This window comes from Nocardiopsis tropica (assembly GCF_042660575.1).
In the GTDB taxonomy this organism is placed as follows: Bacteria; Actinomycetota; Actinomycetes; order Streptosporangiales; family Streptosporangiaceae; genus Nocardiopsis; species Nocardiopsis tropica.
Genome location: NZ_JBHSUF010000011.1, coordinates 56,855 through 172,197, shown reverse-complemented (window position 1 = coordinate 172,197; position 115,343 = coordinate 56,855). Strand labels below are relative to the sequence as shown.

The window sequence follows — 115,343 nt, the reverse complement described above, 5'->3', positions numbered from 1 at the left end:
CCCCGCCGGTGCCCTGCTGCTGGCCGGTTGCGCCCAGCCCGCCGAGTCCGAGGGGGAGGATGTCGGGCTCGGGGCCGGCCCCGTCCAGGAGCGCCTCAGCATCGTCACCGGCGGCACCGCGGGCGTCTACTACCCGATCGGCGGCGCCCTGAGCACCATCATCGGCGACCACGTCGAGGGCCAGACCGGCTCGGTCGAGGCCACGGGCGCGTCGGTGGAGAACATCCGCCTGCTCGGCTCCGGCGAGGGCCACATCGGCATCGTCCAGGGCGACGCGGCCGACCAGGCGGCCCAGGGCAGCGCGGACTTCGAGGGCGACCCCGTCCAGACCTACTCGCTGGCAGTCCTCTACCCCAACGTCTTCCACGCGGTGACCCTGGACTCCATCGCGCAGGCCAGGGGCTTCGAGTGCTTCGGGGACGTGGCCGGCAACCGCTACTCCGTCGGCGACGTCGGCAGCGGCAACGAGGCCACCACCAACCAGGTCTTCGAGTCGCTGGAGATCGCCCTCACCGAGATCGAGATCGACCAGCTCGGCTACGCCGAGACCGCCAGCGCGCTCCAGAACAACCAGCTCGACGCGGGCTCGTGGGTGGTCGGCGAGGGCCACGCCGGGATCACCGAGCTCGGCACCACCGACGACATCTCCATCATCCCTCTCTGCGACGACGAGCGCTCCGCCGTCGTCAACGGCTACGGCGGCTACACCGAGCACGTCATCGCGGGCGGCACCTACCCGGGCGTGGACGAGGACGTCGAGACCATCGCGGTGTGGAACGCCCTGGTCGTGTCCGGCGAGTTCAACGAGCAGCAGGCCTACGACATCACCTCGGCCATGTTCGAGAACATCGACCAGGTCCTCAACGTGTACGCCCCCGGCGAGGAGTACCTGGTCCCCGAGACCATCGTCAACAGCCCGGTCCCGGTGCACCCCGGCGCGGTCCGCTTCTACGAGGAGCAGGGCGTCGAGATCCCCGGGGACCTGCTCCCGTAGGGGCGCGCCGCGATGGAGACCGCTTCCCCGCCGCACGCGGGGCGGCCCGCGGACGCCGGGAGGCCCCGGTGGCCGCGGACCGCCGCCCTGCTGGGCGCGGGCGCGGTCCTGACCGCCCTCCTGCTGCCCGTGTGGCCCGCGCTCAGGCTCAGCGACGGCGGCGACACCATGGGCCACCTCCGCCTCGCCGGGGGCGAGCCCTTCACGGTCTCCTACGTCCACTCCATCGACGGCCTGCCGATCGAGGAGAACCTCCTCGTCCGGGACGGACGCCTGGTCGTGGACTCCACCCGCGTCCGCCAGTTCGGCGCGGGCATGGGCCACATCCCCGGAGAGGGGACCGGCCGCGCCGACGGCGAGTGGTGGGTCGTGGAGGGCATGGAGCGCGACATCGGCACGGAGCTGACCATCCGGGTCGGCGCCCCCGCCGTCGACCACCGGATCCGCGCCCCGGGGGCCGAGGTGCGCCTGTCGCCGTGCCTCGCCGCGCACCCCGTGCGCGTCGAACCGGTGCTGCTACCCACGCTGCTCCTGCCCCTCGCCACCGTCCCCGAGCCGGAGTGCTGACACCGCGCTCCGCCGCCCGCGACCCGCACGCACCAGCCCAGAGAGCACCGAGGAAGAAGCATGGCCGAGACACCCCCGCCGGAACGGGACGACACCCCGACCGCCGACCCCGCGGACCCCGCCGACGCGCAGGCCGGACCGTCCCCGGAGAGCCGGGCCGGGGCCCCCGCCGACCTCCCGGCCGGGGACGGGACAGGGCCGCGGCCCGGGAGGGGCAGGCGCAGGACCGGCACCTCCGCCGACGCGCTGCCCGACGTCGAGGGCGAGGACGGGGAGGCCGGGCCCGCCTGGCGGCGGATCGCCGCGGCCCGCTGGGGAGAGACCCCTCTCGCCGCCGCCGTCGGCGCCGTCGTCCTGGTCCTGGCCGCCGCGCTCACCCTCTTCCAGCTCTACATCGCCCTGCGCGCCGGCTTCGACGCGCGCCAGCAGCGCCTCATCCACCTGATGTTCATCATGGTGCTGGTGTTCCTGGTCAAGCCGCCCCTGAAGGGGAGCGCCGGGCGCTCCGTCCCGGCCCTGGTGCTCGACCTCGCGCTGATCGCGGGCACCGTGGCGGTCAGCTTCTACCCCATGGTGTTCCAGGCCGAGCTGGCCTCCCGCGCCGGCGCCTACACCGACACCGACTGGATCATGGGCCTGGCCGCGATGCTCCTCCTGCTGGAGGCGACCCGGCGGACGGTCGGCATGGTCATGGTCGTGATGGTCGCCGTGTTCGTGTTCTACGCCTGGATCGGGCCGCTCGTCCCCGGACAGTTCGGCCACTCCGGCGCGACCATCCAGCGCATCGCCACGCACAGCTACCTCGGCGACGGCATCTACGGGATGACCCTCGGCGTGGTCGTCACCTTCGTCTTCGTGTTCATCCTGTTCGGGGCGCTGCTGTCCAAGACGGGCGGCGGCAGCTTCTTCGTCGGGCTGGCGTACGTGCTCACGGGGCGCATGGTCGGCGGCCCCGCCAAGGGGGCGGTCCTGGGCAGCGCCCTCATGGGCTCCGTCTCCGGCAGCGCCATCGCCAACGTCGTCAGCACCGGGCCGTTCACGATCCCGCTGATGAAGAAGGTCGGCTACAGGAAGCACGACGCGGCCGGTGTCGAGGCCGCGGCCTCCACGGGCGGGCAGATCCTGCCCCCCATCATGGGCGCGGGCGCGTTCATCATGGCCGAGCGCACCGGCATCCCCTACGCGGACATCGTCAAGGTGGCGATCATCCCGGCCCTGATGTACTTCGGCGTCATGTTCCTCTTCGTGGACATCCTGGCGCGCAAGTACGGCATCGGCCTCGCGAAGGACTCCGACCTGCCCTCCCTGGGCACGGTGATGAAGGCGGGCTGGCACTTCCTCGCCCCGCTGGTCCTGCTCGTCGTCCTGCTGCTCCAGTACGTGCCGCCGACCCGGGCGGGCCTGTACGCCTGCGGGGCACTCCTGGTCGTGGCGATGCTCCGCGCCGGGAGCCGCCTGTCCCCCAGGGACTTCCTGGAGGTGTTCGTCCTCGCCGCGAACAGCACGCTGTCCGTCTCCGTCGCCTGTGCGGTGGCGGGCATCATCGTCGGCATGGTCGGCCTGACCGGTCTCGGCCTGGTCTTCTCCGACGTCCTGGTGACCGCCTTCGCGGGCAGCCTGCTGCTCACCCTGCTGATGGTGGCGCTGGCCTCGCTGGTCATGGGCATCGGCCTGCCGGTCACCGCGTCCTACGTGGTCCTGGCGGTGCTGGCGGTCCCGGCGCTGGAGGAGCTGGGCCTGGCCGTGATCGTCGCCCACATGATCGTGTACTGGTACAGCCAGGACTCCAACGTCACGCCGCCGGTGGCCTTCGCCGCGTTCGCGGCGGCGGGCATCGCCAACGCCAGTCCGATGCGCTCGGGCCTGTCCGCGTGGAAGTTCGCCAAGGGCCTGTACCTCATCCCCGTCCTGATGGCCTACTCGGCCCTCATGGCCGTCGAGGGGCCGGTGTCGAACCTGGTGGTCGCCGTGCTCAGCGGCTGTATCGCCCTGGCGGTCGCGGCGATGGCGCTGGAGGGGCACTTCCTGCGGCGCACCCTGCTCGGCGAACGCCTCGCCCTCACGCTGGCGGCCGTCCTCGTCATGATCGCCCCCGAGTGGAGCGCCCTGACCGGCGCGGTCCTGTCGGTGTCCGTCGACCCCGACTGGTTCGTTCTCGCGGGCTCCGTCCTGGGCGTCGTGCTCATCGCCCTCCAGGTCGTCAACCACCGCAGGGACAAGGCCCGCGGCGCGGTCCCCGCGCCGGACGCGCCCGGCGGTGGCGGCGCTCCGGAGGCCGAGCCGGCCCCCGGAGGCGGCGCAGCGGAGGGGAGCGCGGGCAGGGCCGGGGCCCCGGCGTCCGGGTAGCGGCGCCCTCTGCGGCCCCCGGCACGCCCGGCCCCCGCCCCGGCGGTGGCGGCCCGGCCCCGCCGTGCCCCCCCGGCGGGCCCGTCGTCCAGGCACGACGGGCCCGCTACGCTCGCACACATGTGGCGATTCGGACGCAATCCGGCAAGGGTGCCCCGCGGCGCCGACATCGAGGCGCGCCTGGTGTCCGCGTCCCTGGGCGCCGACCCCCTCCTCCGGGCCGGGTGCGAGGCCGTGCGCGAGGGGGAGGCCGCGGCCGCGCTGCCGCTGCTGGCCGAGTCCCGCGAGGACCCCGAGACCCGCGTGGTCCAGGCGGAGGCGCTCGGCCGCGCGGCCGCGGACCGCCCCGAGAGCGTCGTCGAACTCCTCGGGGACGGCGCCGACCGGGCCGACGTCCTGCTCTGGCTGGGGCACACGCTCCTCGCCCGCGCGCTGCGCCGGCCCGCGGGCGGCGCGGACACCCGCCAGGCCGACCGCAAGGCGTTCACCGCGGCCCTGGACGAGGCCCGCATCCCCCTGGAGGCGTCGGCGCGGCTGCGCACCGACGACGCCGCACCCTGGGCGGGCCTCCAGACCGTCGCGATGGGCCTGGGCGCCGACCGCGAGGACAAGGACCGGCTCTGGCGCGAGATCGCCGGACGGTCGCCGCACCTGTTCCCCGCGCACCTGGTCCGCACGCGCTCCCTGTCCGCGACCAGGGGCGGCAGCACCGAGGAGATGTTCGCCTTCGCGGGAGCCGCCGCCGACACCGCGCCCGAGGGGCACCCGCTGCCGTCCGTCCTGGCGCTCGCCCACGCCGAGCACGTGCGGGTCGAGCAGAAGAGGCTGGCCGCCGAGGGCAACACCCCCTTCGTCGTCGACAAGGCGCTGGGCCGACTGCACGGCGGGTCGGCGCAGGAGCTGTTCGACCTCGCACAGGGGTGGGCGGCCGCGTCCGAGCCGCACCCCGGCGACGTCCGGGCCCACCACCTGTTCGGCTGGGCGTTCCACCGCGCGGGCATGACCGAGGCCGCCCGATGGCACCTGTCCGCCGTCGGCAACGTCTACTGCGACCAGCCGTGGTCGTTCTTCGGAGGCGCCCGGTCCCAGGTGGCCCGGGCGATGGAGGAGCTCGGCGTGGACCCTGGCCGCACGACGGGCGGGCCGGAACCGTCCTGAGGGCCCCGTGAGTAGGCGTACTCATGCGGGGCGAGGGGAGGCGGGGGAAGCTGGGACCATGACCCACCGACCCCACACCCCCGTGTCCGCCCCCCGCGCGATGCTCCTCGCCGCGGCCGCGGCGCTCGCCATGTCCGTCCTGCTGCTCCTGGCCGCCTGGGTGGCGCGGGCCGCCATCGGGGCCCACGACGACAGCCCCGACGCCAACATCGGCGCGGGCATGCTCCTGACGTTCGTGCCCGTCCTCGTCGCCCCCCTCCTGGCCTGGCCCCTCCTCCGCCTCGTCCGGCTGCCCTACCCGGGTCTCACCGCGCTGGTCTTCGCGGTCCCCTACCTGGTCCTGTCGTTCGTGGGCCTGACGGTGTGGGTGTGGATCGACACCGCCATCCCGGTCGGGTCCGCCTACACCGAGATCGACCCGATGCTGACCATGGGCGCGGTCGACGCTGTCGTCTCCGTGCTCTGCCTGTCGGGCGCCGCCCTGGTCACCTCCCGCCTGCACGCCGCCGGGCCCGCCCGGCAGAGCGCCGGCGGCTGACCCCCGGCGGCTCCGCACGGCCGCCCGCCGCGAGGTCCCCCGGCCCCGGGACCCGGCCGCCGGACGCACCGCTCCGCCGGCCCCGCCGGAAAAGCCCTGGCCCCGCGCCGGATCGAGGGGACACAATGCACGGGTGCTACTGACGATCACGACCACGGCGGCCCCGGCGACGGACCTCGGTTTCCTGCTGCACAAGCACCCGGACAGGGCGCAGAGCTTCGAGCAGTCCTTCGGAACCGCCCACGTCTTCTACCCCGAGGCCACCGGCGAGCGCTGCACGGCGGCCCTCCTGCTGGACGTCGACGCCCAGGCGCTCCTGCGGGCGCGCACGTCGGTGAGCTCGCCCGACTTCTCCCTCGCCCAGTACGTCAACGACCGCCCCTACGCGACGTCCTCCCTGTTCACGGTGGCACTGGGCAGGGTGTTCCGGTCCGCGCTGCGGGGCTCGTGCAGGGCCCGGCCCGAACTGGCGCGCACGCCCCTCCCGCTGGAGCTGCGGATGCCGGCCGTCCCCTGCCGCTCCGGCGCGGAGCGCGCCCGGGCGCTCTTCGAGCCCCTGGGGTGGACGGTCGACGCCGAACCGGTCCCGCTCGACCCCGGCCTGCCCGGCTGGGGCGACTCCCACTACCTCTCGCTCACCCTCACCGGGACCGTGCGCCTGTCCGAGGCCCTCAGCCACCTGTACGTGCTGCTCCCCGCCATGGACGGCAGCAAGCACTACTGGGTCGACCGGAGCGAGGTCGACAAACTCCTCCGCGCCGGCGGCCTGCCCGGCGCCGCGCCGCGGACGGCCGTGGACGGGCCGTCCGCGGCCGGGGAGGCGACGCCCTCCGCGAGCGCGCCGGAGGCGCCCGGGGAGGACGGCGACGGGACGGACGGGCCCGACGCGGACGTCGGCTGGCTGGCCGGGCACCCCGAGCGGGACTGGATCACCCGCCGCTACCTCAACCGCCGCGACGCCTACGTGCGGACCGCGCTGGCCCGCATCGCCGAGGCCGAGGACCTCGCGGAGGGAGACGGCGCGGACGACCCCGCGGCGGAGGAGGCCGAAACGGCGCCCCCGGCCGAGGGGCACGACGAGCGCGTCCCCACCCTGGCCGAGCAGCGCGCCGGGGCGGTCATGGCGGTGCTGGAGGCGGAGGACGCCACCAGCGTCATCGACCTGGGCTGCGGCTCCGGCCGGCTGCTCGCGCGGCTGGCGGCCGACCGCTCCCTCACACGCGTGACCGGGGTGGACGTCAGCGTCACCGCCCTCGAACACGCCCACCGCAGGACCTGCCGGGGCTGCGACCCCGGCGGGGGCAGGCGCCACCGGCCGCTGCCCGCCCTCACCGGCGGGGCGGTGGGCGCCAACGGCGCGCCGCCGCGCCCCGAGCTGCTGGTCGGCTCCGTGGTCTACCGCGACCGGCGGTTCTCCGGTTACGACGCCGCCGTCCTGATGGAGGTGATCGAGCACCTCGACCCGTCGCGGCTGCCCGCGATGGAGGAGAGCGTGTTCGGCGCCGCCCGGCCCCGCGTCGTGGTGGTCACCACCCCCAACGCCGAGTACAACACGCACTACGAGGGCCTGGCGGACGGCTCCCTCCGGCACAGCGACCACCGGTTCGAGTGGACGCGCGCCGAGTTCGCCCGGTGGGCCGACCGCGTCGCCGAACAGTACGGCTACCGCCTCCGCCGCCTGCCGGTCGGGTCCGAGGACCCGGAGACCGGTTCCCCGACCCAGATGGGAGTCTTCGTCCGATGAGTACGACCGAGGAGGACCGGACCCCCGAGCCGCGTGTGCTCGGCGTGCCCAGGATGGGGCTCGTCGTGCTGATCGGGGTGTCCGGATCCGGCAAGTCCACGTTCGCCGCCGAGCACTTCGCGCCCACGCAGGTGATCAGCTCCGACCACTGCCGGGGCATGGTCAGCGACGACGAGAACGACCAGTCCGCGAGCGCGGACGCGTTCGCCCTGCTCCACACCGTCGTGGACATCCGGCTGCGGCGGGGACTCCTCACCGTCGTGGACGCCACCAACGTGCAGAGCAGGGTGCGCGGGGAACTGGTGCGCATCGCCAAGGACAACAACGTGCTGTCCACCGCGATCGTGCTGGACGTTCCCGAGGCCCTGGCGAAGGAGCGCAACCGCGGTCGGCCCGACCGAGACTTCGGCGACCACGTCGTCCGGCGGCAGCGGCGCGAACTCCGCCAGGGGCTGAAGAGGCTGTCCCGCGAGGGCTTCCGCAGGATCCACGTCCTGCGCGGCCCGGAGGAGATCGACGGCGCCACCGTCGAACTCGAGCGCGCCTGGCCGGACCGGACGGAGCTCACCGGCCCCTTCGACATCGTCGGCGACGTGCACGGCTGCCGGGAGGAACTGGAGGAACTCCTCGGCGTCCTCGGCTACGAGCTGTCCCGCGACGGGGAGGGGCGCCCCGTGGGGGCGCGCCACCCCGACGGGCGCACGGCGGTGTTCGTCGGCGACCTCGTGGACCGCGGGCCGGACAGCCCCGGCGTGCTGCGCCTGGTCATGGGCATGGTCGCCGACGGCGACGCCCTGTGCGTGCCGGGGAACCACGAGAACAAGCTGATCAGAGCGCTCAAGGGCGCCAAGGTCCAGGCCACCCACGGCCTGGCCGAGACCCTGGAGCAGCTGGCCCGGGAGAGCGAGGAGTTCCGCGCGCGGGTGCTCGCCTTCTGCGACGGCCTGGTCAGCCACCTCGTCCTCGACGGGGGAAGGCTCGTCGTCGCCCACGCCGGGCTCAAGGAGGAGTACCACGGCCGGGCCTCGGGCCGTGTGCGCTCCTTCGCCCTGTACGGCGAGACCACCGGGGAGACCGACGAGTACGGCCTCCCCGTGCGGCTGCCCTGGGCCCGCGAGTACCGGGGGAAGGCGGCCGTGGTCTACGGCCACGTGCCCACCGTCAAGGCGGAGTGGCTCAACAACACCATCTGCCTGGACACGGGCTGCGTGTTCGGCGGCAAGCTCACCGCGCTGCGCCACCCGGAGCGCGAACTGGTCGACGTCGACGCCCACCGCACCTGGTACGAGCCGGTCCGGCCGCTGTCGGGCACGCCCCCGGAGGACGGGGAGCGGCGCGCCGACGACACCGTCGACATCACCGACGTCGGGGTCGGCGACGGCGTCTCGGCTCCCGGCCTGTACGTGGAGACCGCCGACGGGGCCGTGCGCACCGACAGCGGCAGCACGCTGTCCGCGCTGGAGGTCATGAGCCGGTTCGCGGTCGACCCGCGCTGGCTCCTGTACCTGCCGCCGACCATGGCCCCCGCGCCGACCGCCGCCGCACCGGGGCTCCTGGAGCACCCGGACGAGGCGTTCGCGTACTTCCGGGGCGCCGGGACCGGCGAGGTCGTGTGCCAGGAGAAGCACATGGGCTCGCGCGCCGTCGCCGTGCTGTGCAGGGACGGGGAGGCTGCCGAACGGCGGTTCGTCCCCGGCGAGCTGGGGACGGTCTACACCCGGACCGGGCGCCCGTTCTTCCAGGACCCCGCGCTCCGGGCGGAGGTCGTCGACCAGCTGCGCCGCGCCGTGACCGAGGCGGACCTGTGGGACCGGCTCGGCACCGACTGGGTGGCCCTGGACGGTGAGCTCCTGCCCTGGTCGGCCAAGGCCCGGCCGCTGATCCGCGAGCAGTACGCGTCGGTGGGCGCCGCCGCCCGCGCCTCCCTGCCCGCCGCCGCGGCCGCCCTCCGCGCCGCGGCCGCGCGCGGTGTGCCCGTGGACGGCCTGGCCGACAAGGTCGCCCTGCGGACGGAGCAGACGGAGGCGTTCAGCCGGGTCTACCGGCGCTACTCGTGGGACACCGACGGCGCCGCGGGGCTCCGGTACGCGCCCTTCGCGGTGCTCGCCTCCGAGGGCCGCGAGTACACCGACGCCGACCACCTGTGGCACATGGCGATCGCCGAACGGCTCGCGGAGGCCGGAGGACTGGTGCAGCCCACCCGCTACCGGGTGGTCGACACCACCGACCCGGCGGCCTGCGGCTCGGCCGCCGACTGGTGGACCGACCTGGTCTCCGCCGGCGGCGAGGGCATGGTGGTCAAGCCGGTCCTGGGAGCGCGGGCCGAGGGCCGCAAGGGCCTGGTCCAGCCGGGGCTGAAGGTGCGCGGGCCCGAGTACCTGCGGATCGTCTACGGAGCCGACTACACCGACCCCGAGAGGCTGGCCGTGCTCAAGGACCGCAACCTCGGCCGCAAGAACAGCCTGGCCATGCGCGAGCACAAACTGGGGCTGGAGGCCCTGGCCCGGCACGCCCGCCGCGAACCCCTGTGGCGGGTGCACGAGCCCGTGTTCGCGGTCCTGGCACTGGCCTCCGAGCCGGTCGACCCGCGCCTGTAGGCGCGCGCCCGGCCCGGCGCCCCGCCCGGGGCGCCGGGCCGGACACGCGGCCGGGAGCGGTGCGGGCCGGGGCGGTGCGGGGACCTCCTGGGCCCGGGCACCCGTGCTCCCGGCGGGGGACGCGGGCGCCCCGGCCGGACCCGGCGGTCCGCACGGGCCCAGGACGCGCGGCGCCGGTCGGACCGCGCCGGCGGCCGCCCGCTTCGCCTCCATTTCACGCCTTCTCTTCCGGTCGGACATCCGCGCGGGTGATGATGTGCGGGCCCCCGTTGCCCAGCGACCCCCGGAGCAGATGTGTCCCCCACCCGACCCGGACGCCTGATCGCGTCCACGTCCGCCGCGGCCGCGGTCCTCCTCGGCGTCGGCCTCGCGGCGGCGCCGCCCGCCCTCGCCGACGACGCCGCGCCCGTGATCAGCGAGGTGTACGGCGGAGGCGGCAACAGCGGAGCCCTGCTGCGCCACGACTTCGTCGAGCTCGGGAACCCGGCCGGAGGACCCGCCGATCTCGACGGCTGGAGCGTCCAGTACCTCCCCGCCGCCCCGGGGCCGTCCACACGGGTGCAGGTCACGGCCCTGGCCGGGGAGATCCCGGCGGGAGGCCACCACCTCGTCCGCCAGGCGGCGGGCGCCGGGGGCAGCGTCGAGCTCCCCGCCCCCGACACCGCCGGCAGCACCAACATGTCCGCGACCGCGGGCACGGTCCTGCTCGTCTCCGGCACCGAGCCGGTCTCCTGCCGGACCGCGGCGGCGTGCGCGCAGGACGGCTCCGTGGTGGACGTGGTCGGCTACGGCAACGCCGTCGTCCACGCCGGATCGCCCGTCACGGGGCTCTCCAACACCGCGTCCGCCTCACGCGACGCCGCGTTCACCGACACGGGCGACAACGCCGCCGACCTCACCGCCGGGGACCCCACGCCCACCAACGCGGCGGGTGAGACGGCGGGCGACGGCGGCGGGCCGGAGGAGCCCGTCGAGCCCGGCGACCTGCGCGTCCACGACGTGCAGGGCACCACCCGCACCTCCCCGTACGCCGGCCGCCAGGTCACCGGCCTGCCCGGGGTGGTGACGGCGGTCAACGCCTTCGGCGGCGCGCGCGGATTCTGGTTCCAGGACACCGAGGGCGACGGCGACCCCCGCACGAGCGAGGCCCTCTTCGTCTTCACCGGCTCCACCACGCCCGCCGTCGCCCCCGGCGACGAGGTCCTGGTCGCCGGGCGGGTCGGCGAGTACCGGCCCGCGGCCGGCCACCAGACCACCACCCAGCTCGACGGGGCCCGCTGGACCGTCCTGTCCACCGGCAACGCGCTCCCCGGCTCCGTCCTGCTGGACGCCGACGCCCTCCCCGAGGCGTACGCGCCCGACCACGGCGGCGACGTCTCCGGCCTGGAGCTGGAGCCCGACAAGTACGCGCTGGACTTCTGGGCCGCGCACGAGCACATGACGGTCCGCGTCGAGGACGCCCCCGTGGTGGGCGCCACGGACGGCTACCACGCCCTGTGGGTGACCACCGATCCCGGCCAGAACCCCACCGTCAACGGCGGGACCGCCTACGGCTCCTACGACCAACCCAACTCCGGGCGGGTCAAGGTCGAGTCCCTGCTCGACCGCGCCGAGCACCCCTTCCCCGAGGCGAACGTCGGCGACACCCTCGCCGGGGTCACCGAGGGCCCCCTCCACCACAGCCGGTTCGGCGGCTACCTGATCCGCGCCACCACCCTGGGGGAGCACGTCCCGGGCGGCCTGGAGCGCACCCCGGTCCGCGACACCGAGCGGTACGAGGTCAGCATCGCCACCTACAACGTCGAGAACCTCGGCGGCCGTGACGACCAGGCCAGGTTCGACGCGCTCGCGGCCGGGATCGTCGACCACCTGGACACGCCCGACATCATCGGGCTGGAGGAGATCCAGGACGACAGCGGCCCCGTGGACGACGGCACCGTCGACGCGGGCGTCACCCTCGACCGGCTCGTGGAGGCCGTCGCCGCGCACGGCGGCCCCGCCTACGAGTGGCGGCAGATCAGCCCCGAGGACAAGCAGGACGGCGGACAGCCGGGCGGCAACATCCGCAACGCCTTCCTGTTCGACCCCGAGCGGGTCGAGTTCGTGGACCGCGAGGGCGGCGACGCCACCACCGCCGTCGAGGTCGTGGAGGGCGCGCGGGGCGCCGAGCTGTCGGTGTCCCCGGGCCGCATCAGCCCGCTGGACGAGGCGTGGGACTCCAGCCGCAAGCCGCTGGTCGGCCACTTCCGCGCCCTCAACCGGGACGTCTACGTGGTCACCAACCACTTCAACTCCAAGGGCGGGGACGAGCCGCTCCACGGCGTCAACCAGCCGCCGAACCGCACCAGCGAGGCCCAGCGCCACGCCCAGGCCGAGCTGGTCGGGGCGTTCGCCGACGAACTGCTCGCGGCGGACCCGCAGGCCAACCTGGTCGTCATGGGCGACCTGAACGACTTCCAGTTCTCGCGGACCCTGGAGATCCTCACCGGGGAGGATCGCCTGTACAACCCCATGGCGGACCTGCCCGAGGGGGAGCGCTACAACTACGTGTTCGACGGCAACTCCCAGGCCCTGGACCACATCCTGGTCAACCGGGCCCTGGCGGGACGCGTCGACTACGCGGTCGCGCGGCTCAACTCCGAGTTCCACGACCAGGTCAGCGACCACGACCCGCAGGTGCTGTGGCTGGACACCCGCCGGAGCACCCCGCCGGGACGCGGCTGACCCGCGCGGACCGGAGGGGGCGGGCGCCCGGCCGCGCCCGCCCCCTCGGCGCGCCCGCGGCCCGCCGTACCGGGCCCGGGAGCGGCCGGTCACGGCAGGTGCCCGGGTGGCGCGTGTCACCGGCGGCCGACCCGGCCGCCCCCTATCCTGGGGAGCGTCCGCGAGAGGGCGGGCGCTCCTCAGCCAGGGAAGCGAGAGATGAACGTACTGCTCACCGGGGGGGCCGGGTACATCGGCTCGCACACCGCGGTCGAACTGCTCCAGGCCGGACACGACGTCGTCGTGGTCGACTCCCTCGTCAACAGCAGCGAGGAGGCCGTCCGCCGCGTCGAGCGCATCACCGGGCGGACCGTCGCCTTCCACCGGGCGGACTGCACCGACCCCGCAGCGCTGCGCCGGATCTTCGACGTCCACGACGTCGACGCCGTCATCCACCTGGCCGGGCTCAAGGCGGTGGGCGAGTCCGTCGCCCAGCCGCTGCGCTACTACCGCAACAACCTCGACGCGCTCCTGAACCTCGCCGAGGCGATGGACGAGCACGACGTCCGGAACCTGGTGTTCAGCTCGTCGGCGACGGTCTACGGCGACCCCGAGCACCTGCCCCTCACCGAGGACAGCACCCTCTCGGTGACCAACCCCTACGGCGCCACCAAGCTGTTCATCGAGCGCGTCCTGGAGGACCTGGCCGCCGCCGACCCCCGCTGGCACATCGTCTCCCTGCGCTACTTCAACCCGATCGGCGCCCACCCCAGCGGGCTCATCGGCGAGGACCCTCTGGGCGTCCCCAACAACCTGTTCCCGTACATCGCGCAGGTCGCGGCCGGACGCCGGGAGCGGCTCACCGTGTTCGGCGACGACTACGACACCCCCGACGGCACGGGCGTCCGGGACTACCTGCACGTGGTCGACCTCGCCCAGGGCCACCTGGCCGCCGTCGACCACCTCGGCGACACCGCGGGCTGCCGCGTCTACAACCTGGGCACCGGCCGCGGCACCTCGGTCATGGAGGGCCTGCGCGCGTTCGAGCGGGCCACCGGCGCACCCGTCCCGTACGAGGTGGCCGACCGGCGCCCCGGCGACGTCGCCGTGTGCTACTCCGACCCCTCCGCCGCCGCCCGCGACCTGGGCTGGAAGGCGGCCCTCACCGTCGACGACGCCTGCCGGGACGCGTGGAACTGGCAGTCGGCCAACCCCGGCGGCTTCGGGGGCGCCGGGAGCTGAGCCCCACCGCACACCCCGGAGTACCGGTTGAGCACGGGGAACGCCCTAGACTGGACGCCTATCCCTGTACTTCCTGCGGAAGGTCCTCCGTCGTGTCCGTTGGTGCTGAGAGCACGTTCGACACCGTTCTCGTCGTGGACTTCGGCGCGCAGTACGCGCAGCTGATCGCACGACGCGTCCGCGAATGCCATGTGCACAGCGAGATCGTGCCCTCGACCATGCCCGTCGAGGACATGCTCGCCAAGAAACCCAAGGCCATCATCCTCTCCGGCGGCCCGTCCTCGGTCTACGCCGAGGGCGCCCCCGTCGTCGGCGCCGAGCTGTTCGAGACCGGGGTCCCGACCTTCGGCATCTGCTACGGCTTCCAGGCGATGACCCGGGCCCTGGGCGGAACCGTCGACCGGACCGACCTGAGCGAGTTCGGCCGCACCGAGCTGACGGCCGTCACCGACTCCCTGCTGTTCGCGGGCGCCCCCGCCGACCTGTCGGTGTGGATGTCGCATGGCGACTCCGTGGTGCGGGCCCCCGAGGGCTTCGCCACGACCGCCAGCACCGCCGGCGCCCCGGTCGCCGCGTTCGAGGACACCGACCGCCGCCTGTTCGGCGTGCAGTTCCACCCCGAGGTCATGCACACCGAGCACGGCCAGGAGGTGCTGCGCCGGTTCCTGTACGAGGGCGCCGGGTGCCGGCCCACCTGGACGATGGTGAACATCGTCGAGGAGCAGCTGGAGCGCATCCGCGAGCAGATCGGCGACAAGAGCGTCATCTGCGCGCTGAGCGGCGGCGTCGACTCCGCCGTGGCCGGAGCCCTCGTGCAGCGCGCCGTCGGCGACCAGCTGACCTGCGTGTTCGTCGACCACGGCCTGCTCCGCAAGGGTGAGGCCGAGCAGGTCGAGAAGGACTTCGTCGCGATCACCGGGGCCAAGCTCAAGGTCGTGGACGCCGAGGAGCGGTTCCTGTCGGCGCTGGCCGGGGTCACCGACCCCGAGGAGAAGCGCAAGATCATCGGCCGCGAGTTCATCCGCGTCTTCGAGCAGGCGGCCCGCGAGGTCGTCGCCGAGGGCGGGGAGGGCGGCGCCGAGGTCGAGTTCCTCGTGCAGGGCACCCTGTACCCCGACGTGGTCGAGTCCGGCGGCGGCACCGGGACCGCCAACATCAAGTCGCACCACAACGTGGGCGGCCTGCCCGACGACCTGCAGTTCACCCTGGTCGAGCCCCTCCGGGAGCTGTTCAAGGACGAGGTGCGCAAGGTCGGCGAGGAGCTGGGCCTGCCCGCCGAGATGGTGTGGCGCCAGCCGTTCCCCGGGCCGGGCCTGGGCATCCGCATCATCGGCGAGGTGACCCGCGACCGCCTGGAGATCCTGCGCGAGGCCGACGCCATCGCCCGCGAGGAGCTGTCCCGCGCCGGCCTGGACCGCGAGATCTGGCAGTGCCCGGTCGTGCTGCTCGCCGACGTCCGGTCGGTGGGCGTGCAGGGCGACGGCCGCACCTACGGCCACCCGGTCGTGCTGCGCCCGGTCAGCAGCGAGGACGCCATGACCGCGGACTGGTCGCGCGTGCCCTACGACGTGCTGGCGAAGATCTCCAACCGGATCACCAACGAGGTCCGGGAGATCAACCGGGTGACGCTGGACGTGACCAGCAAGCCCCCGGGCACCATCGAGTGGGAGTAGGGGAGCGCCCCTCCCCGGAGCACGGACGGGCCCGGCACACCGCGTGTGTGCCGGGCCCTGTCCTTGTCCTCCGTCGCGCTCCGGCCCGGGGCCGCGGGGCCCGGCAGCGCTTCCGGACGGGGCGGGGCCGCGCACCCTCCCGGCCCACCGCCCCCGGCCGTGTTCCGCGGGTCGTGCCGGGCCCGCGGTGATCGGCGCGGGCGCCGGGCCGACCGCGGGCCTCCAGGGACCACGCCCTAGTAGGTCACCATGTCCCGGATCTCGATGGAGGTCGGCGCGCCGCCGGGGGTGTTGTTGAGCAGGAGCCTGACCGGGCTCTCGTCCTCGGTGAGGATGAACACCAGCTCGCCCGCGGCCGGGGTGCCCGGGGCGAGGCCGCCGGTGTCCCACAGCGAACTCACCTGTTCGTCCCTGGACGGGGTCGCCGCGACGACCTCGGACTCCGACTCGGTGACCAGGTACTGCGACTTGCTGTCGAAGACGAAGCGCTCGCCCTCGAGGAGGTTGGTGACCTGCAGGTCCACGACGCAGTACTCGCCCCTGCGGAGCGCGGATCGGCCCTCCAGCGTCTCCATCCCGCAGTTGACGGAGTTGACCCGGTACTCGACCGTGCCGTCGGCGGAGACCCCGCCGGATCCGTCCGAGGGGACGGAGTCGTCGGCGCCGTCGTCCGGTGCGGGCTCCGGGGCCTCCTCCTGCTCCGAGCCGGCCCCCGCGGGAGGGGCGTCGTCACCGCCGGAGAACGGCGGGTCGTCCCGGTTCATCACCAGGATCGTCAGGACGGCCATGAGCACCAGGAGCACCGAGGCGCCCACCGCCACCGCGACGACCAGTCCGCGGCGCCGGTTCGGCGCGGCCGGCCGGTGCGGGGGAGGGGGGACCGGGGGCACGTACGGCTGCGGCCCCGGGCGGTTCGCCTGCTGGTCGGCGGGGGGCACCATCGGGATGGGCCCGGTCGAGGCCGGGTGCTGGGCCGGGGGCGGACCCGCCTGCCGGGGCTGCTGCGCCTGGCCGCCCGGCGGTGGGCCGGGCTGGTGGCCGGTCGCGGGGTAGCCCGGGGGCGGCCCCGCGGGAGGCTGCGGGTGCTGGAAGTTGCCCGTCTGGTGCGCGGGCATGGGCGGGCCCGCCTGGTACTGGCCGGGCGCCGGGTGCCGCATGCCCGTCACGGTCTGGTGTCCGGGCCCGCCCTGCTGGGGGCGCATCCCCGGGGGAGGGCCGGGCGGCATCGGCGGCAGGTTGGGCCGCCACGACTGGTGCAGCGCGTGCGACACCATGTCGTTGGGGTTGGTGCTGTCCTCCCCGCCCGCCAGCTCCAGCAGGAGGTCCTGGGCGGTGGGCCGGCGGTTCGGCTCCTTGGCCAGGGCACGCGTCACGAGGCGGTCGAGAGGGCTGTCCAGGTTGCCGATCTGGGGTTCGGCGAACAGCACCCGCTTGCCCAGCGTCATGGCGTCGCCGTTGCCGAAGGGGTGCGTGCCGTTGCCGGCGAACGCCACCAGGCACCCCCAGGCGAAGATGTCCGCCGAGGTGGTGACCTGCTCCTCCAACAGCTGCTCGGGCGCCATCCACCCGGGGCTGCCCATGACGATGCCGGTCTGGGTGTGGTTCGTGGCGGTGTTCATCGCGCGCGCGATGCCGAAGTCGATCACCCGGGGGCCCGACAGCGACAGCAGCACGTTCGCGGGCTTGAGGTCGCGGTGGACCAGCCCGGTGCGGTGGATGGCCGCGAGCGCGGCGGCCACGCCCAGGGCGAAGCCGTGCAGGGTGGAGGAGTCCAGCGGACCGTTCTCGGCTATGTGCTCGGCCAGGGCGGTGCCGGCGATGTACTCGGTGACCATGTAGGGACGGTTCTCGAACGTCCCGTGGTCGAGCACCTTGGCGGTGCAGAAGGAGGCGACCTTGCGGGCGTTCTCCATCTCATCGCGAAAACGCGCCCGGGTCGCCTCGTCGAAGGCGAGTTCCGGACGGATGACCTTGATGGCTACCTGGTTGTTCCGGTCCGACATACTGCCCAGGTAGACGGTGCCCATGCCACCGCTGCCCAGCTTGCCGGACAGCACGTAGGGACCGATGGTGGCCGGATCCCCGGCGGCCAGCGGTTCCAGGTTCTTCGGGAGCCCATCCGACGGCAAGCGACCCTCCCCGACGGTGTCCAAACCCCGCCTTGCCCCAAGGTAGCGGTGTTTGTGCCCTGATTCCCACTCAGCGGCCTGATTGGGCCGTTCTGGGGGCAGGCGGTGACTGACATGACAGTGGTGACGATCCCCGGATCGTGATCCTGGTTCCCGATTCCTTCCGCCGATGGCGTTAGCGCCGGTCGGAGGGGGTGAACACACCGGCGCCCCTGGCGGGGTACGTGTTCACGCAAGGTGGGGGTTCCTTTACGATTGGGGACTCGTGACCGTTAATACCACCGTAACCGTGCGGGTCCCCGCGAAGGTGAACCTCCAGTTGGCGGTGGGGCCCGGACGCGAGGACGGGTTCCACGACCTCGTCAACGTGTTCCACGCCGTCTCACTGTTCGATGAGGTTACCGTCAAGGAGGCCCGGTCGCGTCGGCCGAGTCCCCCGGGCGGGGGCGGCTCCGTCGTCGCGGAACTGACCGCCGGCGGCGGCCTGGGGTCCCACCTTTCCCGCGTTCCCCTCGACGCGAGCAACCTGGCCGCCCGCGCGGCGGTCCTGGTGGCCGAGCGCACGGGGAAGGGCTTCCCCGTCACCGTCCACCTGGACAAGAACATCCCGGTGGCGGGGGGCATGGCCGGCGGGAGCGCGGACGCGGCCGCCGCCCTGGTCGCCTGCGACCGGCTCTGGGGCGCCGGCCTGCCACGGGAGGCCCTCCTCGACTGCGCCGCCGAGCTCGGCAGCGACGTCCCCTTCGCCCTGGTGGGCTCGACGGCCGTCGGGACGGGGCGGGGCGAGGTCCTCTCGCCGATGGCCAGCCCCGGCCGTTTCCGCTGGGTCTTCGCCCTGTCGCCGCACGGCCTGTCCACGGCGCGGGTCTTCCGCGAGTACGACCGGATCCGTCCGGACGCCCCCCCGCCGAGCCTCGACCCGGCCCTGGCCGGCGCGCTCGCGCTGGGGGACCCCGCGGCCGTCGGAGCGGCGCTCACCAACGACCTCCAGGAGGCCGCCCTGTCCCTCCTGCCGGAGCTGGAGCGCACCCTCGGGACCGGGCGGGGCGCCGGGGCCCTGGGGGCCCTGGTGTCGGGCTCGGGGCCCACCTGTGCGTTCCTGGTGGGCGGGGGGCCGGAGGACGCCGCCGTCGTGGCCGAGCGCGAGGCCTCGGTGGTCGCGGCCCTGGAGGGGAGCGGGCTGTGCGAGCAGGTGGTGACGGCCCACGGGGACGTGCCGGGCGCCGTTGTGCTGTGACCTAAATCACTGTCGTTTCTTCCGTTCTGTGGGGGTTTCGCCCAGTTGACCTGAACCACGGTTGAGGTCGAACACTGGTGTGCATGACGACCGCAACCGCCTTGTCGCGCTACGCCGACCTGCCAGCCCTCATCGGCCTCATGGAGGGTGACGAGAAGCACATGGGCGCCGCCCACTCCACCCTGGACGTGGTGTGGGTCCTCTACGACCGCGTCCTGGCCGTCACCCCCGCGACGGCCGAGGACCCCGCCAGGGACCGCTTCCTGCTGTCCAAGGGCCACGGGCCCGCGGCGTTCTACGCGGTGCTGGCCGCCAAGGGGTTCGTGGACGTGGCCGCCCTGCGCGGCTGGACGGCCTTCGACTCCCCGCTGGGCCACCACCCGGACCGGGTCCTCGTGCCCGGGGTGGAGATCGGCAGCGGCTCCCTCGGCCACGGCCTGCCCCTCGGACTGGGCAGCGCCCTCGGCCTGCGCGCCCAGGGCGTCCGCCGCCCCGACGGCGCCGCCCCCCGCGTGGTGGTGCTCCTCGGGGACGGGGAACTCGACGAGGGCAGCAACCACGAGGCGATCGTCGTCGCCGGGCGGCTCGGCGTCGACAACCTCACCGCGGTCGTCGTGGACAACGCCTCCAGCACCCACGGCTGGCCCGGCGGCGTCGCCGCACGGTTCGCGGGGGAGGGGTGGGCGGCGCGCGAGGTCGCCGGGCGCGACCACGACGCCCTCCACGAGGCCCTCACCCGGCCCCACACAGGACGGCCGCTGGCCGTCGTCGCCCGCGTCCGGACCAGGTAGGGGACAGGCCATGCGAGAAACCTTCGCCGCCACCGTCAGCGAGGCCATGGACCGCGACCCGCGCGTCGCGGTGGTCCTCGCCGCCATCTCGGCGGGCATGTTCCGCTCCGCCGCGGCCCGCCACCCCGGGCGGGTGGTCGACGTCGGCATCCGGGAGCAGGCCATGATCGGGGTGGCCGGCGGGCTCGCCCTGACCGGGATGCGCCCGATCGTGCACAGCTACGCCCCGTTCCTGGTCGAGCGGCCGTTCGAGCAGGTCAAACTGGACTTCGCCCACCAGGACGTGGGCGCCGTCCTGGTCAGCATCGGCGGCTCCTACGACGCCTCCGAGGAGGGGCGCACCCACCAGGCGCCCGGCGACGTCGCCCTGCTCGACACCCTCCCGGGGTGGACCGTGCACGTGCCGGGCCACCCGGACGAGGCCCGCGCCGCCCTGGAGTCCGCCATCCCCGGCGACGACCGCGTGTACGTGAGGCTGTCGGAGACCTCGAACCGCGCGCCCCGGCCCGTGGACGGGCGGCTGTCCGCGGTGCGCACGGGGTCGCCCCGCTCCGCGGGCGTGGTGGTCGCCGTCGGACCGATGCTGGACCGCGTGCTGGAGGCCACCGCCGACCTCGACGTGACGGTCGCCCACACCTCCACCGTGCGCCCGTTCGACCGCGCGGGGCTCAGCGCCCTGGTCGGGGCGGCGGGCAACGCCGACGTGCTCGTGGTGGAGCCCTACCTCGCCGGGACCTCCGCGCACGAGGTCGCGGCGGCCCTCGTGGACCGGCGCCACCGGCAGCTCGGGCTGGGGGTGGCCCGCGACCGGGAACTGCGCGCCTACGGCGCCCCCGCGCAGCACGCGCGGGCGCACGGCCTGGACGCGGAGGGCATCGCCGAGGCCGCCAGGGGGTTCTTCCTGGTGTAGGCCGGGGCCGGGGAACCCGGCGGCGCGGAACGCGCCCGGGGCCTTGCGTGGTGCGGCCCCGGGCGCGTCCCGTGCGGGGACACGCGCCGTCCGGGCCGCATCCCCGCGTGAGGCGCCGGGCGACTGCGGCGTCGTGCTCGGTCACCGCGACCCGGGCCGCGCCCCCGCGGGGGGCACACACCCGCCGCCCGTGCCCGGGCTCGCCGCGCCCCCGCGGGGGGACGAGAGCCCGGACCGCGGCCCCGCCGTCGGGACAGGGATCCCGCGCCCCGGGGCGGGGCGGCCAGGGCACTGGGTCGGACCCGGGACAATGGAAGGTGATGACGAATCTGGTCAACCTTCAGGACGTGTCCCTGGCCTACGGGCCGCTCGTACTCCTCGACAAGGTGTCGCTCGGCGTCGACGAGGGCGAACGCATCGGTGTGGTCGGCCGCAACGGCGGCGGCAAGTCCACGCTGATCTCCGTGCTCTCCGGCATCACCGAGCCCGACTCCGGGCGGGTCGTGCACAACCGCGGGCTGCGCATCGGCTTCCTGCACCAGCGCGACACCTTCCCCGACACCACCGTCGGCGGGTTCGTGCTGGGCGACCGCGCCGAGCACGAGTGGGCGGGCGACTCCCGCATCCGCGACGTCCTTCGGGGCCTCCTCGGCGGCTGGGACCTGGACACGCCCATGTCCGGGCTCTCCGGCGGCGAGCGCCGCCGCTCGGGACTGGCGCGGCTGCTCATCGGCGACCACGACCTCATCGTCCTGGACGAGCCCACCAACCACCTCGACATCGAGGGCATCGCCTGGCTCGCCGAGCACCTGCGCGGCCGCCCGGAGGCGCTCGTGGTCGTCACGCACGACCGCTGGTTCCTGGACGCCGTCACCACCCGCACCTGGGAGGTCGGGCGCGGCGCCGTCGAGCGCTACGAGGGGGGCTACGCCGCCTACGTCCTGGCCAAGGCCGAACGGGACCGCCAGGCCGCGGCCTCCGAGGAGCGGCGCCAGAACCTCATGCGCAAGGAGCTGGCCTGGCTGCGCCGCGGCGCCCCGGCCCGGACCTCCAAGCCCAAGTTCCGCATCGAGGCGGCCAACCAGCTCATCGCCGACGAGCCGCCGCTCCGCGACACCGTCGAGCTGGTGCGGTTCGCGAGCTCCCGGCTCGGCAAGACCGTCATCGACCTCAAGAACGTGTCGGTGGCCGTCCCCGACCGGACCCTCCTGGACCACCTCACCTGGCAGCTGGGCCCCGGCGACCGGGTCGGCCTGGTGGGGGTCAACGGCGCGGGCAAGTCCACCCTCCTCAAGATCCTCGCCGAGGAGCGCGAGCCCGACTCCGGCAGCGTGCGCACCGGCCGCACCGTCAGGCTCGCCCACCTGTCGCAGAACGTCGTCGAACTCGACCCCGAGGCGCGCCCGCTCCAGGCCGTCATGGAGATCCGCGAGCACATCACCATCGGCAAGCGCGACTACACGGCGAGCCAGATGCTGGAGCGCTTCGGCTTCCGGGGCGACCGGCAGTGGACGCCGATCGGCGACCTGTCCGGCGGCGAGCGCCGCCGCCTCCAGCTCCTGCGCCTGCTCATGGACGAGCCCAACGTGCTGCTGCTGGACGAGCCCACCAACGACCTGGACATCGAGACCCTCACCGAGCTGGAGGACCTCCTCGACGGCTGGCCGGGCTCCCTCGTGCTGGTCAGCCACGACCGGTACTTCCTGGAGCGCATCACCGACCGGGTGCTCGCGCTCATGGGGGACGGCAGCCTCGCCTTCCTGCCCGGCGGGGTCGACGAGTACCTGGAGCGCCGCGCGGTGACCGCGGGGGAGGCCACGGTGCCGCTCGGCGCGTCCGAGACCGCTGCGGCCGGGGCCGCCCCCGAGCAGCCCGCGGTGTCCGCGACGGAGCGGCGCGCGGCCCAGAAGGAGCTCCAGCGCGTCGAGCGGCGCATGGACCGCATCACCAGGCGCGAGGCGGAGCTGCACGAGCTGATGGCCGCCGCCGCGAACGACTACGCCCGGCTCGCCGAACTGGACGCCGAGGCCAAGGCCCTGGCGACCGAGCGCGGCGAGCTGGAGGAGGTCTGGCTGGAGCAGGCGGAGATCGTCGGCGACTGACCGCCGGGCGCGCTCCTCCCCCCGGCCGGGGCCCCGCGAGGGGGCCCGGCCGTGTCCGCGCGGGCCCCGCGCCCCTCCCCGGGCGCTCCCGCGCGAACGTCCCCGCCGAGGGCCGCGCACTCCCGCGACCGGCCCGGCCCCGCAGGGGCCCCGCGAGGGGCTCCCCGCCTCCGCCGGGCGGCTCGGGGCGCCGTCGAGTAGCCTCCGGGAACATGGGGCCGCCGCGGCCGACCGTACGCCGGGCGCCGCCCTCCCAGTGGACAGGAGTGAACCCGCATGACCGCTTTGGACGAGATTCCGGTGACGCTGATCGACGGGCGCGAGACGACCTTCGGCGAGTGGGCCGGAAAGGTCAGGCTGGTGGTGAACGTCGCCTCCCGGTGCGGGCTCACGCCGCAGTACGGGCAGCTGGAGGAGTTGCAGAAACGCTACGCCGACCGGGGGTTCACCGTGCTGGGGTTCCCCAGCAACCAGTTCCTCCAGGAGTTCGGCAGCGACGGCAAGATCGCCGAGTACTGCTCCGCGACGTGGGGGGTGACCTTCCCGATGACGAGCAAGGTCAAGGTCAACGGGAAGGACCGCCACCCGCTCTACGGCGAGCTCACGGCGGTCCCCGACGCGGACGGCCAGGCGGGGAAGGTGAAGTGGAACTTCGAGAAGTTCCTCGTCCTCCCGGACGGCGCCGTGCACCGCTTCCGCCCGGCCACGCTGCCGGACGACCCCGCCATCGTCGCGCTCATCGAGAAGTCGCTCCCCGGGGAGGCGTGAGGGCGCGGTAGCCCGTCCCCTCCGGGGCGGGCCCGGACCGGAGGGGACGGGCCCCGGCCCGGCACGGCGGACCGGGCCGCCGATCCCCCGTGAGAGGGGACGCCCGGCCGGGTCCGCACGCGGGCGGAGCGGCCCTCAGCGCACCTCCTCCGCGAAGACGGAGGCGATCTCCCGCGCGCCCTGCTCGTTCGGGTGGATGTCCGGGCCCCGTTCCGCGTCGCACATCCAGGTCAGGTCGCACACGTTCTGGAGGTTCGCGGGCATGCCGGTCCGGCTGTCCTCGGGCACCTCCCTGTTGGTGGCCTGGAAGACGGAGTCCACGTCCGCGACCTCGATGCCCTCGGCCTCGTAGGCCTCGGTGAGCGTCCCGTTGACCTCGGTGAGGGTCTCCACGGCCTCCTCGGCGAGCCCGCCCCGCGCCTCGTGCTCGGGGAAGACCTCCTCGGCCTCCTCCGCGGACGCGGCGGCCTGCCCGGCGGGGTCGTCGTCGAGCAGGAGGAAGGCGAGGAACGGGTTGTAGTAGGTCATCGCGACGATCCGGGTGTCCGGGCCGGCCGCGGCGCGCAGCCGCTCGGCGATCTCGGGCACCTCGTCCTCCAGGCGGTCGAGGCCGTCGGCCACGCACTCCGCGTCGATGTCGATGTCCTCGGAGCTGTCCGCGCGGCCGTCCGGCGCGTTCACCCCCTGCACGCAGCGGGTGAAGTTGTTCGCCCCGATGGTGAGGGTCACCAGGTCCACCTCGCCCTCGTGCTCCGCGAGGAAGTCCTCGGCGGCCCGGAGCTGCTCACCGTCGTCGTAGCGCTCCTCGCAGTCGGGCAGGCCGCCCTCCATGAACGTGGTCGTGTCCTCGCCCGCGCAGCCCATGCGCTCGTGCCGGAGGCCGGGGTCGTCGTCGAGCAGGGTGCGGTACAGGACGTCCGTGTACCCTTCCTCGGTCTCGACGGGCGTCCCGTCCTCGTCGGGCTGCACGCCCACGGCCAGCGAGTCGCCCAGGGACAGGTAGTAGCCCCCTTCGGCGCCGGGGGTCCCCGGCGCCGCCGTCCCTTCTCCGTCGGTGCCCGCGCACCCCGCCGCCAGCACTGCGACGGCCGTCACCGCGATCCAGCGGATTCGCACTCTCTGTCTCCCACCCGGGTCGGTTGCAGGTACGTGCCCGGGGCTGCCCGGTGGGCGGGCGCGCCGCCCTTCCCGGGTGCCGCCGGGCCCTTCACGTGGGGGAACCGGAAGGCGTCCGGGCCACGATGCCAGCCGCCGCGGGTCCGCGTCGAGCGTCCGGGTGGGAGATGTCTCTCAGCGGGCCGGCCGCGGGGCCCGGACCGCCGCGACCGTCCGGAGCGCTCTCCGGGACGGAGGAGGGACCCGCACGCGGCGGGGGCGGGCCGCCGAGCTCTCACGCCGTTCTCTCCCGCCGGAGCCCGAAACGCGGTGCGCGCCCGGCAGCGCTCCTGGTGGGGGCGGACACCGCCAGGGGCGGGGGATGCCTCCGGCGGTCCCGGCGCTCGCGCCGATCGCCGCGAGCCCGGGACGTTCCGCGGAACACGCCCTAGCCCTGCGGTCGGGAGGGGTCTCTGTCGAGGGGGGCCAGAAGGCATCTGAGCAACGATGCCAGCTGCTGCCGGTCGCCGTCGGGCATGGGGGCCAGAAGCGTCTCCTCGTAGCTGAGGAGCGACTCCAGGGCGGCGTCGATGCGCTCGGCGCCGCGTTCGGTGAGCCGGACCAGCACCCCGCGCTTGTCGTCGGGGTCGGGGCGGCGCTTGACCAGGCCGGCGGCGGCCAGCCTGTCCACCCGGTTGGTCATGGTCCCGGAGGTCACCAGGGTGGCGCGCAGCAGCCGTCCGGGGCTCAGCTCGTACGGGGGACCGGAGCGGCGCAGCTCCGCGAGCACGTCGAACTCCCAGGGCTCCAGTGCGTGCTCGGTGAAGACCGTGCGCCGGGCGCGGTCCAGGTGGCGTGCGAGCCGGGACACACGGCTGAACACCTCCAGGGGTGTCACGTCCACGTCCGGGCGTTGGGAGCGCCACGCCTCGATCAGCCCATCCACCTCATCGCGCATGGGGACAGCCTATCTCTTGACATCAAGATAGTGGGGCGGGTATGCCGCACTTCCCGCGTCCCGCTCGCGGCAGCGGCGCGGGGGACGGGCCGCGGCGGGCCCGTCCCCCGGTGCGCCGGGGGACGGGGGTCAGCCCCCGCCCCGCCGCCTCGTCTGCAGCCTCGGCTTGGGCTCCAGGCTCGCGAGCCCGTTCCAGGCCAGGTTGACCAGGTGCGCGGCGACCACCTCGCGCTTGGGCCTGCGCACCTCGAGCCACCACTGGCCCGTCAGCGCCCACATGCCCACCAGGGCCTGCGCGTACATCGGGGCGAGCGCCGGGTCGTAGCCGCGCTCGGCGAACTCGTCGACCATGATGTGCTCGACCTGGCTGGCGATGTCGTTGATCAGACTGGCGAAGCTTCCCGTGCCGGAGGCCACGTGGGAGTCGCGGGTCAGCACCCGGAACCCGACCGTGTTCTCCTCCACGTAGCGCAGCAGGGCCAGCGCAGCCTTCTCGATCTTGCCCCGTGCGCTGTCGGCGGTGAGGGCCTCGCCCATCATCTCCAGGAGGGTGCGCATCTCACGGTCGACCACGACCGCGTAGATCCCCTCCTTGCCGCCGAAGTGCTCGTACACGACGGGCTTGGACACCCCGGCCCGTGCGGCGATCTCCTCGACGGAGGTCGCGTCGAACCCGCGCTCGGCGAACAGCTCCCGGCCGATCTCCAACAGCTGTTGCCGACGCTCCTTGCCCGTCATGCGCTTGCGGCGCACGCGGACCTTCTGCTCGCTGTCGGCTGCTCCCATGATGGCTATCGATCCTAGACCTTGACCCGCTTGGCGGCGAGCCGGTCGTTGTTGGGCCAGCGGACCTTCGTGGCCCAGCCGAGCTTCTCGAACGCCCAGATCACGCGGGCGGAGATGTCGATCTGGCCCTTGAGCACGCCGTGGCGCGCGCAGGTCGGGTCCGCGTGGTGCAGGTTGTGCCAGGACTCGCCGAACGACGGGATGGCGAGCCACCACACGTTGCGGGAGCGGTCGCGCACCTCGAAGTTCTCCTCGCCGATGGTGTGGCAGATGGAGTTGATGGACCAGGTGACGTGGTGCAGCAGCGCCACGCGGACCAGGCTCGCCCAGAAGAACGCGGTGAACGCGCCCCACCAGGACATGGTCACGAGGCCGCCGATGAGGGCGGGGGCGCCGAGGGAGAAGAGCACGATCGGCAGGAACAGCTTGTCGACGAGGACGATGTCCTTGTCCTTGAGCAGGTCCGGGGCGAAGCGGCGCGGAGAGGTCTTCTTGTCGTCCAGGTACATCCAGGCCATGTGCGCGTAGTACAGGCCCTTGGCGACGGACTTCCAGTCGTCCCCGAAGCGCCACGGCGAGTGCGGGTCGCCCTCGGCGTCGGCGTACTTGTGGTGGCGGCGGTGGTCGGCCACCCACTTGATGACGCTGCCCTCGATGGCCAGCGAGCCGGCGACCGCGAGCGCGATCCGCAGCGGGCGGTTGGCCTTGAAGGAGCCGTGGGTGAAGTGGCGGTGGAAGCCGACCGTGATGCCCAGGCCGCTGATGAGGTAGAAGACCGACGCGATCGCGATGTCGGTGAGGCTCAGGCCCCATCCCCAGAAGAAGGGGACGGAGGCGAGCAGGGCGATGAGCGGGACGAAGACGAACGCGAAGACGGTGAAGCGCTCGGCCCTGCCCCGCAGTTCCGGCTCGTACTCGGGGATCGCCTCGCGCTTCCCCTCGGCGTTCTCGGTCGGTAGCTCGGCAGCAGTGGTCATGGTCGTACACACCTCGTCGTCACGGCAGGGTCCTCGCGGTCGGACGGTGTCCGAGAGGCGCGGAGCACCCGTCGCGACGGCCCAACCTATTCCTACGTAACCGTAACCTACGACCCCGTAGGTTTGGCAAGCCCTCCACCGGAGGCGCTATGTTGGTGCCTGGCGTACGGGCGCGATGTGTGCGCGCCCCCTGCCTTCCCGGATGATGTAATCGGCAGCATGTGGGGTTTTGGTCCCCATCGTCCAGGTTCGAGCCCTGGTCCGGGAGCCTTCCACCCGTTCCCTTCCCCGCCCCTATCCCCGTGCGCGCGAGGGAAACCCCGGCCCTTGCGCCCGGACGCCCCGGGCGCCCCGGCGCCGGGCCCGGCCCGGTGGCGCGGCGCATCTCACAGAACGCCCCGGAACCCGACGCCACAGGCCCGGCCCGGCCCCCGCTCCCCACCCCGGCGTCACGTGCCCGCAGGACGCCTGTGACACGCATGTATCCTTCCCATGTCGGCCGCTGGTCATCCGACGGCCGCCCGCGCGGCACGCGGGTCGAGCCGCCGAAGGGTGAGCCGACAGTTCAATGCCAGCTATCACGAGGGGTCTCCTTCAGTGAGCGTGAACCGTCCGGCTGCCGTCATCGTCCTCGCGGCGGGCGAGGGCACCCGAATGAAGTCGAAGCTTCCCAAGGTCCTCCACGAGCTCAACGGCCGCAGCATGCTCGGCCACGTTCTCGCGGCCGCGGGCGAACTGGACCCCCACCACTCGGTCGTGGTCGTCGGCCACGCCCGGGACCAGGTCCGGTCCCACCTGTCGGAGGTCGCCCCCGAGGCCGCCACCGCGGTCCAGGAGGAGCAGAACGGCACCGGCCACGCGGTGCGCATGGCGGTCGAGGACCTCGCCGCCAAGGGCACCGAGCTCGCCGGCACCGTCGTCCTGACGTGCGGGGACACCCCGCTCCTGCGCGGTTCCACGCTCTCGGAGCTGGTGGCCGCCCACGAGAAGGAGGGCAACGCCGTCACGGTGCTGTCCGCCCGCGTCCCCGACCCCCACGGCTACGGGCGCATCGTGCGCGACGGCGACGGCGACTTCACCGGCATCGTCGAACACGCCGACGCCTCCCCGGAGCAGCACGCGATCGACGAGATCAACTCGGGCATGTACGCGTTCGACGGAGCGCTCCTGTCCGCCGTCGTCAAGCGCCTGTCCACGGACAACGCCAAGGGCGAGGAGTACATCACCGACGCGGTCGCGCTCCTGCGCGGGGACGGGAACCGGGTCGGCGCCTGGATCGCCGAGGACTGGCACGAGGTGCAGGGCGTCAACAACCGTGTCCAGCTCTCCGAGGCCCGCCGCGTCCTCAACGACCGCCTCCTCGCCGAGCACATGCTCGCGGGCGTCACGGTGGTGGACCCCGCCTCCACGTGGGTGGACGCGCAGGTCCGGATCGGACGCGACGCCGTGCTCGAGCCCGGCACCCGCCTGCTCGGCGCCACCGTCGTCGGCGAGGACGCCGTCGTCGGCCCCCGCGCCGACCTGAGGGACACGGTCGTCGGCGAGGGCGCCCAGGTGCGCGAGACGACCGCCGACCGGGCCGAGATCGGCCCGGGGGCCACGGTGGGCCCCTACACCTTCCTCCGACCGGGCACCCGCCTGGCCGGGCGGGCCAAGGCCGGCGCCTTCGTCGAGATCAAGAACTCGAACGTGGGCGCCGGATCCAAGATCCCGCACCTGACCTACGTCGGGGACGCGGACATCGGCGTGGGCAGCAACATCGGCTGCTCCTCCGTGTTCGTCAACTACGACGGGGTGGACAAGCACCGGAGTGTCATCGGCGACCACGTGCGGCTCGGCAGCGACAACACCTTCGTCGCGCCCGTGCACGTGGGCGACGGCGCCTACTCCGGTGCGGGCACCGTGATCAGGGACGACGTTCCGCCCGGCGCGCTGGCGATCTCCGAGGGGCACCGCCAGCGCAACGTCGAGGGCTGGACCCGGCGCAAGCGCCCGGGCACGCCCTCCGCCGAGGCGGCGGACAAGGCCGATCGGCACAGAGCCGACGACAAGCAGTGACTGTGGGGGAGAAACACGTGACCGGCATGAAGGCCACCGGCCAGAAGAACCTGATGCTGTTCTCGGGACGCACACACCCGGGGCTGGCCGAGGAGGTAGCCAAGGAGCTGGGGATCGAGGTGGTCCCCACCCGGTTCGACACCTTCGCCAACGGTGAGATCTTCATGCGGTACCTGGAGTCGGTCCGCGGCTGCGACGCGTTCGTCATCCAGAGCCACGCCGACCCGGTCAACGAGTCGATCATGGAGCAGCTGATCATGGTGGACGCGCTCAAGCGCGCGTCCGCCAAGCGGATCACCGTGGTCACGCCGATCCTGGGCTACGCCCGCCAGGACAAGAAGCACCGCGGCCGCGAGCCCATCTCGGCGCGCCTGGTCACCGACCTGTTCCGGACCGCGGGCGCGGACCGGATGATGGCCGTCGACCTGCACACGGACCAGATCCAGGGCTTCTTCGACGGCCCGGTCGACCACCTCTTCGCGCTGCCGATCCTGGCCGACCACGTCGCCAGCCAGGTCGAGCGCTCCGACATCACCGTGGTCTCCCCCGACGCGGGCCGCGTCCGGACCGCCGACCGCTGGGCGGACCGCCTCGGCGCCCCCCTGGCGATCATCCACAAGCGGCGCGACCCGGACGTCGCCAACCAGGTGAAGGTCCACGAGGTCGTCGGCACGGTCAAGGACCGCGTCTGCGTCCTGGTGGACGACATGATCGACACCGGCGGCACCATCGTGAAGGCCTCCGAGGCCCTGTTCGAGCAGGGGGCCAGGAAGGTCATCGTGGCCGCCACGCACGGCGTGCTGTCCGGCCCGGCGGCCGAGCGCCTCCAGAACTCGCGGATCTCCGAGGTGATCATCACCAACACGCTCCCCGTCCCCGAGGAGCGTGCCTTCGAGAAGCTGACCCAGCTCTCGATCGCCCCGCTGGTGGCCCGCGCGATCAGCGAGGTCTTCACGGACGGCTCGGTCACGAGCCTGTTCGAGTAGGCCCGCGCCAAGTTCCCGCCAAGTCCCGCGCGCCCCGTTGACGGCCTCCCGGTCCGGGAGGCGCCCGCCGACGGGGCGTGTTCTGAGTCGTCGGTGAAGCCAGTAGACTTGACCGAGTGTCCCCGTGCCCAGGTGGAGTCGTGTTCGGCTTCGCTCAGGAGCACGGGCAGGGGTGCGCGACGAGCGTTCCCGGGCCGGACGGGTCCGGTGACGGCTCGCCGGGCACGCCTGGAACCAGGGCGGTCGCGTCCCCTGCCTGAGGGGAGACCCCGCCGCATTCTCCGCCGAGGGCGGGAATCGTTCGTACTACTGGAGTCGTGTTCCCCGTGCTGCGGGGTTGAACCCGAGGAGTTTTGTCGTGTCCGAGGTACGTATCGCTGCCGAGCCCCGCACGGAATTCGGCAAGGGCGCCTCCCGTCGCGCCCGCCGCGCGGGTAAGGTGCCGGCCGTCCTCTACGGCCACGGCACCGAGCCCCGCCACCTGAACCTGCCGGGCCACGAGCTCATGCTCGCCCTGAAGACCCCGAACGTCCTGATCCGCCTCGAAGGCCTGGACAAGGACAACCTCGCCCTGCCCAAGAGTGTGCAGCGCGACGCCATCAAGGGCTTCCTTGAGCACATCGACCTCCTGGTCGTGTCCAAGGGCGAGAAGGTCGAGGTTGAGATCTCGGTGAACCTGACCGGTGAGGTCAAGGCCCCGGGTGTGCTCAATCAGGAGCTCGTCACCGTGACCGTCGAGGCTGAGGCCACCAACATCCCCACCGGTGTCGACTTCGACATCGAAGGCCTGGAGGTCGGGGCCAACCCGACCGCCGGCGACCTGAAGCTGCCCACGGGCGCCACCCTGGTCACCGACCCCGAGGCCCTCGTGCTCACCGTCTCCGCGCCCCGCGTGGAGGAGGAGCCGACGACCGGAGCCGAGACCACCGAGGAGGCCGCCGCCGAGTAGGGCGGTGGTGCTGTCCACGGATCTGGACGAACGCGCGGTTCCCACGGGGGCCGCGCGTTCGCCGTATCGGTAGGGTCGTGCCCCATGTGGACCTGGTTGAGGGCGTTGTCGGGCAGGAAGGAAGCCGGCGGTGGCGACACCGCGGGCGGGAGCGGCGGCAGGAGCGCCGAAGGGGGGAGCGGGGACATGGGCGAGGCCGAGCGCTGGCTCGTCGTGGGGCTGGGCAACCCCGGCCCCAAATACGCGGGCAACCGGCACAACGCCGGCTTCCTGGTGGTCGGGGCGCTCGCCGGCGGCGAGCGCTGGAAGGCGCACAAGGCGCACGCCGAGGTGGTGGAGACGCGCCTGGAGGGCGTGCCGGTGGTCCTGGCCAAGCCCCGGACCTTCATGAACCTGTCGGGCGGCCCGGTGGCCGGCCTGGCGAGGTTCTACAAGGTGCCGGTCGAGCGGATCATCGTGGTGCACGACGAGATGGACATCGACTTCGGCGCGCTGAAGCTCAAGAAGGGCGGGGGGCCCGGCGGGCACAACGGGCTCAAGTCGATGACGGCGTCCCTGTCCAGCCCGGAGTACATCCGCGTGCGCTTCGGGGTGGGCCGCCCGCCGGGACGCATGGACCCGGCCGCGTACGTGCTCAAGGACTTCTCCGCGGCCGAGCGCGCCGAGCTGGACCTGGACGTCGAGCGGGCCGCGGACGCCGTGCGCACGGTCCTCCGCGACGGTCTGGGCCGGGCCCAGAACATCTTCCACACCGCGGCCTGAGGGACGGCCGGGGAGCGGTCACGGACGGCCCCGGCCGCGCCCTCCCGCCGGAGGGCCGCCCGCCGGGCCCCGTCCGCGTCGCCCGCCGTGGCGGGCGCCCTGGCCGGGCCGCCCGCTCCTCCCCGGGCCGACTCCCGCCGCCGGGTGCCTCCACCCGGGCGGCCTCTCCTCTCTGCCCCGGACCCCGGCCCCGGCCCTCAGCGGCGCAGCAGCCGCCAGGTGGCCAGGGCGAGGGCGTGCGCCCCGCCGACCGGACCGCCGTCCCCCTCCTCCGAGCCCGGCCGTCCCCCGGCCGGCCCCGGCCCGCCGGTTCCGGCGCGGACGCCGTCGGCGATCACCCCGACCAGCGCCCCCGCGAGGTACGCGGCGTGCGTGCGCACGGGCACGTCGTCGAACCCCGCGGGCCCCTCCCCGGCCGCGAAGCGCGCGGCCAGCTCCCCGGCCAGGCGCTCCCGCAGGCGGTTCGCGAAACGGGGACTCCCCTGGTCGGACAGCATCCGCCGGTACAGCACGGCGTTCTCGGCCACGTGGGCGAACAGGTCCACCAGAGGCTGCGGCGGCCGGTCCCGCGGGGCGTCCAGCGGACACAGCGCCGCGCACCGCGCCACGTGAGCGACGGCGTCGTCCATGGCGTCGGCGACGAGGGCGTCCAGGTCGGCGTAGTGCTGGTACACCGTCGCCCGGTTCACCTCGGCGCGCCGAGCCACGGCGGACATCGTCACATCGGCGAGCTCCCGCTCGGCGGCCAGGGAGAGGAGGGCGGCGCGCAGCCGGTCACGGGTGCGGCGGGCGCGCGGGTCTTCGGGGTTCACCGTTCCAGGCTAGGACACGCGACGACTAAAAGACACCTGTTGCTTAAACGACAAGTGTTGGTTATGGTCCGGAATATGAGAATCGAGGTCTGGGCGGACGTGGTCTGCCCCTGGATGTACATCGGCAAGCGGCGCCTGGAGCGGGCCCTCGCCGACCTGCCCGACGCGGAGTCCGTGGAGGTGGTCTGGCGTCCTTACCGGATCGACCCCTCCGCCCCCGCGGTCGGCGAGCCGCTGGGCGCGCTGCTGGAGGACCCCTCCGTGGACGACGCCCTCCGGGCGTGCGCGCCCGCCCTCACACCGGGGGAGAACCGGGACCGCGTCGCGGAGATCGCGGAGTCCGAGGGCCTGGGGCCCCGCTGGGGTGCGGCCTGGAGGGTCAGCAGCCATGACGCCCACAGGCTCGTCCTGCTCGCCGGCCGGGCCGGAGGGTCCGGGCTCCAGGACGCCGTCGTGGAGGGCGTCCTGCGCGCCCACTTCGTGGAGGGCGAGGACATCGGCTCGGCCCCGGTCCTCGACCGGATCGCCCGGGGGGCCGGCCTTCCGGACGGCGGCCGCCTCCTCCGGGCCGGGGAGGGAGGGGAGGAGGTCCGTGAGCTGGTCCTGCGCGGCCGGGCGGCCGGGGTCCGCACCTCCCCGACGCTCGTCGCCAACGGCCGCGCGCTGGAGGGTGCGCAGCACCCCGACGCGATCCGTGAGTTCCTGGTCGCCGCCGCCGGGCACGCGCCCCGGGTCCTCCCTGAGGAGGTCGAGCGCTTCCGCCTGGCGGAGGCCCTGCTGGACTCGGGCGACCCACTCGGGGCGCTCACGCTCCTGCGGCCGCTGCTCGACGGGTATGCCGCCGACCGGGGCGTGCGCCTGCTCGCCGCACGCGCCCACTACCGCTCCGCGCAGCTCAACCGCGCCAGGCGAGGACTGGAGGCCCTGGTCGAGGAGGCCCCGGACGACGCCTACGCCCGACTGCTGCTGGGACGGACCCTCCAGCGCCAGGGGGAGGAGGAGTCGGCCGCGCCCCACCTGCGCCTGGCGGGGGTGATGGTCCCGTCCTACGCCTGACGGAGCCGGCCCCGGGGCCGAGTTCCCCGGGCGGGCCGTCACGTCCCGCGCACGGTTTCGGTCGTCCCCTACCCGGGTCCACTTCTGTCCGTCCCCGGCGTGTCCGCCGGGGTGTTCCGGGTCTCGGAACAGACACATTCTTGGCTTGACCAGGTCTTCTTGCCCGACAATGAGCAACCCAGCGCGACTTTTCCACTACTTTTGGTTACTGTTCGGGTCGTCGTTCCTGTGCGCGCCCGACCAGACGCCCCGCTCATGCCCTCTGCGTCGATGCCAGTGGCGCCCGGGGTGATGACTCGAAGTAGGGCTCCACAGCCGTGGTCTTGGGGGAAGCATGGTCACCAGCGGGGTGAAGGCCGTCCGTGAACAGCCGGCGCGCACCGTCGTCGGCGCCGGAGACGGCGTCGGCGGACGGGACGCCGGGATCGGTCCGCTGCTCACCGGGGGAGGCGCCGGGCCGCGGACGCGCTCCGCATCCTGGACGCGGCCGTACGTGGTGAGCCTCGTCGCGCTGGACCTCGCTGCGGCCTTCGCGGCGACCCTGGGCGGAACGGTCCTCCGCTTCCACGGCTCACCGGGGGCGTCCGCCGCCTCCACCCACCTCCTGCTGTCCCTCCTCCTGCCCTTCGCGTGGGTCCTGTTCGTCTACCTGGGCGGCGGCTACGCCCGGCGCTTCCTCGGCGTGGGCACCGAGGAGTACCGGCGCGTCGCCACGGCCGGGCTCGCGCTCGCCGCGTCCGTCGCGATCGGCGCGTACGCGGTCACGTTCGACCTGGCGCGCGGCTACGCACTCGTCGCGCTCCCGCTCGTCCCCCTGGTCAGCCTCGCCCTGCGGTACGCGCGCCGCAAGGCCCTGCACCGGAGGCGGCGCTCCGGACTGTGCATGAGCGGCGTCGTGGTCGTCGGGCACCGGGCCGCAGCGGGGGACCTGATCCGCCGTTTCCGCGACGAGATCTACCACGGCATGCGCGTCGTCGGCGTGTGCCTGCCGCCGGACGACACCGTCGCCGGCCTGGGGACGGACGCGGTGGAGGACTGCCCGGTCCTGGGCGCCTTCGAGGACGCGGCCGACGCGGCGGCCCTCGTCGGGGCCGACACCGTGGCGGTCCTCGCCTGCCCCGAGATGGACGGGGCCGAACTGCGCCGCCTGGCCTGGCGGCTGGAGAAGAACGGCACCGACATCATCGTCGCTTCGGCGCTGATGGAGGTCGCGGGGCCGCGGACCTCCATCCGGCCGGTCGCGGGGCTGCCGCTCCTGCACGTGGAGCACCCCGAGCTGGCGGGCGTCCGCCGCGTGCTCAAGTCGGTCTTCGACCGCTCCGCCGCCGCGCTCGCCCTGTTCCTGCTGTCCCCGCTGTTCCTGGCGCTGTTCGTCCTCATCCGGGGGGAGGGCCGCGGCCCCGCGCTGTTCACGCAGACCCGCGTGGGCCGGGGTGGCGCCGAGTTCACCGTGTACAAGTTCCGTACCATGGTGGTCGGGGCCGAGGCGTTGAAGGCGATGCTCCAGCCCCGCAACGAGCACGACGGTGTGCTGTTCAAGATGCGTCGCGACCCCAGGGTGACGTCCGTGGGGGCATGGCTGCGCCGGTACTCGCTCGACGAGCTTCCCCAGCTCGTCAACGTGGTCCGGGGGGAGATGTCGCTCGTCGGCCCCAGGCCGCCGCTGCCGGAGGAGGTCGCCCAGTACGGGCACGACGTCCGCCGGAGGCTGGTGGTCAAACCGGGGCTGACGGGTCTGTGGCAGGTCAGCGGCAGGTCCGACCTCTCGTGGGAGGAATCGGTCCGCCTCGATCTGCGGTACGTGGAAAACTGGTCGCTGACGCTGGACATCCAGATCCTGTGGAAGACGTGGTCAGCGGTGATCCGTGGGGCGGGAGCATACTAGCCGGTGAAGAGCATCCGAAACGATCATGAGGTGGCCCGCGACCTGGCCGGCGAGGCGGGGCAGCTGCTGCTGCGCCTGCGCGCCCGGCACGGTTTCGACGAACCCGACGTGCTGCGCACGCTGGGGGACCGGACCTCCCACGAGTTCCTGTTCTCGGCGCTGGGCCGGCTGAGGCCCAGCGACGCGGTGCTCTCCGAGGAGGGCGCCGACGACCACTCCCGGCTCCGGGCCAGGCGCGTGTGGATCATCGATCCGCTCGACGGCACCCGGGAGTTCGCGGAGGCGGGCCGCACCGACTGGGCGGTGCACGTCGCCCTGTGGGAGGACGGCGACCTGGTCGCGGGGGCCGTGGCGCTCCCCGCGCAGGGCAGCACCCTGTCCACGGTCGACCCGCCCTGGCTGCCCGAGGAGCGCCCGGCGGGCCAGCGGCTGCGCATCACGGCCAGCCGGACCCGGCCGCCCGCCTTCGTGCAGCGGATGGCGACCCAGCTCGGCGCCGAGGTGGTCCCGATGGGGTCGGCGGGCGCGAAGATCTGCGCGGTGCTCCTCGGCATCGCCGACATCTACGTGCACGCGGGCGGCCAGTACGAGTGGGACAGCGCGGCCCCGGTGGCGGTCGCGCGGGCCTCCGGCCTGCACACCTCCCGGATCGACGGCTCCGAACTGCGCTACAACGTAGCCGACCCGCTACTCCCCGATGTCCTTGTATGCCGATCGGAATTGTCGGGTATGTTGTTGGCAAGCATCCGCGACGGCGCGGACCTGGACAGCGCGGGTCCGCACGCGGGGGGCTGACCGAAGGACCCCCGCGCCGTCGGCCGTGCGGTATCTCTAAGGCGGATTCATGGGTCAGGCGAGTCAGCAGGCGCCCGGGCGCTACCAGCTCTCCCAGCTGGACGTCCTCGAGGCCGAGGCGATCTTCATCATGCGCGAGGTGGCCGCGGAGTTCGAGCGGCCGGTGCTGCTCTTCTCCGGGGGCAAGGACTCCATCGTGATGCTCCGCCTCGCGGAGAAGGCGTTCTGGCCCGGAGCCGTCCCGTTCCCCGTCATGCACGTCGACACCGGCCACAACTTCGACGAGGTCATCGAGTTCCGCGACCGCAGGGTCGCCGAGGCCGGGGTGCGCCTGGTGGTGGCCTCGGTGCAGGAGCAGATCGACGCGGGCAAGGTCTCCGAGCCCACCGGGCGCTGGGCGAGCCGCAACAGGCTCCAGACCTCCGCGCTGCTGGAGGCCATCGAGGACAACGGCTTCGACGCGGCCTTCGGCGGCGCCCGGCGCGACGAGGAGAAGGCCCGGGCCAAGGAGCGGGTCTTCTCCTTCCGCGACGAGTTCGGCCAGTGGGACCCCAAGAACCAGCGCCCCGAGCTGTGGAGCGTGTTCAACACCCGCATCGACCGCGGCGAGCACATCCGGGTCTTCCCGATCTCCAACTGGACGGAGCTGGACGTGTGGGCCTACATCCGGCGTGAGCGGCTGGAGCTGCCCTCCATCTACTTCGCGCACGAGCGCCGCGTCTTCGAGCGGGACGGCATCCTGCTCGCCGACTCGCCGATCATCCGGCGCGACGAGACCGAGGTCCCGTTCCAGGAGACCGTCCGCTACCGCACGGTCGGCGACCTGACGTGCACGGGGGCGGTCCGGTCCACGGCGGTGGAGATCGACGACATCATCGCGGAGATCGCCGCGACCCGGATCACCGAGCGGGGGCAGACCCGGGCCGACGACCGCGCCAGCGAGGCCGCGATGGAGGACCGCAAGAAGGAGGGCTACTTCTAGCCCGCCCGTCCCGCCGGACGCCTCCGGCACAGCCCCGGCCCCACCGGGCTCCACCATCCCTACGGACACCGGCGCCGCGGAACCGGCCGCCCGCCGACCGCCCGCCAGCCGACGGACGTTCCGGCGCGGGGCCACCGCCTCCGCCATCCGGTTGTTGAGCCGCCCACACTTCCCACATTGGACCAGGCAAGCATGAACAACGACATCCTGCGGTTCGCGACGGCGGGCTCCGTCGACGACGGTAAGAGCACCCTGATCGGCCGCCTGCTCTTCGACTCCAAGTCGATCTTCGAGGACCAGCTCGACGCCGTGGAGCGCACCAGCGCCGCGCGCGGCGAGGAGCACACCAACCTGGCGCTGCTCACCGACGGCCTGCGGGCCGAGCGCGAGCAGGGCATCACGATCGACGTGGCGTACCGCTACTTCGCCACGCCCCGGCGCACCTTCATCATCGCGGACACCCCCGGGCACATCCAGTACACGCGCAACATGGTCACCGGCGCCTCCACCGCCGACCTGGCGATCATCCTGGTGGACGCCCGCAAGGGGCTCCAGGAGCAGAGCCGCCGCCACGCGTTCCTCACCACCCTGCTCCAGGTCCCGCACCTGGTGCTGGCGGTCAACAAGATGGACCTGGTGGACCACTCCGAGGAGCGGTTCGAGGAGATCAAGGCGGAGTTCAGCGACTTCGCCACCAAGCTCGACGCCCGCGACCTCACCTTCGTGCCGATCTCCGCGCTGCACGGCGACAACGTGGTGACCCGCTCGGAGAACATGCCCTGGTACACCGGGCCCTCCCTCCTGCACCACCTGGAGAACGTGCACATCGCCTCCGACCGCAACCTCATCGACGCGCGCTTCCCGGTGCAGTACGTGATCCGCCCGCACAAGTCCGACGACCCCGAGCTGCACGACTACCGGGGCTACGCCGGCCAGCTCGCGGGCGGCGTCCTGAAGCCGGGCGACGAGGTCACCCACCTGCCCTCCGGCCTGAACACGCGCATCGCCAGGATCGCCACCGCGGACGGGGACGTCGCGGAGGCCTACTCGCCGATGTCGGTCACCCTCCTGCTGGAGGACGAGATCGACATCTCCCGGGGCGACATGATCTGCCGCCCCAACAACGCCCCGGCGGTCACGCAGGACCTGGAGGCGATGGTCTGCTGGATGACGGACGCGCGCAAGCTCACCCAGGGCTCCAGGCTCCTCGTCAAGCACACCACCCGGACGGCGAAGGTCGTCGTCAAGGACCTGCGCTACCGGCTGGACGTCAACACGCTGCACCGCGACGAGCAGGCGGACCACCTGGCCCTGAACGAGATCGGCAGGGTGCGCCTGCGCTCCACCCAGCCGCTGTTCGTCGACGAGTACTCCCGGAACCGGCAGACGGGCGGGTTCATCCTCATCGACGAGGCCACGAACACCACCGTCGGAGCGGGGATGGTCGTCAAGACCGACTAGGGTCCGCCCCTCCTCGGTCCCCCGGCGGCGGGGGACGGAGGAGGGGCGGACCGGGGACTCCGCAGCAGGGGGCCGCCTTCGGGCGGCCCCCTGCCGTGTTCCCGGGAACCCCCTCCGTCAGGTGTGGTCAGGACCGGTCCGGACCGGTCGAGGGGGAGCGCGGAGGCGCCCCCACCCGGGGCCGGCCCGTGTGCGGGGCGCCGGAGTTTTCCGAGACGAAGGCGGAGACATTCGGATTCTTACGAAATGGTTTCCGATCGTAAAACCCTGTTTCAGTGTCGGTGGTACCGGGTGTCGCGAGCGGTGGAGTGAATGGCGTTTTCCCACTACAGGGCTGTGTCCACGCGGATGCGCTGAGGCATGTGGGCAGGTCGGTGCGGTGCCGATCGCCCCGTGCGGCGGGGGTGGCGTGTTCGTTGGACGTAAAAAAACTTCGCCCTAACCCTGGCATAAAGGAGAGAAGGTTACTAAGGTAGCGAATCGCAGGAAGGGTGCAATCGAGTGAACACACTCGGTTATGCCTCACTGTGTACCTCCCACTCCCAAACCCCCAACAAGGAGAATAAGAGTGCAGAAGCACACCACTCGGCGTGTGGCGATCAGCGTCGCCGCTGCCGGTGCCCTCTCCCTCCCCCTCGCTCTCTCCGGCGCCGCCTCCGCGAGCGCCGACGAGCTCGCGCCCCTCTACACCAGCGACGCCGCCGCCGGCGGCGACTACTTCGTCGTCCTGGAGGACTCGCTCAGCGCCTCCTCCGTCAGCGCGTCGTCCCTCGGCATCTCCTCCGACCAGGTGAACCACACCTACGAGGAGGTCCTCAACGGGTACTCGGCCAGCCTGAGCGCCTCCGAGGTCCGGGAACTGCGGGCGCAGGACGGTGTCGCCTACGTCGAGGAGGTCGGCGTCGCGCACACCACCGTCACCTGGGGCCAGGACCGCATCGACCAGGAGGACCTCCCCCTGGACGGCTCGTACAGCACCACCGGTGACGGCTCCGGCGTCTCCGCCTACATCATCGACACCGGCATCGACGCCTCGCACCCGGACTTCGGCGGCCGCGCCTCGTCCGCGTTCGACGCGTACGGCGGCGACGGCGGCGACGGCAACGGCCACGGCACCCACGTCGCCGGCACCATCGGCTCCGACACCTACGGCGTCGCCCCCGGCGCCGACCTGTTCGGCGTCAAGGTCCTCGACGACAACGGCTCGGGCTCCTACGACGACGTCGTCGCGGGCGTCGACTGGGTCGCCGAGAACGCCGGTCCGAACTCGGTCGCGAACCTGTCCCTGGGCGGCCCGGTCTCCCCGACCCTGGACGAGGCCGTCAACAACCTCGCCGCGGCCGGCGTGTTCGTCGCCGTGGCGGCGGGCAACGAGGGCCAGGACGCCGGCAACGTCTCCCCGGGCGGCGCCGACGGCGTGGCCACGGTGGCGGCGTCCGACGCGACCGACACCTCGGCCTACTTCACCAACTTCGGCGAGGACGTGGACATCTACGCCCCGGGCGTGGACGTCGAGTCGACCGTCCCCGGCGGCGGGACCGACTCCTACGACGGCACCTCGATGGCCAGCCCGCACGTGGCCGGCGCCGCGGCGCTCTACAAGAGCAGCGTCGGCGACGACGACCAGGCGACCATCCAGGACTGGCTCGTCGCCAACGCCAGCGCCGACAAGCTGAGCGGCGTGCCCTCCGGCACCGTCAACCTCCTGCTCAACGTCACCGGCCTGTAGCCGGAGCGGCTGTGGAGACCCCGCGCGTCCACAGCCCGCCCCATGACGCCTGAGTGAGAGCACGAACGGCCCCGGTCGGGGCGTGACCTCCCCGACCGGGGCCGTTCGCCGTCTCCGGGAAACGACTTCCCGCCGGGGCCCGCCCCCCGGCGGGTCGTCGCGTTCCGATGTCGGATCGTGACCGGTGGTAATAGTCTGAGGGTGTGGATGACGGTTATCGGTTGGTGTTCGTCGGCGGCATGGGCCGGTCCGGGTCGACCCTCATCGAGCTGCTGCTCGGAGAGCTGCCCGGGTTCTGCTCGGTGGGCGAGATCGTGCACTTGTGGCGCCGGGGGCTGGTGGAGAACGAGAGGTGCGGCTGCGGCCGGCCGTTCTCCGAGTGCGGGTTCTGGACCGACGTGGGCGAGGAGGCGTTCGGCGGCTGGGGCCGCCTGGACGCCGGACAGGTGCTGCGGCTCAAGGACGGGGTCGACCGGACCCGGTTCCTGCCGGCCCTGCTGGACGGTGCGCGCGAGGGCCGCCTCTCCGCCCGCTGCGACCGCTACACGGAGCTCTACCACCGCCTCTACGCGGCCGTGTCCCGGGTCAGCGGCGCGCGCGTGATCGTGGACGCCAGCAAGCACGCCTCCCTGGCCGCGTGCCTGCGCCTGCGCTACGGCTCCCGGATGCGGCTGCTGCACGTGGTGCGCGACCCCCGCGCCGTCGCCCACTCCTGGGGCAAGAGGACGATCCGCCCGGACGCGAGCGAGGCCAGCAGCGAACCGGAGATGGCGAGGTACTCCGCCGGACGCGCGGCGGTCCAGTGGATGGCCCAGAACGCCGCGTTCGACGCCCTCGCCGGGCTCGGCACCCCCACCCTGAGGGTCCGCTACGAGGACTTCGTCGCCGAACCGGGCGCGGAGTTCGCCCGCATCGCCGCGTTCTCGGGCTACACGGGCGAGACCGGGGGCGCGGGCGGCCCGCTGGCGGCCGGGGGGAGCGGCCGGCTCTCCGGGGGCCACGCGGTGTCGGGGAACCCCATGCGGTTCACCGCGGGCCGGATCGGCGTGCGTGCCGACCACGGGTGGCGGGAGTCCCTGGCGCCCTGGCGGCGCCACCTGGTGACCGCGGTGACGGCCCCGTCCCGCAGGCGCTACGGATACTGAGGTCCCCGTGGCGGAACGGGCTCCCGTTCCCGGCGCGTCCGCGGCTTTCTCCCGCCCGTGTCCCGTGTCCCGGGGCTTGTGCCGTGGCGGGGTCCGATTTCCGAGGACGTGTCGCGTTGGGCCGGGTGAGGGTGTTGCGTGCCGAAATTGTAACGTATAGTAGTCAAGTGAACACTCTGGGTTGTGTTTCTTCTGGCTAGGGGGCTCGAAGTGGACAGGGGACCGGTACGGGCCATGGCGGCCGCGGGGGCACTCGCCCTCGCCATGACACTTGTCGGCGCCGCGAGCGCGCCACCGGGGGAGGCCGCGGCCCCCGACCGCCGGTCCGTCCCGCCCGACACGCCGTCCGAGGACGCGGCGACGTTCCTCGGACTGCCCGCGGCGACGGAGTACCGCTGCACGGTGTCGGAGATCCTGGAGCCCTCCTGCGGGGTCTGGTGGGGGGCCAGCCCCTACGAGAACCGGGTGGAGCAGCTGGAGCAGGCCGCCGACCGCGACATGGACATCGTGTACACCTGGCGCGGCATCGACCAGGCGGACATCCCCGGACGGCGCGAGCGGAGCATGGCCGCCGAGGGCAAGTTCGTGCACACCAACATCGAGGCCCGCCGCTTCACCCGCCCGGGACACCCGGCCGTCTCCTACGCGTCGATCGCCGACGGCGAGTTCGACGAGCAGCTGCGGTCCCAGGCGCGCGGCATCGCCGAGCTGGGCGTGCCCTACTTCGTCACCTTCGACCACGAGGCCGACGCCAACAGGCGCTACAACAAGCGCGGCACGCCCGAGGAGTTCGTGGCCTCCTGGAGGCACATCGTGGACCTCTACCGGGCCGAGGGCGCGGACAACGCCATCTGGGTGTGGAACGTGACCGGGTGGGAGGCCAACCTCGACCGCCTCCCCGGGCTCTGGCCGGGCAACGACTACGTCGACTGGATCAGCTGGGAGGCGTACAACATGTCCACCTGCGACGCCCAGCCGAACTGGACCGAGACCCACTCGTTCGAGGAGGCCCTGCGCCCCGCCTACGACTGGATCCAGACCGAGGGGCCCGCGCACGGCATCGACCCGGACAAGCCGGTGATGATCGGCGAGATGGGCACCACCGACATCGGGCCCCGCGAGACCCTGGAGTGGTACTCCGAGATCCCCGACGTCCTGCGCCGCTACGAGCGGGTGCGCGCGGTCAAGATGTGGGACAACGAGCTGACCCCGGGGTGCGACTTCCGCATCGGGGCCAACGAGTACGCCCAGCGGGGGTTCCAGCTGGCCGGACAGGACCCGTACGTGCGCCTGCCCGAGCGGGTGCGGCGCCTCGCGGAGGACGCCGCCCGGCGCGACTGAGGCCGGAGGCCCCGGGCGCCCCGCGGGGCACCCGGGGCGCGCGGCACGGGAAACGGGGCGGGCGCGGGCGGTCCGCCGGGGGGAGGCGCCTCAGCCCCCGACGGGCCGGGCCATGGACCAGGTCCTCGGACCGCCGTCCGGCAGGTCGTACTCCGCGGTCACGGCGAACCCCAGGGACTCGTAGAGGCCGACGTTGCCGTACGCGGAGGTCTCCAGGAAGGCGGGGACCCCGGCCGCGTCGGCCTCGCGCAGCCCGGCGGCGACGACCGAGCGCCCCAGACCCCGCCCCTGCGAGCCCGGGTGGACGCCGACCGTGCCCAGGAACCACACGGGTTCCGCCGGGCGGTGGCGGCCCATCTCCTCCTCGGCCGCGGCGTAGGCCGCGGCCCGATCGCCCGCGAGCTCCACGAACGTGGGCAGCAGGCGCTCCATGACGGCCTCCGCGCCGCCGGAGTCCGGGGTCGTCCAGACCGCGACGGCGTCCAGGCCCTCGGACACCAGGACCCGGCCGTGCGGGAGGCCGATCTCGGCGAGGAAGAGCCGCTGGAACTCCCTCAGCCGGGCCGCGTGGTCGTCGGCGGAGATGGTGTGGCGTGTGAAGGGGTAGTCCGCGAAGGCCGCGGCGAGCGTGTCCGCCGCCCGCTCCACGTCCCCGACCGCAGCTTCCCTGACCATGTGCTCCCCCGTCTCGTCCGTGTCCCGGACGGGCCCGGGACACGGCATACGAGGTTACACACCCCTCCCGCGCAGGTGGAGCGCGCGCGTGATCCACCCGGGCGGCACACCGCACACCACCAGCAGCGCCAGGTAGGCGCGCCCCTCGGCCGCCCGGTGCCGGAGGGTGGCGCCGATCCACCCGAGCGCGGCCCCGCGCCGGCCCGCCGACGCCTCCGCGAACGCGATCTGCCCGGCGACGCGGGCGTAGCCGCGCGGCACCAGCCGGAACTCGGGGTAGCGCTCCAGCAGCCAGCGCAGCGCCTTGGAGATGGTCTGCCAGCGGCCGGCGAAGTGGGAGCGGCGGTGCCACAGGACCCGTACGCCGGGCTCGGGGATGTTGCGGATGGGCGCGCGCCTGGCCAGCCGCAGCAGCAGCTCGTAGTCCTCGCCGTAGCTGCCCGGGATCTCCTCGCTGACCGTCCCGCACCCGTCGAGCATGGCGCCGCGGCGGATCAGGAACGTGGACGGGTGCAGCTCCGTCAGCCGCGACGCGAGCAGGTCGCCGAAGGTGACGCTGGTGCGGTCCAGGCTCCGCTCCGCCTCGACCCGGTCGTAGACCACCCTGATGCCGCAGCACACCATCTCGGTCCCCGGCTCGGCGCGCATGACCTCCACCTGGGCCCGGAGCTTGCCCGGCATCCAGGTGTCGTCGTCGTCGCAGAAGGCGACCAGCTCGGTGTCGGCCGCGAGCACGCCGGTGTTGCGGGCCCCGGCCAGGCCGGGGGTGAGGGTGTTGGTGACCACGCGCACGGGGCGCTCGCCGTCGGCGCGGGCCAGGGCGGGGTCGGGCTGGTCGTTGTCGAAGACCACGATCGTGGTGATGCGGCCCGGGTACTCCTGCTCCTCGACCGCGCGCAGGGTGCGGCGCAGCAGCTCGGGGCGGTCCCGGGTGGGCACCACCACGGTCACCTCGGGCCAGGCGCCGGCGGGCCGCACGACGGGTTCCGGTGCGCCGGGACCGGCGCAGGTGTCCGTCAGCAGGTCGATCAGCTCCCCCGCACGCAGCGCCGCCCGCTCCGGGCCCCCGTCGGCGGAGGGTCGGACGCGGAACGCCTCCGGCGAGGCGAGGGCCTCGTCGATGAGCGCGGACAGCTGCTGGGGGCTGGAGCAGGCGCGGACCCGGCCCGCCTGCTCCAGACGGCGGACGAAGAGGAGCTGGTGGTCGTCCACGTGCTCGCCCAGCTCGGGGTCGCGGGCGACGACGACGGGCAGGTGCCCGGCCCGGCGCGCCTGGACGATGGTCCCCGGACCGCCGTGGGTGACGACCACCTGCGCCTCCCGCATGCGGGCGCCGAGTTCGTCGCCGGGAAGGAAGGGCGTGCCCGCGGCGACCTCCGGCGCGGTGCTGTGACCGTGCTGCACCAGGATGCTCAGGTCCCGGTGGCGGCGGGCGTAGTCGTCGGTCCACCGGACCAGGCGGTCGAAGGCGTGGTGGTCGGTGCCGATGCTGACGACCACGTCGGGGTGGTCGCCGGCCTCGGGCCTCTGGGTCGGACGGGTGGTCTGTTCTGTCACAGGAGCGGTCCTACCGTGATGGCGGTCGGCATGAAGGTCCGCTGCTCCTCCCACTGGGTGAGGAACAGGCGTGTGAAGGGCCGGCACAGGCGCGCGGTGAGGGTCGGCGTGTCGATGCGGTCGTAGACCTCGATGTAGACGGTCGGGATCCGCAGCAGCCAGGCCAGGGCGAAGAACGGCAGGGCCACCCCGGCACCGGTCGTGACGACGGCGGAGGGGCGCCGTTCGCGCAGGACCCTGAGGGCCAGCCACGTGTTGCGCAGCAGGTTGCCGACGTCGCGCGTGGTGGGGTGGAAGGCCCAGTGCACCCGCTCGCCGTCGAGGGCGGCTTCGGCGTCGGGGGTCCGGAAGGTCACCCACGCGCGCTCGCGCCCCTGCCACCAGGGGCGGAGCGAGCACAGCTGGGTGAGGTGACCACCGCTGGAGGCCACCAGGAGAACCGGGGTTGCAGACATGTTGTCATCATTCCATAACTGAGAGTAGTCATGCGGATGGTCGGCGCCCCGTGCCGCGCGGGTCGCCGCGGCGCCCGGAGACGATCGGGCGCCGGGGCGCGGCCACACGGCACGCGGCCCGGGAAGGGCGGCTCCGGGGCAGGGCGCGCGGACCCCGGGGCCCGTACCCGAGCTGCCCGCGGCCCGAGGCCCCGGGGCGGGCGGCGCGGGCGCGGGGGACGCCCGAACCGCCCGCGACCGGGGCCGGCGGCGCGGTTCATCCGCGCGGGCGCAGGCCGAGAAGCCCCCTCAGCGACCACACCGTCGCCGCGTGGCCCAGGACGCCCGCGGTCAGGGCCGCTGCCGCCGCCGCGAATCCGCCGCCGGCCACCGCGTCCGCCAGCAGGGGCAGGGCGCCGAACCACAGCACGGCGCTGAGCGCGGCGGCCGCCACCGGCCGGCCGAACGGGTGCAGCACCACCTGTGACCGCAGCTGCCACAGCGGGAGCGCCTTGCGGACCAGGACCGCCGCGACCAGGGCCACGGCCGCCCCCGTGGCCCCCGCCCACGGCACGAGCGCCACGCACACGGCCACGTTCGCGGCCAGCGACAGCATGTTGTTCAGGAGGTTCAGCCCGGTGCGTCCCGTCATCGTCAGGATCAGGTCGCCCATGCCCAGCACGGACCCCAGCAGCTGCCCCGCGCACACCACGACCAGCGCCGTCGCCCCTTCCGCGTAGCCCGGTCCGAAGAGCCGCATCACCTCCGGGGCGAACACCAGCACCGACAGGTACAGCGGCCCTGTCACACACAGCAGCCACGCGGTCCCCGCCCGGTACAGGGACCTGATCCCCTCGTGGTCCCCCGTCGCCACCTGCTCGGCGAACCTCGGCTGGGCGGCGAACAGCACCGCCTGCGTGCCGAACTGGCCGACCACCATGACCCGGGTGGCGGCCGTGAACACCGCCGCGCCGGCCAGGCCGCTCAAGAGGGCGACCAGCACCACGCCGCCGCGCTGCACCCCCATCTGGGCGAGCCCGCCCAGCGCGCGGGGGAGCGCGAACGTCCAGAACTCCCGGGCCGCGACCGGCTCGGCCCCGGCGGCCCCGGGGGCACCGGCGCCCCCCGCCGGGGCGGGGTCCTCGCGAGCCTGGTCCCCCCGGTCCGCGCCCGCTCCCGGCCCGTGCCCCGGGCCCGCCCCGGGCCGCGCACCCCGCAGGATCCGCCCGAGCCAGAACCACGCCAGCGCCGCGGCGGGCAGGTACGGCCCCGCCCAGGCCAGCGCCAGCAGCCCGGCCGATCCCGTGACCGCGATCCCCGCCACGAGCCCCAGCTGTGCCAGCGGGCGGCCCACCCGGTCCACCAGCACGGTGCCGGCCATGTCGTGGTGTGCGCGCGCCGCCGCCAGCGCGGAGTCGGTGAGCACCGCGAACGGCAGGAACACCGCCAGCAGGCGGAGGTAGGCCGCGGCCTCCCCGCTCCCCAGGGCGCCGGCCATCGGCTCGGCGAACACCAGCAGCGCTCCCGCCAGGACGCACGCGGCGCCGACGGCGGGCCCCATGGCCAGCCGCAGCAGACGGGGCACGCCCCCGGGCCGGCCGAACACGCGCATCCTGGCGATGAAGTACACGAGCCCGTCCGGTGCGCCCAGGTTCGCCACGACCGCCGCGATCAGGAACACCGACGTCGCCGAGAACAGCAGGCCCGCCGTCTCCTGCGAGAACGCCCTGGTGATGGCCACGATCAGGAGGAGGTTCAGCCCGGCCCCGACCACGGCCCCCGCCATGTTGACGACGCCGCCGCGCAGGACGGGGCGCAGGCCCGCCCCCGGCCCGGCCGTCCCGCCCGCGTCCCGCCGGTCCGCGGTGTCGGTCACGCGCGCCACGAGGGTGTGCGCCCCCACCAGGCCGCCAGGCGGGCGTCGCTCTCGGCGAACCGCTCCGTCAGCTCCGCCCGCAGCCCCTCCGGCATCCCCGCGCGCTCGCGCGCGTTGTGCCGCCCCGGGGCCTCCCCCGGACCGGGGGGCAGCCCCAGGAACCGCTCGATCCCGGCCAGCGCACGCGCCGTCCCGTCGAAGAGGTCGGCGTGGTCCACCACGTGGATCCGGTCGCGCCCCAGGTGCCGCTCCATCCTGAGCAGCTGGTCCGCGTAGTGCCCGCGCGCCACGTACCCGTGGTGCTGGTGGGCGTGCGAGCGGTACCCCGGATCCCCGGCGAGGCGCTCCTCCTCGCCGGAGAGCCGCTTGGCCTCCAGCTCCACGGCGAGGGCGAAGGGCTCGGTCTCGAACCCGCGCGCCGACTCGTGCGCGTGCGCCGAGTACGCCCGCTCCACCGGGTCGCGCAGGATCACGACCACCCGCACCTCGGGCAGGGTCCGGGCGATGCGCTCGGCGGCCAGGGGGTGGAACAGGTAGTACGGGCTGGACTCGAACACCCTCACCCCGGGCCGCCCCCGGCGTGCCCGCAGGGTCGCGCGCAGGGGGAAGTGGGACCGGTACCAGTCCAGGCCGCGGCCGTACCCGGTGTCGAAGTAGTGGACGCCCTTGCGCAGGGTCGGGCCGGTCACGGCCGGGTGCCGGCCCAGGGCCTTGAACAGCGACGTGGTGCCCGCGCGCTGGGCGCCGCAGATCAGGAAGTCGGGAACGGCGCGGGCGGAGCTGGTCATCCCGCCCAGGCCGTCGGCCAGGGGCAGGAGGGCCCGCCGGGCAGGAGCTGCCAGGCGGTGGAGCAGTGCGGGGGAGGTGTTCCGCGGCATCGGGTGGTCCCTCTCTGGTCTGCGGATGTGGTGTCCGCCGGCGCCCGGCGGGCGGTTCCGGCGGCAGGCGCCGCGGACGTGCGCCGGTGCGGGCGCCGGCGGCCGTCGCGGCCCGGTGTCGGTGGCGTGTCGGCGGCGCGGTCCCCTCACCGCGCCGCCGCGCCGCCGCGCCGCCGCGGGGACGCGGGTCCCGGGTCAGGCGGGACCGGCGGCCTCGTGGGCGGCTCTCTCCTGGAGCCCTTCCAGCGCGGGGAGCAGCCAGTCGTCCACTGCCGCGAGGCGGCCGCCGCTCTCGGCCTGCCGGTCGTGCAGGTAGCGCGTGGCCAGGTCGATCAGGTACAGCGCCATGACGGTGGACACGGTGTGCGGGCGCAGCCCGGTCCCGGACATGAGCGGGTCGCGCAGCAGCCGCGAGCCGCTGTCCAGCCACTGGTGCACGCCGGGGTGGACCCCGGCCTGCACGCACTCGTTGAGGTCGTAGTGCAGGGCGTCGAAACCCGCCGGGGCGTCCAGGCAGAGCCGCTCCCAGTCCCACACGAACGCGCGCCGCGCCGTGCTGGCGATGTTCCACCGGGTGAGGTCGCCGTGCCAGGCCCCGAACGGCACGCGCACGTCCGGCAGCCGCCGCAGGGCGGCGCGCAGCGGTGCGGCCTCGGGCCGGGCGCCCAGCGCCACGATCCGCTCCTCCAGCGAGTGCCGGTAGGGGCTGGTGGAGAGCCTCAGCTCCCGCACGCCCGCCACCGCGGTGATCTGCGTGACACAGCGCAGCAGCTGGCGGCGGGTGGGCCGGTCCGTCTGCTCCCCGACCGGCAGGGCCTCCTGCACCAGCAGCGGGTGGCCGTTCCACTCCCCCTCGTAGAGCAGGCGCGGCACGGTCACGTCCCTCAGGGGGGACCCGGCGAGGTGCCGCAGGGCCCGCGTCTCGGCGCGCACCAGGCGCGAGGTCAGGTCGTTGACGGCGACCTTCGCGTAGCCGATGGTCCGTCCGCCCGGTGTGAGCAGGAGCAGGACGGGTTTGCGGTTGGCCCTGGGCGGACCGACGTGGATCGCGATGGACAGGTCGCGGTCGAGGGCGGCGGTGAGCGCGTGCTCGATCCCGGGGCCCGCGCCCACGTACAGGCGGTCGCGGAGGAGGAGCGGGGCCATCCCGGTGGCGAACGCCCCCGTCAGCAGCAGCGTGCGCGCCCTCTCCCGCAGCGAGTGCCCCTGCGCGAAGGACGTGATGCCGCGGGTGGCGGCCGAGCGGTTGTACGCGGGCAGGATGACCCGGGGGTTGTGGGCGCTGGGCACCGGCAGGTACTGGTTGCCGCGGTCGCGGCGGACCCGGCGCCGCATGCCCCTGTCCCCGGGCCCGAGCAGCCCCCCGCACGGCCACAGCACCGCGGCGAGGTCGGTCAGATAGGTCGTCTCGCTGTTCAACGCAGACCTCCGCGTGTGCGCGCGGCCCCGCGCCGCCGGAGTCCGGGCTCGCCGTCCCGCCACAGCAGGGCGACGGCGACCATGGTGACCGCCAGCGGGGACATCAGCGCGACGTAGAAGAACATGTACCAGAACAGCAGCAGCACGGTCAGCAGCGCGCCCTGTCCCACCGGTGAGGCCGTCGACCTGTAACGCCACGCGACCCACGCGAAGAACCCGGTGGAGAGGGCGGCGCCCACCCAGCCGGTCGTGATGAGGGTCATCCAGAGCTGCCCGGCGTTGCCGATGACGTGCTGGCCGCAGCCGGGGCACTCCGACGTGGGGCCGACCGCGATCGAGTCCGGGCTGCCCTGGGACTCCCTCGTGGTGCCCCACCCCATGACGGGCGACAGGTCGGCCGCCTCCACGGCCGCGGCGTTGGTGGCGGCCCGGCCGTCGTCGCTGTGCGGGGTGTCGGCGCGCGCCCTGACCACGTCCGCGAGCGGCGACGCCGCCAGGACCAGCAGCGCGGCGACGGCGGCTGCCGCGCAGGTCCCCACGAGCACCGCCCGGCCCCGGCGCAGCGCGAGCGCGGCGCCGTAGGCGAGGGAGAGCGCCAGGCCCGCCCACAGCGCCCGGTTGAGCGAGTACACGGCGGGGACCACCGCCAGGGCGGCGGCCGCCGATGCGCCCCAGCGGATCCAGCCGGTCCCCTGGACCACCCAGCCCACCACCAGCCACACCAGCAGCAGGGAGAGCATGTACCCCCAGATGTTGGTGTACTCCCAAGGGGCCTTGGGGCGGGCCGAGTCGTATCCGAAGATGTCCATGACCTGTGCGGACGCGGGATGGACGAGGGCCTGCATGTACGCGTCGGAGGCCAGCCCCGGCGGCAGCAGGTACTCCAGCGGCGCGGTGAACTCGAACCGGGGCGCCGCCATCCCCAGGTAGCCGCCGGCGATCGTGGCCAGGCAGAGCACCGACAGCGCCGACACGACGGCCCGCGCGGGCAGCTCCCGTTCGGTCAGGTTGCCGACGTAGAGCAGCAGCACGGTCAGCACGAGGTAGTTGACCACCCTCAGGAGGGCGCCGCCGTAGCCCCCGCTGCCCGGGACCGTGCCGGGCATGTCCAGCGGGACGAGGAGCAGGCCGAGCAGCGACCACACCAGGAACAGGGCCCAGAGCCAGAACCCCGGCGGGACCCGCAGCCCCGCCGTCCGGTGGCGGCGGACGAGCTCGGCGGCCATCGGCACCGCGAAGAGCCAGTACGCGAACTGCCCCATTCCCAGCGCCCACCAGAGCGGGTACCCGGCCAGCAGCCAGACCACGGGGCGCCCGGCGGCGCCGGGGGCGTCCGCGCCGGGCAGGGGACCGGTTACGGACGCCCGGGCGGGACCCGGTACCGTCCAGGGGCCCATGGGAACGGTCGCGGACGCCCGGGGGCCGCGGGCGGACGAGTCTCTTGCCATCAGCGCCGGGCTCCGGAGGCGGACGTGTCGACGGACGCGGGACCGCCGTCCCCCGCGTCCCCTGCGTTCTCCGGGTTCCCCGCGTTTTCCGGGCCCTCTGCGCTCTCCGGGGTCTCGGCGGACCCGCCGGGGACCCCGGCCACCGGGGAGGCCGGGTCGGTCTCCGCCGTCTCGGCGGTGTACGCGGTCTCCCAGGCCTCTGCGGTGTAGGAGCTCTCCCATGCCTCCGTGGTGTACGGGGCGTCCCACGCCTCGGCGGTGTACGCGAACTTCACGGCCGCCGCGGCCTCGGCGGTGTCCGCGGGGACCACGACGTCCGGTTCGGTGCCCTCGCCGCCCGGAGGGACCGCGGTCTCCGGCCCGGTGTCCCCGGTGTCCGGGTTCCCGGGTTCGGGGTCCGCCTCCTCCGGTTCGGAGGAGGCGGGGGCCGGCCCGTCCTCCGAGGGCGCGGGCCCCGCCGAGGCGACCGGGGCGGGCCCGGCCTGCGGCTGGGCCGGCAGCACCGCGGTGCCCGGGACGGGCACCCCGAACCGGTCCGCGAGGGTGAGCAGGCCGACCAGGTCCGCGCGCCGGGTCCGGTCCAGTTCGACCACAGGCAGGAGCAGGTGGGCCGCCCCGGCCAGGGCGTGCGCGTCGGCGCGCTCGCCCACCGCCGCGACGGACACGACCACGTAGTCGGCGTTCGTGCGCAGCAGCCGCACCAGTTCCGTCATGGCCGTCCCCTGCACCGGCGCGGTCAGTCCCGGGCTCCCGTGGCGCAGGACGCGCAGGCGGGGCACCGCGTCGGGGCGCACCTCCAGGTCCCCGGGGTCCTCGCCCTCCAGCAGGGCCTCGGCCAGGCCGGGCCCCTCCGGCAGGCCGAGCAGTTCGCCGACGGTGTCCGTCCTCGGGTCCGAGCAGACCAGCAGCGTCTCCGAACCGGTGCGGGCCAGGGCCGCGGCCAGGTTGACGGCCGTCGCCGCGCCCGCCCGGCCCGGTGTGCCCGCGGCGACGAGGATGACGCGGCCGGGCCCCTCGTCGGCGGTCCCGGCCCGCTCGGGGAGCCCGGCGCCGCCGGACTCCCCGTCCGGCCCGGCCGCGGGGACGGCGAGGCGGGCGCGCACCAGGTGCGCGAACTCGTTGACCCGCTGGCCGCCGCCCTCCTCGCCCAGCAGGCCGGGGGAGCGGTCGGACGGGGACCGGGACGAACGGGCGGACAGGTCGAGCAGGACCGGCAGCCGCCCGACGCGGGCGGTCTCCTCGGTGTCGCGCAGAAGCGGGTCGAGGCGGTCCCGGGCCACGGCCGCGAGCAGGCCCGCGACGAGCCCGAGGGCCGCGCCGCCGACCAGCCACAGCGCGGGGACGGGGCTGCTCGCACTCTCCGGGAGCCCGGCCGGGGTGATCACGGAGCCGGGGCTGACCGTCTCACGGAGGGCGCTGAGCGGGCTGATCCCGTTGCCGAGGTCGGTGATCTCCTGGCGCAGCGCGTCGGCCCGGGCCGTGGCCTGCGGGGAGGCCGTACCGTCCCCGGCCGCCTCGGCGAGGGCCTCGTAGCGGTTCTCCTGCTCCGCCCGCAGTGCTTCCAACCGGCTGTCGATCAGGTCGTCGACCCGGGCCCGGCGCAGGGCGAGGTAGGCGTCGGCATAGGCCTCCGCGCCCGCCCGGGCGGCCTCGGGGCTCCCCGCCGAGTAGTGGATCTCCAGGACGTTGCTGTTGGGGGGCACGCTGACCTCGACGCGCTCGCGCAGTTCGGCCGTGGTCGGCGCCGGCCCGGGTCCGGTCCCGGCCAGGGTCCGGGCGACGACGGCCGACACCTGGTCCGACACCAGGACCTGTGCCTCGGTGTCGAGGTTGACGTCCCCGGCGAGGCGCCCGGACTGCTCTCCGGTGAACCGCTCCAGCCCGGTGGGCCGGACCTGCACCGACGTGGCGGAGGTGTAGACGGAGGGCAGGGCGAGGACCGCGGCGGTGGCGAGGACCAGCCCGCCGACCACCCCGGCGCAGACCGGCCGCCAGCGGCGGCGCAGCAGCGCCGTGTACTCCCTGAGTTCCGGTCCGGACGATCCGGGGACGTCGCTGTCCATCGAGTCCTCTCGCGCAGGCGTGGTCAACACTTTTAGTGAACGATTGCATACTAAGTGTAGTCCCTTTGGGGGTGACAGACACTGGGGAAAACAGTCGATTCACCGTGGCGGCGGCCGGAAAAGCCCGGCCCGCGTGCGGGAGGGGTCTGCGGGTGTCCGAGGGGGCGGCCGGGCGGCTTCCGCCGCCCCCTCACACAGGGTCATCGGGTGGGGGCCCCGTACCGCGAAGGGGAGGGGGCGTGCGGCAGCCGCGGGCCGCCCGGCGGCCCGGCGGAGGGGGGACGCGCGGGTCCCGCGCCGGGGGCGCGGCCGGCGGATCGGCCGCGGCGGGAGGGGCGGCCGGAAGGGGCCGTCAGGCCGCGACCACCGTGGGCGGCAGGCCCGTGGACGACTCCCACGCCTCGTCGCACACCTTCTGGCTCGTCACCGTGTGCGCGCGGGCCGAGCAGTCGCGGAACTCCGCCACCTGGTCGCGGTACACCACGAAGACCGAGGTCAGGGCCAGCGACACCACGACGCCGAGCACTCCCACGACCACGCTCAGCAGGGCTCCCGGGGCCTGGGTGCGGTTCCGTCTCGCCGCTCTCCGCGCCCGGAAACCCTGCACGACGCCGAACACGGACAGCACGGCCCCGTAGGGAGGGAGCAGCAGGCCGGCCGCTCCGAAGAACAGACCCCACAGGCCGCCTCGTTCGACTCTGGGAGGCTGCCCCTCGGTTCGCGGTTCCGGGCTGTTGTCGGTCAAGGTTCTCTCCTTACGGACGCCCCGCCGGGGCGTGGTGGGCCGCTCACGCCTGGGCGGAGCATGCCGGGTCTCGGTGGTCCCGGGGCTGGTCCGGGAGCCGTGGCGGCCCCCGTCACAGTGGCGCCAACGCCGACTCCCCGTGGGTAGACGCTACCCGGCCCGATAGGGTGGGAACGCGGACGGGCCGAGCGGGCCCGGCCGTCACCCGCGACCGCCCGTGGAGGCTGCTCCTCGGGGTGCGGGTGGGGCGCCCCCACACGACGCGGGGCCCGGCCCCGGGTTCCGTGCGGGGCGTACGCGACATCCGGATGCTGCGCCGTCCCCCGGCGCCCCCGGAGCCGGGAGACCGCTCCCGCACCGTTCTCTACACACTGGGAGAAGCATTTGTCCGCGCGAGTTGTGGTCCTCATATCGGGCACGGGCAGCAACATGGCCGCCCTGCTGGAGGCGGCCGAGGACCCCGGCTACGGGGCGACCGTCGTCGCCGTCGGCGCCGACCGCAGAGGTACCCGCGGCATCGAGCTCGCCGAGAGGGCCGGGGTGCCGACCTTCGTCGCCCACTTCCGCGACTACGGCGACCGCGCCCTGTGGAACGCCGCCATGGCCGAGCACATCAGCGGGTACGAGCCCGACCTGGTCGTCTCCGCCGGGTTCATGAGGATCCTCGGGCCCGCCGTCGTCGGCAGCCACCCCGCGGTCAACATCCACCCGGCGCTCCTCCCCTCCTTCCCCGGCGCGCACGCGGTGCGTGACGCGCTCGCCCACGGTGTCCGCATCACCGGCACCACCATCCACTTCCTCGACGAGGGCGTCGACTCCGGGCCGATCATCGACCAGGTCGCGGTCCCCGTCCAGGACGACGACGACGAGGCCAGCCTCCACGAGCGCATCAAGGCCGTGGAGCGGCGGATGCTGGTCGACACGGTCGGCCGGCTCGCCCGCGAGGGCTGGACCGTCGACGGCAGGCACGTGCGGTTCGGCCGCACCGAGCAGAGCGTCGCCGACGCGACCGACACGAAGGAGAACCGGTGAGCCAGCAGGCCATCAGGCGTGCGTTGATCAGCGTGTACGACAAGACCGGGCTGGAGGAGCTGGGCTTCGGCCTGACCGAGGCCGGGGTGGAGATCGTCTCCACCGGCTCCACGGCCGCACGGCTGCGCGACGCCGACATCCCCGTCACCTCCGTGGAGGACGTCACCGGCTTCCCCGAGATCATGGAGGGCCGGGTCAAGACCCTCCACCCCTCCGTGCACGCGGGCCTCCTCGCGGACCAGAACAACCCCGAGCACGTCGCCAGGATCAAGGAGCTGGGCATCGCCCCCTTCGACCTGGTCGTGGTCAACCTCTACCCCTTCCGGGACACCGTCGCCTCGGGCGCCTCCGACGCCGAGTGCATCGAGAAGATCGACATCGGCGGCCCCGCCATGGTGCGCGCCTCCGCCAAGAACCACGCGAGCGTCGCGGTCGTGGTCGACCCCGCGGCCTACGACTCCGTCCTGGAGGCGGTGCGCGACGGCGGGTTCACCCCGGAGCAGCGCAAGCGCCTGGCCGGACTCGCCTTCCGGCACACCGCCACCTACGACGCGGCGGTCGCGGGGTGGTTCTCCGCCGCCTACGCCCCCGACGAGGAGGCCGCCGGGTCCGGCTGGCCGGACTTCACCGGCGTCGGCTACCGGCGCCGGGACGTGCTCAGGTACGGCGAGAACCCGCACCAGCAGGCGGCCCTCTACACGGTCGAGGGGGAGCCCGCCACCGGGCTGGCCGGCGCCGAGCAGCTGCACGGCAAGGCCATGTCGTACAACAACTACGTGGACGCCGACGCCGCGCTGCGCGCCGCCCACGACTTCGACGAGCCGTGCGTGGCGATCATCAAGCACGCCAACCCCTGCGGCATCGCGGTCGGCTCCGACAACGCCGAGGCCCACCTCAAGGCCCACGCCGGCGACCCCGTGTCGGCGTACGGCGGCGTCATCGCCACCAACCGCCCCGTCGGCGCGGAGCTCGCCGGCCAGATCGCCGAGATCTTCACCGAGGTCGTCGTCGCCCCGGCCTTCGAGCCCGAGGCCCTCCAGGTCCTCACCCGCAAGAAGAACATCCGGCTGCTCGTCGCCGACGGGAGCGGGTTCCGGTCCGGGGTCGAGAACCGCCAGATCAGCGGCGGCCTGCTGGTGCAGTACCGGGACATGATCGACGCCCCCGGCGACGACCCCTCCTCGTGGACGCTGGCCAGCGGAGAGGCCGCCGACGAGGCGACCCTCGCGGACCTGGTGTTCGCCTGGAGGGCGGTGCGCTCGGTCAAGTCCAACGCCATCCTGCTCGCCTCCGGCGGCGCGACCGTCGGCGTCGGCATGGGCCAGGTCAACCGGGTGGACTCCGCCGGGCTGGCCGTCTCCCGCGCGGGCGACCGGGCGAGCGGCTCGGTGGGCGCGAGCGACGCGTTCTTCCCGTTCGCGGACGGCCTCCAGATCCTCCTCGACGCCGGTGTCAGGGCGGTGGTCCAGCCCGGCGGCTCCGTCCGCGACGAGGAGGTCGTCGCCGCCGCGAAGGCCGCCGGGGTGACCATGTACCTCACCGGCACCCGCCACTTCTTCCACTGATTCCGCTTCACAGCAGCGAGGGGTAACGCATGAGCGCGATCGTTCTGGACGGCAAGGCCGTCGCGAAGTCCATTCGCGAGGAGCTCGCCGAGAGGGTGGCGAAGCTGCACGCCAAGGGCATCACCCCCGGACTGGGGACGGTGCTCGTCGGCGACGACCCGGGCAGCCACTCGTACGTGCGCGGCAAGCACCGCGACTGCGCGCAGGTGGGCATCGCGAGCATCCGGCGCGACCTGCCGGGGACCGCCACGCAGGAGGAGGTGGAGCAGGCCGTCCACGAGCTCAACGAGGACCCGGCCTGCACCGGCTACATCGTGCAGCTCCCCCTGCCCGGGGGACTGGACGAGAACCGGGTCCTCGGCCTGATCGACCCGGTCAAGGACGCCGACGGCCTCCAGCCCGTCAACCTGGGCAAGCTGGTCCTGATGGAGGAGGCCCCGCTGCCGTGCACCCCGCGCGGCATCGTGGAGCTCCTCCGCCGCTACGAGGTCCCGCTCCGGGGCGCCGAGGTGGTCGTGGTCGGGCGCGGGGTCACGGTGGGCCGTCCCCTCGGGCTCCTGCTCACCCGCCGCTCCGAGAACGCCACCGTCACCCTGTGCCACACCGGCACCCGCGACCTGGCCGCCCACACGAGGAACGCGGACATCGTCGTGGCGGGCGCGGGCGTGCCCGGGCTGATCACCGGTGACATGGTCAAGCCGGGCGCGGCCGTCCTGGACGTCGGCGTCTCCCGCACCGAGGCCGGGCTGGTCGGCGACGTCGCGCCGGACGTCGCGGACGTCGCCGGGTACCTGTCCCCGAACCCCGGCGGTGTCGGCCCGATGACCCGGGCGATGCTGCTGGTGAACGTGGTGGAGGCCGCCGAGCGCCGGGCCGCAGCCGCGGCCTGACCGGGGGAGCGCGCACGGGGGCGGCCGCGGGGGGACCCGGGGCCGCCCCCGTGCTCCCGGGCGCCGGGCGGCCCGGGTCAGCTCGCCCGGCGGGCCGAACCGCTCACGGGCATCGGTCTGACCAGGCCCAGGGCCACGACCTCGTTGGCCAGCCGGGTCCTGCGGTTCTGCCCCTCGGGGATGCGGAACTTCTGGTAGAGGCGCAGCAGGTGCTGTTTGACGGCCGCCTCGGTCACGACCAGGGCCTCGGCGATGTCGCGCGCGGTCGCCGGGGCGACGAAGGCCTCCTCGGAGAGGGCGGGCCGGCACAGCGCGGTGAGCACGTCCAGCTCCCGCCGGGTGAGCTCCGGGGCCGCGCCCCTGCGGAGCTCGAGGTCGGGGCTGATCTGCTCGCGGGGCAGGCCGCCGATCCGGCAGCGCGCGGTGCCGAAGCTCACCACGTCCCCCTCGTCGAGCACGCGGCGGGCGATGGGCCGGCCGTTGACGCGGGTGCCGTTGCGCGACAGCCCCAGGTCGACCACGTAGACGTAGGGTCCGCGGCGGACCAGTTCGGCGTGCAGCTGCGAGACGCTCGGATCGTTCAACCGGATGTCGGCGCCCTCACCGCGGCCGACCGTGGTGACCTCGCCGGTGAGCTGACGGATGTCCCCGGTCTCTTCGACCCGGAGGTAGGGACCGTCCACGGTGACTCCTCCCGGGCTGGGGTGACGCTGCCGGTGGGGGTGCGGGCGACGGTGGGGGAGGGGTGGCTGCCGAGGGACGGGGGTTCGGTCGACGTGTCGAGTGGGCTTCATGGGGGTGGTCCTCGCTCACCGGTGCACTCATCTCCAGCTGGGTTACCCGGCAGCCACGCGTTCTACGCGCTTACTCCGGAGTTAGACGGATAAGACGCGGAATTACGGTGCTGTGGCCGAACCGGACGCGGGAAACGGACAGGAGAAGCGAGCGCGCAGAGCCGGGCCGTTTCCGTGAGCCCTGAGGAGACCGCGACGCGGATCACTACAATGGGCGGAGTCTTCTCCGGACGGACCGGAGTGTTTCGGGCACAGTGCCGCCGGAGCCACCAGGAACGCGAGCCGTTCCCGAGGCGGTTCGGTTTCGGACACCTCCGCCTCGGCGGGTGGCCGGTCTGTGCCAGTTCCGGGGAGGACCGTGAACGGAGCCGCGCGGCGGCCAGGCAACCTCGGAAGCGAACGGGTCGGGACGCGGTGGACAGGGTGGGACCGAAGAGCCGGGCAGGACACGTGGAGCGGACGGACGTGGCGGACACGGGCGGGACCCGGGACGACGATCCCCGGGGGGCCGGCCCGGAGGGGGCACGGGACTCCGCGGAGGGCCCCGAGGGGGGCGCCGCCGACGCGGCGGACACGCCCCCGGACGGGGGACCCCGGGAGCCCGGCGGCGCCCCCGCCCCCGCGGCGGACGCCGGAGCCCTCCCCGCCGCCGGGGGCGGCGGGCAGGCCGGGCCGGCGGTGCCGTACTGGCTCTCCCAGGTCCCGTACATGCTCGTCATGTCGGCCCTGGCGGCCGGGATCGTGGTCGTGGCCGCGGCCTACTTCAAGCGCGGGCCGGCGATCATCGCGGGCGCTCTGCTGCTGGCGGCGGCCTTCCGGCTGTTCCTGCCCAAGGACTGGATCGGCATGCTCGCGGTCCGCCGCCGCTGGATCGACCTGCTCACCCTCGTCGGCCTCGCGGTCCTGCTGATCGTGCTGGCGTGGGTGGCGCCGCAACTCTCCTCCTAGGCGTCTAATAAGCTTGACGTCGAGATACTGCGACACCGACAAGCCACCGCATCCCCGGCAGGCACGGACGCCGGGCGGGATCAGGGGATCGCCGCGCGAGCGGACCGGCTCCGGCCACGGGCCGGAAGCCGTCTCCGCAGCACGAGGCGGTGGCGAAGACTGAAGGGACAGCCACACAGCCATGGCCAAGATCAAGGTCGAAAACCCCGTAGTCGAGCTCGACGGCGACGAGATGACGCGGATCATCTGGTCCTTCATCAAGGACCGGCTGATCCTGCCCTACCTCGACGTCGACCTGAAGTACTACGACCTGGGCATCGAGGAGCGCGACCGCACCGACGACCAGATCACCGTCGACGCGGCCAACGCCATCAAGGAGTACGGCGTCGGCGTCAAGTGCGCCACCATCACCCCGGACGAGGCCCGGGTCGAGGAGTTCGGCCTGAAGAAGATGTGGCGGTCGCCCAACGGCACCATCCGCAACATCCTCGGCGGCGTCGTCTTCCGCGAGCCCATCATCTGCGAGAACGTGCCGCGCCTGGTGCCCGGGTGGACCAAGCCGATCATCATCGGCCGCCACGCCCACGGCGACCAGTACAAGGCCACCGACTTCAAGGTGCCCGGCCCCGGCACGGTCACCATGACCTACACCCCGGCCGACGGCAGCCAGCCGGTCGAGTTCGACATCGCCAACTTCCCCGAGGGCGGCGGCGTCGCGATGGGGATGTACAACTTCCGCAAGTCGATCGAGGACTTCGCGCGCGCCAGCCTGAACTACGGCCTGGACCGCGACTACCCGGTCTACATGTCCACCAAGAACACGATCCTCAAGTCGTACGACGGCATGTTCAAGGACGTGTTCCAGGAGATCTTCGACTCCGAGTTCAAGGAGCGGTTCGACGCGGCGGGCCTCACCTACGAGCACCGCCTCATCGACGACATGGTCGCCTCCGCGCTCAAGTGGGAGGGCGGCTACGTCTGGGCCACCAAGAACTACGACGGCGACGTCCAGTCGGACACCGTCGCGCAGGGCTTCGGCTCGCTCGGCCTGATGACCTCGGTCCTGCGCACCGCCGACGGCCGCACCGTCGAGGCCGAGGCCGCCCACGGCACGGTGACCCGCCACTACCGGCAGCACCAGCAGGGCAAGCCCACCTCGACCAACCCGATCGCCTCCATCTTCGCGTGGACCCGCGGTCTGGAGCACCGGGGCAAGCTGGACAACTCCCCGAAGGTCCTGGAGTTCGCCAACACCCTCGAGGACGTCGTCATCAAGACGGTCGAGGGCGGCCAGATGACCAAGGACCTCGCGCTGCTGGTCGGCTCCGACCAGGAGTGGCTGACCACCGAGCAGTTCCTCGCCGCCCTGGACGAGAACCTGGCCAAGCGCCTCGCCTAGTCCGCGCGCTCCCGGAACCCGTGTCCGGGAGGCCGTGGTCCGGACGGGTCACGGGCCGCCATGAGCCGGCGGTCCGCGGCCGGGTCCGGGTGAGACCTTGGCCACGCCCGGGCGTCCCCACCGCGGGGGCGCCCGGGCGTTGCCGTGTCCCGGGCCCGCGGTCGGGTCCGAGGCGTCGGGAAAGCGGTGTTCGCGGGGGTTTGCGGAAGGAAACCGGCGGAAGTTTCCCGGTGTGTTTCCCGTGTTCGGCGTACACGCGGGTCCTCCTGGTGGGAGGATGGCGGTGCCGGATCAGCGGGGTGGCGTGGCGGTGCGACGTAGGACACGTGAACTGGATTCGCCCCTTACGCGAACTTTGACCTATTGTGGAGACACGCCGGTGAGAACCGGCAGGCCAGAGCGGGTGAGAGCCCGCTCGGCACCACGAACCGACGTGCCGGCCGTGCGCCCGCTGGGGGGTAGGCGCGCACAGTACGGAACGTCACGAAGAAGGGCCCGCTGCTTCGGCAGCGGGCCCTTCGCCTTTCCCCGGACGGCCCGTCGGGAGCGGTGCGCCGCCGGCCCCGGGCCCGCGGTCCGCCCCTCCGGGGCCCTCAGTCCTCGAACGCGCTCTCGGGGATCGGCTCGCCCTCGCGCATGGCGGAGAACATCTCCTCCGAGCGGACCTCGTCCCAGACCACCACCGAGCCCACCTGGTCGAGGGTGGGGGTGCTGCCCACCGGGATCGCCGTGGTCTGGGTGCCGCCCCGCATCGCCAGCAGCATGGTGCCCAGGTGCCGCAGGCGGTCGCCCTCGTCCACCATGAACGTGTCCGTGCCCGCCGTCACCAGCGGGAGCGACTGGAACGGGTTGAACAGCGTCGACGGGGCGCTCGCCTCCGCGACCAGCGCGGAGAAGAACTCCCGCTGGCGGGCGATCCGGTCCAGGTCGGCGCGGGGGGTGGCGCGGGTGCGCACGTAGCCCAGCGCGGTGCCGCCGTCCATCGTCTGGCAGCCCGCCTCGATGTCCAGCCCGGCCTTGGGGTCGGCCATGGCGTCCTCGGGGCACAGCTCCACGCCGCCGACGGCGTCCACGATGTCGACGAAGCCGCCCATGCCGATCTCGGCGTAGTGGTCGATCCGCACGCCGGAGGCGCGCTCGAAGGACTCCACGAGGGGGGCCGGGCCGCCGCAGACCTCCTCGCCGGCCTCGTCCGTGCCGCAGACGGTGTCGGCGAAGGCGGTGTTGATCTTGTTGTCGGCGTAGCCGGGGATGGCCATCGGCACGTAGGAGTCGCGGGGGACGCTGACGATGGTCGGCTCGCCCTCGTCGGGGATGTACAGGACCATGATCGTGTCGGTGCGGCGGCCCTCGGCGCTGCCGGTGGCCAGCTCCCGCATCTGCTCCTCGTCCATCCCCTCGCGGCTGTCCGAGCCCACGATCATGAACGTGGTGCCGGGCTGGCGGTCCGGGCGGCCCTCGTAGTCGGTCAGGGCCTCCACCCGGGCCAGCCGGGAGTCCGCCCAGAAGTAGAGCGCCGCGGGGGGCACCACGAGGATCACGAGCAGGACCACGAGGACGGTCACGACGGTGTTCCGGAGCCGCCGCTGCCGCGTCTCGCGCGCCCGCCGCTTGGTCCCGGTGCCGTCGTACTCGCGGCCGGCGTGGTGGGTGCGGCGCCTGGGCCGCTCGGGCCGCCTGGGCCGCTCGGGGCGGATCGGGGGAACCTCGTCGGCGGAGGGGAGCCGCCGGGTCCCGCCGACCGCCCTCTGCTCGGACTCGCGCGACCGGTAGAGCTTCTCGAACTCGTCCGCGCCGCCCGGGGTTCCGCCGCGCCTGAACACGCCCTGCCGGTCGTGTTCGCCGGTCGAGCCGGCGTCACCCCGGTTACGTCGGTCAGCCATCGAATCGCCTATCTGCTCCGCGCCGTGGAGCGCTCCGTCGCCGCTTCCACCCTGTCTGATCGCAGAAAGAGTAGCCGGGTTCACACGGATGTCCCTGAACCGGGACCAGGGCACCCCTAGGGGACGAAAGCGGCCCTCACCGCAGCCGGTGCGCCCCGGCCGAGGGGAGGGAGGCGCGCACGCGCGGAGGCACCCAGCCGTTCGCGGCGAACTCCCCGGCCAGAGCGGTGGCGACGCCTTCCACCCGCTCCTCGGCCACCAGGGCGAGGGCGGTCCCGGCCCACCCCGACATCCGCACGCCGCGGGCCCCGGCCCGGGACGCGGTCTCGGCGGCCAGGTCCACCTGGGGTGTCGGGAGCCCGAAACGGCGCAGTGACAGGTGCGAGGCCGACAGGATCGGCCCCGTCTCCCCGAACCTCCCCGCGCGCAGCAGCCCGACGGCCGCGTTGAGCCGGTGCACCTCCGTGACGGCGTACTCCACCCGGTTGCGCAGAGCGGGCTCGGGCAGGCTGCGCAGCGCCCCGGGCAGGTCCTGGACCGAGCGGAGCGGGCCGAGCGTGCGCTGGGCCCGCTCCAGCTCCGCGGAGCGGACGGCCCGGAGGTCGCGCCTGGGCAGGGCCCCGGTGTCCACGACGACCAGGCGCATCCCCTCGCCGGCGAGGTCGAAGGGCAGGACGGTCGTGCGCATGCTCCTGAGGTTGACGCGTACCGCGCACCCCGGCCGCGCGGCCAGGGCCACCCGCTGGTCGACGGTGGCGCCCTCCGGGGGAGGGCCGCCCCCGAGGTCGGCGAGGGCGAGCGACACCGCCGCGCCCACGGCGCCCGCGTACCCCAGGGAGGCGTGCTCGGGCAGGTCCGCGCCGAGGAGCACCCGCAGGCCCGTGGAGGCGTCCAGCCCGCCTGCCCGGCGCGCGGAGGCCACCGCGTCGGACACGGCCCGGGGGGCGGTCTCCCTCGCCCTCAGGGGGCCGCTGAGCGTCGCCACGCGCACCTCCGGGCCCGGCGCCGGGCCGACCGCCGCCGTCACCCCCCAGGGCAGCGCGGTGTAGAGGCCGACGCCGCCGCCGGCGGCCGTGTGCTCGCCCATGACGGCCAGCCGCCCGGGCGCGTGCCAGACGCCCGCGGGCGCCTCGCCGAACCGCGCGCGGAAACCCTCCGCCAGGGCGTCGGCGTCCGGCGCCTCCGCGGGCCACGCCCCCTGTGGCCCCGCCGACCGCACACCCAGCACCGCGCGCAACCGCGCCCCCGCGCCCCCCACCGCTGTCCCCTCTCCCCGTCGGCCTGCTGCCCCCAGTCTGCCCAAGGCGGTGGAGTGCCCGGGGCGGCGCGGAGGCTTCACGGACCCGGTGCGGCGCCGCTAGGGTTGCGGTCCACCGGCGGACGGGTGTGGGGGAGGGACCTTGGCCTCAGGGCGGGACCGGGCCGCGGACGCGGCGCGGCACTACCGGAACCTCGCGATGGACGCCTACTGGGAACTGCGGCGCCGGAGGCCGGCGGCGGACCACCTCGTGCGCGCCTACGAGCGCTACGCCGACCGCAACGGCAGCCAGCTGGCCGGGGCGGTCACCTATTTCGCCTTCCTGTCGTTCTTCCCCCTGCTGGCGCTGGCCTTCGCCGCGGTGGGCTTCCTGGCGTCGATGCAGGTCGAGGTGGGCGACTACCTCCAGACGGCCCTGGACGAGGTGCTGCCCGGCCTCTCCGACCAGCTGCCCGTCGAGCAGATCGCGAACGCGCGCGTGGGCGCGAGCGTCATCGGCACGCTGGGCCTGCTGTACGCGGGCCTGAACTCGGTGTCGGCGCTCCGCGAGGCGCTGCACTCGATCTGGTTGAAGAACATCAAGGAGGGCCCGAACCTCCTGCTGCGCAAGGCGGGCGACATCCTGGTCATGCTGGGCCTGGGCGCGGCGCTGCTGTTCGCGGTGGCGCTCACGAGCGTCGCGCAGGCCGCCACCCACTGGCTGCTGGCGCTGGTGGGCCTGGACGGCTCCCTCCTGGCCTCCCTGACGCTGCGCGTCCTGGCCCTCGCCATCGCCGTCGCGGTCAACATGGGGATCTTCGTGCTGGCCTTCGCGCTCCTGTCCGGCAGCGGGCGGCCCACGCGGATGATGTGGCGGGGGGCGCTGCTGGGCGCGGCCGGGTTCGAGGTCCTCAAGGCCGCCGCCGCGCTGCTGCTCTCGGGGACGCTCGGCAACCCCGTCTACGCCTCCTTCGCCGTCCTGGTGGGGCTCCTGGTGTGGATCAACCTGGTGATGCGCCTGGTCATGTTCAGCGCCGCGTGGACCGCGACGTGGCTGCCGATGCCTCCCCCCTACACGGGGACCCTGCCCATGCCCGAGGAGAACGGGATGGACTGGACGCGGCCCGCGCCGGTCCTGCGGGTCCCGGAGAGGAAGCCGGCCGCCCGCCGGCGGGCGCAGCGGGCCGTCGCCGGGGCGTTGTCCCTGATCGGCGCGGCGGGCGCCGCAGGCACCGCCGCGTGGGCCCTGCGCAACCGTCGCGGGGGCGGTGCCTGAGGCGAGCGGACCTCCCGGGAATCCGCGTTATTGCGAGACTCTTGTCCCGTATGCGGGTGGTGTGCGGAGGGTAGTCCTCCCCTGTCCCGGTTGACCGGTTCGCCGGGGCGCGAACGTGCGTCGGCCAGGAAGGCCGGCGAACCCCCCCTCGGAGGGCAGATGGGCATCGCATTCACGTCATCCGAACGCGCGACGCTCGGGGTGGAGTGGGAACTCCAGCTCGTGGACCGGCGCAGCCGGCACCTGCGGCAGGAGGCGCCGAAACTCCTCTCCGAGCTCCCCGAGCTCAGTTCCGACGCCGCCTCGCCCCCGCTGCGGCACGAACTCATGCAGTCGCAGGTGGAGGTCGTGACCGGCATCTGCGAGACGGTCGAGGAGGCCAAGAGCGACCTCGGCCGCAACATCGACCGGATGCGGGAGGTCCTCACCCCCTGGGGAACCACGCTGACCTGCTCGGGGACCCATCCCATCGACGACTGGCGGGACCAGGAGCTCAGTCCCGGGAAAAGGTACGGCGAACTCGTCGAGCAGATGCAGTGGCTGGCCCGGCGCATTCTCACCTGCGGCGTCCACGTTCACGTGGGTGTGCGCAGCCAGGAGAAGGCCATACCCATGGTGAATGCACTTGCGAAGTATCTACCTCATTTTCTTGCTTTGAGTGCTTCTAGCCCATTTTGGGGTGGTCACGATACCGGTCTGGCCTCCGCGCGGTCCGTGGTCTTCGGGGCGCTCCCCACTTCCGGGCCGCCTCCGAACCTGCCGCACTGGACGGCTTTCGAGGAATACCTCGAAACGCTTCTCAGGGCGGGTACCATCGCCTCTATCAAGGAAGTGTGGTGGGACATCCGTCCTCACCCGGATTTCGGCACCATCGAGATCCGGATGTTCGACGGGATTCCCACCCTGCGCGAGGTGGGAATGGCCGCCGCGCTCTCTCAGAGCCTGGTGGAGTTGTTCGATCGCCAGCTCGACCGCGGGTACGGCCTGCCCAGCCCGCCGTCCTGGCTCGTGAAGGACAACAAGTGGCGTGCCACCCGCTACGGACTCGACGCTCGTGTCATCACGGACGCCCACGGAACCACCGTTCCGATCCGTGACGACCTGTATGAGCTGGTCCGCGAGCTGAAGCCGGTCGCGACCCGCCTGGGTTGCGCCGAGGACCTGGACCTGGTCTCCGAGACCCTGGACAAGGGCGCCTCCTACGAACGGCAGCGCGCGGTCATCGCCGGGGGCGGTTCCCTCGACGACGTCGTGGACATGCTCGCCGCCGAGCTGCACGGCGGTCCCACTTACGCGGAGGTCGGTGTCGGGGGCTGAGCCGGTGCACGCAAGACGTGAATGAAGAGGGGACCCTCGGATGCAGGGACGTGACCTGCCGGAACAGTTGACCGCTTTTCTGGCGCGCCGTGAGCGGGACTTCACGGGCTTCCGCCGGGACCTGCACATGCACCCCGAACTCGCCTTCGCCGAGCACCGCACCACCGGTCGGATCGCCGAACGGCTGCGTGATGTCGGTCTCACTCCCCGGGAGCTGCCCCAGGGCACGGGGCTCGTCTGCGACATCGGCTCGGGCCCCGGGCCGCTCGTGGCCCTGCGGGCCGACATCGACGCCCTGCCCATCGCCGACGAGAAGGACGTCCCCTACCGCTCCACCGTCCCCGGCGCGGCCCACGCCTGCGGACACGACGTGCACACGACGGTCCTGCTGGCGACGGGGGTCTTCCTCGCCCAGCAGGACCGCGCGGGCGCGCTGCCCGGGCGGGTCAGGCTGGTCTTCCAGCCCGCCGAGGAGCTCCCCGGCGGCGCGGTCGAGGTGGTCAACGCCGGGGCGATGGAGGGCGTCGACCGGATCTTCGCCCTGCACTGCGATCCGCGCCTGACCGTCGGCCGGGTCGGCCTGCGCACCGGCGGCATCACCGCCGCCTGCGACCAGCTCATGGTGCGGCTCTCGGGCCCGGGAGGGCACACGGCGCGCCCCCACCTCACGTCCGACCTGGTCTACGCCATGGGCAAGGTCGTCACCGAGCTGCCCGCCGCGCTGTCCCGGCGCATCGACCCGCGGGCCGGGTTCAGCCTCGTGTGGGGCCGCATCAGCGCCGGGTCGGCGCCCAACGTCATCCCCGACGACGCCGTCGCGGAGGGCACCGTGCGCTGCCTGGACGACGAGGCGTGGCACTCGGCCCCCGACATCATCAAGGGCCTGGTGGAGTCCGTGGCCTCCGCGTACGGGGCCGAGGCCGAGGTGACCTACGGGCGGGGGGTGCCCCCCACCATCAACGAGGCGACCAGCGTCGACATCATGCGCGAGGCGGTCGGCCTCGCCCTGGGCCCGGACGCCGCGGCGTCCACGCCGCAGAGCCTGGGGGGCGAGGACTTCGCCTGGTACCTGGAGAACGTCCCCGGAGCCCTCGCCCGCCTGGGCACCCACTCCCCGGACCGGGACGGGCCGATGCTGGACCTGCACCGGGGCACCTTCGACGTGGACGAGCGCGCGATCGGGGTGGGCACCCGCTTCATGGTCACCACCGCGCTGACCGCCCTCGGGCACGCCGCCGAGCCCCGGGCCCGGGCGGACAGCCAGGAGGCACTCGCCTGAGGAACCCGGGCGCCCGCGCCGTGCCCGTCCCGGGGCCTCCGCCCCGGCCGGCGGCGCGGGCGCCCACGGGCACGGGGACCCGCGGAGCCCCTGTGCGGGGCCCTGAACGGCATGGCGCGGGCGCGGGGACCCCTCGGCTCCGGGCCGGGCGCCCGCCGCGCTCCGGCCCCCACCTGGTGTCCGACGGATCCGCCGCGGGCCCCCGGGGTGGCGAGGGCCGTCCCGGGCTGGTGGCATCCTGAATCCATGAACCAGCCACTCACAGTTGAGCAGATCCGGCGGGCGCCGAAGGTGCTCCTCCACGACCACCTCGACGGAGGGTTGCGCCCGGCCACCGTCGTGGAGCTGGCCAGGGAGGCCGGCTACACCGACCTGCCCACCTACGACCCGGCGGAGCTGGGCCGGTGGTTCCGCGACGCCTCCGACTCCGGTTCGCTGGAGCGCTACCTGGAGACCTTCGCGCACACCACCGCGGTCATGCAGTCCCGGGAGGCCCTCGTGCGCGTCGCCGCCGAGGCCGCGGAGGACCTGGCCGCGGACGGCGTCGTCTACACCGAGCAGCGCTACGCCCCCGAACAGCACCTGGAGGGCGGCCTCACCCTGGAGGAGGTCGTGGAGGCCGTCCAGGAGGGCCTGGAGCTGGGGGAGAAGCGCGCGGCCGAGGCCGGCCGCAGCATCCGCACCGGCCAGCTGGTGACCGCCATGCGGCACGCAGCCCGCTCCTCGGAGATCGCCGAGCTCGCGGTCCGCTACCGCGACGCGGGCGTCTCCGGCTTCGACATCGCGGGCGCCGAGGCGGGCAACCCGCCCACCCGCCACCTCGACGCCTTCGAGTACCTGCGCCGCGAGAACTTCCACTTCACCATCCACGCGGGCGAGGCGTTCGGGCTCCCCTCCATCTGGGAGGCGCTCCAGTGGTGCGGGTGCGACCGCCTCGGACACGGCGTCCGCATCATCGACGACATCGACTCCGGCGGGAACGGCGCCCCGCGGCTGGGCCGCCTCGCCCAGTACGTGCGCGACAAGCGCGTGCCGCTGGAGATGTGCCCCAGCTCCAACGTGCAGACGGGGGCCGCCGAGTCCATCGCCTCGCACCCGATCGGTCTCCTGCACGACCTGCGCTTCCGGGTCACCGTCAACACCGACAACCGCCTCCAGAGCGGCACGTCCCTCTCCGGGGAGTTCGCGAAGCTCTCGGAGGCCTTCGGGTACGGCTGGGACGACATCCAGTGGTTCACGGTCAACGCCATGAAGTCGGCGTTCCTGCCGTTCGACGAACGCCTGGCGCTGATCAACGGCATCATCAAGCCGGGGTTCGCGCAGCTCAAGTGGGCGGCGGCCTGATGGACCGACCCAACCCGACCAGCCACTACTCCACCTTCTCCCGGGCGGCGGCGATCGTGTGGATCGTCATCGCGGTCCTGCTCCTGCTGGACGTGCTCTGGCGCGGGGAGGGGCGCTCGTCCTGGATCGCCGGAGCCCTGCTGGTCGCGAGCATCGCCGCGGTCCACCTGGTGTGGCTGCGCCCGCGGGTGGTCTCCACGGAACGCGGGATGAGGGTCGTCAACCCGCTGCGGGAGACCTTCGTGCCGTGGTCCGCCGTGGTGTGGGTGGACGTCACCGACGTCCTGAGGGTGCACACGCCGGGGCGGATCGTCCGCTCCTGGCCGCTCCGCGAGACCAAGCGGCAGCGGGTCCGGGACAACATGCGCCGGGACGCGGGTTTCCTCGACCCGGGTCAGGACGACGAGGACCCCGCGTCGATGCGGCCGGTCGACCTGGCCGCGCGTCAGCTGCGCCAGGACGCCGAGCGGTACAAGGCCCGTCCGCTCAGCGGTCCCGTCAGGGACGCGGGCGAGGCGGGGCCGGCCGCGCTCGGGGCGCAGGACGAGCCGCAGACGATGGTGCCCGTCGAGGTGATCGTGGTCCTCGTGGCGACCGCTGTGCTGCTCGCGGCGGTGTTCCTGCTCGCCTGAGGCGCGCCCGACCGCACCGGACCCGGCCTCCCCGCCCGCAGGGGAGGCCGGGTCCGACGCGTCCCCCCAGGGGGGTTGACGCCCACCCGCCTGTTCTGGTTAGGTAAGGCATGCCTAAGGGAGAGGGTTCCGGGCGGGCGGGCTTCGCGCGGATGGCCACCAGCCCGGAACCCCGGTCCGAGGGCGACGCGCGGTTCAACTGAATATCGGGAAGTACAGAAGGGTGTCGGAGTCGCGAGTCCAACGGGATCTGCGGGGATTCCGCGCGACAGAGGACACCGGGGCAAGCACTGCCTCCGGCCGGACCGCGGCCGGTACCGTCCATCCCAAGGCCTCGGGGTGTACGCTCGCCACGCCGGTACCGGGCGGGCCCGGTCGGAGGCGCCCCACCACTTCACGATGCTTCGGACGACCCGCGCGGTCGGGGTCCGCGGGGACCCCGCGACACGGGGTCCGGGCACGGCGTCCCACGCGCGACAGGGCCCGGCACACATGTGCCGGGCCCTTGCGCCGTCCAGGGGCCCCTCAGGAGCGGGCGAGGACCCGGTTCAGGAGCCCGCCCAGCCTCCGCGCCCGCTGGGTGACGACCTCCAGCGCGCGGTCGGACTCGAAGGGGTCGAGCACGGCGCCCACCGCGTCGTTGCTGACGATCGCCAGCCCCAGCACCTCCGCTCCGGACTCCACGGCGGCGATGGCCTCCAGGGCGATCGACCGCCCCACCACGTCCGCGCCGGAACGGCGCAGCGCGTGCAGCTCGGACGGCGTCTGCAGCTGGGGACCGAGCGTGGCCGCGTACACGCCCTCGGCGAGGGAGGCGTCCACCTCGTGGGCGATCCGGCGCAGCCGTGGGCTGTACGCCTCCGAGAGGTCGACGAAGGAGGGACCGGTCAGCGGGGAGAGCGACGTCAGGTTGATGTGGTCCCGGACCACGACCGGCTGCCCCGGGGCGAAGTCCGTGCGCAGCGAACCGGCCGATCCCGTGAGCACGGCCGTCCCGGCGCCCGCGGCGATCCCGGTGCGCACGGCGTGGACGGTCTCCATCGGGCCGTAGCCCTCGTAGAGGTGGACGCGCCCCATGAACACGACGACCCGCTTGTCGCCCACCCACATGCTGCGGACCCTGGAGGAGTGCCCCTCCGCCCCGGGCACGTGGAAACCGGGCAGCTCGGTCGCGTCGAACTCGATGTCGGGGGAGCCCAGCGTCTCCGCGGCCCCCGCCCAGCCGGACCCGAGCACCACCATCGCGTCGAAGCTGTCGGCCCCGGTCCGGGCGAGCAGGTCCTGGGCCGCGGTCGCGGCCAGCTCCTTCGCTTCCCCTGTGGTCGTCGCCCGCTGCTCTGATTCGCTCACACGACGGATGCTACCCCCGGGTAGCGCAACGGTGGCGGAACGCAACGCCCGCCCGGCGGGCGGACACGGGGCTCACAGCTCGGTGGGCAGGCACTCGCGGGCCAGCAGGTCGGACACGTACGACCCGGGCGCCCCCGCCTTCTCGGCCGCGGCGGCCAGCTGGCCCAGCTGGATCGCCGAGGGCAGGCCGCCCTCGTAGGCGTCGAGCACGTAGGCCCAGGCCGTCACCGTCCCCATGTCGGCCGTCCGGGCGCGGACGGTGACCTTGCGGTACGCGCAGGCGGCGCCCGCGCCGAACCCGTCCCTGCGGTCGGCGCCCTCCCACGAGTCCAAGTGGGGTTCGTCCCATTCCATGAGGTCGTACAGCGCGACGAAGACCCGCTGCCCGGGATCCTCCGCCAGCGTGGCCAGGGCGCCGGAGCCGGCGGGCAGGCCCTCGCCGAAGGTCAGCCGCCAACCCTCCAACCAGCCCGTGGTCAACAGCGGTGAGCGCGGTGCCCGGCGGGCCATCTGCGCGGGGTCGAGATTGGTTCCGTACGCGGCGTAGATGGACACGGGCAACATCGTAGACCCGCTGACCGGGGGTGCCTGAGGATTTCGCCAGTTGACATGGCCGACAATAGGAGGAAGCGATGAAAACAGGCGGTGCCCCACCATGCCCGAATATCGCCCGGACCGGGAACGCGCGTGGGGGGTCCGACGTAGAGGGAGTGAGGCAGAGTGACGAAGGTCGTGATCATCGGTGGCGGGCCCGGGGGCTACGAGGCGGCACTGGTCGCAGCGCAGCTCGGTGCGGACGTGACGGTGGTGGAGCGCGACGGCATCGGCGGCTCCTGCGTCCTCACCGACTGCGTGCCCTCCAAGAGCCTCATCGCCACCTCCACCCGCACCACGTACGTGCGTGAGTCCCAGAGCCTGGGCATCCACATCCCGGGCACCGCCACCGCGCCGGTCCGCGTGGACATCGACGAGGTGAACAACCGGATCAAACGCCTGGCCCAGGCGCAGTCCGAGGACACCCGGGCCCGCCTCCACAAGGAGGGCATCGAGGTCGTCACCGGCGAGGCCCGGCTGGTCGACCCCCACATCGTCGCCGTCGGGGACCAGCGCATGCGCGCCGACGTCGTCCTCATCGCGACCGGGGCCCACCCCCGTGAACTCCCCACCGCCGAGCCCGACGGGGAGCGCATCCTCACCTGGCGCCACCTCTACGACCTGGAGGAGCTCCCGGAGAGGCTGATCGTGGTCGGCTCGGGCGTGACCGGCGCGGAGTTCGCGAGCGCCTACCAGTCGCTCGGATCGGACGTCACCCTCGTCTCCTCGCGCGAGCGCGTCATGCCGACCCAGGACGCCGACGCCGCCGAGGTGCTGGAGGAGGTCTTCATGCGCCGCGGCATGACCGTCCTCAGCCAGACCCGGGCCGAGTCGGTCGTGCGCACCGAGAAGGGCGTCCTCGTCACCCTCTCGGACGGCCGCACCGTCGAGGGCAGCCACTGCCTGATGACCGTCGGCATGATCCCCAACACCGAGAACCTCGGGCTGGAGGAGGCCGGGGTCCGCCTGGGCCAGGGCGGGTTCGTCGAGGTCGACCGGGTCTCCCGCACCACGGTCCCCGGCGTGTACGCCGCCGGCGACTGCACCGGCGTGAACATGCTGGCCTCCGTCGCCGCCATGCAGGGACGCATCGCCATGTGGCACGCCCTCGGCGAGGCGGTGTCCCCCCTGAAGCTGTCCACCGTGGCCTCCACGGTGTTCACCCACCCCGAACTCGCCGCGGTGGGGGCGAGCGAGGACGACGTGCGCAGCGGGCGGATCGACGGCCGGTCGGTCACCCTGCCGCTCAACACCAACCCGCGCGCCAAGATGAACGAGGTCACCGACGGCTTCGTGAAGCTGATCTGCCGCCAGCACACCGGCATCGTGCTGGGCGGCGTCATCGTCGGGCCGCGCGCCAGCGAACTCATCCTCGGCGTGTCCATCGCGGTGCAGCAGCGCCTGACGGTGGACGACATCGCGCACACCTTCTCGGTGTACCCGTCGCTGTCGGGCAGTGTGACCGAGGCGGCCCGCTCGCTGATGCTGGCCTCGCCGGAGTAGGGGAGCCGGTCCGCGCCGCCCCGCCGGGGCCGCCGCACGAAGAAGTTTGCGGTGGACCCCGGTTTCTTAACCCTTTTTGACACGAATCGAGTAATGTCTTGACGTGATCTGTCCCAAGTGCCAAAGCACCATGCGAACGTTCGATCGTCAAGGCGTCCACATCGACAGGTGTGACGGCTGCCAGGGCATCTTCCTGGACCGGGGGGAGCTGGAGCGCATCGCCGACGGCGAGCAGCGCCACTACGGCGTCGCGCCGCCGCCCGACCCCCACTCCCCGCGCCCCGCCCCGCCACTCGCCCGGCCGCACCGCGGAGCGGGCTACCCCGACTCCCCCGGTGGCTACCGAGGGGGGTACCAGGACTCCCCGCGCGGCTACCGGGACTCGCCCCGTCCCTACCGCGGCCGCCGCAAGGGATTCCTGGAACAACTCTTCGACTAGTACAGCCGAACCATCCATGCACCCGCTGATCTGTACACACTGCGGGGAATGGGACGAGACCCCCGACACCGGCGCGGGGGTCTCCGTGCTGCGCTGCGCCTCCTGCGGGCGCACCCGCCCCTTCCTCCGCATGCCCCTCTACTGCGTCTCCGGCCCGAGCGGCACCGGTAAGTCCACCATCGCCGGACTGCTCCTCGAACGCCTCAGGGACCGCTTCGTCGTGCTCGAACAGGACCTGCTGTGGGTCAGCGGGCTCCGCGACCCCGAGGGCCACCACCGGCACTTCCGCTCCACCTGGCTGCGCACCGCGGCCATGGTGCAGCAGAGCGGGCGCCCCGTCGTGCTGTGCGGGACCGTCGTGCCCCCGGAGTTCGAGCCCCTGCCGGAGCGCGCCCTGTTCACGGACATCCACTACCTGGCGCTGTCCTGCGAACCCGGTGCCCTGGCCGAGCGCCTGCGCGCCCGCCCCGCCTGGCGGGAGTGGGACGAGGAGCGGATCGACGACAACGCCGACTTCGCGGCCTGGGTGGCGGCCGAGGCCGCACGCCTGGACCCGCCGATGACCCTGGTCGACACCACGCACACCGCCCCCGCCGACACCGCGGACGCCGTGTGCCGGTGGATCGAGGGGCTCGCCGAGGCGGAGGCCGCCGCGGGCTGAGCCCCGCAGACGCAGGAGGGCCCCGGGCGTGCGCCCGGGGCCCTCGGTGTCCTACGCGCGGTGCGGCGCGGGCGGGGTCAGAAGTCGAAGCCCCCGAAGTCGCCCATGTCGCCGCCACCGCCGAAGTCGCCCATGTCGCCCCCGCCCATGTCGCCCTCGGCCGCGACGTCTCCGCCGCCCATGCCCATGCCCATTCCCATGCCCATCATCGACCCCATCATGGAGCCCATCATCATGCCGGTGAACATGCCCATCATCATGTCGGTGCCGAAGTAGCCGCTGGCGTAGGGGGAGTAGGCCGGACCGGCGTCGTAGTACGGCCGGCGCTCGCCGTTGACCTCGACCAGGCGCACGTCGGGCTGGCCGCCGACGCGCACCGCCTCCGCGCAGGCCGCGCACGCGGTGACCTCGCGGGGCGCGCCGCCGGGCGGGGCCCAGGCGACGTCCTCCACGGAGGGTCCGTGCTGCGGGTTGAAGAAGCAGGGGCCGCGCCGCGAGGGAACCGGCTCGCCGTTCATGCGCGCCCGGGTGGAGGCCATGTAGTAGCGGCCGTCCTCCAGGGCGCTGGTGACCATCCGGACCTGCTCGGGCTCCTGGATGGTGTCGAGCAACGTCTTGGCCTGGTCGTAGGCGTCCATGGCCTGCGAGTAGTCCTCGCGTGTGGCGTCGTCGACCTTGGACACGTCGATCTCCAGCCGGGAGACGTCCTCGCCCAGCCGGACGACGTCCTCGGTCGCCATCTGCTTGATCTCCTGGAGCTGCTTGGCCTTCTCGGCGGCGCGCTTCCTGCGGCTGTTGCGGACGAAGAGGGCGCCCGCCGCCACGACGAGGACGAGGACGCCGAGCAGGACCAGTCCGGAGGTGGCGCCGGCGGCCTCGGCGTCCTCCAGCTGCTGGGCCGCGTCGGGGACGGCGGCCAGGGTGTCGACCTGGTTGCCCTGGCCCTCCTGGACGGCGATCTCCCGGATGCCCGCGGTGTCCTCGATGTTCGGGGAGAGGACCACGAAGTCCTGACTGCCGGCGAACACGGCGTAGACGCCGTCGCCGACGTCCTCCATGACCGGGTTCATGAGGGCGTCGAGGCCGGTCTGGGAGGCGACCGCGTCCGAGGGGAGGATCACGTAGTAGACGGGGATCTCCGAGTCGGCGGAGGCCGTCTCCAGGGCGCCCTCCTCGGCGGAGGGGATCGCGTCGATGCTCGGGTCGATGAAGACGCCGTCGCCCTCGAGCTCCTCGACGACGGCCTGGGTCTCTGGTAGCTCCGGCCGCGCGTCGGCCGAGGCGGGCACCACCGAGGTGCTCACCACCGCCGCCGTGAAACCGGCGGTCAGCACTGCGGGTGTTACCAAGCGGCGCAACATGTCGTTCCTCTCGCCTTACCTCACTGACTCGGACGAACGACGGTCCCCGACAGTTCCCGCTGTGCCCGTTCTCACCTGAGCCGTTCACACCAGACTACGCCCGCCCCGGAACGCGACGGGGCCCGCCGGGATCCGGCGGGCCCCGTCGACAGGGGGTGCGGGTGTCAGCCCCTGGCGGAGGCGCCGCTCGCGGCGGCCTCCCTGTCGGCCTCCGTGCCCGCGTCGTCCGCGTCGTCCGCGTCGGCGGTGTCGGCGGTGTCGGACCCGGCCGCGGGCTCGTCCAGCGGCACGAAGCCGGAGGCGTCGGGGCTGGTGTTGTAGCGGTCCAGGTCCAGGATGCCCTCGCGCTTGGCGACGACGGTCGGGACCAGCGCCTGGCCGGCGACGTTGACCGCGGTGCGGCCCATGTCCAGGATCGGGTCGACGGCCAGCAGCAGGCCGACGCCCTCCAGGGGCAGGCCCAGCGTGGACAGGGTCAGGGTCAGCATGACGGTCGCGCCGGTGGTGCCGGCGGTCGCGGCGGAGCCGATGACCGAGACGAACACGATCAGCAGGTAGTCGGTGACGCCGAGGTCGATCCCGAAGAACTGGGCGATGAAGATCGCCGAGATCGCCGGGTAGATCGCGGCGCAGCCGTCCATCTTGGTGGTGGCGCCGAACGGGACGGCGAACGCCGAGTAGTAGCGCGGCACGCCCAGGTTCTGCTCGGTGACCCGCTGGGTCACGGGCATGGTGCCCATGGAGGAGCGGGACACGAAGCCGAGCTGGATGGCGGGCCAGGCGCCGCTGAAGTACTTCGCCGGGGACAGGCCGTTGAGCCGGGCGATCACCGGGTAGACGACGAACAGCACCAGGGCGAGGCCGATGTAGATGGTCAGCGTGAACTTGCCGAGGGCGCCGATGGTGGTCCAGCCGTAGCTGTACACGGCGTTGCCCAGCAGGCCCACGGTGCCGATCGGGGCCAGGCGGATGACCCACCACAGGGCCTTGAGCACGACCTCCAGCGCGGAGGCGGTGAAGGCGATGAAGGGCTCGGCGGCCTTGCCGACCTTGACGGCGGCGATGCCCAGGACGATGGCGATGACGATCAGCTGGAGGACGTTGAAGCCCAGCGAGGTGCTGACGGTCCCGTCGTCCGCGACCGAGGTGTCCGCTGCCAGGCCGAGGAAGTTGGCCGGGACGATGCTCTCGATGAACGCCAGCCAGGAGCCGGTGCCGGACGGGTCGCCCGCGCTGGCGGCGTCGACCGCGCTGTTGAGGCCGGGCCGGATGGTCAGCCCGAGGCCGATGGCGATGGCCACGGCGATCAGGGCGGTGGCGCCGAACCACAGCAGGGTCTTCCATGCCAGGCGCGCGGCGTTGGTGACGTTGCGCAGGTTGGCGATGGAGGAGATGACGGCCAGGACGATCAGCGGAGGAACGATCGTCCGGAGCAGCGTGACGAAGGTCGAGCCGATGGTCTCGAGGGTGACGGCGAGCCAGTTCGGGTCGCCCGCCTCGCCGACCGGGCCGATCTGGAAGGCGACGACGCCGAGGACGACGCCGAGGACCAGGCCGAGGAGGACCTGGGCCGCGAACGGGAAACGGAAGCCTCTGCGCTTCGTGGGCGCTTCGGTGCTCTGTGCGGACACGGGATGTGACTCCAGGTGGTGAAGGCAGCCGGAGGAGCGCACGACGACGCGGTCGGCGCGGTGGGACGCGGCCCCGGCTCGGGGAATGGCGGGATCACCAGTGGGAAGGTGACGGATGGTGGGTACGGGTGTGCGGCGCGCTGCCCGGACGGGCGCGCGTGGACCTAGCTACACGCCTGACAGCCGCGGCGGCACAGGTCGATGTGCCACCTTCGTGTCAGTCCCCAGATGTTCGTCACGATCAAGGACAATAGCCTCGATCCCTTACTTATTCCATACATGTGTGTCGACGTCTTGCTGTCCCAGGGGCCACGCTGTCGACACCGTGGGCCTTTTCGATCTTCCGCTCCGCCCGGATGGGGCGAGGATCACGTGGATCGCCGGATCCGGGGAAGGATCCGTGGAAACCACCGTGACGGAGTGACAGTGATGGCTACCGTGGGCGACGAGAACGATCCGACGAACGGAGACGGCGACATGTCTGTTCCCACCGTGGCCGAAATCCTGGTCTCCGAGTTCGGTGAGGTGACGATTCCGATGCCGCCCCGGCGGGGCTTCACCGCCGACGACCTCGACCGCATCCCGGATCTTCCGCCGCACACCGAACTCATCGACGGAAGCCTGGTACTGGTGAGCCCCCAGAAGCGCTTTCACATGTTCGTGCTCAAACTGCTCGAACAGCAGTTGGACGCCCAGGTCCCCGAGGACATGGTGACGTACCGGGAGATGACGGTCAGGCTCGCCGAGCGGCAGAGGCCCGAACCCGATCTCATGCTCGTCCGCGAAGGCGACGGGCAGGGGGTGCACGACACCTGGATCGAACCGCAGCTCGTCGCGTTGGCGGTCGAGGTGATCTCTCCGGAGTCCGAGGTGCGTGACCACGAGCGCAAGCCACAGCTCTACGCGGAGGCGGGGATCCCCCACTTCTGGCTCGTCGAGGAGGAAGCGCACATGGAAGCGGTGGTGTACGCCTACGAACTCGATCCGGTCAACAAGAAGTACGGGAATCTGACCGTGTACCGGGAGCGGCTCAAGACCAGCGCGCCGTGCGACCTGGACATCGACCTGACCCGCGTCTCCCGTGCCGGGAGGGGGAGCTCGGCGGGGCGTGACGCATGAGGGAGGCGCCGGCCGGCGCCTCCCCCGCGTGCTCCCGTCGGCCGTGGGCCAGGCGTCCTAGGCGTCCTCGATCTCGCAGACCACCGCGCCGTTGCCCACGGTCTCCCCGGCGGACACCTTGAGGCCGCGGATCGTCCCGGCCCTGTGGGCGGTCAGGGGCTGCTCCATCTTCATCGCCTCGATGACGACCACGGTCTCGCCCTCGGCCACGCTCTGCCCCTCCTGGGCCACGACCTTGACCACGGTGCCCTGCATCGGCGAGACCAGGGAGTCGCCGCTCGCGGCCGCCGCTGCCGCACCGCCCCTGCGCGAGGACCGCTTGCGCCTGTCCGCGCCCGGGGCGGGGGCCTCGACCGAGGCGCCCAGTCCCGCGGGGAGCACCACCTCGATCCGCCTGCCGCCCACCTCCACGGTGACGCTCTCGCGCCCGGAGGACTCGGCCTGGCCGGGCTCACCGGACCACGGCGCGATCGTGTTGTCGAACTCGGTCTCGATCCACCGCGTGTACACGCCGAACGGCTGCTCGGGGTCGGCGGGCGCGAACGCCTCGTCCTCCACGACCGCCTGGTGGAACGGGATCACCGTGGGCATCCCGCCCACCTCGAACTCGGCCAGCGCCCGGCGCGAGCGGGCCAGCGCCTCGGCGCGCGTGCGCCCGGACACGATCAGCTTGGCGACCATGGAGTCGAAGGCCTGGGGGACGGTGAACCCGGCCTCGCAGCCGGTGTCCACCCGAACCCCCGGGCCGCCGGGCAGCTTCAGCCCGGTGATGGTGCCCGGGGCGGGCATGAAGCCCCGCCCGGGGTCCTCGGCGTTGATGCGGAACTCGAAGGAGTGCCCGCGGATCTCGGGGTCGCCGAAGCCCAGCTCCTCGCCGTCGGCGATCCGGAACATCTCCCTGACCAGGTCGATGCCGGTGACCTCCTCGGTCACCGGGTGCTCCACCTGCAGGCGGGTGTTGACCTCCAGGAAGGAGATGGTGCCGTCCACCCCGACCAGGAACTCGCACGTGCCCGCGCCCACGTACCCGGCCTCGGCCAGGATGGCCTTGGAGGCGGCGTAGAGCTGCCGGGTCTGCTCCGCGCTCAGGAACGGGGCGGGGGCCTCCTCCACCAGCTTCTGGTGGCGGCGCTGGAGCGAGCAGTCGCGGGTGGAGACCACCACGACGTTGCCGTGGGTATCGGCCAGGCACTGGGTCTCCACGTGCCGGGGCCGGTCCAGGTAGCGCTCCACGAAGCACTCCCCGCGCCCGAACGCGGTCACGGCCTCGCGCACCGCGGACTCGTAGGCGTCGGGGACCTCCTCCAGGGTGTGGGCGACCTTGAGCCCGCGCCCGCCGCCGCCGAAGGCGGCCTTGATCGCGATGGGCAGCCCGTGCTCGGCGGCGAAGGCCACGACCTCTTCGGCCGACTCCACCGGGTCGGGGGTGCCCGCGACCAGGGGCGCGCCGACCTTCTGCGCGATGTGGCGGGCCTGCACCTTGTCGCCCAGGGCGGTGATGGCCGAGGGCGGCGGGCCGATCCAGGTCAGGCCGGCGTCGATGACCGCCTGGGCGAAGTCGGCGTTCTCGGCCAGGAAACCGTAGCCGGGGTGGACGGCGTCGGCGCCCGAGGCGGCGGCCACGGCCAGGAGCTTGGCGATGTCCAGGTAGGAGTCGGCCGGGGTCGACCCGCCCAGGGAGTGGGCCTCGTCGGCGAGCTTGACGTGGAGGGCGTCCAGGTCGGGCTCGGCGTAGACGGCGACGCTGGCCAGTCCGGCGTCCGCGCAGGCGCGGGCGATGCGCACGGCGATCTCGCCGCGGTTGGCGATCAGTACTTTACGCACGGTGGGAAGTCCTTCTGCTGTGGCGTGGGGCGGAGGCGCACCGGCCGCTCCCTGCGACGTCTGGGTGGTGGTGGAGCACGGGGGCCGTCACCTCGTGCTCAGGCGCCAGGCCCCGGGCCCGGGGCGCAGCGGGGCGCGCATGTTCCGGGAGCGGTCCCCCCACCCCGAGGGGCGCCGGTCCTCCCCGGGCGCGTCGGAGGCGGCGCGGGCGGCGTTCGCGCGCGCGGCGAGGACGGCGGTGAGGACCGCGACCTCCTCCGCGGTCGGCTCGCCCCGGACGACGACCAGGTGCGGCGGGTTCTTCGGCGCGCTCACAGCGGGATGTTCCCGTGCTTCTTGGGGGGCAGCTGCTTGCGCTTGTTCCGCAGCGCCCGGAGGGCCTTGGAGATCTGGCCCCGGGTCTCGGACGGCATGATGACGCCGTCCACGTATCCCCGCTCCGCTGCGGAGAAGGGGTTGAGCAGGGTGTCCTCGTACTCGCGGACGAGCCGGGCGCGCTCGGCCTCGACGTCGTCGGCGGCGGCGAGGGTGCGCCTGTGCAGGATGTTCACCGCGCCCTGGGCGCCCATGACCGCGATCTGCGCGGTGGGCCAGGCCAGGTTGACGTCCGCGCCCAGGTGCTTGGACCCCATGACGTCGTAGGCGCCGCCGAAGGCCTTGCGGGTGATCACGGTGATCAGCGGCACGGTGGCCTCGGCGTAGGCGTACAGCAGCTTGGCGCCGCGCCGGATGATGCCGTCCCACTCCTGGTCGGTGCCGGGCAGGAAGCCGGGCACGTCCACGAAGGTGAGGACGGGGACGTTGAAGGCGTCGCAGGTGCGCACGAAGCGCGCGGCCTTCTCGGAGGCGTCGATGTCCAGGCAGCCCGCGAAGCTCATGGGCTGGTTGGCGACGATGCCGACGGAACGGCCGTCCACGCGGCCGAAGCCCACCACCATGTTGGTGGCGAACCGGGCGTGGACCTCCAGGAACTCGCCGTCGTCCAGGACGGCCTCGACGACGGTCCGCATGTCGTACGGCTGGTTGGCCGAGTCCGGGATGAAGGTGTCCAGGGCCAGGTCGGTGTCGGTGACCTCGTCGCCGGGGTCGTCCTCGGGCGCCAGGACCGGCGCCTCCTCCAGGTTGTTGTCGGGCAGGTGCGAGAGCAGGGTGCGGACGTAGTCGATGGCGTCCTGCTCGTCGGCGCCCATGTAGTGGGCCACACCCGACCTGGTGCTGTGGGCGCGCGCCCCGCCCAGGTCCTCCATGGAGACGTCCTCGCCGGTGACGGTCTTGATGACGTCGGGGCCGGTGATGAACATCTGCGAGGTCTCGTCCACCATCACCACGAAGTCGGTGAGGGCGGGGGAGTAGACGTGTCCGCCCGCGGCGGCCCCCATGATGAGGGAGATCTGCGGGATGACGCCCGAGGCGTGGGTGTTGCGCTTGAAGATCTCCGCGTACAGGCCCAGCGCGACGACGCCCTCCTGGATGCGCGCGCCGCCGCCCTCGTTGATGCCCACGACGGGGCAGCCGTTGGTGAGGGCGTGGTCGAGGACCTTGACGATCTTCTCGCCGTAGACCTCGCCGAGGGAGCCGCCGAAGACGGTGACGTCCTGGCTGAAGACGGCGACGGGGCGCCCGTCGACGGTTCCGTGGCCGGTGACGACACCGTCGCCGTAGGGGCGGTTGCCCTCCAGCCCGAAGCTCGTGGAGCGGTGTCGGGCCAGGGCGTCGAACTCCACGAACGACCCCGGGTCGAGGAGCGCGTCGATGCGCTCGCGGGCCGTCATCTTGCCTTTGGCGTGCTGTTTCTCAACGGCTCGCGCGGAGCCCGCGTGGACGGCTTCGTACCGGCGTCGTTGCAGGTCGGCGAGCTTGCCCGCGGTGGTGTGGATGTCGATCTCGTCCGCGGGCAGCGGTTCAGGGGCTTCGGTGGCCATAACTACGCAGGTTAACCGCGACCTCGCGGGACCGGGGCACGCGGCCCTGGTTACTCGCCAGTAGGTGCGGTTCGGTACGGCCCTGTCCGCGCCCCTCCGGAAGGGGCCGGACCGGCCCGCGGCGGCGCGGAAACGACGTGATGAAATGTGCGCCCCTTTCCCTTGCGCAACAATGCTTAACGCCCGGGCAAAGTGCGTCGGAAATGCGCCCCCGCGCACCTGTCGTCCGGCCCGATCTCTGTAGTGTCGGGCCCATGACAGCGGTAAGCGCAGAACGCGACAGTGCCCGGCAGGAAGTTCCCGAGCAGCTCAGGAATGACGTCAAACTCCTCGGAGAGATGCTCGGAACGGTCCTCGCCGAAAGCGGCGGCGAGGAGCTGCTCGCCGATGTCGAGAAGCTCCGACACGCCGTGATCGGCGCCCGTGACGGTTCCGTCACAGGCGAGGAGATCACCGCGATCGTCGCCGCCTGGCCCCTCGAACGCGCCAAGCAGGTGGCCAGGGCCTTCACGGTGTACTTCCACCTGGCCAACCTCGCCGAGGAGCACCAGCGGATGCGGGCCCTGCGCGAGCGCGACGACGCCGCCAACCCTCCCCGCGAGTCCCTGGCCGCCGCCGTGCGCGCCATCCGGGAGGCCGACGGCGGGGAGGAGCGCCTCAACGAGCTCGTGGCCGGCATGGAGTTCCATCCCGTGCTCACGGCCCACCCCACGGAGGCCCGGCGCCGCGCCGTCTCCACCTCCATCCAGCGGATCAGCGAGGACCTCGACGCCTGGCACGCCTCCCACGAGGGGAGCAGCGCCGCCGCCGAGGCGCACCGGCGCCTGCTGGAGGAGATCGACCTCCTCTGGCGCACCTCCCAGCTGCGCTACACCCGGCTCGACCCGCTCGACGAGGTGCGCACCGCCCTCGCGGCGTTCGACGAGACCATCTTCTCCGTCGTCCCGCAGGTCTACCGGAGCCTGGACGCCGCCATCGACCCCGACGGCACCGGCGTCCGGCCCCCGCGCGCCACGCCCTTCGTCCGCTACGGCAGCTGGATCGGCGGCGACCGGGACGGCAACCCCTACGTCACCCACGACGTGACCCGCGAGGCCGTGCTCATCCAGTCCGAGCACGTGCTGCGCGGGCTGGAGGGCGCCGCGGACAGGGTCGCCCGCACCCTCACCGCCTACTCCAACCTCACCCCGGCCAGCCCGGCGCTGCTCGACGCCCTCTCCGCGGCCCGCGCCGGCCACCCCGCCCTGATGGCCGGGATCGGCGAGCGCTCGCCCAACGAGCCGCACCGCCAGCTCCTGCTGCTGGCCGCCGCCCGGCTGCGCGCCACCCGCGAACGCGACGCCGACCTCGCCTACCCCGACGCCGACGCCTTCCTCGACGACCTGCGCACCGTGCAGGACTCGCTGGTCGACGCGGGCGCCGTCCGCCAGGCCTACGGCGAGCTCCAGCACCTCGTCTGGCAGGCGGAGACCTTCGGCTTCCACCTCGCGGAGCTGGAGATCCGCCAGCACAGCGAGGTGCACGCCGCCGCACTGGAGGAGCTCCGGGCGGGGAAGGCCCCCTCGGAGCGCACCGAGGAGGTCCTGGCGACCATCCGGGTCATCGCCTGGATCCAGGAGCGCTTCGGCGTGGAGGCGTGCCGCCGCTACATCGTCAGCTTCACCCGCACCGCGGAGGACGTCGCCGCCGTCCACGAGCTGGCCTCCCACGCCCTGCCGCCCGAGCGGATGCCCGTCCTCGACGTCATCCCCCTGTTCGAGACCGGCGCCGACCTGGACGCCTCGCCCGACGTGCTCGACGGCATGCTGGAGGTGCCCCAGATCCGGCGGAGGCTCGAACAGACCGGCCGCCGCGTCGAGGTCATGCTCGGCTACAGCGACTCCGCCAAGGACGTCGGCCCGGTCAGCGCCACCCTGCGGCTGTACGACGCCCAGGCCCGGCTGGCCGCGTGGGCGGAGCGGCACGACGTGCGGCTCACCCTCTTCCACGGCCGCGGCGGGTCGCTCGGACGCGGCGGCGGGCCCGCCAGCCGCGCCCTGCTCGCCCAGGCGCCCGGGTCGGTCGGCGGCCGGTTCAAGGTCACCGAGCAGGGCGAGGTCATCTTCGCCCGCTACGGGCAGCCCGCCATCGCCCGCCGCCACATCGAGCAGGTCGGCCACGCGGTGCTCATGGCCTCCACCGACGCGGTGCAGGAGCGGGAGCGCTCCGCCGAGGCCAGGTTCCGGGGGGTCGCCGACGCCATCGCCGGAGCGGCCCAGGAGACCTACCTGGAGCTGATCAACACCGAGGACTTCGCGCTGTGGTTCTCCCGGGTCAGCCCCCTGGAGGAGCTCGGGGAGCTGCGGCTGGGCTCGCGCCCCGCGCGCCGCGGGGCGGCACGCGGCCTCGGCGACCTGCGCGCGATCCCGTGGGTGTTCGCCTGGACCCAGACCCGGGTCAACCTGCCCGGCTGGTACGGGCTGGGGTCGGGGCTGGCCGCCGTCGAGGACGTGTCCGCCCTCCGGGCCGCGTACCGCGAGTGGCCGATGTTCGCGTCCCTGCTCGACAACGCGGAGATGAGCCTGGCCAAGACCGACCGCACCATCGCCGAGCGCTACCTGGCGCTGGGCGGCCGGCCGGAGCTGACCGCGAGGGTGCTGGACGAGTACGACCTCACCCGCGAGCTGGTCCTGCGGGTGACCGGCCACAGCCGCCTGCTGGAGAACCGGGCGGTGCTCTCGCGGGCCGTCGACCTGCGCAACCCGTACGTGGACGCGCTGTCCCACCTCCAGCTGCGCGCCCTGGAGGCGCTGCGGGGCGAGGAGGCGGACTCGCTCTCCGAGCAGGACCAGCAGCACCTGGAGCGGCTGCTCCTGCTCTCCGTGAACGGCGTCGCCGCCGGACTCCAGAACACCGGCTGACCGCCACGGCCCCCGCGACCGCGGCGCCCCGCACCCGTGAGGGGTGCGGGGCGCCGCGGTCGTCACGGGTGCGGGGCGCGGTGCGTCAGGCGGGGAAGCCGCCGGTGTCCAGCGTCAGGTCGAACGGCGCGGGGAGGTGGATCTCCTTGCCGAACGGCACCTTGGTCGCGCCGGTGTACACACCGTTCTCCGGTCCGGAGAAGAGGGTGACCTCGCCCCTGTCCGTCTCCGGGTCCCAGCGGTCCACGAGCAGGTACAGGGGTATGCCGGCGTGGGCGCAACCCCAGAGCTTGGGTTTGCGGTCCCGGTCGGCGGTGCTCCTGGAGGTCACCTCGACCACCAGCAGGGCGTCGGAGACCAGGTTCTCGGGGTCGTACTCCATCACGGAATGCGGGATGACCAGAAGGTCGGGGATGTACAGGCCGCTCCGGAAGGGCACACGTACATCGACGGTCTGGTGGACCTCTGCCTCCGCGATCGAACTGCCGTCGCGCAGGATCTCGCGGGTGAGGGCTTTGCCGACCTGCCATACGATCTGGCTGTGTTCGGGCTTCGGGGGTGTCACGAGGACAAGCGCGCCTTCGATGATCTCGGCCCGACATCCCTCGGGCACGTCCAGTTCTTCCCAGGTGCGCAGCATGAACTGCCAGGAGAGCAGTGCTTCGGGTTCCACCGCCGCGATACTCATCTGCCGCGTCACCTCCGGTAGCTGAACGTAGCGAGGCACGGTCACCGATGTGCTGTTTTCAGACTAACCGGCGGGCTTCTTTCCCACACCGGTTTCCGGAACGGGTTTCGGCGCTGCTGTAATGGGCGTATGACCAGCGAACCCGACCCCTTCCCGCGACCGCCGCTCGACACGGCGGCACTCGACGCCGTCCTCGTCCGGCCGGGCGGCCTGTGGCGGCGGATCGAGGTGCTGCCCGAGACCGGGTCCACCAACACCGACCTGGCCGCGCGCGCCGCGGCCGGCGCCCCGCACGGGAGCGTGCTGGTGACCGAGCACCAGACCGCGGGCAAGGGCCGGCTCGGCCGCGGTTTCAGCGTCCCCCCGAGGGCGGCCCTCACCGTGTCGCTCCTGGTGCGCCCCGACGCGCCCGTCTCCTCCCTCAGCTGGCTCTCCCCGCTCATGGGCGTGGCCGGGGTCGGCGCGGTGCGCCGCCTGTCCGGGGTGAAGGCGTCCCTGAAGTGGCCCAACGACGTGATCGTCCCCGCCGGGCTGCGGTCCGGTGCGGCGCGGTCGGACGGCAAGCTCGCGGGCATCCTCGCCGAGGTCGACTTCTCCTCCGGGAGCCCCGCCGTGGTCGTCGGCATCGGCCTCAACGTGTCCCAGTCGCGCTCCGAGCTGCCCGTCGACAACGCCGTCTCCCTGCGCGGCGAGGGCTCCGCGGCCCTGGACCGCGGCGCGCTCCTCGCCGCCGTCCTGGGGGAGTTCGAGGAGCTGTACACGGTGTGGACGGCGGCCGGGGGCGACGCCGAGGCCAGCGGCCTGGCCTCCGCCTACCGGGACACGTGTGCCACCCTGGGGCGCCCGGTCCGGGTCCACCTGCCCGGCGGCCGGGTGCTGGAGGGGACCGCGACGGGTGTGGACTCCGAGGCGCGGCTGCTGGTCCGTGGGCCGGACGGCGAGCGCGCGCTCAGCGCGGGCGACGTCGTCCACGTGCGCCCGGGCGGCTGACCGGCCCGCTCCGCCGGGCCGGCCGACGGGGCGGCGGAGCGTCGGGCGGGGTTGTCCACAAGAGGACTTCCGCTCACTCCCGCGGCCGACCGCCTTGTGCCATCATCACCGTTATGGCTATCGCGGACCGCTGCCCCTCCGACGACGAGGAGCCCGACACCTCCCTCCGGGAACGCATCCCGCGGTACGGGACGTTGTCCGTACAGGCGGCCTCCGAACAGGAGGGAAGGGGCCTGCGCCGGGCGCCGAGACCCGGGCGGCCCCGGTCCGGGGCCCGCAGACAGGCCGACGCCGCCCGGAGACCGGAGCCGTCGGCGGTGCCGCAGAGGTGACCATGCGCCTCCGGTACGCGCCCGCCCCTTCCGAGGAGGGGGCACGGGCGTAAGCTGGAGGTGATCCGCGCCGCGTCCCGGCACGGTGACGAGGCGATTGCTCCCCGACATCCGGGGATGAGCCGTGAAAGAGAACGTATGCCGTCGCGTCCGGACCCGAAAGCGATCGAGGCCGCCCTCCTGGGCGGCGAACCTGTCTACACCAGGGAACAGGCGATCGAGCTCGCCGGTGCCGACCCCGAACTCGCCGGCCGCATATGGCGCGCCCTCGGGTTCCCCAACCAGGGCGAGGAGACGGTCACCTTCGCGGAGAGCGACGTGGAGTCGCTGCGGATCGCCAACAGCCTGCTCCAGGAGGGCATCCTGGACGAGGAGGGCGTGGTCCGCTTCGCCCGCGCGATGGGCCAGACCATGGCCCGCCTCGCGGACTGGCAGACCAGCATCCTGAGCACGCTCATCTACAAGGAGGGCGTGGACTCCGCGACCCCCCTGATGAACCAGGTCAAGGAGCTGCTGCCGGACGTCGAGCGCCTCCTGCTGCACATCTGGCGCCGCCAGCTCTCCGCCTCCACGGCACGCACCCTCGCGGTGATGTCCAACGGCACCGACGGGGTGCCCAACTACTACCCGCTGGTCGTCGGCTTCGCGGACCTGGTCTCCTTCACCACGCTCAGCCGCGAGCTGGACGAGGTGGAGCTGGCCGGGGTGGTGGAGGGCTTCGAGGCCACCGCGGCCGACATCGTCGCCTCCGGAGGGGGCCGCGTCGTCAAGACCCTCGGCGACGAGGTGCTCTACGTGGCCGACTCCCCGGCCGAGGCCGCCGACATCGCCCTGCGCCTCGCCTCCGGCGTCAAGACCCACGTGGAGGTGCCCGACGTGCGGGTCGGCCTGGCCGCGGGGCCGGTCCTGACCCTGCACGGCGACGTGTTCGGCACGACCGTCAACCGCTCCAGCAGACTGACCTCCTTCGCCCGCCCCGGCACCGTCCTCATCGACGAGAGCCTCGCCGAGAGCCTCACGGACGAGGACGGGCTCCAGGTGGTCAGGGTGAGGGCGCGTCACGCGCACGGGCTCGGCCTCATCCAGCCGTACGCGCTGCGCCGCAACTTCGAGCCCACCGGGCTCTGACCCGCCCGGCCGGTGCGCGCCGCTCCCGGCCCCGGGGGCGCTCCGACTCTCACTCCCCTCTTACCGAACAGGCGTGTGCGGAGGGTGCGGGAGGGATAGGCTCGGAACCGCCGTACCGGCCCACAAGACGTCAGGTGATGAGCCCTGTGAGCGTGCCTCCTCCCATCCAACGCCTGCGCACCTCGGGCATTTTCAGCCTGGAGGGCGGCGAGTTCGATGTCGAGAACAACGTGTGGATCGTCGGCGACGAGGACAGCGCGATCGTCATCGACGCCGCGCACGACCACCAGGCGATCGCGCGCGGCCTCGGCGACCGCGAACTGATGGCCATCGTGTCCACCCACGGGCACAGCGACCACGTCAACGCCGCCGTCGCGCTCGCCGACCTGGCGAACTGCCCGATCCTGCTGCACCCCGACGACGCGGAGCTCTGGCACCACGTCCACCCCCACCGCGAACCGGACGCGCCGCTGCTGGACGGAGAGGCGCTGCTGGTCGGAGGTGTGGAGCTCCAGATCCTGCACACCCCGGGCCACACCCCCGGAGGGGTGTGCCTGTACGCGCCCGAACTGGGCGCGGTCTTCACCGGGGACACGCTCTTCCCTGGCGGGCCGGGGGCCACCGGGCAGCCGTTCTCGGACTTCCCGACGATCATCGCCTCCATCCGCGACCGCCTGGCGCCCCTGCCGCGGGAGACCGTCGTCCACCCCGGCCACGGGGAGACCACGACCGTCGCCGAGGCCGCCGAGCACCTGGACGCCTGGGCCGCCCGGGGGTTCTGACCCGCTCGTCGGACCGGCTGCCGCCGCGCCGTCCGGCCGGGCCCTTCCCCCGTCGGCCCCGGGCCGTGCGGTGCCCCCGGGGGACGTCCCCGGGGGCACCGATGACCACGGGCGCGCGTCCGGCCGCCCGCACGCCGTTCGGGTCAGCCGTCCGTCCGGGTCCGGTCAGCCGTAGGACGCACGTTCGGGACGATCGGGGTGTCCTTCGGGCGGACCCCGATCTTCGAGCCCAGCCACACCAGGGGGTCGTACTTGCGGTCCGCGACCCTCTCCTTCATCGGGATCAGCGCGTTGTCGGTGATGTGGATGCCCTCCGGGCACACCTCCGTGCAGCACTTGGTGATGTTGCAGTAGCCCAGGCCGAACTCGTCCTGCGCGATCGCGCGCCGGTCGGCCGTGTCCTCGGGGTGCATCTCCAGCTCGGCCACGCGCATCAGGAAGCGCGGCCCCGAGAAGTGCTCCTTGTTCTCCTCGTGGTCCCGGATCACGTGGCACACGTTGTTGCACAGGAAGCATTCGATGCACTTGCGGAACTCCTGTGAGCGCTCCACGTCGACCTGCGCCATGCGGAAGTCGCCCGGCTCCGCCTTCGGGCCCGGTGCGAACGACGGGATCTCCATCGCCTTCCGGTAGTTGTACGACACGTCGCACACCAGGTCCCGGATCACGGGGAAGGTGCGCATCGGCGTCACCGTCACCACCTCGTCCTCGTCGAAGACACTCATCCGGGTCATGCACGAGAGCCTCGGCCGCCCGTTGATCTCCACCGAGCACGAACCGCACTTGCCCGCCTTGCAGTTCCACCGGACCGCGAGGTCCGGGGTCTGCGTGGCCTGGAGCCGGTGCAGCACGTCCAGCACCACCTCGCCCTCGTTGACCTCGACCCGGTACTCGGCGAGCCCGCCCTCGCCGGAACCCCGCCACACCCTGAACACGCGCTCGCTCATGACCCGTCCTCCTCGGCGGCGCCGCCCGCCGTCTCGTCCGCCGGGTGCGCTCCACCCGCCGCGTCCGCCCCGTCCTGCTCGGGCAGCTCCTCCTCCGTCAGGTACTTGGACAGCTCCTCGCGCTCGAAGAGGGCGAGGAGCGCGGCCGGGATGTCCGCGACCGGGCGCCGGGCCAGGGTCACCCGGTCGGCCCGGTCCGCCCGCACCTCCAGGTTCACCCGCCGCCACTCCGCGGACATGGCCGGGAAGTCGTCCCGTGTGTGCCCGCCGCGCGACTCCTCGCGCTCCAGTGCGGCCGCGGTGATCGCCCGCGACACCAGGATCATGTTGGGAAGGGCGAGCGCCAGGTGCCATCCCGGGTTGTAGACGCGGTCGCCGGGGGCGCTGAGCACGGACGACCGCTCCCCCAGGGAGTCCAGCCGGGCGATGGCCTCCGCCATCTCCGGTCCGCGCCGGATGATCCCCACCAGGTCGTTCATGGTGTCCTGGAGTTCGGCGTGGAGCGTGTAGGGGTTCTCGCCGCCGCCCTGCTTGAGGAACTCCAGCGCGTACCGGGCCGACGCGGCGGCGACCCGGTCCACGGCCTCCCCCGCGACCGTCCCGCGGCCCGGACCGTCCGCGTACGCGGCGGCGGCCAGGCCGGCGCGGCGGCCGAACACCAGCAGGTCCGACAGGGAGTTGCCGCCGAGCCGGTTGGAGCCGTGCATGCCCCCCGCGACCTCGCCGGCGGCGTACAGCCCCGGCACGTCGGAGGCGGCGGTGTCGGCGTCCACCCGCACCCCGCCCATCACGTAGTGGCAGGTGGGGCCCACCTCCATGGGCTCGGCGGTGATGTCCACGTCCGCCAGCTCCTTGAACTGGTGGTGCATGGACGGCAGGCGCCTGCGGATCTCCTCGGCAGGGAGCCGCGTGGACACGTCGAGGAACACGCCGCCGTGCGGGGAGCCGCGCCCCTCCTTGACCTCGTTGTTGATGGCCCGCGCCACCTCGTCGCGGGGCAGAAGCTCGGGGGGCCTGCGATGGTTCGCCGGGTCGTCGTACCAGCCGTCCGCCTCCGACTCCGTCTCGGCGTACTGGGAGCGGAACACGTCCGGCACGTAGTCGAACATGAAGCGCCTGCCCTCGGAGTTGCGCAGCACGCCGCCGTCGCCGCGCACCGACTCCGTGACGAGGATGCCCTTGACCGAGGGCGGCCAGACCATGCCGGTGGGGTGGAACTGGACGAACTCCATGTTGATGAGCGAGGCCCCCGCCCGCAGGGCCAGGGCGTGCCCGTCCCCGGTGTACTCCCAGGAGTTCGACGTGGTCCGGAACGCCTTGCCGATGCCGCCGGTGGCGAGGACGACCGCGGGGGCCTCGAAGACCACGAACCCGCCGTCCGCGCGCCGGTAGCCGAACGCGCCCGCGATCCTCCCGCCGTCGGTGACGAGCTCGGTGACCGCGGTCTCGGCGAACACCCGCAGCCGGGCCTCGGGGTCGCCCAGCTCGGCGGCGTCGGCCTGCTGGAGGGCGACGATCCGCTGCTGGAGGGTCCGGATCATCTCCAGCCCGGTGCGGTCGCCCACGTGCGCCAGCCGCGGGTACTCGTGGCCGCCGAAGTTGCGCTGGCTGATCCTCCCGTCCGCGGTGCGGTCGAACAGCGCGCCCCAGTGCTCCAGTTCGAGGATGCGCTCCGGGGCCTCGCGGGCGTGGAGTTCGGCCATCCTCGGGTCGTTGAGGAACTTGCCGCCGCGGATGGTGTCGCGGAAGTGTACGGGCCACGCGTCGGAGGGGTTGGCGTTGCCCAGCGCGGCGGCGGCCCCGCCCTCGGCCATCACCGTGTGGGCCTTGCCGAACAGCGACTTGGAGATGACCGCGGTGCGCTTGCCCTGCTCGCGGGCGGCGATCGCCGCGCGGAGCCCGGCTCCGCCCGCACCGATCACCACGACGTCGTAGGTGTACCGGGTGATGCCGGTGTCTGCTGTGGGGGGCATGTGGGTGTGCCTTTCCAGGGGACGGCCCTCCCCGGGGCTCAGTTGAGGATCCGCAGGTCGGTGATGGTGCCGCTGGCCATCAGGGCGACGTAGGCGTCGGTGGCCATCAGGGACGCGATGCTGAACCAGCCGAAGTACATGTGCCGGTCGTTGAGGGTCGAGACGCGGCTCCACATCCAGTAGCGGACGGGGTGCCTGCCGAAGCTGCGCAGGCGCCCGCCCATGATGTGGCGGCAGGAGTGGCAGCTGAGCGTGTAGCCCCAGAGCATCAGCACGTTGACGACCATGACGAGGTTGCCGAGGCCGATGCCGAAGCCGCCGTCGGTCCCGTGGAAGAAGGCGACCGCGGTGTCCCACGTGTTGACCAGGGTGATGGCGAGGGCGACGTAGAAGAAGTAGCGGTGGCCGTTCTGGGGGAGCATCAGCGGCCGGGTCTCACCGGTGTACCGGCTGTGCGGCTCGCGTACGGCGCACGCGGTGGGTGCCTGCCAGATCGAGCGGTAGTAGGCCTTGCGGTAGTAGTAGCAGGTCACCCGGAACAGCAGCAGGAAGGGCAGGCTGAGCAGGGCGTAGGGGACGAGCGGGGGGAACTCGACGGGGAGCCGTCCGAACAGCGCGGCCTCGGGCGCGCACTGCTGTGCCAGGCACGGCGAGTAGAACGGGGTCAGGTAGTGGTGCTCCGCCACCCAGTAGTGGTCCTGCTGGAACACCCGGAAGGTGGCGTAGACCACGAAGGCGGCCAGGCCGGCGGTCGTGAGGACCGGACCGAGCCACCATCGGTCGGTCCGCAGGGTTCGTCGGGGGATGCGCGCCCGGACGGCTCCGGTGCGCGCGCTGTCGTCGGGGGTCACCGAGGTCTCCACCTCCTGTGGAGAGGGCGCCGGCCGGGCGCCGACCGGGGTGCGGGACCCCGGGCCCGGGCGGTGACCGCTCTCCGTGAGTGCTGCACGGCTGCGGGAGAAGCTGTAGGACCGGTCTGCAACGCAACGTTAGGACGTTGTGATCACGGTCACGTCCCGGCTGTGGAGAAACCCCTGGGAGGCGAGTGTGAAATAGGCCACTTTTAGTCATTCATTTGTGGCCTTTCGTCATTAAAAGCAGACGAACATCCCGAGTGTCATGTTCGTTGTTTTTGACAAAAGAGTGGCGATAGGGGGTGGGATTGCCCTCTGGGGTTTTCGGGTGGCTCAGGGTATTTCTCCGGTATTCCTACCGGAGAACCTGTCTTCCTCGGGTCCGCCCGCGCTCGCGTCCGAGATCAGCACCTCCAGATCCGGGCCCAGGTCCTCCTTCGACATCCCCAGCAGGTACTCGTTGAGGTGTCGGCGGAAGGCGTCCGCCGAGTGCGAGGGCTCCACGTCCTTGCGCCGCGCCAGGGCCACGGTCCGGAGCAGGCGGGGCCGGGCCAGCGGCGTCCCGCGCAGGCCCGGCCGGTTCTTGAGCACCATGCTCGGCACGACGGCCAGACCCAGCCCCGCCTCCACGAAGCGCAGCACGGCGTCCATCTCCCCGCCCTCCACCGCCAGGTCGGGCTCGAAGCCGGCGGCCCGGCAGGCGCGCAGCGTGGCCTCGCGCACGTCGTACCCGCGCCGGAACATCACCAGCGCCCGCTCCCGGAGCTCGGTGATCCGGATCGACGCCCTCCCGTTGGGGGAGGGCTGCGACATCGGGCTCACCACGACCAGGTTCTCCCTCAGGATCGGCGTGGTCGAGAAGTCGGGGTCGCTGCTCTGGAGGGGGAGGATGATCAGCGCCAGGTCCAGCTCCCCCCGTCCCAGGTCCCGGATGAGGTCGCGCGAACCGCTCTCCTCCACCTGGAGTTCGATCCCGGGGAAGCGGGTATGGAAGTGGGCGAGAACATCGGCCAGCAGTCCCGCGCACAGCGAGGGGGTCGCCCCGAGGCGCACCCGCCCGCGACGCACCCCGGCCAGTTCGGCCACCTCCCGACGGGCCGTCTCCAGGTCGGTGAGCATGCGCTGGGCCAGCGGGAGCAGCGCCTCGCCCGCCGGGGTGAGTGTGATGTTTCCCCGGGCACGACTGAATAACGGCGCGCCCAACTCCCGCTCAAGGCTGCGGATCTGTTTGCTCAAGCTCGGCTGGGCGACGCGTGAAAGCTCGGCTGCGCGGGTGAAATGGCGGGTGCGGGCCACGGCGACGAAGTAAGCCAGCTGCTGGAACTGCATGCTCCATAGCCTAAGGCTATGGACACCAGGGTCCCGATGACTTGGACGTCCGAGTTAACCCGAAATTAAAGTGGCAGGCTGTGGCGAACAGTACCTTGACCAAGAAGCGATCTACGGCCTACAGGTCCACGGTGGCGCTCAAGTCCGCGATGGCGGTCACCGGCGTGATCCTTGTGCTGTACCTGATCGCGCACATGTACGGCAACCTGAAAGTCTTCTCGGGCCAGGAGGCCTTCGACGGCTACGCGCACAGCCTGCGCGAGCTGGGCTACCCGCTCCTGCCCGAGAGCGGCTTCCTGTGGATCGCGCGCGTCGTCCTGCTGGCGAGCGTCCTCATCCACATCTACGCGGCGGTCAACCTGTGGGCCCGCGCCCGTCGCGCGCGCCCCGCGTCCGAGCGCTACCAGGTGAGGAAGCGGGTGCACCGCACCTACGCCTCCTACACGATGCGCTGGGGAGGTGTCCTCATCGCACTGTTCGTGGTCTTCCACATCCTGCACCTGACCACGAACAACATCGCTCCCGGCGGTAAGTCCGACAGCCCCTACGAGCGGCTCGTGAACGGTTTCCAGCCCGAGTTCTGGTACGTGACGCTGTTCTACGTCGCGTCCGTCATCGCGCTGGGGTTCCACCTGCGGCACGGCATCTGGAGCGGTCTGGCCACGCTCGGCGTGAACCAGGCCAACCGGCAGCCCAGGATGAACGCGCTCGCCATGGGCATCTCGGTGATCGTGACCGTCGGCTTCCTGCTCCCGCCCCTGGCGGTCACCTTTGGACTGGTGAGTTAATTGTCTGAGAACGACCTGTACATCGAGGGCGCCCCGATCCGGGACGAGAAGGCCCCCGAAGGCCCGATCAACGAGCGCTGGGACAAGCGCCGCTTCGGCGCCAAGCTGGTCAACCCCGCGAACCGGCGCAAGCTCTCCGTGATCATCGTCGGCACCGGCCTCGCCGGCGCCTCCGCGGCGGCGACCCTGGGCGAGGCGGGCTACAAGGTCACCTCGTTCTGCTACCAGGACAGCCCCCGGCGCGCGCACTCCATCGCCGCGCAGGGCGGCATCAACGCCGCGAAGAACTACCGCAACGACGGCGACAGCATCTACCGGCTGTTCTACGACACCGTCAAGGGCGGTGACTTCCGCTCCCGCGAGTCGAACGTCTACCGCCTGGCCCAGACCAGCGTCGAGATCATCGACCAGTGCGTGGCCCAGGGCGTTCCCTTCGCCCGCGAGTACGGCGGCCTCCTGGACAACCGCTCCTTCGGCGGCGTGCAGGTGTCCCGTACCTTCTACGCGCGCGGCCAGACGGGCCAGCAGCTCCTCATCGGCGCCTACCAGGCCCAGGAGCGCCAGATCGCGGCCGGCACCGTCAAGATGAACACCCGCCACGAGATGCTGGAAGTCATCGTCGTGGACGGCAAGGCGCGCGGCATCATCGCCCGCGACATGGTCACCGGCGAGATCGAGACGCACTTCGCCGACGCGGTGGTCCTGGCCACCGGCGGCTACGGCAACGTCTTCTTCCTGTCGACCAACGCCATGGGCTCCAACGTCACCGCCGCGTGGCGGGCCCACCGCAAGGGCGCGCACTTCGCGAACCCCTGCTACACGCAGATCCACCCGACCTGCATCCCGGTCAGCGGCGACTACCAGTCCAAGCTGACCCTGATGAGCGAGTCGCTGCGCAACGACGGCCGCATCTGGGTGCCCAAGGTGGGCGGTGACGACCGGGACCCGCGCCAGATCCCCGAGGACGAGCGCGACTACTACCTGGAGCGCATCTACCCGGCCTTCGGCAACCTGGTGCCCCGCGACATCGCCTCGCGCGCCGCCAAGAACGTCTGCGACGAGGGCCGCGGCGTCGGCCCCGGCGGGCTGGGCGTGTACCTGGACTTCGCGGACGCCATCGAGCGCCTGGGCCGCGACGCGGTCGAGGCCAAGTACGGCAACCTCTTCGACATGTACCAGCGCATCACCGGGGAGAACCCGTACGAGGTCCCGATGCGCATCTACCCGGCCGTCCACTACACCATGGGCGGGCTGTGGGTCGACTACGACCTCCAGAGCACCATCCCGGGCCTGTTCGTGACGGGTGAGGCCAACTTCTCCGACCACGGCGCGAACCGCCTGGGCGCGAGCGCGCTGATGCAGGGGCTGGCGGACGGCTACTTCGTCCTGCCGAACACCATCAACGACTACCTCGCGGCCGGCCCCTTCGAGCCGATCGACGAGACCCACCCCGAGGCCGTGGCGGCCAAGGCGGACGTCACCGCGCGGATCGACAAGCTGCTCTCCGTCAACGGCTCCCGCACCGTCGACTCCTTCCACAAGGAGCTCGGCCACATCATGTGGGACTACTGCGGCATGGAGCGCAACGAGGAGGGCCTTCGCAAGGCCATCGAGCTCATCCGCGAGCTGCGCGCCGAGTTCTGGCGCGACGTCAAGGTGCTCGGCACCAACGAGGAGTTCAACCAGGCTCTGGAGAAGGCCAACCGCGTGGCGGACTTCCTGGAGCTGGGCGAGCTCATGTGCATCGACGCCCTGCACCGGCGCGAGTCCTGCGGCGGCCACTTCCGCGCCGAGAGCCAGACCGAGGACGGGGAGGCCCTGCGTCACGACGACGAGTTCGCCTACGTCGCGGCCTGGGAGTTCGGTGGCGTGGACAGCAAGCCCGTACTCCACAAGGAAAACCTGGAGTACGAGTACGTCGAGATGAAGCAGCGGAGCTACAAGTGAACATCACCCTGCGCGTGTGGCGACAGAAGGGCCGTGACGACGAGGGTCGCATGGTCACCTACAAGCTCACCGACGTCTCGCCGGACATGTCCTTCCTGGAGATGCTCGACGTCCTCAACGAGAAGCTCACGCTGGAGAACGAGGACCCGGTCGCGTTCGACCACGACTGCCGCGAGGGCATCTGCGGCGCCTGCGGCGTCGTGATCGACGGCGAGGCCCACGGTCCCGAGCGCACCACCACCTGCCAGCTGCACATGCGCAGCTTCAAGGACGGCGACACCATCACGGTCGAGCCGTGGCGGGCCACGGCGTTCCCGGTCGTGAAGGACCTGGTCGTCGACCGGGGCGCGTTCGACCGCATCATCCAGGCGGGCGGCTTCATCAGCGCCCCGACGGGTACCGCGCCGGACGCCCACGCCAACCCGATCCCGAAGCCGGACGCGGACCGCGCCTTCGACGCCGCGACCTGCATCGGCTGCGGCGCCTGCGTGGCGGCGTGCCCGAACGCGTCCAGCATGCTGTTCACCGCGGCGAAGGTCACCCACCTCGGCATGCTCCCGCAGGGGCAGCCGGAGCGGGCGTCGCGCGTGGTGAAGATGATCAACCAGCAGGACGAGGAGGACTTCGGCGGCTGCACCAACATCGGTGAGTGCGCCGCGGTCTGCCCGAAGGGCATCCCGCTGGACACCATCTCGCAGCTCAACCGCGACCTGCTGGGCTCGCTCAGCAAGGGCATCGGCTAGGCACGACCCCTGCCGGGGGCACACCCCGGTCCGGTCCCACGGGGCCGCACCCCTCCCGGGGGTGCGGCCCCGTTCCCGTGCACGGGTCACCGCCGGGGGACCAGGAGCTTCCTCAGCCGCTCCGCGATCTCCGGAACGTCCACCAGCTCTCCCGTGGTGACGGCGATCACCAGGTCGTAGGACGCATCCTGGTCGACCGGGCCGAAGCCCTCTCCGTTGAGCCGGAGGAACGCCCTGGCACTGGTCCAGGCGAGCCTCTTGTTGCCGTCGGACAGCGGGTGCCCGATGAGCACCGACTGCATGAGGGCGGCGGCCTTCTGCCACAGGGCCGGGTACGCGTCTTCCCCGAACACGGTCGTCTGCGGACGCAGCAGGGCGGCCTGGAGCAGGCCGACGTCCCTCATGGCCGCGGTGGCGGGCAGGACCGCCTGGATGATCACGGTGACGTCGGCCCTCGTGAGGTAGTGCGTCACTCGGCCAGCCTCGCCAGGAGTTCGGCGTCCTCCTGGGCGATGTCCAGGGCGTACCGGCGCACCCTCTCGGTCTGGCGGCGCGCGAGGTACTCCCTCACGGCGAGCACGACCTCGGAGTTCACACTGGTGCCGTCCTCCTCGGCCGCCTCCTTGATGCGGGCGTGCACGTCCTCCGGGAGGCGCAGATTCATGTTCATACGAACACGGTACCCAGGAGTGGTACCGAAGAGCGGTACTACCGGGCCCCGGACTCCTGGGCGCGGTGGTGGCGTGCCACCGCGTGGAAGGCCTCCTTCGGCGTCCATGCCGCCGGGTCGTCGGCGGGGGCCCGCACGAGGCCGAACCCCGCCATGTCCAGGTCGTACTCCGGGTCCTCGCTGTGCGGGAACCCGGGCATGGCGAAGGTGAACACGAAGGCCCCCTCCACGCCCCGGTCCTCGTACAGGTCGAGCAGTTCGGTGAGGTAGCGCGCCTGGACGCCCTCGTCGCGCACCGTGCCCCGGCGCAGGCGCGGCGGGTCGGCGAACCAGTTCACGGCGAAGAACGAGCCCGCGCCCCGGAGGCCGGCGCCCTCGTACGCGCCGCACCCGAACTCGGTGACGACGAACGGGCGCCCGGCCTCGTGCACGCGGGCGTCGAGGACCTCCGCGTAGGCGGCGTCGTCGGTGCCCGCCCGGTACAGGTTCGTCCCGGCGACGTCGAACACCGACCAGTCCACCCGCTCCCACCCCGCGGCGCCGTAGGTGAGGGGGCCGTGGAAGCGCTCGCGCGCCACCGCGGCGGTGGTCGCGAGCAGGGTGTGGAGCCTGCGGTTCACGCGGCGGGAGAACAGCCTGAGCAGTCGGGGGCGCCTGATGATCTGGAGCCGGGAGAACTCGCCGGGGCCGGGGAGCAGCCCGCGGACGGTCAGCGAGAACTCGGTGCCGACCATCAGGGTGACCCGGCCCGGCCGGGCGGCGCGCAGCCCCTCGGCCATGTCCGCCACGGCGGCGAGGTGGGCGACCAGTTCGGCGGGCGTGCGGCCGTCGTGCCGGGGGCGCACCCACACGTCGAGGCCGGCGGCCAGGGCGGCCCCGGCCGCCGATTCCAGCTGTCCGACGTCGTCGCCGATCAGCAGCACGGCCGTGCAGCGCAGGTCCTCCCGGACGGTGCGCATGTCGCGCTCGGCCAGACCGGCCGGGAGGTGGTCGGTGTGGTACGAGACGCCTCTGATGTTCACCCGGCCATCCTGTCAGCCCCGGAGGGAGGAGAGGGGGCGCCGGCGCCCCCGTCAGGCCGCGGGTGGGCGGACCATGCAGTACGCCGAGGGGGCCCGCGGGTCGCTGAGCACCCGCACCACCTGGAATCCGTACCGCTCGTAGTAGCCGAGGTTCGCGGGGTTCGTCGTGTCCAGGTGGACGGGGACGCCGTCCGCGTCGGCCCTCGCCAGGCCGGCGCGCAGCAGCTGCGAGCCCACGCCCGTCCCGCGGGCCCCGGGGTCGGCGCCCAGCAGGGCCAGGTACCAGTGCGGCTCCTCGGGGACGTCCGCGCGCAGTTCACCCGTGTACCGCGCGATCTCGGGGATCCGGGAGAGGCCGACCAGTCGGGACCAGTGCGGCAGCGACCGCAGCGTCACCGCGAACCCCTCGGGGGCCGCGCCGGGCGGCGCCCACAGGGCCGCGCCCCGCACCACCGGGCCGCGCACGGAGTCCTCGCGGCACTCGGCCACCGTGGTGTAGCCGCTCGGGACGTAGCCGAACCCGGCCAGGAGCGCGCAGGCCCGTGCGGTCCGCGCCATGCGCCGCTCCTCGGTCGGGAAGAACCAGCGGAAGAACGGGTCCTCGTGGAAGGCGCGCCCCAGGAGCCGGGCCACGGCGGGGACGTCGTTCATGTTCGCGGTGCGAAGGGTCCGCGCCGCGGCTGCCGTGGGGCTCACGGGGGTGCCTCTTCCCTCTCACGGGACTCCGGTCAACGCTCATGGTAGATCCCGCGAACATTCCGGGTGCGGCGTTTTCCGAGGAAGTCCCCGACCGCCCCGCGGGCCCCGCGCACGGTCCCCTCCGGCCCCGCGGAGGCTCAGGAGGGGTCGCGGACCAGGTAGTAGTGGGTGCCCGCGTCCTGGCTCTCCACCTCGCGGGACACGCGGAAGCCGAACCGCTCGTAGAAGCCGACGGTCTTGTCGTCGAGGGTCTGGGTGAACACGGGGATCCCCTCGGAGTCCGCCCGGTCCAGGCCGTCGGAGAGGAGGCCGCCCGCCACACCGGTGCCGGACGCCACGGGATCCACGCCCAGGGTGGCCAGGTACAGGTGGGGTTCCTGGGGAGCGGCCAGCTTCCACTCCGCGAACACCCGCACGAACGCGGTGAGGCGCGCCCGGCCGATCAGCGGGCCCCAGTGGGGCCAGGTGCGCAGCGAGACCAGCTGCCCCTCGGGGTTGGCCTCGGGCGGCGCCCACAGGGCCGCGCCCCGCACCACCGGCGCGGACTCCGGGTCGTCCCTGGTCTCGGCGACCCGGGTGCCGCCGGCGGGGACGTAGCCGAACCCGGCGGTCAGGGCGAAGAAGCGCCGCGTCTTGGCGATGCGGAGTTCGTCGTCGGGGAACAGCCAGCGGAAGAACGGGTCCTCGTGGGCGGATCTGCTCAGGACCCGGGCGATGCCGGCGACGTCGTCCATGGTGGCGGGGCGGGCTGCGGAGGTGACGGTCGGGCTCATGCGCACTGCTCTCTGGTAGGGGGCGGCCTCACGCACATGGTAGATCACGGAACCATCACGGCAGCGCCTCGGCGGGTGTGGCGCAGGCCTGTCCGGACACCGGCTGGTCGAAGACGTGGGCCCGCACCCAGGCGTGCATCGCGATCGCGGCCGCCGCGCCGGCGTTGATCGACCGCGTCGAACCGAACTGGGCGATCGACAGCACCGCCCGGCACACCTTCCGCACCTCCTCGGACAGCCCCGGACCCTCCTGCCCGAACACCAGGACGGCGTCCCTCGGCAGCGGGTAGGTCTCCAGCGGCACGGCGCCCGGCAGGTTGTCGATCCCGATCAGGGGGAGCCCGCGCTCCTCGGCCCACGCCACCAGGGCGTCCGTGTCGGGGTGGTGGTGGACGTGCTGGTAGCGGTCGGTGACCATCGCCCCCCGCTTGTTCCACCTGCGGCGGCCGACGATGTGGACCGCCGCGCACCCGAACGCGTTGGCGGTGCGTACGACCGAGCCGATGTTGAAGTCGTGCGACCAGTTCTCCACGGCGATGTGGAAGGGGTGGCGGACGGTGTCGAGGTCCGCGACGATCGCCTCGCGCCGCCAGTACCGGTAGCGGTCCACGACGTTGCGGCGGTCGCCCCCGGCCAGGAGGTCGGGGTCGTAGTGGTCGCCCTCGGGCCACGGTCCGGACCAGGGGCCCACACCGACCTCGCGTGCCTCGTCCTCGCCGTTGCCGTCGGGCGCGTCGGACGCGACCGAGGAGGGGAGGGTGGCCTGGGGTGCGGGATGCTCGTTCATCCGTTCCAGCTTACGAACCCCCGGCGCCTCCTCGGCGGGGCGCCGCCGACCCCTCGGCCGCCGCTCCGCCGGCCGCTCTCGGGGCGGTCACCGGGTCTGTGGCCGGATCAGGCCCTCAGCCGCCGCTCCGCGGGCCGCTCTGCCGGCTCCGTGCGACGAGGAGGGCCGCCGCGCGCCAGCCGAGCATGGCCGCGGCCAGGAACAGGGACGTGACGACGACGAAGCTGAACGGCGCGCCCTCGCCGGTCAGCAGGCGCAGCACCATCCCGCCCGCCACCGTCACGGCCCACACGAACAGGCCGACCGGCCAGATCCGGTCGGGGGCCCTCCAGCCCAGGGTGACCGCCCACCCCAGGACCGTCCCGGCCAGGAACGGCCAGGCCGTGCCCCAGATCCCCGCGAGGGCGGTCCCGGACTCGTGGTCGACCCTGCCGATCACGACGAAGACGAGCACACAGACCAGGTCGGCCGCGAAGGCGAGCGGCGCCGCATACGAACGCATGCCACCAGGCTAACGGGCCGGCCGGAACCGTTGCCGGTGGGGTGTGAGGGCCCCTGACCTGGGTGGTCCCGTACCCGGAGCCGAACCTCGCCCCAGGGACAAGAGCACCGGGAGGGGCCGCCAACCCTTCCGGTCAGTACGATCGGGACCCGCCCCCGGCCCGCCGGGCGGGGCCGCGGCGCCCGCGGAGCCGGCCCGTGCGCCGGGCGGGCGGAGAAGGGCGAACCCGCCCGGCCCACGGGGCATCGACATAGGAGGGGACGGCCCCGGGGCCGACCCCGGAGCGTCCCGGACACACCCCCACCGAGTCACAGATCGGCCGTGGAATGCCCCCTTCACCGCTCCCCGCGGACCCCGCGCCACCCCCCGGCACCCCCGCCGGGGTGCACCCCCTCACCGCCGGCGAACCCCGCCGCGTGGGCCCCTACCGCGTGGTCGGCCGGATCGGCTCGGGCGGCATGGGCACGGTGTACGCCGCACTGGACGACCACGACCGCCCCGCCGCGGTCAAGCGCGTCCACCGGCCCTTCGCGGGCGACGCCGAGTTCCGTGCCCGGTTCGCCCGCGAGGTCGCGCTGGTCCGCCGGGTCAGGTCCGCCGGAGTGCCGCGCTTCCTGGGCACCGACACCGGCGCGGAGGTGCCCTGGCTGGCCACCGAGTACGTCGCGGGCCCCGTCCTCCACGAGCACGTCGGGCGCTGCGGCCCGCTCACCGGGCCCACCCTCACGGTGTTCGCGGCGGATCTCGCGGAGGCGCTCGCGGCGATCCACGCGGTGGGCGTGGTGCACCGGGACCTCAAGCCGGGCAACGTCATCCTGTCCTCCGACGGGCCCAAGGTGCTGGACTTCGGCATCGCGCGGGCGGCCGAGGAGACCGCGCTGACCCGGACCGGCGGCCTGGTCGGCACCCCCGGCTGGATCGCCCCCGAGCAGTACGCGGGCCAGGACGCCACCGACCGCTCCGACATGTTCGCCTGGGGCGCGCTCGTCGCCTTCGCCGCCACCGGCCGCCACCCCTTCGGAGCCGGGGGGACGGACACCACGGCCTCCCGGATCCTCCACGACCCCCCGGAGCTCGACGGTGTCCCCGCCGGGCTCCGGGAGCTCCTGGCACGCGCCCTCGACAAGGATCCCGCGCGCCGGCCGGGGGCGGCCGGGGCGGCCCGGGAGGCCGTGGCGCTCCTGCCCGCCCCGGCGCGGACGCCGGGCGGGGCGCGCGGCCGGTCCGACGCCGCGGACGCCGCGCGCCGGGCGTGGACCGGGGTCCGGACACCGGAGCCCGGGATCGACGAGTGGAGCCGCCACGCCCCTCCCGCCCGGCCCTGGCCGTTGCGCGGGCGCCGCCCGGCGGTGATCGGCGCGGCCGCGACCGTCCTCGTCCTCCTGGCCGGTGCGGGGGCCGGCGTCCTGCCGTCCTCCGGGGGACCGGAGGGGGAGCCCCCCACCGGCGGCGGGGAGGGCGTCCGGACCGCCGGGTCCGGTGCGGCCGCCGGCGCCGAGGACCTGCCGGAGGAGTACCGCGACCTGTACGAGAACGGGCGGATGACGGTGGCGCCCCACGCGGGCCCGGGGGTCGTCCGGAGGCTGGAGCCCGCGCCGGGCGAGCCGGGGGAGGGGCTGGACCAGCTGCGCGTCACCTTCGCCGATGCCCGGTACGTCGGCTCGGAGACGGCCGGGTTCGAGTTCACGGTCGGCGTCGAGTACCTCCCCGCGTTCGGCAGCCTGCGGATCGACAACAAGGACTTCGTGCACACCGAGGAGGCCGGGGCGGTCGGGGAGGGGCCGGAACTGGCGTTTCCGAGCACCGCGGGCGTGCTCGCGGAGGTCTCCCCCGAGGACCCCGAGGCCGAGTTCACGGTGACCTTCCTCGGCGGCGACCGGAGGGGGGTCGTCTACTACCTGCCGGACGGGGCCGTGGACGACGGGGACCCGGTCTCCTGGGGGCAGCCGGGCGGGGTCTGCTACGAGGCGGTGACGCCCGAGGTGCCCGGGCTGCCCGAGTCCGTCACGCTCGCCGCGCACGAGCCCCCGGACGACGCCACCGCGCACAGCTGCGCCTTCACGGGAGAAGCGGAGGACCTCGGATGAGGCACGGAGGCGGAGGACACGGGGTGACCGCTGCCCAATCCCCCGCGTTCGACCGGAACCGCCTCCCCCACGGCGTCGATCCGCCCGCCAAGGGGGATCCGGAGACCATCGGTTCCTACCGCGTCGTCGGACGCGTCGGCACGGGGGGCATGGGCGCCGTCTACGCGGGCGTCGACCCGGCCGGGGGCTGCGCGGCCGTCAAGGTGATCCACCCGCAGTTCGCGGTCGATCCGGTGTTCCTCGCCCGGTTCGCCCGCGAGGTGGACCTCGTGTCCCGGGTGCGGGCGACGTGCACGGCGGCCTTCTACGGCGCGGACGTCCGGTCGCCGACCCCGTGGATGGCCACGGAGTACGTGCCGGGGCGCACGCTGCGGCAGCACGTGCGGGAGCGGGGGGCTTTGGACGGCGGCCTCCTGCTGGCGCTCGCGGTGGGGCTGGCGGAGGCGCTCGCGGCGATCCACGCGGCGGGCGTGGTGCACCGGGACCTGAAGCCGGGCAACGTGATCCTGTCGCCGGACGGGCCCAAGGTGCTGGACTTCGGCATCGCGCGGGCGGTCGACGCGACCGCGCTGACCCGGACCGGCGGCCTGGTCGGCACACCGGGGTGGATCGCCCCCGAGCAGTACGCGGGCGAGGACGCCTCGGAGCGCTCCGACATGTTCGCCTGGGGCGGGATGGTCGCCTTCGCCGCCACCGGCCGGAACCCGTTCGGGACCGGGAACCAGGAGGCCCTGATCCACCGCACCCGCCAGGAGGAGCCCGACCTGGACGGGGTCGCGCCCGAACTGCTGGACCTCGTGCGGCGGGCGATGGACAAGGACCCGGGCCGGCGTCCGACCGCGGCACAGGCGCTCGCCGAGCTCACCGGGGGGTGGAGCGCCACCAGGGTCCGACCGGCCGGACGGGAACTGCCGACCCTGGTCGTGCCCGACCTGATCGCCACCGAGTGGAGGGGCGTGGACGCGCCCGGGACGCGTCGGGTACGGCGCTTCCGCACGGGGAGGGCGCTCACCGCGGTCGGGGCGGCGCTGCTGGTCCCGGCGCTCCTGGCGGTGTGGATGTTCGCGCGCCCCGATGCCCGGGACGACGGCGGGACGGCGGGCGGGACGCCCCCCGGCCAGGAGGGCTCCGCCCCGACCGCCGACACGGGGATCTCCGTGGAGGACGGCCCGGGGAGCGTCGCCAGGGCCGTCGACCTGGCGCTGGGGGCGTCCAGCTTCGACGCGTACTCGAGCACGGTCACGAACCAGCCGGGCGGATACCCCACGCGGTTCAGGTACACGGAGGACCCCCGGCCCCTGTACCAGCGCACCTCCTGGGGAGGCCCGGCCCTCAACGAGCTCCTGGTGGTCGGAGAGGGGCCGGACGACACCGTCCACCGGTACACCCTCTACGACACGGAGACCCAGGGCTTCCCGGACCGGGGCTACTTCCGGGGCGGCGAGGGCCTCGGGATCGACCCCGACCGGGGTGCGCTGGTGGAGGACCTCGCGTGGATCGCGGAGTCCGGCGCCGAGGTGGAGTACCTGGGCGAGCGCGCGCTCCCGGTCGGCGAGGACGACACCACGGAGGACGTGGCGGACCTGAGCGGGCTGGTCGGTCGGACGGGACACCACTACAGCGGGTCCTACACCAGGGAGCTCGTGGACACGTACGACGACACGAGCTACGGGGAGCACGACCACACCTTCGAGGTCTGGCTGGACGGGGACGGGTACCCGCTGGTCTTCCAGAAGTACTACGAGTGGGAGGACCCGGGGTGGGACCCGGTGCCCACGACGACCACGGTCACGTATGTCTCGTTCAACGAGCCGGTGGAGATCAGGGTCCCCGGCGAGGACGAGATCGCCGCGTCCCAGGCGGAGGCGGTGGAGCCCCAGTACTGACGCCGGGTCCGGCCCGCACCGTGCGCGCCCGGGCCCCGGCACGCGTATCGCCGGGGCCCGGGGCGTCCGCTACTCGCCCCGGAGGTTCTCCTTGAGGAACTCCACCTGGAGCAGCATCAGGTTCTCCGCGACGGTCGGGTCGGACGGGGAGTGCGTCACCCCCGACAGCGGCAGCACCGTGTGCGGGCGGCCCGCCGCCATCAGGGCCGACGACATCCTCTGGGTGTGCGCGAACGCCACGTTGTCGTCCGCCAGGCCGTGGATCATCATCAGCGGGCGCTCCAGCTTGGCCGCCTCCTCCAGGAGCGAGCTGCGCACGTACGCCTCCGGGCGCTCCTGCGGGGTGCCCAGGTAGCGCTCGGTGTAGTGGGTGTCGTACAGCTCCCAGTCGATGACCGGCGCGCCCGCCACCGCCGCGTGGAACACGTCCGGGCGGCGCAGCACCGCGAGCGCGGCGAGGAACCCGCCGAACGACCAGCCGTGGATGCCCACGCGCGCGGTGTCCAGGAAGGGGAAGCGGGCCGCCGCGTCCCGCAGGGCCGCCACCTGGTCGTCCAGCACCGGCGCCGCCAGGTCGAGGTGGATGCTCTGCTCCCACTCCACCCCGATCCCCGGGGTGCCGCGGCCGTCCGCGATGAGCACCGCGAAGCCCTGCTCCGCGTACCACTGGGCGGTCAGGTAGGCCCCGCGCGCGTTGAGGACCCGCTGGGCGTGCGGTCCCCCGTAGGGGGCCATCAGCACGGGGAGCGGACGGAGGTCCTCGCGGTACCAGGACGGCAGGACGAGCGCGGTCGGGATCCGCCGCTCGCCGGCGCGCCAGAACTCCACCCTCGGCTCGGGGAGCTCCGGCGCCTCCGCGAGGCTGGGGATCTCGGAGTACGCCCGCCGCGTCTCGGTGTCGGCGTTGCGCACGACCACGGTGCGCACCCCGGCGAAGTCCATCGACCGGTGCTGGACGACGAGGGTGCCGCCGCGCAGCCTCCCGGAGCGCAGGCCGCTGTGGGCCCCCGAGTCGGCGGACCGGGAGCAGCCGTGCCCGGGGACCTCCACCGGCGCCGACAGGCCGGTGGCCAGGTCCACCAGCCACAGGGACACGTCGCCGGGGCTCCCCGCGGGCGAGCCCGTGTAGAGGACGCGGTCGCCGTCCACGTCGACGACCCCGCGCACGTACACGTCGGCGGGGCTGACGGGCGTGCCGCCGACGTACACGCGCCGCTCACCGGGCCCGTCGGGCCCCTCGGGCCCGCGGGCGATCCACACCAGGTCCCCGGAGGCGGTGTGGGCGGGCACGCCCGGCATCAGCTCGACCCACACGCCGTCGGTGTCGGTGCGCACCTCGGCGACCAGGCCGGTGGCCGGGTCGGCGCTGAGGAGGGTGAGCGAGCGCTGGCCGCGGTCCTGCGCGGTGAGGACGACGGTGGGGGTGCCGTCGGGGCCGGTGGTCCAACCGACGGTCGACAGGTAGGGGAAGGCCTCCCGGTCCCACTCCACCCAGGTGGGGGAGGGGCGGCCGTCCCGCCGGTACGCCCCCGCCGAACCGACCGGGAACACGGCCAGGCGCACGTCCGCGTTGACGCCCCCCGCCGGCGGGTAGCGCAGCGCCGTCGGCTCCTGGCCGGGGCGGCCGGGGTCGGAGACGTACCAGGTGTTCACCGCGGACTCGTCCACGCGGGCGACGGCCAGCGAGGAACCGTCCGGAGCCCACCAGAAGCCCCGGTAGCGGCCCATCTCCTCGGCGGCGACCAGCTCGGCCAGACCCCAGGTGACGTGGTCGCCGTCGGGCTCGGCGACCACCCTGTCGCCGTGGTCGGACTCGGCCGCGGCGACGTCGATGACGCGCACGGCCCCACCGCTGACGTAGGCGACGCGGTCGCCCGCCGGACTGATCCGCGGGTCCACGACAGGGGTGGCCGCGGGCAGCTCGCGGGGCGCGCCGCCGTCGCCGACCAGGTCGACGTAGAACAGCCGCCCGGACAGGGTGAAGACCGCCCTCGTGAAGGCGTCGTCCACCGAGTAGGACACGATGCCGCCGCCGCTCTCGCGGAGGCGCTCACGGCGGGCCCGCTCCTCCGGGGGGAGGTTCTCGTCGTCGGCGCCCAGGGCCTTGGGGTCGGCGACCACCGACTCGGTCCCGGCCTCCGTCTCGTGCACCCACAGGCACGTGCCCGTGTCTACTCCGTCGCGCCCCCGGAGGAAGGCGACGCGTTGTCCGTCCGGCGAGATCTGGAACGCGCGCGGAACACCGATCGTGAAGCGTTGGGTACGGGCCTGTTGGCGAGGAAAACTCATAGGGGGATTGTGTCCCATGCCGCGCCCGGGCGGGGGCGCGTCCCCTCCCCACCGGCCACGACGCGCGGAGGTCCGCGCCGGGCGGCGTCCCGGGGGCCGCACCCGCCCCCTCGCGCCTCAGGAGGCCTCCGGAGGCCGCTGGGGGGTGCCCCGCGCGTGCCGCGTCCCCGCCCCCGTGCGCCGCAGGAGGCGCGCTCCGGCTCCGCGCCCGCACCCCGTCGCACCGGGCGGGGTTCCGGACCCCGGTCGGACACGGGTGTGTGAAGGTCACGCCATGTCGTGATGCGACCGGTATCGTTCGCTATGTGACTGACAGGCGACTGATGATGGTGCACGCGCACCCCGACGACGAGAGCATCGTCACGGGTGCGACGCTGGCGAAGTACGCGGCCGAGGGGGCCGGCGTCACCCTGGTGACCTGCACCCTCGGTGAGGAGGGCGAGGTCATCCCCGACGACCTCGCGCACCTGGCCGCCGACCGCGACGACACCCTGGGCAGCCACCGGACCGGCGAGCTGGAGAAGGCCTGCGTCGCCCTGGGCGTGCGCGACCACCGGTTCCTCGGCGGCGCCGGCCGCTACAGGGACTCGGGCATGGCGGGCGGTTCCGCCAACGACCACCCGAAGGCGTTCGCGGGGGCCGACCCGGAGGCCGCCGCGACGATGCTCGCGGAGATCATCCGCGAGGTCAGGCCGCACGTACTGGTCAGCTACGACGAGTACGGCGGCTACGGGCACCCGGACCACGTCCAGGCGCACCGGATCACCCGGCGCGCGTGCGCCCGGGCCGGTGAGCGCTCCATGGCGGGCACGCCCTGGCAGGTCGGCAAGCTCTACGCGATCGCCCAGCCGGTGTCCGTGATCGAGGCGTCGATCGCGCGGCTCAACGAGGAGGCGGGCCCGTTCACGCCGCCCGCCCAGGTGTCCGACATCGCGCGCGGCACCCCGGACGAGCTGGTGACCACGCGCGTCGACGCGGGGGCGCACTGGGCGGCGAAGGCGATGGCCATGCGGGCGCACGCCACGCAGATCACCGTGGACGGCGGGCGGTTCGCCCTGTCGAACGGCATCGCGCAGGAGATCGACGCCGTCGAGTACTTCACACTGCTGCTGGGGCCGGCGCCGCGCGTCCGGCCGGGGGAGTACGAGACGGACCTGTTCTCGGGGCTGTGATCCCGGGCGGTCCGGGCGACCGTCTACCCTCGTCTGCTGTGAGCACACCTGAGTCCACCGGGGCCGGAGAGCGGAGACCGCCCCGGACGTCCCTGTCGCCGCTGCTGACCGCGGCCACCTTCGCGGTCCTGCTTCTGCTCGGCGCCCTCCTGGGCCTGCTGTCCACGACCGGCGCCGGCTGGCTCACCCGCTACTGGGACGCGGGCCGGCCCGCGACCCTGCTGTCGGTGGCGGGGCTGGTGGCCTTCCTGGCGCTCCTGTACGGGGCGGGCCGCCTGTGCGCGTGGGGGACCCGGGGCCCGTCCGGGGCGGTGGCCTTCGCGGTGGGGTTCCTGGCGGTGCTGATCGCCCTGGTCAGCTACCTCCCCGGCGGTGACGCCGTCCTCAGGAACCACCTCATGCACAACGCGTACATGTTCGGGACGATGCTGGTCCTGGCGATCTCCGTGGTCCGCAGCGGGATCTTCCTGCCCCCGACCCCGCAGGGCGGCGCCCGGCCGCAGGAACGGCCCCCCGCGGGCGCGCACCCGCCGAACGGGGACTGACCCCGGCGTCGGGCCGTACACGGGGAGAGGACCCCGGGGATCGCCCCGGGGTCCTCTCCCCGTGTACGGGCTCAGGCCCAGAACTGCAGCAGGAGCTCTCCGTAGAAGGCGATCCCGGGGAACACCGGATTGGGCAGGACCAGGTCGAACAGGCCGTACACCAGGTTCACCATGACCTCCCTGACCCCGGGGAACCACAGGACGGCGAACACGGCCACGGAGCCGAACAGGGCGTTGCGGCGGGCGGCGGGGACCCACGGCGCGCGGTGCGCCGCCGCGGCCAGCACCTCGAAGCCGTCCAGGCCCGGGACGGGCAGCAGGTTGACGAGGGCGGCGGTCAGGTTCGCGAAGGACAGCAGCGCCATCGCGGCGATCGCCCAGTTGGTGGTGTCGTTGCCGGGGGGGACCAGGACGGTCACGACGGCGGCGAGGACCGCGGACAGCAGGAGGCTGGCCAGCGGGCCGGCGAGCGCCACCGCGGCGCGTCGGCCGCGCGACGGGATGCGGTCCCAGTCGACGTAGGCGGGCGGCCCGGTCATGCCGAAGGCCCCCAGGCCCAGGTAGAGCGAGGGCAGCACGAGCCCGGCGAAGGCCTGCTCGTAGGCGAACGGGTTGAGCCTCAGGTAGGCGCTCCCGCGCAGCGAGCGGTCCCCGGCCAGGTAGGCCGCGAGCGCGTGCGCGAACTCGTGGACGGCCGAGGAGACGATCCACCCGAGCAGGATGAGCAGGGGCGGGATCAGCGGGGTGACGCTCGCGCCCTCGGCGGCCCAGTCGAGTTCGACCGCGCGCCAGGAGAGCCAGCCGGCGAACCCCGTGAGCCCCAGCAGCAGGACGAACACCGGGCTGGGCAGGAAGTCGAGCCGGCTCGGGGCCGGGGCGCCCTCCGCGGGCGCGCCGTCGTCCCCGGGGGGGTCCTCCGTGTCCGCGGTGTCCCCGCCGGGCCCGGGAGCCCCTGTGCCCCCCTCCCCGGAGGACGCCGGTTCGTCGTCGTCCCCGCCCAGGTCGGGGCGGTTGAGGGCGCCCTCGGGCATCCTGTCCCACGGGTCGACGCCGGGCGCCTCGTCCGCGCCCCGGTCGGGTCCGGGCGCGTCGGTCGTCTCCGCCTTCTGGGGCGGTTCGGGCGTGGGCATGGTGCTCCTGCTGGTCGCGGGTGGGTCGCGCTCCAGATTAGGCCCTGGGCGGGACCCGTGCGCAGCGGGTGCGGCACAGGGGGGCGGGGCGGCGCGGGGGCCTACACGACCGCCCGGGGGGCCACCGCCGACTGGTGCAGGCACGCGACCGCGAAGGCGCGGCCGGGCGCCGTCAGCTCCCGGTGCCCGGCGCCGTCGTCCTCGCCGAGCAGGCCGAGGGTCTCCAGCAGCCAGCACACCGCCATCACCAGCGCCCGCACCCGGTCCGAGGCGGCCTCGGCGGTCCGCCGGTGCGAGGCGGCGTGCCGGCCCGACGCGAGCGGCGGCTCCGGCGGCACCCAGCCCGACTCGGTCAGCGTCCTCTCGGCCGCCTCCACGTCCGACTCGCGCCGGCGCTCGTGCGAACCGCCGCCCTGCGGGGAGCGGGACAGCAGCATGCCCAGGAGCGTCTCCGCCGCCGCCTGCTCCAGTCCGCCGGTTCGGCACAGGGTCTCGGTGGAGGCCCGCCACAGCGCCTCGGGGTCCTCGCGCAGCTGCCGCCCGCGCCGGGTCAGGACGAGCCGGCGCCCCGAGCGGCGCACGGCGCGCATGCCCCGCAGCGCCTGGTGCAGGGCGATCAGCTGGGTCGCGTCCGTCTCGCTGCGCGGGGGTTCCGGGGTGGTCCGCCAACCGAAGTCCGCGCACATCTGGCGGACCACGCCCGGCGAGATGTAGCCGATCTGGGTGAGGGCGATGCCGTCGGCGGCGAGGTCCAGCAGCCGTTGCAGCGGCGCCATCGACCGGTCCGCCGCGCGCGGCACGTCCGCGCCGGCGATGATCTGCCCGACGAGCGGCCACAGCCGCTGCCGGTGCGGGTGCGCCGACGAGCTGAGCCACGCGCGGACCCGCTCCTCCCGCACCAGGTCCAGGTGGCTCAGGCCCCGCCGTCCCGGGCGGGTCAGGAAGGAGCGCGTGAACTGCTCCTGGGCCGGACGCCACCCGCGCTTTCCCGGCCTGACGTCGCCCAGGGAGATGGCCAGCTCCAGGGCGGCCGAGGTCTCGTCGCGGGCGCGGATCTCCGCGTCGCCGACCGCGGTGCCCCACGTGAGCTCGGGGAGGTCCGGGGGCTCGACCCCGGACTCCCACATGAGCCGCTCGTACATGGCCAGCCCCGCCGCGTGGTCCTCGGAGTAGACGGCGAGCAGGGAGGAGGTCTCCTGCGCCGAGCAGATCTGCGCGTACCGGTAGAGCTGGAGGAGGGAGAAGAGGCTGCCGAGGGAGCGCACGGCGAACAGCTGCTCGTCGGCGGAGTCCTGGAAGCGGACCGGGAGCTCGAACCAGCAGAACCGCTGGACGGCGTGCTGGTTGAGCCTCTCGAGCTCCTGGTCCGGCGCCAGGGCGTCCAACGCCGCCCGTGCCGTGTCGGCGGCCCGCTCGTCCCGTCGGGCCAGCTCGGCGAGGGCGGACGCTACTGCTTCGCGCATGACGGGCGCTCACCACCTCCCCGCGTACCCGCGCCCGTCCGCGCGGTGTTCCGCGGGGGGCGCGTTGTCTCGTTCGTCTGTCCCCGGGAGGGTCGGGCCGGGACCCGCTCCGGGACTGTGCGTCTCCTACCCCGCACGGGGCGAAGAATGCCTGTGCTCAGGCACGTGTGGACGCCGGGACCGTCCGGCCCGCAGCGGGGCTCAGGCAGTCCTCGGGGGAGGACCGCCGCGGCGGCGCGGGGGCACCGGCGGAACGACGCGGCTGGCGGCGACGGCCGACTCCTCGACCTCCACCGCGGAGCCGTCGCGCCGGCGCACGGTGATGACGCCGCCGTCCCAGGACTCCACGACCCCGACGATATCGGTGAACCCGCCCCCGGGGAGGGTTGTGCGTACGGAGACCCGGCGGCCCACGTCCTCCGGGGTTATCCGGTGGACGAGACGTCCTCCCATGTGCATCGAACGAGCCCCCCGATTGTGCGCAGGTTGTTCTTCGCCGCCATACTAGGAGGACGACATCTGTGCCATTTGCTTGCAGAGCCCGGGAGCAGGGCATAGGCGCCCGCACGCCGAACCCGGTCCGGGGTTCTCAAGGTCCCCGCCTCCCCCGTGGAAAGCGGGGGTGAGACAAGGAGTACGACGTGACCTACGTCATCGCGCAGCCCTGTGTTGATGTGCTGGACAAGGCGTGCATTGACGAGTGCCCCGTGGACTGCATCTACGAGGGCGACCGCATGCTCTACATCCACCCGGACGAGTGCGTCGACTGCGGTGCGTGCGAGCCGGTCTGCCCGGTCGAGGCCATCTACTACGAGGACGACCTGCCCGAGCAGTGGTCCGACTTCTACAAGGCCAACGTCGACTTCTTCGACGACCTGGGGTCCCCGGGCGGCGCCTCGAAGGTCGGCAAGATCGACCGCGACCACCCGCTCGTCGCGAAGCTGCCCCCGCAGGCCGAGTAGCCGCGCAGTCCGCGTTCCGGCCCGACAGGGGCCGAGCCGCCACCGCACCCCCCTGGCGCAGAGGGTGCGCGGGCGTGGGTCACCCGTGCGGTGACGTGTCGCGCCGACCCCCTCCGGCGGGTCGGCGCGATTGCTGTGCGAACCGAAACCGATGGATGGAGTGTGCACCGATGGCCGAGCGGCGACCCGTGGCGGACCGGCTCCCGACCTTCCCGTGGGACCGGCTGGCGCCGTACAAGCGCACGGCCGCGGCGCACCCCGGCGGCATCGTGGACCTGTCCGTCGGCACGCCGGTCGACCCGGTCCCGGCCTCCCTCCGCGAGGCCCTGTCCGACGCCTCGGACTCGCCCGGATACCCGCTGACCTGGGGAACGCCCGAGCTGCGGGCCTCCATCCGCGGCTGGCTGTCGCGCCGCCACGGCGTGGACGTCGCCGAGGGAGCGGTGCTGCCCACCGTCGGCTCGAAGGAGCTCGTCGCGTGGCTGCCGACCCTCCTCGGCCTCGGGGCGGGCGACACGGTCGTGCACCCCGCACTGGCCTACCCGACCTACGACGTCGGCGCCCGGATCGCCGGTGCGACCCCGGTCGCCTCCGACGGCCTGACGGCGCTGGGCCCGGCCCCGGCGGGACTGGTGTGGGTGAACTCGCCCAGCAACCCGACCGGGCGCGTCCTGGGCGTCCCGCACCTGCGCAAGGTCGTGGAGTGGGCCCGCGAGCGCGGGGCCGTGGTGGCCTCCGACGAGTGCTACCTGGACCTCGGCTGGGACGGCGCCGAACCGGTGTCGATCCTGCACCCGGACGTGTCGGGCGGATCGCACGACAACCTGCTCGCGGTGCACTCGCTCTCCAAGCGCTCCAACCTGGCCGGCTACCGGGCGGCCTTCGTCGCCGGGGACCCCGCCCTCGTCGGAGAGCTGCTGGCGGTGCGCAAGCACGCCGGGATGATCGTCCCCGCGCCCGTCCAGGCGGCGATGCGGGCGGCCCTGGACGACGACGCCCACGCCGCCGAGCAGAAGGAGCGGTACCGGGCCCGCCGGGCCCGGCTCCGCGCGGCCCTGGAGGGGGCGGGCTGGCGGATCGAGCACTCCGACGCCGGACTGTACCTCTGGGCGAGCCACCCCCGCCACGACGCCTGGGGCGCGGTCGCGCACCTGGCGGAGCGCGGTGTCCTGGTGGCCCCCGGCGACTTCTACGGCGCCGCGGGGGCGGGACACGTGCGGGTGGCGTTCACCGCCACCGACGAGCGCGTCGGGGCCGCCGTCGAGCGGCTGGCGGAGTAGCGGGACGGTCCCGGGGAACGGGCCCGGCGGCCGTTCCCCGGGACCGCTGCGGACGCACAGGGCCCCGGCGCGCGTTGTGGGTTCTGGCGATCCCCGCAGCACCCTGGATTTCAGGGAGTTGCGGGGATCGTGGATTTCGAGGGGTTGAAGGCGAGGTTTTCTTCGAGGCGCTGGACCGGGAGGACCGCAGTGTCCCGGGGGCTGCCCGGGCGGTCGGGGTGGGCCGCCACACGGCGGTCAGCCCAGGACCACGCGCCCCCGGGTGTCCTCCCCGGCCGCCGTCCACGCCTCGGCGCCGTCCAGG

Annotated in this window: 97 protein-coding genes (2 of these 97 running past the window's edge); 55 read left to right on the top strand and 42 right to left on the bottom strand. The window is 73.3% G+C overall.

Annotated elements, in window-relative coordinates; all coding sequences use genetic code 11:
* The 10 genes from ACFQBR_RS19165 to guaA all read left to right on the top strand — a co-directional run.
* Positions 1-994, top strand: the 3' portion of a protein-coding gene (locus tag ACFQBR_RS19165; protein ID WP_267948097.1) for a TAXI family TRAP transporter solute-binding subunit. It extends 32 nt beyond the left edge of the window; the window shows 994 of its 1,026 coding nt (coding positions 33-1,026); the start codon falls outside the window, past its left edge; its stop codon occupies positions 992-994.
* A gap of 12 nt (positions 995-1,006) precedes the next feature.
* Positions 1,007-1,561 (top strand): DUF1850 domain-containing protein, encoded by a 555-nt coding sequence (locus ACFQBR_RS19160; RefSeq protein WP_267948098.1) that lies wholly within the window; start codon positions 1,007-1,009, stop codon positions 1,559-1,561.
* A 60-nt stretch (positions 1,562-1,621) separates the two neighbouring features.
* Positions 1,622-3,907: a TRAP transporter permease gene (locus ACFQBR_RS19155; RefSeq protein ID WP_378553990.1), complete on the top strand. Its 2,286-nt coding sequence runs from the start codon at positions 1,622-1,624 to the stop codon at positions 3,905-3,907.
* 120 nt (positions 3,908-4,027) lie between these two features.
* Positions 4,028-5,065 (top strand): hypothetical protein, encoded by a 1,038-nt coding sequence (locus ACFQBR_RS19150; protein ID WP_344178942.1) that lies wholly within the window; start codon positions 4,028-4,030, stop codon positions 5,063-5,065.
* A gap of 58 nt (positions 5,066-5,123) precedes the next feature.
* Complete coding sequence (locus ACFQBR_RS19145) at positions 5,124-5,603, top strand: transporter (protein WP_344178940.1); 480 nt, start codon at positions 5,124-5,126, stop codon at positions 5,601-5,603.
* 133 nt (positions 5,604-5,736) lie between these two features.
* Positions 5,737-7,347 carry a 3' terminal RNA ribose 2'-O-methyltransferase Hen1 gene (locus tag ACFQBR_RS19140; protein WP_344178938.1) on the top strand — a complete coding sequence of 537 codons (1,611 nt, stop codon included), beginning with the start codon at positions 5,737-5,739 and terminating at the stop codon, positions 7,345-7,347.
* Complete coding sequence (locus tag ACFQBR_RS19135; RefSeq protein ID WP_344178936.1) at positions 7,344-9,944, top strand: polynucleotide kinase-phosphatase; 2,601 nt, start codon at positions 7,344-7,346, stop codon at positions 9,942-9,944. Before ACFQBR_RS19140 ends, ACFQBR_RS19135 begins: the two co-directional genes overlap by 4 nt.
* Positions 9,945-10,238: 294 nt before the next feature.
* Positions 10,239-12,668, top strand: a complete 2,430-nt coding sequence (locus ACFQBR_RS19130; RefSeq protein ID WP_344178934.1) for an endonuclease/exonuclease/phosphatase family protein — start codon at positions 10,239-10,241, stop codon at positions 12,666-12,668.
* A gap of 198 nt (positions 12,669-12,866) precedes the next feature.
* Entirely contained in the window at positions 12,867-13,889 is a 1,023-nt protein-coding gene (gene galE / locus ACFQBR_RS19125) for a UDP-glucose 4-epimerase GalE (protein ID WP_267948105.1), read from the top strand.
* Between the two features lie 92 nt (positions 13,890-13,981).
* Positions 13,982-15,562, top strand: a complete 1,581-nt coding sequence (gene guaA, locus ACFQBR_RS19120) for a glutamine-hydrolyzing GMP synthase (protein ID WP_267948106.1) — start codon at positions 13,982-13,984, stop codon at positions 15,560-15,562.
* Between the two features lie 236 nt (positions 15,563-15,798).
* Here the strand turns inward: guaA and ACFQBR_RS19115 are convergent, their stop codons facing one another.
* Positions 15,799-17,691, bottom strand: a complete 1,893-nt coding sequence (locus tag ACFQBR_RS19115; protein WP_344178932.1) for a serine/threonine-protein kinase — start codon at positions 17,689-17,691, stop codon at positions 15,799-15,801.
* A 265-nt stretch (positions 17,692-17,956) separates the two neighbouring features.
* Here ACFQBR_RS19115 and ACFQBR_RS19110 point away from each other — a divergent pair, with 265 nt between their 5' ends.
* From ACFQBR_RS19110 to ACFQBR_RS19090, 5 genes are all read left to right on the top strand, one after another.
* Positions 17,957-18,928, top strand: a complete 972-nt coding sequence (locus ACFQBR_RS19110) for a 4-(cytidine 5'-diphospho)-2-C-methyl-D-erythritol kinase (RefSeq protein ID WP_344178930.1) — start codon at positions 17,957-17,959, stop codon at positions 18,926-18,928.
* Between the two features lie 83 nt (positions 18,929-19,011).
* Entirely contained in the window at positions 19,012-19,719 is a 708-nt protein-coding gene (locus tag ACFQBR_RS19105; protein ID WP_344178928.1) for a transketolase, read from the top strand.
* 10 nt (positions 19,720-19,729) lie between these two features.
* On the top strand, positions 19,730-20,629 hold the full coding sequence (locus tag ACFQBR_RS19100) for a transketolase family protein (protein ID WP_344178926.1): 900 nt from the start codon (positions 19,730-19,732) through the stop codon (positions 20,627-20,629).
* A gap of 320 nt (positions 20,630-20,949) precedes the next feature.
* A complete protein-coding gene (locus tag ACFQBR_RS19095; protein ID WP_344178925.1) occupies positions 20,950-22,731 on the top strand; it encodes an ABC-F family ATP-binding cassette domain-containing protein in 1,782 nt (593 codons plus the stop codon).
* Between the two features lie 276 nt (positions 22,732-23,007).
* Positions 23,008-23,499, top strand: a complete 492-nt coding sequence (locus ACFQBR_RS19090) for a glutathione peroxidase (protein ID WP_344178924.1) — start codon at positions 23,008-23,010, stop codon at positions 23,497-23,499.
* A gap of 135 nt (positions 23,500-23,634) precedes the next feature.
* Here ACFQBR_RS19090 and ACFQBR_RS19085 read toward each other — a convergent pair whose 3' ends face one another.
* The 4 genes from ACFQBR_RS19085 to ACFQBR_RS19070 form a co-directional block, all read right to left on the bottom strand.
* Positions 23,635-24,600 (bottom strand): SGNH/GDSL hydrolase family protein, encoded by a 966-nt coding sequence (locus tag ACFQBR_RS19085; RefSeq protein ID WP_344178953.1) that lies wholly within the window; start codon positions 24,598-24,600, stop codon positions 23,635-23,637.
* 442 nt (positions 24,601-25,042) lie between these two features.
* On the bottom strand, positions 25,043-25,552 hold the full coding sequence (locus ACFQBR_RS19080; RefSeq protein WP_267948113.1) for a MarR family winged helix-turn-helix transcriptional regulator: 510 nt from the start codon (positions 25,550-25,552) through the stop codon (positions 25,043-25,045).
* A 129-nt stretch (positions 25,553-25,681) separates the two neighbouring features.
* Positions 25,682-26,338 (bottom strand): TetR/AcrR family transcriptional regulator, encoded by a 657-nt coding sequence (locus tag ACFQBR_RS19075; protein ID WP_267948114.1) that lies wholly within the window; start codon positions 26,336-26,338, stop codon positions 25,682-25,684.
* A gap of 14 nt (positions 26,339-26,352) precedes the next feature.
* Positions 26,353-27,315, bottom strand: coding sequence for an acyl-CoA desaturase (locus tag ACFQBR_RS19070; RefSeq protein ID WP_267948115.1), 963 nt, complete (start codon positions 27,313-27,315; stop codon positions 26,353-26,355).
* A 597-nt stretch (positions 27,316-27,912) separates the two neighbouring features.
* On the opposite strand from ACFQBR_RS19070, the gene glmU reads away from it, so the two are divergent.
* The 4 genes from glmU (at position 27,913) to pth (ending at position 32,070) form a co-directional block, all read left to right on the top strand.
* Positions 27,913-29,373 (top strand): bifunctional UDP-N-acetylglucosamine diphosphorylase/glucosamine-1-phosphate N-acetyltransferase GlmU, encoded by a 1,461-nt coding sequence (gene glmU, locus ACFQBR_RS19065; RefSeq protein ID WP_267948116.1) that lies wholly within the window; start codon positions 27,913-27,915, stop codon positions 29,371-29,373.
* Between the two features lie 17 nt (positions 29,374-29,390).
* Positions 29,391-30,359: a ribose-phosphate diphosphokinase gene (locus tag ACFQBR_RS19060; RefSeq protein WP_276567185.1), complete on the top strand. Its 969-nt coding sequence runs from the start codon at positions 29,391-29,393 to the stop codon at positions 30,357-30,359.
* A 358-nt stretch (positions 30,360-30,717) separates the two neighbouring features.
* Complete coding sequence (locus ACFQBR_RS19055; RefSeq protein WP_344178917.1) at positions 30,718-31,308, top strand: 50S ribosomal protein L25/general stress protein Ctc; 591 nt, start codon at positions 30,718-30,720, stop codon at positions 31,306-31,308.
* A 186-nt stretch (positions 31,309-31,494) separates the two neighbouring features.
* On the top strand, positions 31,495-32,070 hold the full coding sequence (gene pth, locus ACFQBR_RS19050) for an aminoacyl-tRNA hydrolase (protein WP_267948118.1): 576 nt from the start codon (positions 31,495-31,497) through the stop codon (positions 32,068-32,070).
* Positions 32,071-32,267: 197 nt separating this feature from the next.
* On the opposite strand, the gene ACFQBR_RS19045 is transcribed toward pth, so the two are convergent.
* Positions 32,268-32,882, bottom strand: coding sequence for a TetR/AcrR family transcriptional regulator (locus tag ACFQBR_RS19045; RefSeq protein ID WP_267948119.1), 615 nt, complete (start codon positions 32,880-32,882; stop codon positions 32,268-32,270).
* Between the two features lie 75 nt (positions 32,883-32,957).
* On the opposite strand from ACFQBR_RS19045, the gene ACFQBR_RS19040 reads away from it, so the two are divergent.
* From ACFQBR_RS19040 to ACFQBR_RS19005, 8 genes are all read left to right on the top strand, one after another.
* Positions 32,958-33,938: a DsbA family oxidoreductase gene (locus ACFQBR_RS19040; RefSeq protein WP_344178915.1), complete on the top strand. Its 981-nt coding sequence runs from the start codon at positions 32,958-32,960 to the stop codon at positions 33,936-33,938.
* Positions 33,939-34,272: 334 nt separating this feature from the next.
* A complete protein-coding gene (locus ACFQBR_RS19035) occupies positions 34,273-35,823 on the top strand; it encodes a sugar transferase (RefSeq protein WP_267948121.1) in 1,551 nt (516 codons plus the stop codon).
* Positions 35,824-35,826: 3 nt separating this feature from the next.
* On the top strand, positions 35,827-36,618 hold the full coding sequence (locus ACFQBR_RS19030) for a 3'(2'),5'-bisphosphate nucleotidase CysQ (RefSeq protein WP_344178913.1): 792 nt from the start codon (positions 35,827-35,829) through the stop codon (positions 36,616-36,618).
* A gap of 49 nt (positions 36,619-36,667) precedes the next feature.
* The gene (gene cysD, locus ACFQBR_RS19025; protein WP_267948123.1) at positions 36,668-37,600 is read left to right on the top strand and encodes a sulfate adenylyltransferase subunit CysD; all 933 of its coding nucleotides are present in this window, start codon (positions 36,668-36,670) and stop codon (positions 37,598-37,600) included.
* Positions 37,601-37,792: 192 nt separating this feature from the next.
* Complete coding sequence (cysN, locus tag ACFQBR_RS19020; protein ID WP_267950246.1) at positions 37,793-39,061, top strand: sulfate adenylyltransferase subunit CysN; 1,269 nt, start codon at positions 37,793-37,795, stop codon at positions 39,059-39,061.
* Positions 39,062-39,629: 568 nt separating this feature from the next.
* Positions 39,630-40,790 (top strand): S8 family peptidase, encoded by a 1,161-nt coding sequence (locus ACFQBR_RS19015; protein ID WP_267948124.1) that lies wholly within the window; start codon positions 39,630-39,632, stop codon positions 40,788-40,790.
* Between the two features lie 239 nt (positions 40,791-41,029).
* Positions 41,030-41,935 (top strand): sulfotransferase, encoded by a 906-nt coding sequence (locus ACFQBR_RS19010; protein WP_344178949.1) that lies wholly within the window; start codon positions 41,030-41,032, stop codon positions 41,933-41,935.
* Positions 41,936-42,169: 234 nt separating this feature from the next.
* Positions 42,170-43,276, top strand: coding sequence for a glycoside hydrolase family 26 protein (locus ACFQBR_RS19005; RefSeq protein WP_378554040.1), 1,107 nt, complete (start codon positions 42,170-42,172; stop codon positions 43,274-43,276).
* A 90-nt stretch (positions 43,277-43,366) separates the two neighbouring features.
* On the opposite strand, the gene ACFQBR_RS19000 is transcribed toward ACFQBR_RS19005, so the two are convergent.
* From ACFQBR_RS19000 to ACFQBR_RS18960, 9 genes are all read right to left on the bottom strand, one after another.
* The gene (locus ACFQBR_RS19000) at positions 43,367-43,951 is read right to left on the bottom strand and encodes a GNAT family N-acetyltransferase (RefSeq protein ID WP_267948126.1); all 585 of its coding nucleotides are present in this window, start codon (positions 43,949-43,951) and stop codon (positions 43,367-43,369) included.
* 54 nt (positions 43,952-44,005) lie between these two features.
* Positions 44,006-45,508, bottom strand: a complete 1,503-nt coding sequence (locus ACFQBR_RS18995; protein WP_267948127.1) for a glycosyltransferase — start codon at positions 45,506-45,508, stop codon at positions 44,006-44,008.
* Positions 45,505-45,963, bottom strand: coding sequence for a UDP-N-acetylglucosamine--LPS N-acetylglucosamine transferase (locus ACFQBR_RS18990; protein ID WP_344178907.1), 459 nt, complete (start codon positions 45,961-45,963; stop codon positions 45,505-45,507). The genes ACFQBR_RS18995 and ACFQBR_RS18990 overlap by 4 nt, the downstream gene beginning before the upstream one ends.
* A gap of 256 nt (positions 45,964-46,219) precedes the next feature.
* A complete protein-coding gene (locus tag ACFQBR_RS18985; protein ID WP_378553978.1) occupies positions 46,220-47,845 on the bottom strand; it encodes a lipopolysaccharide biosynthesis protein in 1,626 nt (541 codons plus the stop codon).
* Complete coding sequence (locus tag ACFQBR_RS18980; protein WP_267948130.1) at positions 47,815-48,696, bottom strand: sulfotransferase; 882 nt, start codon at positions 48,694-48,696, stop codon at positions 47,815-47,817. The genes ACFQBR_RS18985 and ACFQBR_RS18980 overlap by 31 nt, the downstream gene beginning before the upstream one ends.
* 195 nt (positions 48,697-48,891) lie before the next feature.
* Positions 48,892-50,115, bottom strand: a complete 1,224-nt coding sequence (locus ACFQBR_RS18975) for a phosphotransferase (RefSeq protein ID WP_344178901.1) — start codon at positions 50,113-50,115, stop codon at positions 48,892-48,894.
* Complete coding sequence (locus ACFQBR_RS18970) at positions 50,112-51,512, bottom strand: ligase (RefSeq protein WP_378553975.1); 1,401 nt, start codon at positions 51,510-51,512, stop codon at positions 50,112-50,114. The genes ACFQBR_RS18975 and ACFQBR_RS18970 overlap by 4 nt, the downstream gene beginning before the upstream one ends.
* Before the next feature lie 50 nt (positions 51,513-51,562).
* Complete coding sequence (locus ACFQBR_RS18965) at positions 51,563-53,626, bottom strand: lipopolysaccharide biosynthesis protein (RefSeq protein WP_267948133.1); 2,064 nt, start codon at positions 53,624-53,626, stop codon at positions 51,563-51,565.
* A 352-nt stretch (positions 53,627-53,978) separates the two neighbouring features.
* On the bottom strand, positions 53,979-54,371 hold the full coding sequence (locus ACFQBR_RS18960) for a DUF4190 domain-containing protein (RefSeq protein ID WP_344178896.1): 393 nt from the start codon (positions 54,369-54,371) through the stop codon (positions 53,979-53,981).
* Between the two features lie 384 nt (positions 54,372-54,755).
* On the opposite strand from ACFQBR_RS18960, the gene purN reads away from it, so the two are divergent.
* The 3 genes from purN to ACFQBR_RS18945 are packed head-to-tail and all read left to right on the top strand — an operon-like array spanning position 54,756 to position 57,858.
* Complete coding sequence (gene purN / locus ACFQBR_RS18955; protein ID WP_267948135.1) at positions 54,756-55,403, top strand: phosphoribosylglycinamide formyltransferase; 648 nt, start codon at positions 54,756-54,758, stop codon at positions 55,401-55,403.
* The gene (gene purH / locus ACFQBR_RS18950; RefSeq protein ID WP_344178893.1) at positions 55,400-56,968 is read left to right on the top strand and encodes a bifunctional phosphoribosylaminoimidazolecarboxamide formyltransferase/IMP cyclohydrolase; all 1,569 of its coding nucleotides are present in this window, start codon (positions 55,400-55,402) and stop codon (positions 56,966-56,968) included. Before purN ends, purH begins: the two co-directional genes overlap by 4 nt.
* Before the next feature lie 29 nt (positions 56,969-56,997).
* Positions 56,998-57,858: a bifunctional methylenetetrahydrofolate dehydrogenase/methenyltetrahydrofolate cyclohydrolase gene (locus ACFQBR_RS18945; protein ID WP_267948137.1), complete on the top strand. Its 861-nt coding sequence runs from the start codon at positions 56,998-57,000 to the stop codon at positions 57,856-57,858.
* Between the two features lie 77 nt (positions 57,859-57,935).
* Here ACFQBR_RS18945 and ACFQBR_RS18940 read toward each other — a convergent pair whose 3' ends face one another.
* Positions 57,936-58,541 carry an FHA domain-containing protein gene (locus ACFQBR_RS18940; protein WP_267948138.1) on the bottom strand — a complete coding sequence of 202 codons (606 nt, stop codon included), beginning with the start codon at positions 58,539-58,541 and terminating at the stop codon, positions 57,936-57,938.
* Between the two features lie 576 nt (positions 58,542-59,117).
* Between ACFQBR_RS18940 and ACFQBR_RS18935 the strand changes: the two genes are divergently transcribed.
* Both ACFQBR_RS18935 and ACFQBR_RS18930 read left to right on the top strand, forming a co-directional pair.
* Positions 59,118-59,600, top strand: a complete 483-nt coding sequence (locus tag ACFQBR_RS18935) for a DUF3017 domain-containing protein (protein ID WP_352984271.1) — start codon at positions 59,118-59,120, stop codon at positions 59,598-59,600.
* Positions 59,601-59,781: 181 nt separating this feature from the next.
* On the top strand, positions 59,782-60,999 hold the full coding sequence (locus tag ACFQBR_RS18930) for an NADP-dependent isocitrate dehydrogenase (RefSeq protein ID WP_267948140.1): 1,218 nt from the start codon (positions 59,782-59,784) through the stop codon (positions 60,997-60,999).
* 593 nt (positions 61,000-61,592) lie between these two features.
* Here the strand turns inward: ACFQBR_RS18930 and ACFQBR_RS18925 are convergent.
* Together ACFQBR_RS18925 and ACFQBR_RS18920 are read right to left on the bottom strand one after the other, a co-directional pair.
* Positions 61,593-62,882, bottom strand: a complete 1,290-nt coding sequence (locus ACFQBR_RS18925; RefSeq protein ID WP_344178888.1) for an LCP family protein — start codon at positions 62,880-62,882, stop codon at positions 61,593-61,595.
* A 136-nt stretch (positions 62,883-63,018) separates the two neighbouring features.
* Positions 63,019-64,140, bottom strand: a complete 1,122-nt coding sequence (locus tag ACFQBR_RS18920) for a galactokinase family protein (protein ID WP_352984272.1) — start codon at positions 64,138-64,140, stop codon at positions 63,019-63,021.
* 142 nt (positions 64,141-64,282) lie between these two features.
* Here ACFQBR_RS18920 and ACFQBR_RS18915 point away from each other — a divergent pair, with 142 nt between their 5' ends.
* From ACFQBR_RS18915 to ACFQBR_RS18895, 5 genes are all read left to right on the top strand, one after another.
* Positions 64,283-65,395: a YihY/virulence factor BrkB family protein gene (locus tag ACFQBR_RS18915; RefSeq protein ID WP_344178883.1), complete on the top strand. Its 1,113-nt coding sequence runs from the start codon at positions 64,283-64,285 to the stop codon at positions 65,393-65,395.
* Between the two features lie 159 nt (positions 65,396-65,554).
* Positions 65,555-66,712 carry a glutamate--cysteine ligase gene (locus ACFQBR_RS18910; protein WP_267948144.1) on the top strand — a complete coding sequence of 386 codons (1,158 nt, stop codon included), beginning with the start codon at positions 65,555-65,557 and terminating at the stop codon, positions 66,710-66,712.
* Positions 66,713-66,752: 40 nt separating this feature from the next.
* Complete coding sequence (locus tag ACFQBR_RS18905) at positions 66,753-67,991, top strand: M20 family metallopeptidase (RefSeq protein WP_344178880.1); 1,239 nt, start codon at positions 66,753-66,755, stop codon at positions 67,989-67,991.
* A gap of 246 nt (positions 67,992-68,237) precedes the next feature.
* Positions 68,238-69,335: an adenosine deaminase gene (locus ACFQBR_RS18900; RefSeq protein ID WP_344178878.1), complete on the top strand. Its 1,098-nt coding sequence runs from the start codon at positions 68,238-68,240 to the stop codon at positions 69,333-69,335.
* The gene (locus ACFQBR_RS18895; RefSeq protein WP_267948147.1) at positions 69,335-69,967 is read left to right on the top strand and encodes a PH domain-containing protein; all 633 of its coding nucleotides are present in this window, start codon (positions 69,335-69,337) and stop codon (positions 69,965-69,967) included. The genes ACFQBR_RS18900 and ACFQBR_RS18895 overlap by 1 nt, the downstream gene beginning before the upstream one ends.
* Before the next feature lie 525 nt (positions 69,968-70,492).
* On the opposite strand, the gene ACFQBR_RS18890 is transcribed toward ACFQBR_RS18895, so the two are convergent.
* Together ACFQBR_RS18890 and ACFQBR_RS18885 are read right to left on the bottom strand one after the other, a co-directional pair.
* A complete protein-coding gene (locus tag ACFQBR_RS18890; protein WP_267948148.1) occupies positions 70,493-71,317 on the bottom strand; it encodes a purine-nucleoside phosphorylase in 825 nt (274 codons plus the stop codon).
* A 72-nt stretch (positions 71,318-71,389) separates the two neighbouring features.
* The gene (locus ACFQBR_RS18885) at positions 71,390-71,881 is read right to left on the bottom strand and encodes a gamma-glutamylcyclotransferase family protein (protein ID WP_459558900.1); all 492 of its coding nucleotides are present in this window, start codon (positions 71,879-71,881) and stop codon (positions 71,390-71,392) included.
* 156 nt (positions 71,882-72,037) lie between these two features.
* Here ACFQBR_RS18885 and ACFQBR_RS18880 point away from each other — a divergent pair, with 156 nt between their 5' ends.
* The 3 genes from ACFQBR_RS18880 to ACFQBR_RS18870 all read left to right on the top strand — a co-directional run bounded on the left by ACFQBR_RS18880 (position 72,038) and on the right by ACFQBR_RS18870 (position 74,514).
* Positions 72,038-73,414, top strand: a complete 1,377-nt coding sequence (locus tag ACFQBR_RS18880) for an NAD(P)H-quinone dehydrogenase (RefSeq protein ID WP_267948150.1) — start codon at positions 72,038-72,040, stop codon at positions 73,412-73,414.
* Positions 73,415-73,517: 103 nt separating this feature from the next.
* Positions 73,518-73,853: a TFIIB-type zinc ribbon-containing protein gene (locus tag ACFQBR_RS18875; RefSeq protein ID WP_267948151.1), complete on the top strand. Its 336-nt coding sequence runs from the start codon at positions 73,518-73,520 to the stop codon at positions 73,851-73,853.
* 16 nt (positions 73,854-73,869) lie between these two features.
* Positions 73,870-74,514: an AAA family ATPase gene (locus tag ACFQBR_RS18870; RefSeq protein ID WP_267948152.1), complete on the top strand. Its 645-nt coding sequence runs from the start codon at positions 73,870-73,872 to the stop codon at positions 74,512-74,514.
* A 77-nt stretch (positions 74,515-74,591) separates the two neighbouring features.
* On the opposite strand, the gene ACFQBR_RS18865 is transcribed toward ACFQBR_RS18870, so the two are convergent.
* Entirely contained in the window at positions 74,592-75,848 is a 1,257-nt protein-coding gene (locus tag ACFQBR_RS18865; protein ID WP_267950248.1) for a chemotaxis protein CheA, read from the bottom strand.
* 191 nt (positions 75,849-76,039) lie between these two features.
* The gene (locus ACFQBR_RS18860) at positions 76,040-77,506 is read right to left on the bottom strand and encodes a dicarboxylate/amino acid:cation symporter (RefSeq protein ID WP_344178872.1); all 1,467 of its coding nucleotides are present in this window, start codon (positions 77,504-77,506) and stop codon (positions 76,040-76,042) included.
* Positions 77,507-77,983: 477 nt separating this feature from the next.
* Here ACFQBR_RS18860 and ACFQBR_RS18855 point away from each other — a divergent pair, with 477 nt between their 5' ends.
* Positions 77,984-78,625: a Uma2 family endonuclease gene (locus ACFQBR_RS18855; RefSeq protein ID WP_378553966.1), complete on the top strand. Its 642-nt coding sequence runs from the start codon at positions 77,984-77,986 to the stop codon at positions 78,623-78,625.
* Positions 78,626-78,682: 57 nt separating this feature from the next.
* Here the strand turns inward: ACFQBR_RS18855 and ACFQBR_RS18850 are convergent, their stop codons facing one another.
* From ACFQBR_RS18850 to ACFQBR_RS18840, 3 genes are all read right to left on the bottom strand, one after another.
* Positions 78,683-80,449, bottom strand: coding sequence for an acetyl/propionyl/methylcrotonyl-CoA carboxylase subunit alpha (locus ACFQBR_RS18850; RefSeq protein WP_344178869.1), 1,767 nt, complete (start codon positions 80,447-80,449; stop codon positions 78,683-78,685).
* An 87-nt stretch (positions 80,450-80,536) separates the two neighbouring features.
* Entirely contained in the window at positions 80,537-80,764 is a 228-nt protein-coding gene (locus ACFQBR_RS18845; RefSeq protein WP_267948156.1) for an acyl-CoA carboxylase subunit epsilon, read from the bottom strand.
* Positions 80,761-82,371, bottom strand: a complete 1,611-nt coding sequence (locus ACFQBR_RS18840; RefSeq protein WP_267948157.1) for an acyl-CoA carboxylase subunit beta — start codon at positions 82,369-82,371, stop codon at positions 80,761-80,763. The genes ACFQBR_RS18845 and ACFQBR_RS18840 overlap by 4 nt, the downstream gene beginning before the upstream one ends.
* A gap of 338 nt (positions 82,372-82,709) precedes the next feature.
* On the opposite strand from ACFQBR_RS18840, the gene ACFQBR_RS18835 reads away from it, so the two are divergent.
* A complete protein-coding gene (locus ACFQBR_RS18835; protein ID WP_344178946.1) occupies positions 82,710-85,271 on the top strand; it encodes a phosphoenolpyruvate carboxylase in 2,562 nt (853 codons plus the stop codon).
* Between the two features lie 85 nt (positions 85,272-85,356).
* Here ACFQBR_RS18835 and ACFQBR_RS18830 read toward each other — a convergent pair whose 3' ends face one another.
* Positions 85,357-85,959 (bottom strand): Uma2 family endonuclease, encoded by a 603-nt coding sequence (locus ACFQBR_RS18830; protein ID WP_267948158.1) that lies wholly within the window; start codon positions 85,957-85,959, stop codon positions 85,357-85,359.
* A 129-nt stretch (positions 85,960-86,088) separates the two neighbouring features.
* On the opposite strand from ACFQBR_RS18830, the gene ACFQBR_RS18825 reads away from it, so the two are divergent.
* The 4 genes from ACFQBR_RS18825 (at position 86,089) to ACFQBR_RS18810 (ending at position 89,191) form a co-directional block, all read left to right on the top strand.
* Positions 86,089-86,949 (top strand): biotin--[acetyl-CoA-carboxylase] ligase, encoded by an 861-nt coding sequence (locus ACFQBR_RS18825; RefSeq protein WP_267948159.1) that lies wholly within the window; start codon positions 86,089-86,091, stop codon positions 86,947-86,949.
* A 113-nt stretch (positions 86,950-87,062) separates the two neighbouring features.
* Positions 87,063-87,281 carry a hypothetical protein gene (locus ACFQBR_RS18820; RefSeq protein ID WP_344178866.1) on the top strand — a complete coding sequence of 73 codons (219 nt, stop codon included), beginning with the start codon at positions 87,063-87,065 and terminating at the stop codon, positions 87,279-87,281.
* Positions 87,282-87,419: 138 nt separating this feature from the next.
* Positions 87,420-88,409 carry an adenylate/guanylate cyclase domain-containing protein gene (locus tag ACFQBR_RS18815; RefSeq protein ID WP_267948160.1) on the top strand — a complete coding sequence of 330 codons (990 nt, stop codon included), beginning with the start codon at positions 87,420-87,422 and terminating at the stop codon, positions 88,407-88,409.
* Positions 88,410-88,555: 146 nt separating this feature from the next.
* Positions 88,556-89,191: an MBL fold metallo-hydrolase gene (locus tag ACFQBR_RS18810; protein ID WP_378553961.1), complete on the top strand. Its 636-nt coding sequence runs from the start codon at positions 88,556-88,558 to the stop codon at positions 89,189-89,191.
* A 143-nt stretch (positions 89,192-89,334) separates the two neighbouring features.
* On the opposite strand, the gene ACFQBR_RS18805 is transcribed toward ACFQBR_RS18810, so the two are convergent.
* From ACFQBR_RS18805 to ACFQBR_RS18790, 4 genes are all read right to left on the bottom strand, one after another.
* Positions 89,335-90,138, bottom strand: coding sequence for a succinate dehydrogenase/fumarate reductase iron-sulfur subunit (locus ACFQBR_RS18805; RefSeq protein ID WP_344178862.1), 804 nt, complete (start codon positions 90,136-90,138; stop codon positions 89,335-89,337).
* Positions 90,135-92,111 carry a fumarate reductase/succinate dehydrogenase flavoprotein subunit gene (locus tag ACFQBR_RS18800; RefSeq protein WP_344178860.1) on the bottom strand — a complete coding sequence of 659 codons (1,977 nt, stop codon included), beginning with the start codon at positions 92,109-92,111 and terminating at the stop codon, positions 90,135-90,137. The genes ACFQBR_RS18805 and ACFQBR_RS18800 overlap by 4 nt, the downstream gene beginning before the upstream one ends.
* 38 nt (positions 92,112-92,149) lie before the next feature.
* Positions 92,150-92,962 carry a hypothetical protein gene (locus ACFQBR_RS18795; RefSeq protein ID WP_267948164.1) on the bottom strand — a complete coding sequence of 271 codons (813 nt, stop codon included), beginning with the start codon at positions 92,960-92,962 and terminating at the stop codon, positions 92,150-92,152.
* Between the two features lie 336 nt (positions 92,963-93,298).
* Positions 93,299-94,294 carry a LysR family transcriptional regulator gene (locus ACFQBR_RS18790; RefSeq protein ID WP_344178858.1) on the bottom strand — a complete coding sequence of 332 codons (996 nt, stop codon included), beginning with the start codon at positions 94,292-94,294 and terminating at the stop codon, positions 93,299-93,301.
* A gap of 131 nt (positions 94,295-94,425) precedes the next feature.
* Between ACFQBR_RS18790 and ACFQBR_RS18785 the strand changes: the two genes are divergently transcribed.
* From ACFQBR_RS18785 to ACFQBR_RS18775, 3 genes are read left to right on the top strand one after another with little or no spacing between them, the layout of a single operon-like run.
* Positions 94,426-95,082 (top strand): succinate dehydrogenase cytochrome b subunit, encoded by a 657-nt coding sequence (locus tag ACFQBR_RS18785; protein WP_344178944.1) that lies wholly within the window; start codon positions 94,426-94,428, stop codon positions 95,080-95,082.
* Positions 95,083-97,029 carry a fumarate reductase/succinate dehydrogenase flavoprotein subunit gene (locus ACFQBR_RS18780; protein ID WP_267948166.1) on the top strand — a complete coding sequence of 649 codons (1,947 nt, stop codon included), beginning with the start codon at positions 95,083-95,085 and terminating at the stop codon, positions 97,027-97,029.
* Positions 97,026-97,772: a succinate dehydrogenase/fumarate reductase iron-sulfur subunit gene (locus ACFQBR_RS18775; RefSeq protein ID WP_267948167.1), complete on the top strand. Its 747-nt coding sequence runs from the start codon at positions 97,026-97,028 to the stop codon at positions 97,770-97,772. The genes ACFQBR_RS18780 and ACFQBR_RS18775 overlap by 4 nt, the downstream gene beginning before the upstream one ends.
* Positions 97,773-97,858: 86 nt before the next feature.
* Here ACFQBR_RS18775 and ACFQBR_RS18770 read toward each other — a convergent pair whose 3' ends face one another.
* From ACFQBR_RS18770 to ACFQBR_RS18740, 7 genes are all read right to left on the bottom strand, one after another.
* A complete protein-coding gene (locus ACFQBR_RS18770) occupies positions 97,859-98,245 on the bottom strand; it encodes a type II toxin-antitoxin system death-on-curing family toxin (RefSeq protein ID WP_267948168.1) in 387 nt (128 codons plus the stop codon).
* A complete protein-coding gene (locus ACFQBR_RS18765; RefSeq protein WP_267948169.1) occupies positions 98,242-98,442 on the bottom strand; it encodes an Arc family DNA-binding protein in 201 nt (66 codons plus the stop codon). Before ACFQBR_RS18765 ends, ACFQBR_RS18770 begins: the two co-directional genes overlap by 4 nt.
* Positions 98,443-98,480: 38 nt before the next feature.
* The gene (locus tag ACFQBR_RS18760) at positions 98,481-99,464 is read right to left on the bottom strand and encodes a hypothetical protein (protein ID WP_344178854.1); all 984 of its coding nucleotides are present in this window, start codon (positions 99,462-99,464) and stop codon (positions 98,481-98,483) included.
* A gap of 51 nt (positions 99,465-99,515) precedes the next feature.
* Entirely contained in the window at positions 99,516-100,160 is a 645-nt protein-coding gene (locus ACFQBR_RS18755) for a GNAT family N-acetyltransferase (protein ID WP_344178851.1), read from the bottom strand.
* Between the two features lie 140 nt (positions 100,161-100,300).
* On the bottom strand, positions 100,301-100,936 hold the full coding sequence (locus ACFQBR_RS18750; protein WP_344178849.1) for a GNAT family N-acetyltransferase: 636 nt from the start codon (positions 100,934-100,936) through the stop codon (positions 100,301-100,303).
* Positions 100,937-100,991: 55 nt separating this feature from the next.
* Entirely contained in the window at positions 100,992-101,723 is a 732-nt protein-coding gene (locus tag ACFQBR_RS18745; protein WP_344178847.1) for a TrmH family RNA methyltransferase, read from the bottom strand.
* A 115-nt stretch (positions 101,724-101,838) separates the two neighbouring features.
* Positions 101,839-102,225, bottom strand: coding sequence for a DUF3054 domain-containing protein (locus tag ACFQBR_RS18740; protein WP_267948174.1), 387 nt, complete (start codon positions 102,223-102,225; stop codon positions 101,839-101,841).
* Positions 102,226-102,608: 383 nt separating this feature from the next.
* On the opposite strand from ACFQBR_RS18740, the gene ACFQBR_RS18735 reads away from it, so the two are divergent.
* Together ACFQBR_RS18735 and ACFQBR_RS18730 are read left to right on the top strand one after the other, a co-directional pair.
* The gene (locus ACFQBR_RS18735) at positions 102,609-104,312 is read left to right on the top strand and encodes a serine/threonine-protein kinase (RefSeq protein WP_378553954.1); all 1,704 of its coding nucleotides are present in this window, start codon (positions 102,609-102,611) and stop codon (positions 104,310-104,312) included.
* Between the two features lie 23 nt (positions 104,313-104,335).
* Positions 104,336-106,198 carry a serine/threonine-protein kinase gene (locus ACFQBR_RS18730; protein WP_344182232.1) on the top strand — a complete coding sequence of 621 codons (1,863 nt, stop codon included), beginning with the start codon at positions 104,336-104,338 and terminating at the stop codon, positions 106,196-106,198.
* Positions 106,199-106,267: 69 nt separating this feature from the next.
* On the opposite strand, the gene ACFQBR_RS18725 is transcribed toward ACFQBR_RS18730, so the two are convergent.
* Positions 106,268-108,487 (bottom strand): S9 family peptidase, encoded by a 2,220-nt coding sequence (locus tag ACFQBR_RS18725; RefSeq protein WP_267948177.1) that lies wholly within the window; start codon positions 108,485-108,487, stop codon positions 106,268-106,270.
* A gap of 305 nt (positions 108,488-108,792) precedes the next feature.
* On the opposite strand from ACFQBR_RS18725, the gene mshB reads away from it, so the two are divergent.
* Together mshB and ACFQBR_RS18715 are read left to right on the top strand one after the other, a co-directional pair.
* On the top strand, positions 108,793-109,659 hold the full coding sequence (gene mshB / locus ACFQBR_RS18720; protein WP_344182230.1) for an N-acetyl-1-D-myo-inositol-2-amino-2-deoxy-alpha-D-glucopyranoside deacetylase: 867 nt from the start codon (positions 108,793-108,795) through the stop codon (positions 109,657-109,659).
* A gap of 38 nt (positions 109,660-109,697) precedes the next feature.
* Positions 109,698-110,204, top strand: coding sequence for a hypothetical protein (locus ACFQBR_RS18715; RefSeq protein ID WP_267948179.1), 507 nt, complete (start codon positions 109,698-109,700; stop codon positions 110,202-110,204).
* Between the two features lie 71 nt (positions 110,205-110,275).
* On the opposite strand, the gene ACFQBR_RS18710 is transcribed toward ACFQBR_RS18715, so the two are convergent.
* From ACFQBR_RS18710 to ACFQBR_RS18700, 3 genes are all read right to left on the bottom strand, one after another.
* A complete protein-coding gene (locus tag ACFQBR_RS18710; protein WP_344182228.1) occupies positions 110,276-111,334 on the bottom strand; it encodes a site-2 protease family protein in 1,059 nt (352 codons plus the stop codon).
* Between the two features lie 101 nt (positions 111,335-111,435).
* Positions 111,436-112,797: a hypothetical protein gene (locus tag ACFQBR_RS18705; protein WP_267948181.1), complete on the bottom strand. Its 1,362-nt coding sequence runs from the start codon at positions 112,795-112,797 to the stop codon at positions 111,436-111,438.
* Between the two features lie 201 nt (positions 112,798-112,998).
* A complete protein-coding gene (locus tag ACFQBR_RS18700) occupies positions 112,999-113,256 on the bottom strand; it encodes a putative acetyltransferase (protein ID WP_267948182.1) in 258 nt (85 codons plus the stop codon).
* 182 nt (positions 113,257-113,438) lie between these two features.
* Between ACFQBR_RS18700 and fdxA the strand changes: the two genes are divergently transcribed.
* Both fdxA and dapC read left to right on the top strand, forming a co-directional pair.
* On the top strand, positions 113,439-113,759 hold the full coding sequence (fdxA, locus tag ACFQBR_RS18695; protein ID WP_013154907.1) for a ferredoxin: 321 nt from the start codon (positions 113,439-113,441) through the stop codon (positions 113,757-113,759).
* 170 nt (positions 113,760-113,929) lie between these two features.
* Positions 113,930-115,039, top strand: coding sequence for a succinyldiaminopimelate transaminase (dapC, locus tag ACFQBR_RS18690; protein ID WP_344182226.1), 1,110 nt, complete (start codon positions 113,930-113,932; stop codon positions 115,037-115,039).
* A gap of 237 nt (positions 115,040-115,276) precedes the next feature.
* On the opposite strand, the gene ACFQBR_RS18685 is transcribed toward dapC, so the two are convergent.
* Positions 115,277-115,343, bottom strand: the 3' end of a protein-coding gene (locus ACFQBR_RS18685; protein WP_344182224.1) for a hypothetical protein. It continues 815 nt past the right edge of the window; the window shows 67 of its 882 coding nt (coding positions 816-882); the start codon falls outside the window, past its right edge — the gene reads right to left on this strand; its stop codon occupies positions 115,277-115,279.

Excerpts from the sequence above, each read along its gene's own strand:
- ACFQBR_RS19160 (WP_267948098.1), top strand. The coding sequence starts at position 1,007 with ATGGAGACCGCTTCCCCGCCGCACGCGGGGCGGCCCGCGGACGCCGGG.
- ACFQBR_RS19155 (WP_378553990.1), top strand. The coding sequence starts at position 1,622 with ATGGCCGAGACACCCCCGCCGGAACGGGACGACACCCCGACCGCCGAC.
- ACFQBR_RS19150 (WP_344178942.1), top strand. The coding sequence starts at position 4,028 with ATGTGGCGATTCGGACGCAATCCGGCAAGGGTGCCCCGCGGCGCCGAC.
- ACFQBR_RS19145 (WP_344178940.1), top strand. The coding sequence starts at position 5,124 with ATGACCCACCGACCCCACACCCCCGTGTCCGCCCCCCGCGCGATGCTC.
- ACFQBR_RS19135 (WP_344178936.1), top strand. The coding sequence starts at position 7,344 with ATGAGTACGACCGAGGAGGACCGGACCCCCGAGCCGCGTGTGCTCGGC.
- galE (WP_267948105.1), top strand. The coding sequence starts at position 12,867 with ATGAACGTACTGCTCACCGGGGGGGCCGGGTACATCGGCTCGCACACC.
- ACFQBR_RS19105 (WP_344178928.1), top strand. The coding sequence starts at position 19,012 with ATGACGACCGCAACCGCCTTGTCGCGCTACGCCGACCTGCCAGCCCTC.
- ACFQBR_RS19100 (WP_344178926.1), top strand. The coding sequence starts at position 19,730 with ATGCGAGAAACCTTCGCCGCCACCGTCAGCGAGGCCATGGACCGCGAC.
- ACFQBR_RS19095 (WP_344178925.1), top strand. The coding sequence starts at position 20,950 with ATGACGAATCTGGTCAACCTTCAGGACGTGTCCCTGGCCTACGGGCCG.
- ACFQBR_RS19090 (WP_344178924.1), top strand. The coding sequence starts at position 23,008 with ATGACCGCTTTGGACGAGATTCCGGTGACGCTGATCGACGGGCGCGAG.
- ACFQBR_RS19080 (WP_267948113.1), bottom strand. The coding sequence starts at position 25,552 with ATGCGCGATGAGGTGGATGGGCTGATCGAGGCGTGGCGCTCCCAACGC.
- ACFQBR_RS19075 (WP_267948114.1), bottom strand. The coding sequence starts at position 26,338 with ATGGGAGCAGCCGACAGCGAGCAGAAGGTCCGCGTGCGCCGCAAGCGC.
- ACFQBR_RS19070 (WP_267948115.1), bottom strand. The coding sequence starts at position 27,315 with ATGACCACTGCTGCCGAGCTACCGACCGAGAACGCCGAGGGGAAGCGC.
- pth (WP_267948118.1), top strand. The coding sequence starts at position 31,495 with ATGGGCGAGGCCGAGCGCTGGCTCGTCGTGGGGCTGGGCAACCCCGGC.
- ACFQBR_RS19040 (WP_344178915.1), top strand. The coding sequence starts at position 32,958 with ATGAGAATCGAGGTCTGGGCGGACGTGGTCTGCCCCTGGATGTACATC.
- ACFQBR_RS19035 (WP_267948121.1), top strand. The coding sequence starts at position 34,273 with ATGGTCACCAGCGGGGTGAAGGCCGTCCGTGAACAGCCGGCGCGCACC.
- cysD (WP_267948123.1), top strand. The coding sequence starts at position 36,668 with ATGGGTCAGGCGAGTCAGCAGGCGCCCGGGCGCTACCAGCTCTCCCAG.
- cysN (WP_267950246.1), top strand. The coding sequence starts at position 37,793 with ATGAACAACGACATCCTGCGGTTCGCGACGGCGGGCTCCGTCGACGAC.
- ACFQBR_RS19010 (WP_344178949.1), top strand. The coding sequence starts at position 41,030 with ATGGGCCGGTCCGGGTCGACCCTCATCGAGCTGCTGCTCGGAGAGCTG.
- ACFQBR_RS19005 (WP_378554040.1), top strand. The coding sequence starts at position 42,170 with ATGGCGGCCGCGGGGGCACTCGCCCTCGCCATGACACTTGTCGGCGCC.
- ACFQBR_RS19000 (WP_267948126.1), bottom strand. The coding sequence starts at position 43,951 with ATGGTCAGGGAAGCTGCGGTCGGGGACGTGGAGCGGGCGGCGGACACG.
- ACFQBR_RS18990 (WP_344178907.1), bottom strand. The coding sequence starts at position 45,963 with ATGTCTGCAACCCCGGTTCTCCTGGTGGCCTCCAGCGGTGGTCACCTC.
- ACFQBR_RS18980 (WP_267948130.1), bottom strand. The coding sequence starts at position 48,696 with ATGCCGCGGAACACCTCCCCCGCACTGCTCCACCGCCTGGCAGCTCCT.
- ACFQBR_RS18970 (WP_378553975.1), bottom strand. The coding sequence starts at position 51,512 with ATGGGCCCCTGGACGGTACCGGGTCCCGCCCGGGCGTCCGTAACCGGT.
- ACFQBR_RS18965 (WP_267948133.1), bottom strand. The coding sequence starts at position 53,626 with ATGGACAGCGACGTCCCCGGATCGTCCGGACCGGAACTCAGGGAGTAC.
- ACFQBR_RS18945 (WP_267948137.1), top strand. The coding sequence starts at position 56,998 with ATGAGCGCGATCGTTCTGGACGGCAAGGCCGTCGCGAAGTCCATTCGC.
- ACFQBR_RS18930 (WP_267948140.1), top strand. The coding sequence starts at position 59,782 with ATGGCCAAGATCAAGGTCGAAAACCCCGTAGTCGAGCTCGACGGCGAC.
- ACFQBR_RS18925 (WP_344178888.1), bottom strand. The coding sequence starts at position 62,882 with ATGGCTGACCGACGTAACCGGGGTGACGCCGGCTCGACCGGCGAACAC.
- ACFQBR_RS18910 (WP_267948144.1), top strand. The coding sequence starts at position 65,555 with ATGGGCATCGCATTCACGTCATCCGAACGCGCGACGCTCGGGGTGGAG.
- ACFQBR_RS18905 (WP_344178880.1), top strand. The coding sequence starts at position 66,753 with ATGCAGGGACGTGACCTGCCGGAACAGTTGACCGCTTTTCTGGCGCGC.
- ACFQBR_RS18900 (WP_344178878.1), top strand. The coding sequence starts at position 68,238 with ATGAACCAGCCACTCACAGTTGAGCAGATCCGGCGGGCGCCGAAGGTG.
- ACFQBR_RS18895 (WP_267948147.1), top strand. The coding sequence starts at position 69,335 with ATGGACCGACCCAACCCGACCAGCCACTACTCCACCTTCTCCCGGGCG.
- ACFQBR_RS18885 (WP_459558900.1), bottom strand. The coding sequence starts at position 71,881 with ATGTTGCCCGTGTCCATCTACGCCGCGTACGGAACCAATCTCGACCCC.
- ACFQBR_RS18870 (WP_267948152.1), top strand. The coding sequence starts at position 73,870 with ATGCACCCGCTGATCTGTACACACTGCGGGGAATGGGACGAGACCCCC.
- ACFQBR_RS18855 (WP_378553966.1), top strand. The coding sequence starts at position 77,984 with ATGTCTGTTCCCACCGTGGCCGAAATCCTGGTCTCCGAGTTCGGTGAG.
- ACFQBR_RS18840 (WP_267948157.1), bottom strand. The coding sequence starts at position 82,371 with ATGGCCACCGAAGCCCCTGAACCGCTGCCCGCGGACGAGATCGACATC.
- ACFQBR_RS18835 (WP_344178946.1), top strand. The coding sequence starts at position 82,710 with ATGCTCGGAACGGTCCTCGCCGAAAGCGGCGGCGAGGAGCTGCTCGCC.
- ACFQBR_RS18830 (WP_267948158.1), bottom strand. The coding sequence starts at position 85,959 with ATGAGTATCGCGGCGGTGGAACCCGAAGCACTGCTCTCCTGGCAGTTC.
- ACFQBR_RS18825 (WP_267948159.1), top strand. The coding sequence starts at position 86,089 with ATGACCAGCGAACCCGACCCCTTCCCGCGACCGCCGCTCGACACGGCG.
- ACFQBR_RS18820 (WP_344178866.1), top strand. The coding sequence starts at position 87,063 with ATGGCTATCGCGGACCGCTGCCCCTCCGACGACGAGGAGCCCGACACC.
- ACFQBR_RS18815 (WP_267948160.1), top strand. The coding sequence starts at position 87,420 with ATGCCGTCGCGTCCGGACCCGAAAGCGATCGAGGCCGCCCTCCTGGGC.
- ACFQBR_RS18805 (WP_344178862.1), bottom strand. The coding sequence starts at position 90,138 with ATGAGCGAGCGCGTGTTCAGGGTGTGGCGGGGTTCCGGCGAGGGCGGG.
- ACFQBR_RS18800 (WP_344178860.1), bottom strand. The coding sequence starts at position 92,111 with ATGCCCCCCACAGCAGACACCGGCATCACCCGGTACACCTACGACGTC.
- ACFQBR_RS18790 (WP_344178858.1), bottom strand. The coding sequence starts at position 94,294 with ATGCAGTTCCAGCAGCTGGCTTACTTCGTCGCCGTGGCCCGCACCCGC.
- ACFQBR_RS18765 (WP_267948169.1), bottom strand. The coding sequence starts at position 98,442 with ATGAACATGAATCTGCGCCTCCCGGAGGACGTGCACGCCCGCATCAAG.
- ACFQBR_RS18750 (WP_344178849.1), bottom strand. The coding sequence starts at position 100,936 with ATGAGCCCGACCGTCACCTCCGCAGCCCGCCCCGCCACCATGGACGAC.
- ACFQBR_RS18745 (WP_344178847.1), bottom strand. The coding sequence starts at position 101,723 with ATGAACGAGCATCCCGCACCCCAGGCCACCCTCCCCTCCTCGGTCGCG.
- ACFQBR_RS18740 (WP_267948174.1), bottom strand. The coding sequence starts at position 102,225 with ATGCGTTCGTATGCGGCGCCGCTCGCCTTCGCGGCCGACCTGGTCTGT.
- ACFQBR_RS18725 (WP_267948177.1), bottom strand. The coding sequence starts at position 108,487 with ATGAGTTTTCCTCGCCAACAGGCCCGTACCCAACGCTTCACGATCGGT.
- ACFQBR_RS18710 (WP_344182228.1), bottom strand. The coding sequence starts at position 111,334 with ATGCCCACGCCCGAACCGCCCCAGAAGGCGGAGACGACCGACGCGCCC.
- ACFQBR_RS18705 (WP_267948181.1), bottom strand. The coding sequence starts at position 112,797 with ATGCGCGAAGCAGTAGCGTCCGCCCTCGCCGAGCTGGCCCGACGGGAC.
- ACFQBR_RS18700 (WP_267948182.1), bottom strand. The coding sequence starts at position 113,256 with ATGCACATGGGAGGACGTCTCGTCCACCGGATAACCCCGGAGGACGTG.
- dapC (WP_344182226.1), top strand. The coding sequence starts at position 113,930 with ATGGCCGAGCGGCGACCCGTGGCGGACCGGCTCCCGACCTTCCCGTGG.